Consider the following 111433-nt stretch of genomic DNA (forward strand, 5'->3'; position numbering starts at 1 on the left):
GCCGCGAGGAGTCGTCCCTCCGCGTAGGTGAGGGCGGCGCTCGGGAGCGCGGCCTCGCGGCCGCCGAGGAGCACCGTGAGGGTGCCTTCGGCACGATCGGCGTCGTACGAGGCGTCCGTCGCGCCCTCCGGGTCGGCCGCGTCGCGCTCGCGGATCCGGCGCAGCGCCTGCGCGGCGACGGCTTCGGCCGAGCCGAGCAGGACGAGCGGCCTCGATCCGGGCTGCTGCACGGCGGCGCGGATGCGCTCCGCGACCAGCTCGTAATGGGTGCAGCCCAGGACGACGGTCGTTACATCGGGCGGGGTGAGGGCGGCGGCGGTCGCGATGGCGCGCGTGATGGCTTCCTCGTCGGCCTGCTGCACGGCGTCGGCGAGGCCGGGGCAGGGCACCTCGGTGACGGTGACGCCCGCGGCGAACTCCTCGATCAGGCCGCGCTGGTAGGGGCTGCCGGTGGTGGCGGGCGTGGCCCAGATCGCGACGGGGCCGCCGGTGGCCACCGCGGGCTTGATCGCCGGGACGGTACCGATGACGGGCAGGTCGGGCTCGAGCCGGGCCCGCAGCGCGGGCAGAGCGTGCACGGAGGCGGTGTTGCAGGCCACGATCAGGGCGTCCGGGCGGTGCGCCGCCGCGGCGTCGGCGGTGGCGAGGGCCAGCTCCATGAGCTTCTCGGACGTGCCCCAGGGCATCGTGTCCGGGTCGGAGGAGAGGATGAGGTCGGCGCCGGGGTGCAGCCGCCGTACCGCCGCGGCCGCGGCGAGCAGTCCGATACCGGAGTCCATCAGCGCGATCTTCACCCGGTCACCTTAGACGATGAGCCGGACAAGCCCGGCGGGGTGGGGCAGACTGCGGCGGATGAGCGCCGTTGTGTGGATCGCCGCCGCCTCGCTCGCCGCGTGGCTGTGGCTGCTGGTCGGACAGGGCTTCTTCTGGCGTACAGGACACCGGCTGCCCTCGCGCCGGGACCCCAAGGTCTGGCCGTCGGTGGCGGTGGTCGTGCCCGCGCGGGACGAGGCCGAGGTCCTGCCGACGAGCCTGCCGTCGCTGCTGGGGCAGGACTATCCGGGGCACGCCGAGGTGTTCCTCGTCGACGACGGCAGCAGCGACGGCACGGGCGCCCTCGCCCGGTCCCTCGCGGAGCGGCACGGCGGGCTGGCCCTCACCGTCACCTCGCCCGGTGAGCCGCCCGCGGGCTGGACCGGCAAGCTCTGGGCGGTGCGGCACGGCATGACCCTGGCACGCGCGCGCGAGCCCGAGTTCCTGCTGCTCACCGACGCGGACATCGCGCACAGGCCGGACAGCCTGCGGACATTGGTGGCCGCGGCCACGACGGGCGGCTACGACCTGGTCTCGCTGATGGCGCGGCTGCGGGTGGTGAGCCTGTGGGAACGGCTCGTCGTCCCCGCGTTCGTCTACTTCTTCGCGCAGCTCTATCCCTTCCGCTGGATCGCGCGGAAGGGCGGGCGGACCGCGGCGGCGGCCGGTGGCTGTGTGCTGCTGCGCGCGGACGCGGCCGAGCGGGCCCGGGTCCCCGACGTGATCCGGCACGCCGTCATCGACGACGTGGCGCTCGCCCGGGCGGTCAAGCGGTCGGGCGGACACATCTGGCTGGGGCTCGCCGACCGTGTCGACAGCGTGCGGCCCTATCCGCGGCTCGCGGACCTGTGGCGGATGGTGGCGCGCAGCGCGTACGCCCAGTTGCGGCACAGCCCGGCGCTGCTCGTCGGGACGGTGGCCGGGCTCGCCGTGGTGTATCTGGCGCCGCCGGTGGCGCTGTTCGCGGGCCTCGCGACGGGCTCCGCGGGCGCCGCGCTGTGCGGTGGTCTCGCGTGGCTCGTGATGACCGCGACGTACCTGCCGATGCTGCGCTACTACCGCCAGCCCGCGTGGCTCGCGCTCACGCTGCCCGCGACCGCGTTCCTGTACCTCCTGATGACCGTGGACTCCGCGGTGCAGCACTACCGGGGGCGCGGCGCGGCCTGGAAGGGCCGCACGTACGCGCGCCCCGACACGACCGCGCCGGAGGAGTCCCGGCCCTAGAAGGCCCGGGGCTCCTCCGGCGTGGAGGTCACTTCCGGCCGGGGGTCCAGTTCATGCCCCACCCGTAGGCGTAGTCGATGGTCCGCTGCGGGCTCACGCCGCGCTCGGGCACCAGGTAGCGGGCCTCGCGCTGGACGGTGAGTTCGCCGCCGTTGTTGGTGATGAGCGCGAGGGCGCAGACCGTGGAGGGCACCGTGCACTCGTCGAGGGAGAACTCGATGGGCGCGCCGTGCTGCGGGGTCAGCGTGACCGTGGCGTTCAGGTCGGCGAAGCTGCGCGCGCCCTCGTAGATGGTCACGAAGATGACCAGACGCTTCAGTTCGTTCGAGTGGTCAAGATTGACCGTCAGGTTCTCGCCTGTCGACACGGCGCCGGTGCGGTCGTCACCGTCGAGGAGGATGTACGGCGGCTGGTTCAGCGCGCCGAAGGCGTTGCCGAGCGCCTGGACGACGCCCTTGCGGCCGTCGGTGAGCTCGAAGAGCGCGCACAGGTCGAGGTCGAGGTCCGCGTGCATGGCGACGGCACGGCCGAGCTTGCTGGCCCAGCCCTTGAACTGCTTGCGCACCTCCCAGTTGAGGTTGACGCGCAGCGCGCCCGACGTGCCGCCCTGCTTGGTCAGCGAGACCGACGGCGCCTCCTTGGTCAGCGTGACCTTGGTGAGGCGCACCGGCTGGGCGGGCGCGGCGGGGGGCGGCGGCGGGGAGGCCGGGGCGGGCGCGGGCGCCGCGACGGGGGGCGCGGGGGCGGCGACCGGCGGCGCGGGGGCCGGGGTGGGCGCGGGGGCCGGTGGGGCGGCGGGGGCGGCCTGCTGGGGCTCGTCGACCGAGATGCCGTAGTCCGTCGCCAGGCCTTCGAGGCCGCTGCTGTAGCCCTGGCCGACGGCGCGGAACTTCCACGCGCCCTGACGGCGGTACAGCTCGCCGAGCACGAAGGCCGTCTCGACGCTGGCGTCTGCGCTGTCGTAGCGCGCGATCTCCGCGCCGCTCGCGGCGTCGACGACCCGGACGTGCAGGCCGGGGACCTTGCCGAACGAGCCTCCGTCCGAGGACGCGGCGAGCACCACCGTCTCCACGGCGGGCTCCACGCGCGCGAGGTCGACGACCAGCGTGTCGGTCACGCCGCCGCCCGCGGCCTGCTTGCCCTCGTGGCGCACCGCTCCGGAGGCGTGCGTCGCCTGGTTGTAGAAGACGAAGTCCGCGTCCGAGCGCACCTTCCCGGAGGCGTCGAGCAACAGCGCGGAGGCGTCGGCGTCCGGCACCCCCGGCCCGGATCCCCATCCCAATTCGACCCGCACCGCGGGTGCCGGCACGGGAACATTCGAACCTTTGGCCATTGACATGTCTGCCCCCATCACAAGTTGCCGGGTCGTCCGGGCCGCCGTTGCGTTCCCGCCCAACCTATTACCTGGCATTCGAAGAGGCGTACACGCGGTCCCGGCAACGGCCCTCGACAGCCCCCGGTCGACCGCGAGTAACCCCTGAGGAACGCGCTATTTACACGATCCGTACGTCGTCACGCGACCGATTTTCCCAAGTTCGCTCGCATTGGGGATCCGCAGCCCCTGGCGACACGTAAAACAACCCTCTTATCGGTCTCCCCAACCAGCACATCAAGGGCTTAACTTATGGAGCATGACCTCCCCCCGCTCCACCTATGGCGGCGGTTACTACTCCGCGCCGTCCTTCCCGGACACCCCGATCTACGACTCGCTGGTCGCCGAGCGGGGCACCCCGCAGATCGCCCCGATCCGGGTCCCCTCCGCGTACGACACGGGCAGCCACCTCCCCGCCCTCCCGGCCGCGCTGCCCGCCCTGCCCTCCGGCCCCTCGGGCTATCCCGCGGCCGCCATGGCCCCGGCGCCCATGCCCGCCGCGGCCCACCCGAACCCGGCGTACGGCTACGCGCCCGCCCCGCAGCCCGCACCGCTGCAACAGGCCCCGGCGCCGTACATCCCGCAGCAGGCCGGAGCCCCGCGCGGCTACCCCGGACCCCAGCAGCAGCGCCCCATGGGCGGTACGGGGTACGAGGCGATGCGTCCCGCGGCGCCCCGCCCGGCCCCGGCGCCGCACGAGGACCCGTACAACCGGCAGTACCGGGGCTACTGATCGGCGGCGGCCCTCGCTGTCAGTGCCCGCTGGCAGGATGGCCGTATGTCGATTGCCCTGCTCCACTCGATCCACATCCACCCGCTGAAGGCGGCCGGGGGGCACGCTGCGCGTGAGGCCGTCGTGGAGCCCTGGGGGCTCGCGGGTGACCGCAGATGGGTGTTGATCGACAGCGCGGGCAGGGCCGTGACGCAACGGCCCCATCCGCGCCTCGCGTTGGCCGCCGTCGAGCCGCTGGCCGACGGCGGCATACGTGTGTCCGCGCCCGGCATGGAGCCGCTCGCTGTCGGCGTCCCGGAGCCCGGCGAGACCGTGCCCGTGGAGTTCCTGCGGGACAAGTCCGAGGCCGTTCCCGCCGATCCCGCGGCGGACGCCTGGTTCAGCGCCTTCCTCGACCTGGACGTGCGTCTGGGGCACCTGGACGCACCGGCGACGCGGCGCCCCGTCAACACGGAGTACGGCAGGCCCGGCGAGACCGTCTCGTTCGCCGACGCCTTCCCGCTGCTGCTCACCACGCTGTCCTCGCTGGACGCGCTGAACTCCCTCATCGCACAGGGCGACCACGCGGACGAGGGCCCGCTGCCCATGAACCGCTTCCGGCCGAATGTGGTCGTGGAGGGCGTCGCGCCGTGGGCGGAGGACGACTGGTCGCGCCTCGCCATCGGCGCCGTGGAGTTCCGCGTGGCCAGGAAGTGTGCGCGGTGCGTCGTCACGACCACCGACCAGCGCACCGCCGAGCGCGGCAAGGAGCCGCTGCGCACGCTCGCCCGGCATCGCCGCAGCGGGGACCAGTTGCTCTTCGGTCTGAATCTGATCCCGGAATCGACCGGAACCATTCGAATCGGTGACCCGCTGACGATCCTCGAATGAACACCGCGCGGCCGGGGAACTCGACGTCGGTGGAAGGACGTTGAAGCCGATGGAGGCTCGGTGAGACCCGGCTGCCCCACCCGCGGCACGCGGGCGGGGTCCCGGCGGGGTGAGGGCGCGTGCGGTCGCGCGGAGTGATGTCGCTCTCTCTTCCCGCCTTCGGGGCGTGCGCCGTGCCGTTCGCGGCTATCACGGACGCGGAAGGGGGTGCAGGACTGTGCGAGCGATCGCCGGACTCTGGCGCTGGCGCCACAATCCGCTGCGCCGCGGCACCGACCTCGCCGAGGCCTGGGTGGCGCTCGCCGCCCTTGTGCTGATCGTCGTCGCGGCCCCCGTCGTCGGCGCGGTCGCCGGTGTCCTGACGCACGACGCGCTGCTGCGGTCGGTCCAGGCCCAGCGCGAGGCCCGCCACAGCGTCACCGCCACCGTCCTGCAGAAGCTCGACCAGCCCCCGCTCGACCCCGACCCCGAGACCTCATCCGCGCGCGACGCGCACCGCCGGGTGCTCGCGAGCTGGACCGGCCCTGACGGCTCGGGCCGCGCGGGCACGGTCGCCTCCGACCTCAAGTCCCCGCGCCCGGGCGACCGGTTCCGGGTCTGGACCGACGCCGAGGGCCGCATCGTCGGCCGCCCCCTGGACACCGCCACAGCCACGACCCACGCCGCCCTGGCCGGCCTCGGCGCCACCCTCGCCTGCGCCGGCCTCATCGAGGGCACCCGCCGCCTCGTCGTCTGGCGCGCCGTCCGCCGCCGCTACGCCCGCTGGGACCAGGCCTGGGACAAGGCGGGGCCGGACTGGGGGCGGGCGGGGACCGGTGCGTGAGCCGGCGGGGGCGCCTAGGGGGACGGGCGCGTCGGCCCAGGGCAGGCGGGTGAGGGCAGTTGAGGGCGAGGGCAGTTGAGCGCGTGGGCGTGGAAACTGACCGGGGGGCGCGGAAGCCCTGGGGCGCTGGGCACGCGGGCGCAGGTCCGAAGGCAGGCCCCTGAGCAGGCAAGCGCGGGCTTGGGCTCATCCGGGACGCACTCGTCGGGCAGGCGAGCCCAGGGCGCTTGAGCGGGCGAGCGCGGCGGCACTGGAGCAGGCGGGCGCGGACGCCTGATTGAGGGGGGCGAGAGAGTACGGCCCCTTGGAGATACGGCGCCTTGGGGAGGTGGGCGCAGACGCTTGAGGGGGCGAACACGGGCACTTGACCCGGCGAGCGCGGAAACGCTGGAGCGCGTGAGCGCGGGCGCCCTGGCAGGCGAACACGCAAACCGCCTGAACAGGCGCGCACCAGTGGGCGCCCGAGAAGCGAGCACGGAAGCCCTTGAGCCCACGAGCACGAACCGCCCGCGCATCCGCGTACGGGAGCCCCGACCGACCCACCCCACACGCCCCCGCCCCCGGGTGCCCGTGCTTGCGCAGGTGGGGACGTGGTCGTCGGCGTGGCCATCAGGTCAACTCGCCCTCCCTCCGCGCGCTACGGTGGACCGGGCGAACTCTTCGGTCTCCTTGCGCGCGGGCGCGAGGTCCCGCGAACTTCGAGGTGGGGGCAGAGCAACTCCATGGCACAGGGCACGGTCCAGGTGACGCACACCGGTACGTCGCGGTGGCGGCGCCGCACAGGCGAGTACGCATCGCTGGCGGCCGCCCTGGAGGCCGCGGGCGACGGGGACGTCCTGACGGTGGCCCCGGGGACGTACCGCGAGAACCTCGTCGTGCAGCGTGCGGTCACGCTGCGCGGCCCCGAGGGCTCCCCCGGCTCCGTGCGCATCGCGCCGGTGGACGGGGTGCCGCTGACGGTGCGGGCGTCCGCGCTCGTGCAGGACCTCCATGTGGAGGGCCAGGACTCGGCCGCGCCCGCGCTGCTCATCGAGGACGGTGCCCCGGAGCTGACGGACGTGCGGGTGATGACGCGCTCCGCCGCCGGGATCGAGGTGCGCGGCGGCGCCCGCCCGACCCTGCGCCGCTGCACGGTCGACAACCCGGGCGGCATCGGCATCGGCGTGCTCGACGGCGGCGGCGGGGTGTTCGAGGAGTGCGAGGTCGTCGCCGCGGGCCAGTCCGGCGTCGCGGTGCGCGGCGGCGGGCACCCGCGCCTCGAGCGCTGCCGGGTGCACCACGCCTCGGGCGCCGGTCTGTCCGTCACGGGTGAGGGCAGCGGCCTGGAGGCCGTCGGCTGCGAGGTGTACGAGATCAAGGGCTCGGGCGTGCAGATCACCGCGCGGGCCACGGCGCACCTGACGGACTGCGACGTGCACCGCACGACGTCCGACGGCGTCACCCTCGACACCGACGCCGTCCTCACCCTCGCCGACTGCCGCATCCACGACATCCCGGAGAACGCGGTCGACCTGCGCTCGCGCTCGGTCCTGACGCTGACGCGCACCACCGTCCGCGAGTTCGGCCGCAACGGCCTGTCGGTGTGGGACCCGGGCACGCGCGTCGACGCCAACCAGTGCGAGATCCACGACAGCACGGGCGACTATCCGGCGGTGTGGGTGAGCGACGGCGCGACGGCCGTCCTGGAGTCGTGCCGGGTGCACGACGTGCCGGACGCGCTGTTCGTCCTCGACCGGGGATCGCGTGTCGACGTCATAGACAGTGACCTGACGCAGGTGCGCAACACGGCGGTGTCGGTGAGCGACGGCGCGACCGCCCAGCTGGACGACGTGCGTATCCGCGAGGCCGCGACCGGCGCCTGGTTCCGCGACCACGGCAGCGGCGGCGTCCTCGCGGGCTGCACGGTGGACGGCACCCAGACGGGCGTGATCGTCACCAAGGGCGCCGATCCCACGATCGAGCGGTGCACGGTCACCTCCCCCGCCGAGGCGGGCTTCTACGTCTCCGCGGGCGGCCGCGGCAGCCTGGACCGCTGCAAGGTCACCGGCAGCGGCGGCTACGGCTTCCATGTGATCGACGGCTGTCGTACGACACTGCGCAGGTGCCGTACGGAGCGCTGCGCGCGCGGGGGCTACGAGTTCGCGGAGGACGGGCCGCTCGTCGAGGACTGCACGAGCGACGAGAGCGCGAGCGTCCGCCCGGCCGCGCCGGAGCCGGTCACGCAGACGGCCACGCAGTCCCCGGGGCTGCTCGGTGCGGTGCCCGCCCGGCGCGAGCCGCAGGAGCCCGTCCCCGCGGTGCCCGAGCAGCAGTCCCGCTCGTCGAAGGACGTGCTCGGCGAACTCGACACACTGGTCGGCCTGGAGAGCGTCAAGCGCGAGGTGCGGGCCCTCACCGACATGATCGAGGTGGGGCGGCGCCGTCAGGAGGCGGGCCTGAAGGCGGCCTCCGTCCGCCGCCACCTGGTGTTCACGGGCTCCCCCGGCACCGGCAAGACGACCGTCGCCCGGCTCTACGGCGAGATCCTCGCCTCGCTCGGCGTCCTGGAGCGCGGCCATCTCGTCGAGGTGTCCCGCGTGGACCTGGTCGGCGAGCACATCGGGTCGACGGCGATCCGCACCCAGGAGGCCTTCGAACGGGCCCGTGGCGGCGTGCTGTTCATCGACGAGGCGTACGCGCTGTCGCCGGAGGACTCCGGGCGGGACTTCGGCCGCGAGGCCATCGACACGCTCGTGAAGCTGATGGAGGACCAGCGCGACGCGGTCGTGGTCATCGTCGCGGGCTACACGGCGGAGATGAGCCGCTTCCTGTCCGTCAACCCCGGCGTCGCGTCCCGCTTCTCGCGCACCATCACCTTCGGCGACTACGCGCCGGAGGAGTTGCTGCGCATCGTCGAGCAGCAGGCCGAGGAGCACGAGTACACGCTCGGCCCGGGAGCGGGCGAGGCACTGCTCAAGTACTTCACGGCGATCCCGAAGGGCCCGGCGTTCGGCAACGGCCGCACGGCGCGGCAGACGTTCGAGGCGATGGTGGAGCGCCACGCGGGCCGGGTCGCCCAGCTCGGCGCGCCGAGCACGGACGACCTCACCCTGCTGTACGCGGACGACCTTCCGGACCTTCCGGACCTGCTGTAGCGTCGGGCGCCGCCGTCGCGGCCCCGGGGGCGCCCACCTCCACAGCGGCTTCGGTCGCCCCCTCCCCCTCCGGCCTCGGCCTCGGCACCGCCGGCCGCAGCCGGGCGAGCAGCCGCCCCCGCTCCTCCGCGAACGCCGGGTCCGCCTGGTAGTCGCCGTGCCCGAGGATCGGCGCGGGCAGCGGGTGGGCCTCGGTGCGGCCGTACGCGAGCGGGTCCTTCAGGGGCTCCCTGTCGACCTGCGGGCCACAGTCGCCGTGGAGCCGTACGGGGCCGCCGATGGGGTCGGTGGGGCGGTGCAGGTTGCGCCAGCAGTCGACCTCGCGGTGCAGGGAGCTGAGGGCGGCGGGGCCGAAGTGCGCGGGGAACCAGCGGCCGTAGAGGCGCTCCAGCGGTGAGCCGTACGTGAGCAGCGCGACGCGTTTGCGTACGGAGGGCAGCAGTTGCCAGGCCGCTGCCGCCGCGAGCACGCTGCCCTGCGAGTGGCCGGAGAGGACCAGGCGGCCGCCGGTGGCGCGCGTCCAGGTGTGCATCCGCCAGGTCAGGTCGGGCACCGCGCGCTCCGCGTAACAGGGCGGCGCGAAGGGGTGGGCGGCGCGCGGCCAGAACGTGCCGACGTCCCACAGGATGCCGATGGTGCGGCGGGCCGAGGGGTCGCGGTAGGCGCGGCGGCCCCAGGTGACGAACAGTATGAAGCCGAGGCCGATCAGCCAGGAGCCGAGGGCCTGCGCGGTCTCGGCGGTGCCCTCGACGAAGGCGGGCGCGCTCTTCGCCGCCTCGCCCGGCACCTTGTCGGTGACCCAGGCGCCGACGAGGGCCGCCGCGCCGAGCACCAGCGTCGCGGCCGAGGTCACGCCGACGATCTGCGGCACCCGGTCGGTGAGGGCGGCGCCCGCGCGGGTGCTCGCGATGCGGCGGGTACGGGCGGTGTCGGGACGCTCGTCCGGGTAGTCGCGCGGCACCTGGGCCAGCTCCCGGCGCAGCCGCTGGGCGGTGCGCACCGCGAGCCAGCCGCACAGGGCGGCGACGACCACGAGCAGCGGCGGGATGACGGAGGCCTGCCAGGTGAGGAGTGCGGGCGGGCCGTCGATCGAGCCGCCCGCGCCGGGTGAGCCCGACCCGTCGAGCCAGTCGGCGACGCGCTGCGAGCCACCGCCCGACATCACGCCGCCGAGGGCGCAGGCCAGCATGGCGACGGCGGGCCCGCCGAGGCCGCGGACGGCGGTGCGGGCGTCCGGGGACGTGCGGTGGATGTGCGTGGCGACCACGGCGAGGGCGAGCACCAGGGCGCCCTGGACGAGGGTGATGCCGCCGAACGTCGTGTTGCCGGGCAGCCGTCCGGCCGAGGTCCAGCCGGGGCGTGACCATCCGGCGTACAGGACCGCGAGGACGAGCAGGGCGAGGGCGGCGAGGGGCAGTCGGCGCACCAGGGTGCGGTCCAGGCGCCGGTCGAGGCGGTTCTCGCTGCGGCCGCGGCGGCAGACCACCCACACGACGACGGCTCCCGCGGCGACCAGGGCCGACTCCAGCGCCCAGCCGAGGACGTCGAGGAGGGCGGGCCCGCCGGCCCCGCGGTCGTACCGGGCGGCCGAGGCGCCGACGGCGGCGGCGACCGTGAGGAGGCCCGCGGCCGTGTGGGCGGCGCGCAGCCGGGCGACGAGCCTGCGGCCGTACCAGAAGCCGGGCTTGCCCAGGGCGTTGCGGCTGGTCTCCTCCGGGTCCGGCTGGTGGGAGAGGGGCTGCTGGGACTCGTACGCGCTCCAGGTGCGGTGGGACAGGTACCAGAGCAGGCCGGTGAGCGCGGCGGGAAGGAGCGCGGCGAGCGCGAGGCGGCGGCCGGGCTGCGACCACCAGCCGCCGCCCCCGGCGGACTCGGGCGCGAGGAAGCCGAGCCAGGAGTGGTCGTCGACGCAGGCGCGGGTGCCCGCGCACTGCCAGGCCGTCAGGTCGATGGCGATCTCGCAGGCGGCGGCGACCAGGAGCACGGTGAGGCTGAGGGCTACCAGGCGCACCAGCAGGCCGTACGTCCGCACGGCGCGTTTCGCGCGACGGGCCGTGGGCCGCATCCAGTGGGCGAGGTTGACGACCATGAACGGCAGGAGCAGCAGCCACAGGGCGCGGGAGCCGTTGCCGGAGGTCAGGTTGGACCAGACGTAGGCCTCCGGGACCGGACGGTCGCGGTGGTCGGCCGGGCGGGACTCGGCGTCCACGTCGTCGGCGCGGCGATACACGGCGGCGGTGCCGTCGCCGGACACGCGGACGGTGCGGGGGTCGTCGAGCATCTCCTCGGGCGTGGTGCCGCCGACGCCGTGGACGAGGAGTTCCAGGGCGATCGGCTCGGCCTCGTCGCCGTGTGCCGTGGGGCCTGGGTCCTCCGGATGGTTCGGGTGTGCCGGTCCGTTGTTCCGGGCGGTCCGGGCCGCCGTGGCGCGCTCCACTGTTCCGCTTCCCCCGAGTCGTGCGCTGTCATGAGCCGTGTACCGGCCATGCAAGCCGTGCAGGGACACAAGGATCGCCGTTTCCCGCCCCGCACGCAGCCACCCTCACGTAATCTCCCCCTTCGGCAGGTCCCCCTTCCGGATGGCGGGGCCGCCCGGTCGGTGGCACCCGCAACGACGGCTCGTGCGAGGATGAGGCGACCCGGTGAAGGGCTTGACTAGGCGAAAGGGCCGGACCTGACGTGAGTGAGAATCAGAACCTCCTCGCGGAGCAGCGTCGCGCCCTGATCCTCGACGAGGTCCGCCGCCGCGGCGGCGTCCGGGTCAATGAACTGACCAGGAAACTGGGCGTGTCGGACATGACCGTCCGTCGTGATCTGGACGCGCTCGCCCGTCTCGGCGTCCTGGAGAAGGTGCACGGCGGCGCCGTGCCGGTGGCCGAGGCCAGCACGCACGAGCCGGGCTTCGAGGCCAAGTCGGGACTGGAGCTGAGCGCCAAGGAGGACATCGCGCGGACCGCGGCGACCCTGGTGGCGCCGGGCACGGCCATCGCGCTCTCCGGCGGCACCACGACGTACGCGCTCGCCCATCAGCTGCTCGACGTCCCGGACCTGACGGTCGTCACGAACTCGGTGCGGGTCGCCGACGTCTTCCACTCCGCGCAGCGCAGCTCCGGCCAGCGGCAGGGCGCGGCCACGGTGGTCCTCACGGGCGGGGTGCGCACGCCGTCGGACTCGCTGGTCGGGCCGGTCGCCGACCAGGCGATCGCGGCGCTCCACTTCGACGTGCTGTTCCTCGGTGTGCACGGCATATCGGCGGAGGCCGGTCTGTCCACGCCCAACCTCGCGGAGGCCGAGACGAACCGGCGCCTGGTGCAGTCCGCGCGCCGGGTGGTCGTGGTCGCGGACCACACCAAGTGGGGCACGGTGGGCCTGAGTTCGTTCGCGACGCTCGGCCAGGTGGACACGCTGGTGACGGACGCGGGACTGCCCGCGCGGGCCCGCGCGGAGATCTCCGAGCAGCTGCGGCGGCTCCTGGTCGCGGGCGCGCCCGAGGACGCCGTGGACACCGCCGACGTTCCGGGCACCGCCGGCGAGGAGAACTCCGGGGACTTCTGACGGGCCCCCGGCTATGGTGGTCGGGCCCGGTCCACCGCCTCGTCCCGCCAGGGGGTCGCGTTCATGCCACGCCGACTGCGGCCCGAGGGCCTGGAGTTCCTCGAGACCGCTCCGGTCCGTCTGGTGTTCACGCACGATGTCGCGGCGCCGCCCAAGGCGGTGTACGAGGTCCTCGAGGACGTCCGGCGCCTGCCCGCGTGGCACAGCTCGGTCGTGTACGCGAGGCCCTTCGACGACGGCCTGGGGCGCCTGGTGCGCATCCAGGGCCGCTTCTGGTTCCGCGAGACCTTCCTCGCCACGGACGCGCCCACGCGGTACGCCTACCGCGTCGACCTGACCAACTTCCCCGGCCTGCGCGCCCTGGTGGAGGAGTGGCGGCTCATCCCGCTGGAGCCGACCGACGGCCGGGGCGCGGGTACCCGCGTGCAGTGGACGTACGCCGCGGACGCCGTGGCCCTGACGCGCTTCCTGATGAAGCGCGGCGGCCGCCGGGGCATGGGCACGTCCTTCCACGCGGCGGTGGCGAACCTGGACCGGCACCTCTCCGGCACGAACGGCGACTGACCCGGCCCAGGCTCCGGCTCCGGCTCCGGCTCCGGCTCCGGCTCCGGCTCCGGCTCCGGCTCCGGCGGGCCTAGTCGGCGTGCGCGGGCCACTCCCCCGTGGCGAGCAGCCCCTCGATCGTCCGCTCGTACGGCGCGATGTCGAGCCCCTGCTCGGCGAGCCACGCGTCCGAGTAGTACTTGTCCAGGTAGCGGTCGCCCGGGTCGCAGATGAGGGTGACGACGCTGCCCGTGCGGCCCGCGGCCACCATCTCCGCGGCGATCCTGAGGGCGCTCCACAGCCCCGTGCCGGTCGAGCCGCCCGCCTTGCGGCCGATGGCCCGGTCCAGGGCACGCACCGCGGCGACACTCGCCGCGTCGGGGACCTTCATCATGCGGTCGATGGCGCCGGGCACGAAGCTCGGCTCCATGCGCGGCCTGCCGATGCCCTCGATGCGCGAGCCGCAGTCGCTGGACGCGTCCGGGTCGTTCTTCGTCCAGCCGTCGAAGAAACAGGAGTTCTCCGGGTCGGCGACGCAGATCCGGGTGTCGTGCTGCATGTAGTGGACGTAGCGCGCGATGGTCGCGGAGGTGCCGCCGGTGCCCGCCGTGGCGACGATCCAGGCGGGCTCCGGGTGCCGTTCCAGGCGCAGTTGCTGGAACATCGACTCGGCGATGTTGTTGTTGCCGCGCCAGTCGGTGGCCCGTTCCGCGTAGGTGAACTGGTCCATGTAGTGGCCGCCGGTCTCGACGGCGAGGCGGGCGGACTCCGCGTACATCGTGCGCGAGTCGTCCACGAAGTGGCACCGGCCGCCGTGGAATTCGATGAGACGGCACTTCTCGGCGCTCGTCGTGCGCGGCATCACCGCGATGAAGGGCACGCCGATGAGCTTCGCGAAGTACGCCTCGGAGACGGCCGTCGAGCCGCTGGAGGCCTCGATCACGGGGCGCCCGGGACGGATCCAGCCATTGCACAGGCCGTACAGGAACAGCGAGCGGGCGAGCCGGTGCTTGAGGCTGCCGGTCGGGTGCGTCGACTCGTCCTTGAGGTACAGGTCGATGCCCCACCGCTCGGGCAGCGGGAAGCGCAGGAGGTGGGTGTCGGCGGAGCGGTTGGCGTCGGCCTGGACCTTGCGCACGGCCTCTTTCAGCCAAGTGCGGTACGCGTCGTCGCTTCGGTCCACGTCGAGGGTGGCCATCGGCTCGTCGGCCGGGTCGTGCTGGGTGGTGCTCACCGCGGGCTCCTTAGGCCTCGTGCCGGAACGGGATCGGTCCGGCCGGACACCTCGATGATAAACACCCACAACACGGCCCTCACCTGCATAAACACACCTTTTGAGCACCCAAAGGAGGTCCTTGCCCGCCGGGTGGCCCCGTGCGGGGCGCCGCACCGGTCACACACCGAAGTGGCATGTGCGTCGTCGCCGGGCACACTGGTCCTCGACGCCGTGCGCGTGCACACTGCACCGCACGGAACAGGGGTAGGTTTCCAGCAGGTGCCGTACGACGGGCGTGCGGCGCCCTGCGTCACCACACCGAGGGCGCGTCGACACCAGGCGCACGAGGGGGGCGGAGCCTCATGGCGGAGCCGGAGTTCAGGGCCACGGGCGTACGGATCGGGCGGCGGCTGCGATCGCTGACCCATGCGGGCCAGGTCCGGATCAGCGACGGCAGGCTGGAGTTGCTCACCAGTTACGGCACGGAGATCGACAGCGCGCCACTGCGCGCGGTGCGCACGGCCAAGCCATGGTTCGCCCCACAGGACAAGGCACTCGCCGAGGTGAACGGCACCCGGTATCTGCTGACGCTCGGCGAGCACGATCCGGTGCCCGGGGAGGCGGGGCCGCCCACGGTCCGTACCTTCCTCGAAGCGGTACGTCTCGCGACCGGCGGGCGCCGGGACTGAGGGGCGCGGCCGGGGCGCGAGTTGCACGCCCCCACCCCCTGAGTCACGCTGGTGTCACATCACTCTGGGTTTACCGGTGATAACGCTGCGAACCAGCCCGCCGGTCACCACCGCAGGCGGCGGCGCGAGTGCGGCCCCTGCTGGATCCGAACGCCGTCTTCTTCCGGACCTCAATTCGGGGAGTCGCACCGTGATCAGCCAGCCAAGCAGGCATTGCACGGTAGAGCTCCAAGCCCTGCCGTCGCGGATCGGCCAGGTCCGCAGAATCGTCTCTGCGCAGTTGCGCTACTGGCATCTCGATCCCTTGATAGACCAGGCCGCGCTCGGCGTGACCGAGCTCCTGACCAACGTCCATCGGCATGCCGAGCCGGACAAGACCTGCACCGTGGAGATCGAGCTGCTGCTCGAACGCCTCATGGTCTCCGTCCACGACCACGATCCGAGGCTGCCCGTGGTGCACGACGCCGATCCGTTCGAGACCTGCGGGCGCGGGCTCGCGATGGTCGCGGCGGTCAGCGAGAGCTGGGGCGCGCAGCCGCAGGGCGACACGGGCAAGGTCGTCTGGTTCACGCTCTGCGCGCCGTCGGCCACCGCGCCGCTGCCGGCGTATCCGGTGTACGGCACCGCGTGCGCCGACCCGTTCGCCGAGGCTCCCGCCCCCGTCGGCGCCCATGCTCCCGCCCGGTCCGCCGTTGCCGGCTGACCGGGCGGTGACTTCACCTCCGCGCGTCACTCCGCGGCGATGGCCCGCAGCACGTCGAGGCGGGCGGCGCGCCGGGCCGGACGCAGGCCCGCGAGGGCGCCGGCCGCCAGGCCCACCAGGGCGACCACGGCGAGCTGCACCGGCGGCAGCGCGAACGCGAAGGCGCTGTCGGACGCGCCGTCGGACGCCTTCACCAGGACCCAGCCGAGGAAGCCGCCGAGCGCCAGGCCGCCCGCGGTGCCGAACGCGGCGACCAGGACGGACTCCCAGCGGACCATGGCCCGCAGCTGTCCGCGGGTCTGACCGACGGCCCGCAGCAGGCCCAGCTCGCGGGTGCGTTCGTGCACGGCGAGGGTCAGGGTGTTGGCGATGCCGAGCAGGGCGATGAGGACGGCGAGGGCGAGCAGGGCGTAGACGAGGGTCAGCATCATGTCGATGCCGCCTGCCGCGGCCTTGGCGTACTCGTCGCGGGTCTGGACGTCCGGGTTGCCGTACTCCTTCGCCACGGCCGACACCGCGGCCTCGCCGTCCGCCGCGCTCACCCCGTCCTTGAGGGTCACCGACACCAGCGTGTCGGAGTCCTGGGCGCGGTGCGGGGCCCAGGCGTCGCGGGTGATGACGTAGTCGCCCGCGAGTTCGGACTGGCCGTAGACGGCGCGGACCGTGAAGGTGTCCTTCTTGCCGTCGGTGAAGGCGAGTTCGGCCTTGTCGCCGACTTCCAGGTGCTGCTTGTCGGCTTCCCTGCGGGTGATGGCGATGCCCTTGTCGCCCAGGCCGCTCATCGACCCTTCGACCGTGCCGAGGTCGAAGGACTTGGCGAGCGCGATCGGGTCGGTGACGGTCAACGCCCTTCCCTCGCCGTTGACTTCGGCCACTCCCCTGCCGAGGCCGACGGCCGTGGCGACCTCCGGGCGCTCCGCGACGGCCGGGGCGAGCCGGGGGCTGAGTCCGCTGCCGCCCGCGCCGAAGGACGGCGTGCTGACCGCGAGGTCGCCCGCGAAGGAGCGCGACACGGTCTGGTCCATGGTGGCCTTCAGCGAGGCGCCGAAGACGGTGAACAGACAGACGACGGCGACGCCGATCATCAGGGCGCTCGCGGTGGCGGCGGTCCGCTTGGGGCTGCGCAGGGCGTTGCGCCGGGCCAGCGAGCCGGTGACGCCGCGCAGCCGGTCGAGCGGCCCGCCCAGGACGCGTACCGCGCGCGAGGACGCGACGGGCCCGAGGACCACGAACGCGGCGAGGGCGAGCACGGCGCCGCCGCCCGCGAGCCAGAGGGACGGCGAGGCGAGCACGCCGACCAGGGTGAGGGCGACGGCGGCGAGGGCGATGCCGGTGCCGACGACCGCGCGGGTGCGGGAGGCGCCGGAGTGGTCGACGGCCGTCTCGCGCAGGGCCGCCAGCGGGGCGGTGCGTCCGGCGCGGACGGCGGGCAGCAGCGCGGAGGCCACGCACACGGCGACGCCGACCGCGAGGGGCAGCAGCATCGACGTACCGCTGATCACCAACTCGCCCTCGGGGAAGGGGAATCCGATGGCCGGGAACAGCGCCTGGAGCCCGGCGGCGATGCCGATGCCGCCCGCGAGACCCGCGGCGGACGCCACGACGGCGACGACGGACGCCTCGGTCAGCGTGGACGCGGTGACCTGGCGGCGGGAGGCGCCGAGGGCGCGCAGGAGTGCGTTCTCGCGGGTGCGCTGGGCCACGACGATCGCGAAGGTGTTGTGGATGGAGAAGGTGGCCACAAGCAGTGCGATGCCGGAGAAGACCAGCAGGAACGTGGTGAACAGGGTGAGGAACTGACCGGAGATCATGTCGGAGTTCTCCTCCGCCGCCTCCTGTCCGGTGATGGCCTCGACTCCCTTGGGCAGGACGGGAGTCAGCGCGTCGACGAGTTCCTGCTGACTCGTTCCGGGTCCGGCGCGCACCTGCACGGTCGCGGCCTCGCCGGGCTTCGGCATCAGGTACTTCTCGGCGTCGGCCCGCGTCATGCCCGTGAACGTCGTCTGCGCCATGCCGTCCTCGCCGCCGAACGTGGCGAGGCCGACGATCGTGACCTTGACGGGGTCGGGGGTGCGCAGCGTCGTGGTGTCGCCGATCTTCAGGTCGCCGCTCTCGGCGGCGCCGCGGTTGACGACCACCTCGCCGCTCCTGGCGGGGGCGCGGCCCTCGGCGAGGCGGTAGGCGTTCAGCTCCGGGTCGGTGATCCAGTTCCCGGCGAGGGTGGGCGGGCCCTGGCCGCCGATCGGGTCGCCGTCCTTGCCGATGAGCTGGCCCGCGCCCTGGATGCCGGGCACGGCGGCGGCGACGCCCGGGACCCGCTCGACGCGGTCGACCAGGGCGGTGTCGACGTATCGGCGCACGCCCTGGCTCTCGCCGGGCGTGGTGATGGTGTCGGCGCTGCGGACGACCGCGTCGGTGCCGCGCGTCGCGTTGCCGAACATCGTGTCGAAGCTGGCGCGCAGGGTGTCGCCCATGACGAGGGTGCCCGCCAGGAAGGCGACGCCGAGCAGCACCGCGAAGAACGTACCGGCGAAGCGGCGCTTGTGGCCGCGCAGCGAGGTGAGGCTGATCCGCAGGGCCGCAGCCGTCGAGCCGGTGGGACGGCCGCCCCCCGAGGGGAGCGGCGAACCGGTGGAACTCATGAGCGCGCTCCTTCGGACACGGTCGCCGACCTCGTGTCGAACGCCTTCAGGCGGTCCAGGACCTTGTCGGCCGTGGGTGCCGCCATGCGGTCCACGAGGCGGCCGTCGGCGAGGAAGACGACCTCGTCGGCGTGGGCGGCGGCCACCGGGTCGTGGGTGACCATGACGACGGTGCGGCCCATCTCGCGCACGGCACGGCCGAGCAGGCCGAGGACCTCCTCGCCGGAGCGGGAGTCGAGGTTGCCGGTGGGTTCGTCGGCGAAGACGACGTCGGGGCGGCCCGCGAACGCCCGTGCCACGGCGACGCGTTGCTGCTGGCCGCCGGAGAGTTCGGCGGGCCGGTGGCGCAGCCGGTCGCGCAGGCCGACGACGTCGATGAGGGCGTCCGTCCACTCCAGGCTGTCCTGGTCGAAGCGCCGTCCCGCCAGGTCCATGGGCAGCGTGATGTTCTCGGCGACGGTCAGCGTCGGCACCAGGTTGAAGGCCTGGAAGACGAAGCCGACGCGGTCGCGGCGCAGCAGGGTCAGGCGCCGGTCGTCGAGCGGGCCGAGCTCGGTGTCGCCGATGTACGCGGAGCCGGAGGTCAGGGTGTCCAGACCGGCCGCGCAGTGCATCAGCGTGGACTTGCCCGAGCCCGACGGGCCCATGATCGCGGTGAAGCGTCCGGCGGGGAAGCCGACGCTCACGCCGTCGAGGGCGGTGACGGCGGTGTCGGAGGACGAGCCGTAGACCTTCACGGCCGACTCGACCCGCGCGGCGTCCGGGGCGGTGGGCCGCTGCCGGAGGTCGGCGGTGTTCATGCCCTGCCGCCCTTCGAGGTGCGGCCGAACTCCTCGTTGAGGACGCTCAGTCGGCGCCAGTACTCGTCCTCGTCGATCTCACCGGCGGCGAAGCGGTGGCCGAGCACGGCGATCGGCGACTTGTCGTCGCTCCCGCCGGCGCGCCAGGGTCCGCGCCGGCCGCGCCAGACGGTGCGGCGCAGGAAGGCCACGACGCCGATGACGACGGCCGCCCAGATCAGCGGGAAGAACAGGATCCACGGGCCGGGTCCGCCGTCGAATGCCAGGGTCTGCATGGTGTCCATCTCCTCGGGAAGCGCCGGTACCAGCCGTGTGACCAGGGCTTCCGGCCCTCGGTGTGCACTGGTTCCGTTCGCTTTCGAGGCTCCTCGGCGCGGGGCGCGAAGTCGTCGTACGGCCAGCGGCGGTGCGCGTACCTCCTGGGGAGTACGCGGCCCGGTGCCGCCGGCTTCTCCGGTACGGAACGACGTCACCGGACCGTCCTCGCAGCCCCTCACCTGGACTTCTGTACCTATTAGTATGTACAGTCCTCGCATGAGCACCCCGGAGCGTCTGATCGAGTCCACGCGCGAACTGCTGTGGGAGCGCGGCTACGTCGGCACCAGCCCCAAGGCGATCCAGCAGCACGCGGGCGCCGGACAGGGCAGCATGTACCACCACTTCGCGGGCAAGCCGGATCTTGCCCTCGCGGCGATCCGCCGCACCGCCCAGGAGATGCGCGCCACGGCGGAGGCGTCCCTCGCCGGGGACGGACCGGCGTACGACCGCGTCGCCTCGTACCTCCTGCGCGAGCGGGACGTGCTGCGCGGCTGCCCGGTCGGGCGGCTGACGATGGACCCCGACGTGATCGCGAGCGACGAGCTGCGGGCGCCGGTCACCGAGACCCTGGAGTGGCTGCGCGGGCGGCTCGCGGACATCGTCCAAGAGGGCGTGGACCAGGGCGAGTTCAGCGCCACGCTCGACGCGGGCGAGATCGCTTCGGCGATCGTCGCGACCGTGCAGGGCGGCTATGTGCTGGCCCGCGCGACGGGCTCGCCGGAGGCGTTCGACGCGGGGGTGCGGGGGTTGTTGGCGCTGCTCGCACCGCGCTCCTGAGCGCCGAGCTTCGCACGCCCCCTCTCCCCATCAGCTCACCTTCCGCGCTCACCAACTGAGTTAGGGAACCACCCCGTGCACATCACCCGCACCCGCCCCGCCAGCAAGCAGGGCCCCGCCGAGAACTTCACCGGCACCGTCTGGCTCGACGAGATCGCGCACCCCGAACCGCCGTCCCGGCTGCGCATGTTCAGCGTCCACTTCGCCCCGGGCTCCCACACGGCCTGGCACCGCCACCCGCACGGCCAGGTCCTGCACGTCACCGAGGGCGAGGGGTTCGTGCAGCGCGACGGGGGCCCCGTCGAGCCCATCAGGGCGGGCGACACCGTGTGGATCGAGCCGGGCGAGCGCCACTGGCACGGCGCCGGACCGCGCACGTTCATGACGCATCTCGCCGTCGTCGAGGCGGCGGACGACGGCACGACGGCCACGTGGGAGGAGCTCGTCCCCGACCCGGAGTACCCGACGACCGCCTGAGCCCCGCGCCCCTCACCTTCCCTGGAGCACACATGCACGCCAAGCAGTACGAGATCACCCTGCCCGCCGACTACGACATGGGCGTCATCCGCGAGCGAGTGGCGACCAAGGGCCATCTCCTCGACGCCTTCCCGGGGTTGGGCTTCAAGGCGTACTTGATGCGCGAACGCGGCGTCGACGGCTCACCGGTGAACCAGTACGCGCCGTTCTATCTCTGGAACACCGCCGAAGGCCTCGGATCCTTCCTCTGGGGCCCCGGGTTCCAGGGGCTGTGCGACGACTTCGGGCGTCCGGTGGTGCAGCACTGGATGGCGGTGGGGTACGAGGACGGGGGCGCCGCCGGTGACCGGCCCAGCATCGCCGTGCGGCACCGCAGGCCCGTCCCCGAGGGCACCCGCACCACCGACCTCTCCGAGGAACTCCTCACGGAGGCAGAGGCGTTGGCGGCTCGGGACGGCGCCGTCGGTGTGCTGGTCGCGGTCGACCCACGGCACTGGGAGGCGGTGACGTTCTCCCTGTGGGCCGAGGGCGCGGCGGCGCGGGCGGGCGGTGAGGTGTTCCAGGTGCTGCACTGCTCGACGCCGGAGCTGGAGCGGGTGGGGCGGGGGCGGGCGTGGTGAGGGCTGGGGCGTTGGGTCCGGGCGGGTCGGGGGCCGACCTGTCGGAGGCGGACTCGTCGGGTGTGGGTGCGGTCGCCGTCCGGACCGTTCTCGGCGATGTCGACCCCGGCGATCTGGGGGTCTGTGACGCCCACGACCACCTCTTCCTGCGCAGCCCCCAACTCCCGGGCCAGGAGCTGGAGTCCGTGGCCGCCGCCGCGGCCGAGCTGGCCGCGTTCCGCACCGAGGGCGGGCGGAGTGTCGTGCAGTGGACCCCGCACGGCATGGGGCGGCGCGCCGCCGAGCTGCCCGGCCTCGCCCGCTCGACGGGCGTCCGGATCGTGGCGGCCACCGGGCTGCACCAGGCGGTGCACTACTCCCCGGAGCTGCTCAGCGAGCTGGGTGACGGGGACCCCGATGTCCTCGCGGCGGTGTTCGTGCGCGAACTCACGCGGGGCATCGGCGACACCGGTGTGCGGGCCGGGCTCATCAAGGTCGCGGGCGGCTTCCACGGCCTGGACGCGCACGCCCGCTGGACGATGACCGCGGCGGCCGGGGCGCACCGGGCGACGGGCGCGCCCATCGCCGTACACCTGGAACTCGGCACGGGCGTGCTCGACGTACTCGACCTGCTGTGCGGCGAGTTGGGGGTCCCGCCGGACAAGGTCATCCTGGGGCACCTCAATCGCGCCCCCGACCTGGAAGTGCACCGCGAGGCCGCATCGGCGGGCGTCTGGCTCGCCTTTGACGGGCCGTCACGGGCGAACCACGGCACGGACTGGCGGATGCCCGACGCGGTGCGCGCCCTCGCGGACGCCGGGCACGGGGACCAACTCCTCCTCGGCGGCGACACGACGACCGCCGGAGCGCGTTCCGTGAGCGGCGGCCCGGGGATGCCCCATCTGCTGCGCCGGGTACGGCCACGCCTGGAGCAGGCCGTGGGCAAGGAGCTGGTGGACCGGATCGTCACCGTGAACGCGGGGCGGGCGTTCGGGGTCGTGTGGCCGGGGTGAGACGGGCCTGCGGCTCGGGGGGGGCCGCGGCCCGCCCGGCGCCATGCCCAGCACCGCCCTAGGCCTCCCGCCCCACCCCAGCCCGGCCACCCGCACCCGCACCCGCACCCGCACCCGCACCCGCACCCGCACCCGCCAACTCCTCCCGGTACCGGGCGACCGCCCGCTCCGTGTCCTCGTTGACCAGATCGGCGTTGATCTGCGCCGCAGCGAACGCCCCGGCCGCCGCGGCCCCGCCGACCTGTGCGGACAGATCCGAGGCGTTGCCCGCGATCCACACGCCGGGGGCGTCCGTGCGTCCCGTCGGGTCCGCGGGCACGTACTCGCCCGCGGGGTGCGGCACCGGCTCCACGCCGAGCGACTTCAGGAAGCCGACGCGCGCCACCATTCGCGGCCCGACGACCAGCGCCTCCCGGCGCACCAGGCCGCCGTCGGCCATCCGCACGCCCACGAGCCGGTCGTCCACGACCTCCAGGGCCGCGACCTCCCCCTCCACCACACGGATGCCGCGGGCGGCAAGGCGCTCCGCCTCCTCGTCGGTCAACGGCTCCGCGGTGTGCGCGAAGTACGTGATGTCGGCGCTCCACTGCCGCAGCAGCAGCGTCTGGTGGAGCGACATCGGGCCGCCCGCGAGCACGCCGATGGCCTGGTCCCGCACCTCCCAGCCGTGGCAGTACGGGCAGTGGAGCACGTCCCTGCCCCACCGCTCACGCACCCCCGGCACGTCCGGCAGCTCGTCGACCAGGCCGGTCGCCACCAGCACCCGGCGCGCCCTGACCGTCCGGCCGTCGACCAGGCCGACCACGAAGCCGTCCCCGTCCCGGGTGACCTCGTCGGCCTCGCCGGACACCACCCGACCGCCGTACCCGCGCACCTCGGCCCGACCGCGCTCCAGGAGTTCGGCGGGCGGCATGCCCTCCCGCCCGAACAGCCCGTGCACCGCGTCCGCCGGGGCGTTGCGCGGGGCTCCCGCGTCCAGGACCACCACGGACCTGCGCGCCCGGGCCAGCATCAGCGCGCCGTTCAGACCCGCGGCGCCACCGCCGATCACCACTACGTCATACATGTCGTCCAATTGATCGTTCATGGCTGACACCTCCACCACGACCATGCGCCGCCATCCCCAGGAAGGCAAATGGCATTGCTGTATCGGCAAACTTGGAACTCATATTGCATCACGCGTTCCAAAACCGCTACGGTACCGGCATGGCCCGACCACGGACGTTCGACGAGGACCGGGCCCTGGACGCGGCGATGCGCGCCTTCTGGGCGAACGGCTACGAGGCCACCTCGACCCAGGATCTGTGCGAAGCCACCGGACTGGGCCGCAGCAGCATCTACAACACCTTCACCAGCAAGCACGACCTGTTCCGGCGCGCCCTGGCCCGCTACATCGAGCTGATGAGCGTGCCCCAGGCCGAGATCCTGGAGGACGCCGGACGCTCCGGCATGGAGCGGATCGAGGCCCTGTTCACCCGCATCGTCAACAGCGAGTACGAGTACCGCGAGGACGACGGGACGAGCATCGGCTGTCTCACCGTCAACACGGTCGTGGAACTGGCGCGTCGCGACCCGGAGGCCGCCGCGCTCGTCGAGCGCGACCTCGGCATCCGGCTCGGCCTCCTGCACATCGCACTGGAGGCGGGGCAGCGCGACGGAACAATCACCTCCGGGCGGGACGCCGAGGCGCTGGCCCGGTTCATCAACGCCACCATCGGCGGGATGCGCGTCTCGGCGCAGGCGGGGGCGGGCCGGGCGGTCCTGGAGTCGATCGCCGACACGGCCATGGACGCCCTGCGCCCCTGACCCTCGCGGCTCCCGGCGCGCGGCGACAGCCACACGCGGCGACGGCCGCACGGCCATGAATGCCTCGCACCCCTCGGGGTCGACCATGCCCAAATTTTGTACCGATCCATCCAATACTCTCCACCACGTCCCCACCTCCCCAAGGAGCACCACCATGCCCCGCGCCGTATACGTCCTGGCCCTAGGCATCTTCGCCATGGTGACCAGCGAGTTCGTCGTCGCCGGACTCATGCCGCAGATGGCCGACGGGCTCGACGCCACGATCCCGGAGATCGGCTATCTGATCACCGCCTTCGCCATGGCGATGGCCTTCGGCGGGCCGTTCCTGACGGTCGCCCTGCTGAAACTCCCGCAGAAGCGGGCCCTGATGGTGCTGTTCGGCATCTTCCTCGGCGGCAACGTGCTCGCCGCCCTCGCCCCGGACTACTGGACGATGCTCGTGGCGCGCGTCGTCACGGGTGTCGCCTCGCAGGCCTTCTTCGGCGTGGGCATCTCCATGGCGACCCGGCTCACCCGCCCCGAGATACGCGGCCGCGCCGTCGCCGTGGCCCTCAACGGGCTCATGCTGGGCACGCTCCTCGGCCTTCCGCTGGCCACCGTCGTCGGTGAACACCTGGGCTGGCGGGCGGCGTTCTGGGCCATCACCCTGCTGACGGTGCTCGCCGCCGCGGCCACCTTCGCCGGCGTACCGCGTATCGAGCGCGCCGAGGACGGGGCCGGGTCGCTGCGCGAGGAACTCGGCGCCTTCAAGAGCCCCCGGCTCTGGCTCACCCTCACCACCAGCACCTTTGTGATCGGCGCGACGTTCGCGGCGTTCAGCTACCTCAACCCGATCCTCACCGAGATCACGGGCTTCGCCACCGGCACCGTGCCGCTGCTGCTCGTCGCGTACGGCGCCGCCACCCTCATCGGCAACACCATCGTCGGCCGCCTCGCCGACCGGCACACGCTGCCGGTCCTGGTCACCGGCCTGCTCCTGAACTTGGGCTTCCTGGTCGGCTTCGCACTCCTCGCCGACCTGCCCGTCGGGGCCGTGGTGATGATGCTGGGCATCGGCCTGGTCGGCGTCACCATGAACCCGGCGATGGTGACCCGCGTGCAGCGCGTGGGCAACACCGGAGCGCTGGTCAACAGCGTCCACTCGTCGTTCATCACGGGCGGCATCATCATCGCCACGTCCCTCGGCGGCCCGGCCATCGACGCCTACGGACTGCGGGCGCCGCTGTGGATCGGCGCCGGGCTCGCGGTGCTCGGGCTGCTGTCCCTCGTACCGGACCTGAGGCGGCGCGCTGCGCACACGGCGGCTCCCGCCGATGCCCCCGCGCCCGTGCGGGAACCCGTCGAGGTCGGCTGACCCCGAGCGGCCGACCCGTCGGCTAACCCAGCGCCCCCAGGGGGTCGTCGAGCACCGGCTGCCAGGCCAGCTCGGCGGCCCCCACCAAGCTGTTGTGGTCGAGGGTGCAGGCCAGGATGGGGACGCCGCCGCTGCGGCCCCACAGGCTGCGGTCGGCCACGACGGCGCGCAGCCGCTCCGGGTCGGCCTCAAGGAGGGCGCGGTGCAGCCCGCCGAGGATGATCCGGTCCGGGTTGAGGATGTTCACCAGGCCCGCGAGGCCGAGGCCGAGCCGGTCGACGAGGGCCTCGATCGCCGTGCGCACGGCCGGGTCGGCGCGCTCCTCGGCGACGAGCCTGCGGGCCTGCACGAGCAGACCCTCGGGGCTCGGTTCGACACCGACGGCCGCCAGGAAGGCCAGCGGGTCGGTCTCCACGTCCAGGCAGCCGCGACTGCCGCAGTAGCAGGGGCGGCCCTCCGGGTGCACCGTGAGGTGGCCGACCTCCAGGGCCAGGCCCGAACTGCCCGTGTGCAGCCGTCCGTCGAGGACGAGCGCGCCGCCGACACCGCGGTGGCCGGTCGCGACGCACAGCAGGTCGCGCGCCCCGCGCCCCGCGCCGTGCCGGTGCTCGGCGAGCGCCGCCAGGTTCACGTCGTTGCCGGTGAACGCCGGGCCCTCGATGCCCGCGTCCCGTACGCAGTTCGCGAAGATCTCCCGGACCTGCGCGCCCGCGGGCCAGGCCAGGTGCAGCGGGTTGAGGGCGGTGCCCTCCGGCTCGGCGACGGCGGACGGCACCGCGAGGCCCGCGCCCACGCACCGCCTGCCCGTCTCGCGCAGCAACTGCGCGCCCGCCTCGATGACGGAGCCGAGCACCTGCGCCGGGTCGGCGTCGATGGTCTCGCAGCCGGGCGCGGTGGCGACGATCCGGCCGCCGAGGCCGACGAGGGCGGCCCGGAAACCGTCGGCGTGCACCTGGGCCGCAAGGGCGACGGGCCCGGCCCCGGCGACGGAGAGCCGGTGCGAGGGCCGCCCCTGGGAGCCCGCGGCGGCGCTCGGCTTGGCGTCGACGCTGATCAGGCCGAGCGCCTCCAGCTCCGCGGCGACCGCTCCCGCCGTGGCGCGGGTGACGCCCAGCTCGGCGGTGAGGACGGCTCGGGTGGGGGCGCGCCCGGTGTGGACGAGTTCGAGGGCGGGGCCGAGCGCGGTACGACCGCGCTCCAGACGCGTACGCGTGGACAGATGTGCCTCACCCCGGGTGGCAGCCTTCCCGTTCATGAGGGCGAGTCTCCCATGATCCGTACGCCGTCTCGCCGTTCAGCCGTCATCCCGTCTTCCCCATCCCGTCTCCCGTCACCCTTCCGACCCACGTGCCCCGTGCGCGTCCCGCCGACGGCCCCCGGGGCACTCCCCGTCCGCACACCCGCCGCACCGCACCCCGCGCACACCACGAGACAACCGTCTTGTCCACAGCCGGGTTTCCCCTCTACGCTGACTTTGTGCCGCTACTAAACAAAACCACGTCCGGGGCCTCAGGAGCCACTTCCCCGGGGTTCACCCGGCTCCGTGTCGCCCTCACCGTCTTCTTCGCCCTCGACGGCTTCATCTTCGCCGGATGGGTGGTGCGCATCCCTGCGATCAAGGAGCAGACCGGGGCGTCGGCGAGCGACCTCGGGCTCGCGCTGCTCGGGGTCTCGGCCGGTGCCGTGGTCACGATGACGCTCACCGGGCGCCTCTGCCGACGCTTCGGCAGCCACCCGGTGACCGTGGCCTGCGGCGTCCTGATGCCACTGAGCGTGGCGCTGCCACCGCTCACGCACTCGGCGCCGGCGCTCGGCCTGGTACTGCTGCTCTTCGGGGCCGCGTACGGGGGGATCAATGTGGCGATGAACAGCGCCGCCGTCGACCTGGTGCGCGCGCTCAGGCGCCCGGTGATGCCCAGCTTCCACGCCGCCTTCAGCCTGGGCGGCATGATCGGCGCGGGGCTCGGCGGGCTCGTCGCCGCGCATGTGTCGCCGACGCGGCATCTGCTCGGGCTCACCGTGATCGGCCTGCTCGTCACGGCGGTCACGGCGCCGACCCTGCTGCGGTACGAGGCCCCGGCGGCCCCGGCCCTCGACGACGCGGGGAGCACCGGGTCCCGCCCGGGCGCGGCACGCGGGATCGACCGCCGCACCCGTGGGCTCGTCCTCATTTTCGGGCTCGTCGCGCTGTGCACGGCGTACGGCGAGGGGGCCCTCGCCGACTGGGGCGCGCTGCACCTGGAGCAGGACCTGGACGCCCACCCGGGGATCGCGGCGGCGGGCTACTCCTGCTTCGCGTTCGCCATGACGATCGGGCGCCTCTCCGGTACGGCGCTCCTCGAACGGCTCGGCCGCACGCGCACGGTGGTCGGCGGCGGGCTCCTCGCGACGGCCGGGATGCTCCTGGGCGCCCTCGCCCCTTCGGTCGGCGTCGCGCTCGCCGGTTTCGCCGTCACGGGGCTCGGGCTCGCGAACATCTTCCCCGTGGCGGTCGAGCGCGCCGGTGCCCTCGCCGGGCCCAGCGGGGTGGCCGCCGCCTCCACGCTCGGCTACGGCGGCATGCTGCTCGGGCCGCCCGCGATCGGGTTCATGGCGGACTGGTTCTCGCTGCCGGTGGCGCTGACGAGTGTGGCCGTGCTGGCGGCGGTGGCGTCGGTCATCGGCGCCGCGACGGGACGTACGAAGGTTGCGGAGGAGCAGCCTTCGCAGGAGCGGGCGGCGGTGCCGACGGCGGCTTGCTGATGGCGGCGGATGCTGGACCCCCCGGGGTGCACACCCCGGCGCTGCACCGGGGGGCGCTGGAGTCCGCTCCATCCTGCACAATCCCCGCATGAAGACTGCTGAGTACACCGAAGTCCTGGCCCGCGAGGGCACGTTGCTGGCCGACGCGGCAGCGGACGCGGGCCTCGACGCGCCCGTGCCGACCTGTCCCGACTGGCAGGTGCGCGACCTGCTGCGGCACACCGGCACGGTGCACCGCTGGGCCGGCCGGTTCGTCGCGGAGGAGCTGCCCGCGTTCCGGCCCTGGCAGGAGCGGCACGACCTGGACGGCACCGCCCTGCTCGACTGGTTCCGCGAGGGCCACGCCGAGCTCGTCGCCACGATGCGCGACGCGCCCGCCGACGTACAGTGCTGGACCTTCCTGCCCGCGCCGTCGCCGCTCGCTTTCTGGGCGCGGCGGCAGGCCAACGAGACGGCCGTCCACCGGATCGACGCCGAGTCCGCGCGCGGCGGCACGCCGTCGGCGCTGGACCCGCGGTTCGCGGCGGACGGGATCGACGAGTTGCTGCGCGGGTTCCACGCGCGCGAGAAGAGCCAGATGCGGACGGCCGAGCCGCGGGTGCTCCGGGTGCGGGCCACCGACACGGAGGGGACGTGGACGGTACATCTGTCCGCCGACGTCGCCGTCACCGAGCCCGGTGACGCGGGGCCCGCCGACTGCGAGGTGTCGGGCGGGGCCGCGGACCTCTATCTGGCGCTGTGGAACCGGGGGGCGTTCCCGAAGGTTTCGGGGGACGCCGGGCTCGCGGCGCTGTGGAGCGAGAAGTCGGGCGTCTGAGGCTCCGGCCTGGAACCAGGCGCCCGCGCCAGGAAATCTGACGTCAGGCGTCCGTACCCGGAAGCATCCGCGCGAGGACCGCCCGCTGCACCGGCCGCACCTCGGCGTGCACCTTGCGCCCCTTGTCGGTGAGGCAGACCCGGACGCCGCGGCGGTCCTCGTTGCACATGCCGCGCTCCACCAGGCCGTCCTTCTCCAGGCGGCCGATGAGCCGGGACAGGGCGCTCTGGCTGAGGTGCACGTGGCAGGCGATCTCCTGGACGCGGAAGGCGTCGTCGCCGTCCTCCGCGAGGCCCGTGGCGAGCACGTCGAGGACCTCGAAGTCGCTCGCGCCCAGGCCGTACTGATGCAGCTCCCGGTCCAGCTCGCACTGGGTGCTCGCATGCACCGCGAGGATCTCCCGCCACTGCTTCACGAGCCGCTGCTCGGCGTCAGTCGCCGCGGGCCCGGCCTTGGTCGCCGCCATGTACGCACGGTAGCAGCAAGGTGGCCTTTATTGCACATGAATTAAATGCACTTGCATTGAATGCATGTGCATGCGAGTCTCCTCGGCATGACTTCTCCGCTCTCCTCCGGCTCGGCCGCCCCCGCGGGCCCGGCCGGTCCCGCCTCCCCGTCCCAGGAGCGCTGGACCCCGCGCCTGTGGGGCACGCTGCTCGTGCTGTGCGCAGCGATGTTCCTGGACGCGCTCGACGTGTCGATGGTCGGCGTCGCCCTGCCGTCCATCGGCTCCGAACTCGACCTGTCCACCTCGTCCCTGCAGTGGGTGGTCAGCGGCTACATCCTGGGCTACGGCGGTCTGCTGCTGCTCGGCGGCCGGGCGGCGGACCTGCTCGGGCGCCGCGAGGTGTTCCTGATCGCGCTCGGCGTCTTCGCCCTCACCTCGGTGCTCGGCGGACTCGTCGACTCCGGTCCGCTGCTCATCGCGAGCCGCTTCGTGAAGGGCCTGAGCGCCGCGTTCACCGCGCCCGCCGGTCTGTCGATCATCACCACGACCTTCGCCGAGGGCCCGGTCCGCAACCGCGCCCTGTCCATCTACACCACCTGCGCCGCCACCGGCTTCTCCCTCGGCCTCGTCCTGTCCGGCGTGCTCACGGAGGTCAGCTGGCGGCTCACCATGCTGCTGCCCGCGCCCATCGCCGTGATCGCCCTCGTCGCCGGTCTCAAGCTCATCCCGCGATCGGCGCGCGAGGAGAAGCGCGGCGGCTACGACGTGCCGGGCGCCGTCACCGGCACGGCGTCGATGCTGCTGCTCGTCTTCTCCGTCGTGCAGGCCCCCGAGGTCGGCTGGGCCTCCCCGCGCACGCTCCTGTCGTTCCTGGCCGTGGCGGTGCTGCTGGCCGCGTTCGTCGCCATCGAGCTGCGCACCCCCAACCCGCTCATCCGCCTCGGCGTGCTGCGCTCAGGACCGCAGATCCGGGCCCAGCTCGGCGCGGTGACGTTCTTCGGCGGGTACGTGTCGTTCCAGTTCATCGCCACCCAGTACCTCCAGTCGCTGCTCGGCTGGTCGGCCCTGGAGACGGCGCTCGCGTTCCTGCCCGCGGGCGTGATCGTGGCGCTTTCCGCCACGAAGATCGCCGGTGTCATCGACCGGTTCGGCACGACCCGCGTCATCGTGACGGGCTTCGCGCTGCTCGTGGCGTCGTACGGACTGTTCCTGCGGATCGACCTGACGCCCACGTACGTCGCGGTCATCCTGCCGTCGATGGTGCTGCTCGGCATCGCGTGCGCGCTGGTCTTCCCCTCGCTCAACATCCAGGCCACCAACGGCGTCGACGACCACGAGCAGGGCATGGTCTCCGGCCTCCTGAACACCTCGATCCAGGTCGGCGGCGCGGTGATCCTCGCGATCACCACCGCGGTCATCACGGCCGACGGCGGCTCCGCCGAGGGCACCGCCTCGCCGCAGGCCGTCCTCGACAGCTACCGGCCCGGCCTGGTCCTCGTGACGCTGTTCGCCCTCGCGGGCCTGCTCATCAACCTCACCGGGCTGCGGGCACGACGCAAGCAGCAGCAGACCGTCGTCGTCGCCAAGTCGCCTGCCGCGGCCCCGTCCCGGGAGGACGAGCGGGTGGCCGTGGGCGACTGAGCAGCGCGGACCCCGGTCGGCCGGTGCGGCCCCGGGAGTGAAGCGGCCCGGCGTGGATCCCACGCCGGGCCGTTCCGCGTCTCCCCTGGTCGCCCGGCGAATTCCTTGCCTACCGGGCATTCGGCTGTGAGACTCCCTGTACAGGACGATCTGTGGGGGAACGGCGGAATCATGGACGAGGCAGTGGGTCGCGGGCGGCGGAGCCAGGCCGAGCGGGACGCCATCACGGTCGAGATCGGGTACGCGCTCGCGAGCGCGACGGCCGTGGCGCTCGCCATCATCGGCGTGGTGGTGGCCGGTCCCGCCGTCGCGTTCAGCCTGTCGGAGTCCACCGAGCGCGCGCTGCTCGGCGTGGGCGGCTCGCTGGCCGCGACCGCGTTCGTCGCGCGGCTCATCACGGTGCTGTGGCGCTTCACCAACCGCGAGCGGGAGCGGCGGGCGGCCCTCGACGGCGATGCGGGCTTCACCGACGGCGGGGGCGCCGACGGCGGTATCACCGGTGACAGCCGTGACGGGGGCGGGCGGCCCGGTGCCGGGTCAGCCTAGCCAGCCCGGCCGGACGAGGCCCGACTCGTAGGCGAGCACGACCAGTTGGGCCCGGTCGCGAGCGCCCAGTTTCACCATCGTGCGGCTCACATGCGTCTTCGCGGTGAGCGGGCTGACGACGAGACGGCGGGCGATCTCCTCGTTCGACAGGCCGATGCCGACGAGGGCCATCACCTCCCGTTCCCTCTCGGTGAGTTCGCTCAGGGTCTCGGCGGCTGCGGGCTCCTTGGAGCGCGCGGCGAACTCCCCGATGAGACGGCGCGTCACACCGGGTGAGAGCAGCGCGTCCCCGGCGACCACCGCCCGTACCGCACGCAGCAGTTCATCGGGCTCGGTGTCCTTGACCAGGAAGCCCGACGCACCCGAGCGGATCGCCTCGAAGACGTACTCGTCCAGCTCGAACGTGGTCAGCATGACCACCTTCACGCCGTCCAGATCCGCCTCGCGCGTAACCCGACGCGTCGCTTCGAGACCGTCGAGCACCGGCATGCGGATGTCCATCAGGACGACGTCCGGCCGCAGTTGCCGTACCAGCCGCACCGCCTCCTCGCCGTCCGCCGCCTCACCGGCGACCTCGATGTCCGGCTGCGCGTCCAGCAGGGCCTTGAACCCGGCGCGGACCAACGACTGGTCGTCGGCGAGCAGTACGCGGATCACTGGTTCTCCTCGGGTGCGGTGCGGGTGGGCAGGACCGCCGTGACGCGGAAGCCGCCGTCGGGGCGCGGGCCCGCCTCGATCGTGCCACCGAGGGCGGCGGCGCGCTCCCGCATTCCGGCGAGGCCGTTGCCGCTGCCGCCCGCCTCCGCCCCGGTGGCGGGCCCTTCGTCGTCGACGCGCAGGGTCACGGCGTCGGGCGCGCGGTGCACCAGGACGGTCGCGTTCCGGGAGCCCGAGTGCCGTACGACGTTCGTCAGGGCCTCCTGGACGATGCGGAACGCGGCCAGGTCGGCGCCGGGCGGCAGGGCGGCGCGGCGGCCCTCGGTCGTGACGGTGACGGTGAGTCCGGCGCTCCTGGCCTGTTCGACGAGTTCGCCGAGGCGGTCGAGTCCGGGCGCGGGGGCACGGGGGGCGGCGCCGGGGGCGCGGAGGGTGTCGAGGACCTGGCGGACCTCGCCGAGTGCTTCCTTGCTCGCGGCCTTGATGGTGGTCAGGGCCGTGCGGGCCTGCTCGGGGTCGGAGTCGAGCAGGGCGAGGCCGACGCCCGCCTGGACGTTGATGACGGAGATGCTGTGGGCGAGTACGTCGTGCAGTTCCCGCGCCATGCGCAGCCGCTCCTCGTCGGCGCGCCGCCGAGCCGCCAGCTCCCGCTCGGCGCGCTCCTTGGCCCACTGTTCGCGGCGGGTGCGGGCCAGCTCGGAGACGGCCGCGATCGCCACGACCCAGACGGCGATGACGACTTCCCCGCCCCAGGAGTTGGGGCCGTCGCCGTTCGGCGGGAGCCGGCGGTACAGCCAGTGCGCGATCAGCAGATGCCCGGCCCAGAGCATGCCGACGGCGCCCCACGCCGCGTACCGGTGCCCCGCGACGACCGCCGCGAAGCAGCCGACGGCGACGGTGACGAGGACCGGCCCGTACGGGTATCCGGCGCCGAGGTACACCAGCGCCGTCCCGGCGGTGAGGTACGCCACCACGACCGGGTGGCGGTGCCGGAACAGGAGCGACGCCGTGCCCGCGAACAGCAGCGCCCGCGCGAACCCGTCGGGCGACACCCGGTCCTCGGTCTGACCGTGTGCGGCGAAGGTGGTGCCCACCTGCACGAAGACGGTGAGCAGCGCGGTGGTCAGCCAGGGCAGGCGGCGCGTGGCCGCGTCCCCGATCCGCCACCAGGGCGGGCCCTGGTGCCACCACGGCGGCCCCTGCCGCCAGGCCGCCGGTCCCGGGTGTGACGGCGGCGGGCCGCCGCCGTCGCGCTGATGCTGCTGTTCCATGGCAGTCACGCTAGACCGGGGCGTCGGCGGAGGGCGTCCGCCGGGCGTGGCGATCAGGCGTACTCCCGGTGGAGTACGGGAGGGCGTACGAGGTGGGTCCGGGAGGGGCCGGACGGGGCTCCGCCGCCGGGTCGGGCCGCCGGGCGACCGGGTCCGGTCGGGCTGCCGGTCCGGGCGGCCTGCGTGTCCGGGCGGGCGACCGGGTCCGATCCCGGCTACCGGTCCGGTCGGACGCGGCCGCGTCGGACTGTGGGCCCCGTCGGACTACCGGTCCAGTCGGCTCAGCGCCCGCCCCGCCACCGGATGCGTCCGCACCAGCTCGGCCAGGGTCATCGAGCCGCGGGTGATCTTCGCGAACGCGTTCCACGCCGGGCGGAAGCCCGTGATGGCCGTGTGCAGCAGGCCGGGGCGGCGCTCGAAGACCTTGAGCATGCGACGGCCGACGCTCATCTCGACGCCGAGGCCCGCCTTGATCGCGAACGCGTAGTTCAGGGCCTGGCGGCGGGCGTCCACCGCGTCGCCCGCCTCGGCGATGCGCACGGCCCACTCCCCCGCGAGCCGCCCGGAGCGCAGCGCGAAGGAGATGCCCTCGCGGGTCCACGGCTCCAGCAGGCCCGCCGCGTCGCCGCACACCAGGACGCGCCCGCGCGAGAGCGGCGAGTCGTCGCTGCGGCAGCGCGTGAGATGGCCGGAGGACAGGCTCGGCTCGAAGCCCGCGAGGCCGAGGCGGGCGATGAAGTCCTCCAAGTACCGCTTCGTGGCGGCGCCTTCGCCGCGGGCGGAGATCACGCCGACGGTGAGGGTGTCGCCCTTGGGGAACACCCAGCCGTAGCTCCCGGGCATCGGTCCCCAGTCGATGAGGACGCGGCCCGCCCAGTCCTCCGCGACGGTCTCGGGCACCGGGATCTCCGCCTCCAGGCCGAGGTCCACCTGGTCGAGCTTCACGCCGACGTGTGCCCCTATGCGGCTGGCGCTGCCGTCGGCGCCGACGACGGCGCGGGCCAGGACGGTCTCGCCGCCCTGGAGGACGACGGCGACCGTGCGCCGGTCGGGCACGGCGGGGCCGTGCTGCTCGACGCGGCTCACCGTGGCCCCCGTGCGCAGTTCGGCGCCCGCCTTCTGGGCGTGCTCGACCAGCTGCTGGTCGAACTCCGGGCGGTTGATCAGCCCGAACAGCATGTTCCTCGAGCGGCGGGTGCGGGCGAACTTGCCGTCCAGGGAGAATGTCACCGCGTGCACGCGATCCTTGAAGGGCAGCTCGAACCCCGGCGGCAACGCGTCGCGCGAGGGGCCGATGATGCCGCCGCCGCACGTCTTGTACCGCGGCAGTTCGGCCTTCTCGAGGATCAGTACGCTGCGTCCCGCGACCGCTGCCGCGTACGCCGCCGAGGCGCCCGCGGGTCCGGCGCCGACCACGACGACGTCCCAGACCTGCCGCGCGTCGTCCGCTGAGTTCTCGCTGCTCACGTTGGTCTTCCGCTCCCGATCCCGCTCTTGGCCGCGCTCTCTTGAGGCATCCTACGGCGCACACTTCCACGACCCTCCTGTGGGAGGATCACGTACACCCCTGCACAACGTCGCACCCACGAGGAGCGTGCCCATGTCGCCGCATCCGATCGCCGAGACCATCGCCTCTCTCATGCCGAGGGCGAAGGCGGAACTCACCGAACTGGTGGCGTTCAAGTCGGTGGCGGACTTCGAGCAGTACCCGAGGAGCGAGAGCGAGGCCGCCGCGAACTGGGTCGCCGACGCGCTGCGCACCGAGGGCTTCCAGGACGTCGCGCTGCTCGACACCCCCGACGGCACCCAGTCGGTGTACGGCTTCCTGCCTGGCCCCGAGGGCGCCCCGACGGTCCTGCTGTACGCGCACTACGACGTGCAGCCGCCGCTCGACGAGGCCGGGTGGGCCACGCCCCCGTTCGAGCTGACGGAGCGCGACGGCCGCTGGTTCGGCCGCGGCAGCGCCGACTGCAAGGGCGGCATCATCATGCACCTGCTCGCGCTGCGCGCCCTCAAGGCGAACGGCGGCGTCCCGGTGCACGTCAAGGTCATCGCGGAGGGCTCGGAGGAGCAGGGCACGGGTGGCCTCGAGCGGTACGCGGAGGAGCACCCGGAGCTGCTGCGCGCGGACACGATCGTGGTCGGTGACGCGGGCAACTTCCGCGTCGGCCTGCCGACGGTGACCGCGACCCTGCGCGGCATGACGCTGGTCCGCGTCCAGATCGACACTCTGGAGGGCAATCTGCACTCCGGGCAGTTCGGCGGCGCGGCACCGGACGCCCTGGGCGCGCTGGTGCGCGTCCTCGACTCGCTGCGCGCCGAGGACGGCTCGACGACGGTCGACGGCCTGGACGGCGGCGGCGTCTGGGAGGGCCTGCAGTACAGCGAGGCGGACTTCCGCAGGGACGCCAAGGTCCTCGACGGCGTCGGCCTCATCGGCGACGGTTCGGTCGCCGACCGCATCTGGGCCCGCCCTGCCGTCACGGTCCTCGGCATCGACTGCCCGCCGGTGGTCGGCGCGACGCCGTCCGTGCAGGCGTCCGCGCGTGCCCTGATCAGCCTGCGGGTGCCGCCGGGCGTGGACGCCGCCGAGGCGACGAAGCTGCTCCGCGCCCACCTGGAGTCCCGCACGCCGTGGGGCGCCCGGGTGAGCACCGAGCAGATCGGCCAGGGCCAGGCGTTCCGCGCGGACACCACGAGCCCCGCCTACGAGGCGATGTCCGGGGCGCTGAGCGAGGCCTACGACGGCGAGAAGATGCAGGCCGCCGGCATGGGCGGCTCCATCCCGCTGTGCAACACGCTGGCCGCGCTGTACCCGGAGGCGGAGATCCTGCTGATCGGCCTGAACGAGCCCGAGGCGCAGATCCACGCGGTCAACGAGAGCGTGTCCCCGCAGGAGCTGGAGCGGATGTCGGTCGCGGAGGCGCTGTTCCTCCAGCGGTACGCGACGAGCTGACGCGACGGCAGCGGTACGGGGCCGGGGCGACCCGGCCCCTCCCCCGTACCAGGAATTCCCCGGCGCCCAGCGGGCGTTGGCGCGAACACGGTCTTGATCGTGTTCGCGTTCGCGTCTCTGGAGGGGTTCGATGACGGTACTGGTCACCACGCCGAACGGTGCGGTGGGGCGCCATGTGACACAGGCGCTGCGCGATCGCGGTGACGTCCGGTTCTTCGTACGTTCCGAGGCGAGCGCGCGGGCGCTCGGCACGGTGCGCGGTGAGGTCGTACGCGGTGACGCCACCGTCGCGGCGGACGTCCGGCGCGCGGTCGCGGGCGTGGACCGGCTGTATCTGGCGCACCCCTTCGCGGTGGACCAGGTCGCGGCCGAGACCGGGCTCGCGCTCGCGGCGCTCGACGCGGGGGTGCGCCGCGTCGTCAAGCTCGGCGCCCGGCCGTTCGCGGGCGCGGGGATCGTGCCGGACGCCGTCACCGGCGCCCACGACGTGGTCACCGAGCGGCTGCACGCGGCCGGGGTGCCCGAGCTGACGGTCCTGCGGCCCGACCGCTTCCTGCAGAACTTCCTGCCGTCGGCCGACGCGATCGCCCGCGGCACCTTCGCCGATCCGGCCGGGCCCGCCGGAGCCCGCGGTTATGTCGACGTGCGCGACATCGCGGACGTCGCCGTCGCCGAGCTCCTTGCGGAGCGGCCGGTGGGCGGCGACATCGACCTCAGCGGCCCCGAGTCCCTGACCCTGCCGGACCTGGCCGACCGCTTCGGCACGGCGCTCGGCAGGCCCGTCGCGTACGTCGACGTGCCGCTCGACGACGCCTGGCGCACGGGCCTCACCGACGCCGGGGTGCCGCCCGGGGTCGTGGACGGACTGCACGACCTGTACGCGAACTACCGTGCCGAGGGCGTGGCGGGGCTCGGCCACGGCGTGCGGCAGGTGCTCGGCCGCGCGCCGCGCTCGGCGGCGGACTTCGCGGCGGAGGTGCTGGTGCCCGCGGTGTCCGGGGCCTGACTGGAGGGGGCCTGGCCGGGGGGCCTGGCCGGACGGGGCGGGTCCCCGCTCACAGCAGTCCGCGGTCCCGTGCGTACAGCGCCGCCTGGGCGCGTCCGCGCAGGCCGAGGCGGGTGAGGATGCGCGAGATGTGGTTCTTCACGGTGCCCTCGCTGAGGTAGAGGCGGGAGGCGATCTCGCGGTTGGTCGCTCCGGCCGCCACGAGCCGCAGGATCTCCACTTCCCGGGCGGTCGGTTCGGGCTCGCCCCGCACGGGCGGCGGGGGCGCGGTCGAGGCCGGTGGCGGCGGGGGCGCGGCGGCCAGACGTCGGGTGACCGCCGGGTCGAGCTGGGCCACGCCGCGGTGCGCGAGCCGGACGGCGGCGGCCAGTTCGGCCGCGGGCAGGTTCTTCAGGAGGTAACCGACGGCACCGGCGCGCAGTGCCCGTACGACGTACTCCTCGTCGTCGAACGTCGTCAGCATGACCACCTTGCAACCGGGCGCGCGGCTCCCGATGACCGTCACCGCCTCGACGCCGTCCATGCCCGGCATGCGGACGTCCATGAGGACCACCTCGGGCGCCAGGGCGAGCGCCGCGTCGACGGCCTCGGCTCCGTCGGCCGCCGTACCGACGACGCGGATGCCCGGCTGGATGCCGAGCAGGGAGGCGATGCCTTCGCGGACCAGCTCTTGGTCGTCGACCACGAGGACGTGCACGGGGTCGGGGGTGCTGAGGGCGTCGCGGGTGCCGGGGGTGTTGGGGGCGCCGGGAACATCGGGCGTGCCCATGGCGCCGGTGGCGTCAGGGGTGCCGGTGGCGTCCGGGGCCCCTGCGGTCATGGCCCGCCGCCCGGCGTACGCGGCACCGTCGCCGTGAGCGTCGTCCCCGCCCCGGCCCCGCTCTCGATGTGCAGGGCGCCGCCGAGGAGTTGGAGCCGTTCCCGCAGGCCGCGCAGGCCCACTCCCGGCGCCCCGCCCGCTGCTGCCGGGCCGGGCAGGCCGCGCCCGTCGTCGGACACGGTGAGGCGCGCGACGGACGCGCCGTACTCCAGGGACACCGTGACGTGCCGGGCGTCGGCGTGGCGGCGGGCGTTCGTCAGCGCCTCCTGGGCGGCGCGGTACAGCGCGGTCAGCGGGTCCGCGTCGTACCCGGTCTCCGCCCCGGCGATGGTGAGGGTGACGCGCGGCCGGTCGGTGTCGGTGTGGCGTACGAGGTCGGTGAGCGCGCTCGACAGGGAGATCGGGTCGGCCTCGTCGCGCAGGGCGCGGACCGACCGGCGCACCTCGTGGAGTGCGCGCGCCGCCGACCAGCGGGCGTCGGCGACCGCCCGGTCGGCCGCGGCCGCGTCGAGGGCGCGGAAGGCGTCGGCCTTCTCCAACTGCACGGCGATGGCGGTGAGATGGTGGCCGAGGCTGTCGTGGATGTCGCGGGCGAGCCGGTTGCGCTCCTGGGCCGTGGAGAGTTCGGCGACCCGCGCCGCGTACTCCCGCAACTGGCGGTGGGAGTAACGGAGTTCCCGCACGGTCGACTCCAGGGTCCGCCGGGCCTCCTGCTCGCCCGTCGCGACGGCCGCCATCGACACGGCGAGGACCAGGCCGAGCCCGAACATCAGCAGGTCGGAGATCGCCTCGGCGTCCGCGTACCAGCCGTCGACCGCCAGCGCGTACCAGCCGAGCAGCGCGCCCGCGCAGCCCGCGCCGAGTGCGAGGCTCGCGCGCCGCCCGAACGCGAAGTACGCGGTGAACGGCACCAGGACGAACAGCACCCGGGACAGGCCCGCGCCGTCGCAGGCGGCCACGGCGAAGAAGAGCCCGACGCGCAGGACGAGGGCGGCCGCCGCGACGGCAGGGTGCCGCGCGCCCGCCCGGCACCAGTGCGCCTCGGCCGCGTCCAGGGCGAAGAGGGCGGCCACGGCGGTGACGAAACCCGCGGTGCGCGCCGGGTGTTGGGGGTCGTCCCCGACGAAGTCGTAGTACACGCCGGCGAACAGCACGGCGGCGTAGAGCACGAAGGAGACCCAGGGCACGGGGCGCGGCGGCCGGTCCTCCGCCACGTGCGTGCGGGGCGCGCCCGAGGGGTGCGCTGTGACTGTCATCCGTGCCTCCGCCCCGGCATGGCCGTCCGTACCTACCAACCAGCATGACCGTCCGCGCCTACCAACCGGCCTGGCCGTCACGGTACTTGGGACGGCTCGGCGACAACGAGGCTTCGGGGGCGGACCTGCCGACTGTGGCCGTTCGGCATGTGCCGTACGGCCAACCTCCCCTGGGCGCCCGAACCCACGCGTGGCCGCCGCGCTGGCCGGTCGGCACTTATGGCCGTCCCCGACCGCTCCCTACGGTCGGCCTGACCTAAGGAGCCCCACACATGATGTTCCGTCACCTCTCCGCCGTCGCGGCCGCGTTGCTGCTGGCCACGCTCACCCCGACCACCACACTCACACCGACCGCCGCGGCCACCCCCGACGCCACCCCCTGCCCCGCCGACCGGCTCCGCGTCCCCGGCGCCGAGCGCACCGTCGCCGCCTGCCTCCGCGACCTCACCACGGCGGGCACCGTCGCGTCCGGCCACACCGACCCCGCGGACTGGGCGGGCCTGGAGGCCCCGGGCACCCGCAGCCCGAGCGGGGTGCCCGGCGTCCAGCTCGACGGCTACTTCCCCGACTCCTCGACCACGAACAGCACGCACGGCTGGGACCACGACAGCCAGTTCGTGGTCCGGCTGCCGGAGCGCTGGAACGGCGGCCTGGTCGTGGCGGGGCCGCCCGGCGTCCGCGAGCAGTACGCCAACGACCGCACCATCGCCGACCACGTCCTCGCGCGGGGCTACGCGTTCGCGGCGACCGACAAGGGCAACACGGGCCCCACGCTGTTCCGGGACGGCGAACGCCCCGGTGACGCCATCGCCGAATGGCATCGGCGCCTGACCCAGCTCACCGTCGCCGCCCAGCGCGTCGCGGCCCGGCACTACGGCCGCGCACCCCGGCACACGTACGCGGCGGGCATGTCCATGGGCGGCTACCTGGTCCGCTGGCAGCTGGAGAACGTGCCGTGGCTGTACGACGGCGGCCTCGACTGGGAGGGCGTCCTGCTGACCCGCAGGTCACCGAACCTCCTGGCGACGCTGCCGCCCGCGCTGCGCGCCTACCCGCGGCTCCTCGCGGGCCAGCCCGGCGCACGCGAGGCGCTGCGCGCCGCGGGCTATCCGCCGGAGTCCGAGCCGCTGTGGGAGACGCACTACCGCACCCAGTGGGACACCTTCCAGCGCCTCATCCGCGAGGAGGTCGACCCCGGCTACGACGGCGCCACCGAGGCCGGGACGCCGTTCTGCCGCGAGGGCACGGGCAAGGGCTGCGACACCGACTACGACTACGCGGCGCGCCCGCGCGCGGTGCACGACACGGTGGCCCGCCTGTCCCTGACGGGCCGCGTCCAGCGCCCCCTCATCACCCTGCACGGCACGCTCGACACCCTCGTCCCCATCGGCCCCGGCTCCGACCGGTACGCGCGGCTCGTGCGGAAGGCACACCGCGAGGACCGGCACCGCTATTACCGCATCACCGGCGGCAACCACACCGACGGCCTGTACGGCGCACACCCGCGCCTCGTACGCCCCCTGCTCCCCTGCGTACGCGACGCCTTCGACGCGCTGACGGCCTGGGCCGAGGACGGCACGGCCCCGCCGCAAAGCCGCACGGTGCCCCGCCCGGACGCCGACCCGGTGCACTCATGCACCCTCTGACCAGCCGGTCGCCCTGATGCGGCGCACGGCACGCGGCAGTGCTTTGCCCTGAGCAGAACGCGTACGCCCAGGGCCAAGTGATCTCCCGTCAGCGGCGGCCGTCTCCGTACGGTCGCCGCATGAACGCCATCGAGACCATCGAGCTCCAGCCCCGCCTCCACGTCTTCCGCTTCCCGGTCGGCCAGGCCTACCTGTGGCGGGACGACGAGGAGCTGACCCTCGTCGACGCGGGCCCGCCGGGCGGCGGCGCGGCCCTCGCGGACGCGATCACCGGGCTCGGCCTTCGCCCCGGCGACGTGCGCCGCGTCGTGCTCACGCACTTCCACGGCGACCACGCGGGCGGCGCGGGCGAGTTCGCGGAACTCACCGGGGCGACGGTGTACGCGCACCACCTGGACGCGCCGATGGTGCGCGGCGAGGTGCCGGGTCCCGCGCCCGTCCTCGAGGACTGGGAGGTGCCGATCTTCGAGGAGGCGACGAAGCACGTGCCGGGGGCGACCGAGCAGCACGTGTACGCCCCCGAGCTTCAGGAGGTGTCGGACGACGACGTGCTCGACTTCGGCGGGGGCGCGCGCCTGGTGAGCGCGCGCGGGCACACGGCGGGCAGCATCGGCGTGCATCTGCCGCGGCACGGCGTGCTGTTCACGGGTGACGCCATCGCCGCCGCACCCGAGCACGGCGTGCTGCTCGGCGTCGGCAACCAGGACCGGGCGCAGGCCGTCGCGTCCTTCCACCGGCTCGCCGCGCTGGAGGCGGACGTGGCGTGCTTCGGGCACGGCGATCCGGTGGAGCGGGACGCGTCGGCGGTGCTGCGGGCGGCGGCGGAGCGGTACGCGAACTCCTGAGGCCCCGTCCGACGGTGTTCTAACGGGCCGCCCGCCGGGGCTTGTCGGCGAGGACCGCCTCGGCCCTTTCCAGCGCCGCCGCCTGAATGCGCGCCAGCTCAGTGATAACCGCGCGATCCTTCTCCGGAAGGGAATGCACGAGCTTGCGCCGCGCTTCAATGGCCGACGAAGGGAGCCGTTTTGCCAAGGCGCATTCGCCGTCATCTGCGGCGACATCACGTTCGAGTGCGCGGAATTCCAAATTCTGCGCGGACTTCCTCCGATCACGTTTCTCATATGCGTCGCTCAACTTCTCGCGGGCCGCTTCGGGAGACGGGTACGCGTGCCCGCGCCCGGTCATGCAGGACCGCCAGCGGGACAGCGCGGCGACGTAGGCGGGCTGCCGGGGGACGGCCGCGTCCAGGCGGGCGTTGAGCGCCTGCGGCGTGTAGTACATGCGCGCCCAGGTGACGACGTCTCCGGCGAGCGCGGCGCGCGACTCGGCGTCACAGCCACGCCGTCCCACCTGAATCGTGCCGGTCCCCGTCCCCACGTCGGTGCGCGCGTCCCGAGGACCGGCGAAGGCCAGGTCGAAGCGGCGGCGCCGGTCCGTGTCGAGTTCGGTGTAGTACGGGGCGGGTGGCGCCTCGGACGACGGCGGCCTGGACGCGATGCCGTACCCGTGACGGCGGCGCGTGGGCAGGTCGACCAGCGCCTTCGCGTCGTCGGGCGCCGTCGGCAGGGCCGCCTTCGCCGCCGGGTAGGCGAAGCCCGCGCGCCGCATGCAGGTGTGGGTCAGCTTGTTCAGGGCCGTGTCCAGGGTCTGCTGGACCGCGGGCCAGCCCCCGGACCGGGTGACCATGTCGACGGCGTCCGCGCTCAGCCTGCCCGGGGCCGACGGACCGGCCGCCCCCGACCGGGGGGCGGCCGGCCTGTCGGGCCCGGTGGACGAGCAGCCCGACAGGCCGGCGAGCACGGCCACCGCGAGGCACACGACCCGTGGTGGCCTGCGCGTCATCGCGGCGAACACCAGTGGTTGGAGCTGATGGTGTCGTTGAACGCCGGGTCGCTGTAGCCGGTCGGCGGCGCGGCCGCGAAGTTCGGCACCGCGTCGTTGCGACCCAGGCTGTGCCACCTGCCGGTGTAGTTGGCGCTCGTCCAGAAGTAGACGGTGCACTCCGTTCCGGCGTTGGAGTAGGAGCTGATGCAGTCGTTCCAGGTGCCGCTCGCACACTGGCCCTGCCGGAAGGCCCTGTAGTCCGGGTTGTTCCCGGCGACCTGACCCCGCGCACCGCCGTAGTTGTTGTTCACCCAGAAGCAGGCGTACGTGCTGGGACACGAAGGCAGCACCTGTGCCCCGCTCTCACCCCGCGCGCCGCTCGCACCGCTTCCGCCGCTCTCCCCCGCCGAAGCCGGAGCCGCCGCGATTCCACCGAGCACCAGCGTCGCGGAAGCCGCCGCGACTCCCCAAGTCTTACGCATGTTCTCCCCTTCGACGGACGATGGTTGGAACGCCCTTTCTTCGTGCCGAAAAGAGACTGATGCATTAACCGGGCGGACTGCTACAAGTGTGCGACTGGACGCAATGTCCCTGGTATGCGGGCGCCAACCGCACCGCGACCACAGGGAAGTCGCCTGCGCTACCACAATCGGGGGATACGGAATGCTGAGGATTCATTTCACCTCGGACGATCTCGCGCGCACTCGATTCGCCGACGGACCCGATCCGATGTGGGAGTTGAGCATCAGCCTGCACCGGCTCCGGCGCCGCGACGCCTCCGTGCTCTTCGGCGCCTGGCGACGGCAGGTGGCCCCGGCGCTCCCGGCCGCCGTCCGGCTGCTCACGGCGCTCTCCCCGCTCCGCGGCTACACCTGCGACTTCCTCACCCTGCGCACCGGCGCGGGACTCCGGGCGCAGACGGAGGCCCTGCGCGCCCTGCCCCGGCACACGCTGCGCACCGACCTCCGGACCTTCGACCGCCTCAACCCCGGCCGCAGGCTGCCCTCCTGGACGACCGACCTGGCCGCGGGCTCGGCCCCCGTGCTCGGCCGCATCGCCGACACCGCCCAGGCATGCTTCGACGTCGGGCTCCAGCCGTACTGGCCGGTCATCCACGACCACGTGCGCCACGACATCGCACTGCGCTGCCGGGCCCTCGCACACGGCGGGTGGGGCGAGGTCCTCGGCGCGCTGCACCCGTCCGCCCGCTGGGACTACCCGGTCCTCACCGTGGACTTCCCCCTCGACCTCGACCTCCATCTGGCCGGGCGCGGCCTGCTGCTCCTGCCGTCCTTCTTCGGCCTCCGCCGCCCCACGACCCTCATCGACCCCACCCTGGACCCCGTCCTGGTCTACCCCATCGAACACCGCCCGGGCTGGGAGCGGCCGGGCCACACCCCGGCCGACCACCCGGCCCTCACCGCGCTGCTCGGCCGCGCCCGCGCCCAGCTCCTGGAGGCCGCGGCCGACGGCACGTTCACCACCACGGAGCTGGCCCTGCACACCGGCCTGAGCCCGTCCAACGCCAGCCGCCACCTCGCCGCGCTGCGCCATGCGGCGCTCGTCTCCAGCCGCCGCCACCGGAACACCACGCTGCACGCGGTCACGGCGCTCGGCGCGGCCCTCCTGAACGGCCGACAGCCGCTGCTGCCCGCCTGACCCAAGCGCCCGCCCGGCTCAGCCGCCCACCGGTTCCCCGGCCTCCAGGTACAGCGTCGCGCCCCGCTCGCGCGCCCGCAGCGCCCAGCGCAGTCGGGCGTAGCGGACGGGCGGGAGCATCCGGGCGGCCTCGTCCTCGGTGGCGAAGCGCCAGTCGCGCAGTTCCGGTCCCGGCAGCAGCAGCCGGCGTGCCTCGGCGCTGTCGAGGCGGCCGCCGTCGAAGAGGAAGCGCATGCCGCCGTAGCCGGGCGGCGCGGGCGGCTCCCAGTCGGCGACGAGGAGGCGCGGCGTGCCGGTGAGGCGGATGCCGGTCTCCTCGGCGACCTCGCGCACTCCGGCGTGCGCGGGCGCCTCGCCGGGCTCCACCACACCGCCGGGGAACTCCCAGCCCGCCTTGTACGTCGGATCGACCAGGAGGACCCGGTCCTGTTCGTCGAAGAGCAGCACCCCGGCGGCGAGGGTCTCGGCGGTGGGCTCGGGCGTCTGGACGATGTCGCAGACGGCGGCGGCGCCGGTGCGGACGGCCTCGGCGATGTGCTCGGCCGTCTCGGACGGCGTCAGGGCGCCGTTGTCGACGCGGTGGGCGTCCGCGCCGAGCCATGCGGCGAGCGCGGCGAAGTAGGGCTCGATGTGGTCGAAGGACCACTGGCGGACGCGCAGTTCACCGTCGGGCACGTCCGGGGGGACCTCGCGTCCGGCGATGCGCGCACGCAGGATCGTTTCGTCCGGAGCGAGCAGAACATGGCGCACGGCTATGCGGCGGGCGGCGAGGCCGCCGAATATCTCATCGCGGTACTCCTGGCGCAGCAGTGTCATCGGTACCACCAGTACGCCGCCGACCTCGGCGAGCAGCCCGGCCGCCGTGTCCACCACCAGGCGCCGCCAGATCGGCAGGTCCTGGAAGTCGCTGACCTCGGCGAGGTGCTTGGCCGGCAGCAGCTGCGGCAGCTCGCCGCCGATGACCTCAGGGTCGAAGAGTGTGCTGTTCGGGATCAGCTCGATCAGTTCCCGTGCGGCGCTGGTCTTGCCCGCACCGAACGCGCCGTTGATCCAGACGATCACGGTTCCCCCTCTTCTGTTGGCCCCCAGTGGCTTGCCCGCAACACACTGCCACGGAAACCAGCGCCTGATGAGGGTGACCGTTCTCGTATGAACAGCCAAGGCGCCTTGTCAAGCATCTTGGAGTAACTTCCCCCCATCGAGTGGCAGTGCTCTCCCGCGAATCGTTCCCGCACTCCGCGTCGCAGCCCTGCCCGATACCGTGATCCGCCAGGCACCCTGGCCCCTGGTGACCTCCTCGTTCCGGTTGCTACACGGCAGCCGCCCCCGGCCGCGCGCACTGGCCGGGGCTCGCCCTGGGGGGATTAGTGCATCAGGACAAGCTGAGCGAATTCACGTGCGAGAACCCGGAGTTACCACCCCGGGTGTACGAGGTCGGCAACGCCACCGTCGTGGAGTTGTACGGCGACATGGACCTCGTGGGGTTCCAGCGCACGCTCCCCCACCTCGACCCCGTGACGGCGGGCCCGGCCCGGGTCGTCGTGGTCGACCTGACGCGTGCCACGTTCCTGGACTGCTCCGGCCTCTCCCTGCTCATGCGGGCCCACCGCCGCCTCACCTCCCGGGGCGCCACGCTGCGGGTGGTGTGCACCGACCCCATGACCCTGCGCGTCATGGGCATCACCGGACTGAAGGCGACGCTGTCACCGGTCGCCTCGGTGCGGGAGGCGCTGGCGCAGCCCCGACTCGGCCCTTGACCGGGGCGGCCGTGGGGCTCGGGACCGCGCGCCCCTGAGCCCCGCGGCCGCGTCGCTCCCGCGAAGCGCCGGGCGGAATCGCGAGCCCCGCAGCGGTGTGAAAGGGTGGAAAACGTCGGAAAACGCTGGAAAAGAGCCCAAACGGCGCCACCCCACCCCGAGAGGAGCGCGGTCATGTCCTCGAAGCGACGCCGCAAGAAGAAGGCCCGCCGCAAGCACGCGGCCAACCACGGCAAGCGGCCGCAGTCCTGACGGCAGGCCGCCGACACCTCTGACACCGGCCCGGTGCGGTGGGGAACGCCCCGCCGCACCGGGCTCAGCCCTTGCTCGACCCCAGCGTCAGCCCCGCGATGAAGTGCCGTTGCAGCAGCAGGAAGACGAGGATCGTCGGCAGGGCCACCAGGACCGATCCCGCCGCCAGCAGGTTGTAGTCCGTGAAGAACTGGCCGCGCAGGTTGTTCAGGGACGAGGTGATCGGGAGTTTGTCGGGGTTGGAGATGAAGATCAGGGCCCAGAGGAAGTCGTTGTAGATCCATGTGAACTCGAGCGTGGCGAGGGCCGCGATCGCGGGGCGGCACAGGGGCAGGGTGATGCGCCAGAACTGGGTCCACACCCCGGCGCCGTCGACGATCGCCGCCTCCAGGATCTCCTTGGGCAGCGTGCGCATGAAATTGGACAGGACGAAGACGCAGAAACCCACCTGGAAGCCGATGTTGACAAGGATGACGGCCCAGTACGAGTCGTAGAGGGTCATCGAGTCGGACATCCACCAGGGCAGGTCGATCTTCAGGAACAACACATAGAGCGGCGTGACCAGGACCTGCGGCGGCAGCAGGTTGCCCGCGGTGAAGAACATCAGCAGGGCGAGGCTGCCGCGGACGTTGATGCGGGCGACGGCGAACGCGACGAACGCGGCAAGGAAGAGCGTGACGATCACCGCGGGGACGGCGATGATCAACGTATTCATGAAGTACTTGCCCATACCGGATTCGGTGTAGGCCTCGCGGTAGTAGTCGAAGGACAGCTTCTTCGGGAACGAGAAGTAGCCGTGCTGGGCCGTCTCCTCGTACGGGCGCAGGCTGGCGTAGACGGCAAGCAGCAGCGGCGCGAGGAAGGCGAGCGACACCGCGGACAGGAAGATGTGGGCGCCGTAGCGGCCGCGGCGCGGGCGTCGGGGCGGTCCGGACTCCCGCGCGGGCGGGGCGGATCGGCCGGGGCGGGCGGTGGCACGGATGTCCGCGGTCATTTCTCGCGCGCTCCTCTCAGCTCCTGGACCAGGAACGTCACGATGAATCCCAGCGAGACGCCGAGCAGGACCACGGCGATGGCGGAGCCGAATCCGATGCGGCTCGCCTCGCCGATGATGTTGTCGGTGATGAGCACGGAGAGCAGTTCGAGGCCGTTGCGGCCCTTGTTCACCGCGTACACGATGTCGAAGGCGCGCAGCGCCTCGATGACGGTGATGACGCCGACGATGACATTCACCGGGCGAAGCGTCGGGAGAGTGACGCGGAAGAACGTCTGGCGTTCGTTCGCGCCGTCGATGGCCGCCGCTTCCTTCAGGGCCGGGTCGACGGATTTCAGTCCGGCCAGATAGAGGATCATGACGTAGCCGGTGTGCCGCCAGCTCGCGGCCAGCATCATCATCCACAGGTTGATGTCGGAGTCGCCGAGCCAGTCCACGGGATCGTGGGGGTCGTCGAGGATCGTGTTGACGACGCCCTGGTCGGTGCCGAGCAGGAGCTGCGCCATGAAGCCGACGACGGCGAGGGACAGCACGACCGGCATGTAGAGCACGGACTGGTAGAAGCGGCTGAAGCGGATGCCGCGGTCGATGAGGACGGCGAGGAAGAGCCCGAAGGGCGTCGCGACCAGGCCGAGGAAGGCGATCCACAGCAGGTTGTGGCGGACCGCCGGCCAGAACGCGGGGTAGTCCTGGACCAGGTTCTCGTAGTTGTCGCCGCCCACCCAGTGGATGTCGCCGATGCCGTCCCAGGAGGTGAAGGACAGGCCGACGGAGGCCAGGGCCGGGCCCCAGACGATGACGATGTCCAGCAGAATCGGGATGCCCAGAAGCACGCCGAGCACGGCGATGTCACGGCGTGTGAAGCGCCGCGCCGCCCTTCGTCCGGCGCGCCGCGCGGTTTTCTGCGGCACGGGGTGCGGTCCTCTCGAATCAGCTCACGCATGTGCTCAGGAATCAACGCTCGGTTCGGCTCACCGCTCCGGTTCCGGCCGGGTCAGCTCACGGAGTCGGAGAAGATGTCCTTCTTCTGCCGTTCGATGCTGTTGACGAGCCCGTCGACGTCCTTCGGGTCGTCGATGAAGTCCTGCAACGCCTTGATCATCACGGTCTGCGCGAAATCGGGGCGGGTATCGCGGTCGAGGAACTGCGAGATGTGCTTGGCCTTGGAGACGAGTTCGGCGGACTTCTTCTGCAGCGCACTGTATTTCGCGGTGTCGGCGCCGTCGTTGACCGCCACGTTGTTGGGGTCGCCCTTGAGATAGACGTCCTCGGCCTCGGCGGTGCCGAGCCAGGCGAGCAGATCCTTGGCACCTTCCACGTTTCTGGACTTCTTGGCGATGAGGAATCCGTCGATGGGCGCCTCCACCGCGTCCTGTCCGAACCGCGGGTCGATCTCGGGGAACGCGAAGAAGTCGATGTCGTCGCGCTCGTTCTCCGGGAACTGGGAGCCGGGGTGCGGCATGCCGAAGACGGCCATGCCGGTCTTGCGCTGCTGGAGGCCCTGCCCCGCCTCCTCCCAGGTCCGGCCGAGGGCGCCCTTCTGGTAGTACGGCATGAGCTCGCGCCACAGGTCGAAGACCTTCTTCACCTTCTGGTCGGTCCACGCCTCCTCGCCCGCCATCAGGCTCTGGTGGAAGTCGTATCCGTTCAGGCGCATGTTGATGTAGTCGAAGGTGCCCATGGCGGGCCAGCCGTCCTTGTCGCAGAAGGCGACCGGGGTGCCGTCCTTGTGCATCTTCTTGGCCAGCGCGATGAACTGGTCCCAGTTCTTGGCCTGTTCGTAGCCCTGCTTCTCGAAGAGGCTCTTCCGGTGGAATACGGCCCACGGGTAGTAGTAGTACGGCACGAAGTACTGCTTGCCGTCGTGGGTCGACTGCTCCTTCAGCGCGGGCGAGAAGCCCTTGAAGTCCTTCCAGACATCGCTGATGTCGATGAGCAGGCCCTTTTCGGCGAAGTACTGCATGCGGTAACCGGCGAACCACATGAAGACGTTGTCCGGTGAACCCTGGAGATAGCGCGTGATGTTCTGCTGGAATTCGTTGTGCTCTGCGGTGTTGACCTTGACCTTCTTGTCGCTCTGCTTCTCGTACGCGGCGAAGGCCGCGGCGAACGCCTTCTTCGGCACGGCGTCCGAGGCGTTGGAGCCCACCGTGACTTCGTTCTTGTTGCCGCCGGGCCCGTCACCACAGGCGGTGAGCAGCGCGGGAAGCGTGACCGCCCCGGCGCCGACGGCCGCACCGCGCAGGAGACTCCGCCGGGACATCGGATGTCCGGCCCCACTGCGCGGGGTCGGTGGACCGGTGAACGATGACTGCGTCATGTCCCCTCCTCGGGGTGCAACCGAACACAACCGAACGCGAGGATTGGATCTCACTCCCACCAGTCCCCGCCGTCAAGGGTTTTGACGGGGACGGCCCGAACCGTTACCGCTCCTCTTCCAACAGAGTTCAACACGCCCTACCGTAAGCGCGCACGAGTGACACGTACACGAAGACATCCCATCTTCCGCGAGTACGGAGGAACGTCACGATGCGTCACCTTTCCAGCCGCACCATCCCCCGAAGAGTGGTCGGGTCGCTCGCCGCGGCGCTGCTCTGCGCGGCCGGGCTCGCGGCGCCCGCCGTCGCCCGCGACGCCCCGGGCGCGGGCACCGCTCGGTCTCCCCAAGCGGACGGCGCCCAGGCCCGGGGCAGCGAGGGCCCCCGGCTGCCGGGCGGCCTCGCGCTCACCCCGCCGATGGGCTTCAACAACTGGAACGCCACGCACTGCCGCGCCGACTTCGACGAGTCCATGGTCAAGGGGATCGCCGACATCTTCGTCGAGAAGGGCCTCAAGGCCGCGGGGTACGAGTACGTCAACCTCGACGACTGCTGGGCGCTGCCGCAGCGCGACGCCGCCGGCAAGCTGGTGCCCGACCCCAAGCGGTTCCCCGGCGGCATCAAGGCGGTCGCCGACTACGTCCACTCCAAGGGGCTGAAGCTCGGCATCTACACCAGCGCGGGCACGAAGACCTGCAACTCGGCGGGCTTCCCCGGCGCGCTCGGCCATGAGCGCAGCGACGCCCAGCAGTTCGCCGACTGGGGCGTCGACTACCTCAAGTACGACAACTGCAATAACCAGGGCGTGGACGCCAAGAAGCGCTACATCGCCATGCGGGACGCCCTGAAGGCGGCGTCGGAGACGACGGGCCGCCCGATCGTCTACAGCATCTGCGAATGGGGGGAGAACAAGCCCTGGGAGTGGGCCGCCGACGTCGGTCACCTGTGGCGCACCACGGGCGACATCAGCGACAACTGGGGCTCGATGCTCTCCATCATGAAACAGAACCTGCCGCTCGCGCAGCACGCGGGACCCGGCCGCTGGAACGACCCCGACATGCTGGAGGTCGGCAACGGCGGCATGACGGCCACCGAGTACCGCACCCACTTCTCCATGTGGTCGATCATGGCCGCGCCGCTGCTCATCGGCTCCGACCTGCGCAAGGTCTCCCCCGAGACCTTCGACATCCTCGGCAACAAGGAAGTCATCGCCGTCGACCAGGACCCGCTGGGCAAGCAGGGCCACGTCGTCTCCTCCGACGGCGGGCGCTGGGTCGTCGCCAAGGAGATGAAGGACGGCAGCCGGGCCGTCGCCCTGTTCAACGAGACCGGCAGCCCGAAGACCATCTCCACGACCGCGAAGGCCGTGGGCCTGCCCGCCGCCGACGGCTACTCCCTGCGCGACCTGTGGAAGCACGAGAGCTACAACGTCGCGGGCACCATCTCCGCGACCGTGCCCGCGCACGGCACGGTCCTCGTCCGGGTCTCGGCCGACGACCAGTGGCAGCACAAGCCGCCCGCCGTCGACGTCGGCTCCGCCGCCGACCCGCTGGTGGAGGCGGGCAAGGCCGAGAAACTGCTCACCAAGGTCGCCAACCGGGGCAGCACCGACGCGCGCGACGTCCGCGTCTCCCTCACCGGCCCCTCCGGCTGGCGCCTCAGGGCGACCTCCCCGACCCGCGCGTCCGCCCTCCGCACGGGTGAGACCCTCGGCACGTCATGGCAGGTGACGGCGCCCCGGGACGCCGAGCCCGGCACGTACACCCTTGATCTGAAGGCGAGCCACCGCGCCCCCGGCGGCGGCCGCGTCCAGCTCGAACTGCCGCTGACGGCCAAGGTCGTGGTGGCTCCGCCCGCGGGTGACACCGCGCTCAGCGGCCTGCCGTGGCTGTCCACCACCAACGGCTGGGGCCCCGTCGAGAAGGACACCAGCAACGGCGAGAGCGCGGCGGGCGACGGCAAGCCGCTCACCATCGGCGGCAAGGTGTACGCCAAGGGGCTCGGCGTGCACGCGGAGAGCACCGTCGAGTACTACGCGGGCGGAACCTGCGAGAAGCTGACCGCCCAGGTCGGCGTCGACGACGAGAAGCCCGACAAAGGCACCGTCGCCTTCCAGATCTGGGCCGACGGCGAACTTGCCGCGTCCACCGGCGTCCTCACCACCGCCGACCCCGCCAAGCCGCTCTCGGCCGACGTGCGCGGCGCCGAGGTGATCCGCCTCGTCGTCACGGACGGCGGCGACGGCATCGACTCGGACCACGCGGACTGGGCGGAGCCGGTGCTGGGCTGCTGAGTTCGCGCCCGCCCGGGCCCGAGCACAGCCTGGGCCCGGCCCTGTCTCGACGACTCGGCCGGGCCCGCACCGCAAGTCACGGGGTGCGGAAGCCGCGGAAGGTCACCGACTTGCGGCTCTCGAACCCGAGCCGCTCATAGAGGGCGATGGCGCCGGTGTTCGCCTCGGCCACGTGCAGGAACGGCCGCTCGCCCCGGGCGAGAATGCGCTCGACCAGCGCGAGCACCAGGCGGGCGGCGTGGCCCTGGCCGCGTGCCTCGGGCGTCGTGCACACGGCGCTTATCTCCGTCCAGCCGGGCGGCCGCAGCCGCTCGCCCGCCATCGCCACCAGGCGTCCTTGGGCGCGGATGCCGAGATAGGTGCCGAGTTCACAGGTGCGAGGCCAGAACGGCCCTGGTGCGGCCCGCGCGACGAGGTCGAGCATCTCCGGCACGTCCTGCGCCCCCAGCTCCAGGATCTCGACGTCGGCGGCAGGACGTGGAGCACCGAGCCGACGGCCGGGCCACAGCATCTGCCGCCCCTCCAGCTCGAAGACCGGCTCCCAGTCCGACGGCGGGAGCGCCGGGCTGCTGAACATGTCTGCGAAGCCGCCGCTGCCGAGCAAGCGCGCCAGATCGGCCCAGTCCGTCGAGTCGGGCTCGGCCGGCACCGCGCAGAACGTCGCGACATCCGGCAGGTACGTGGCTGCCTGCCCGCACCGTCGAGCCAACTCTGAGTGCTGCCCGAGCAGCGACTGGGCCACGGGATGATCGAGCACGGCGGCATCATTGGTCACCTGCCTGATCCTCGCATCCCGACCTTCCCCGGCGGCACGGAGGTCGGCCGCACGGCCCGATCCGTGACCGACCAAGGCCCCGGCGGGCCGGAGCGCAGTCGGCGGGGCCTTCGGGCGAGATGCGAAGGTCAGGTCCGGTTGCGCCGACGCACGCGGGGCGCGTCGCGGTACCTCACCCGCCGAGGGGCGTCGCGGGACCCCACCCGCCGTGGCGGAGTCCTCTTCACGGCCTGGGCTTCGGCCCTTCTGCCGGAGCGACGCTGCCAGAACTCGTCGATCGTCACCCAGGCGACGATCAGACCCAACACCGCACCCATGAAGGCAAGCACCGCGACCGCATCGTCTTTGGCGCGCCGAGCGGTGTGCGCCGCCGCCGCGCCGACGCGAACTGTCTGCACGAAAGGCGGTTTCTCGAAGAGCACGTTGTTCGTGTCGCGGTAGTACGCCGTGACCGTCAGAGCGAGCGTCATGGTACCCGTCGCGGACGGCTTCACGATCCACCGCCATTTCGCTTTGTCATCGGGCGTGAGGACGTTCTGCCGCTCGGAGGAGAGCGCCGTGCATGTGACACCCGCACCGCTGCAGTGCAGCTTGACGCCCATGAGCGTGCCGACCTGCAGCTCACCCGTGCGCTGCGACTCCTTGCGCTCACCCCGCGATCCGGCGACGCGGAACCCTTGCACTTCCGCACGGAATTCAAAGGCTCGACCGGTCTTCGCCATACGCACACGCGTGTAGTCGATTCTCCCGTCGAACATCTCCTTGCGGCTCTCGATGATTTCCCGCCCGTAGAGAGCCTGGCTTTCCGGGTCGTCACCCCGGATCGGCCCGCTCGCACACGAAGTGACCAGAAAAGCGACGAGCGCGACACCGACCGCCCAGGCGACCGCCCGAGGCGCTGTTACTCTTTTCCGGCTCGGATTCTTCTGCGCTGCCATCTTGATCGCCTGACGCTCCCCCCGTTGGCAGCATCGTGCCGCAACCGGGCACGAGCCGCTGGCCGTTCACACGGCATCGGCGAGATTTGGCCAGTCTCGGCGCTCCGGCGGTGACCCTCCGGAGCCACTGAGCTCCGCTGCGACCGGGACTCAGCGATTGGCCACGGGGCGCAGCTGTCCGACCGTCGCGTCGGGGAACGCCCGCAGCGCCGCCGCGGCCGCGCCCACCAGGCCCGCGTCGGTGCCCATCAGGGCGGGGGCCACGGTCAGGCCGCCGACGAACGACAGCGTGGCGTAGTCGTGCAGGGCGCGGCGCAGCGGTGCGAACAGGAGGTCGCCCGCCATCGCGACGCCGCCGCCGATCACCGCGATGTCGATCTCGACGAGCGTGGCCGTGGCGGCGATGCCCGCGGCGAGGGCCTTCGCCGCGCGTTCGAAGGAGGCGAGGGCGACCGGGTCGCCCGCGCGGGCCGCACGGGCCACCGCGGCGGCGGAGGTGTCGCCGTCGGGCCCGGGGAGCCAGCCGTTCGCCAGGGCGCGCCGGGCGATGTTCGGGCCGCTGGCGATCCGCTCGACGCAGCCGCGCCCCCCGCAGGGGCAGGGGTCGCCGTCGAGGTCCACGCTGATGTGTCCGATGTGGCCCGCGTTGCCGGTGGGGCCGGGGTGCAGGGAGCCGTCCAGGATCAGGCCGCCGCCGACGCCGGTGGAGACGACCATGCACAGCGCGTTGTCGTGGCCGCGTGCGGCGCCCTGCCAGTGCTCGGCGGCCGTCATCGCGACGCCGTCGCCCACCAGCTCGACGGGCCGGCCGTCGGCGGCGGCGCGCACCCGCTCCACGAGGGGGTAGCCGCGCCAGCCAGGGACGTTGACCGGGCTGACCGTGCCCGCGGTGGCGTCGACCGGACCGGCGCTGCCGATGCCGACCGCGCGGACGAGGCCCCATGGCTCACCGGCCGTCAGCTCGCCGATCACCTCTTCGACCGCGCGCATCACGGTGTCGCCGTCCTCGCGCGCGGGCGTCGGCCGCTGGGCGCGCAGCAGGATCCGGCCCTGGCCGTCCACCAGGGCTCCGGCGATCTTGGTGCCGCCGATGTCGAGTGCGGCGACGAGGTCCGTGGGCATCAGTGTCAGATCTCCTGGTGAAAGGGCAGGCCGGAGAGTGCGGTGCATAGTCTCTCGTGCATCTGACAACGTTGTCCAGGTCCTATGCTCGGCGCCACATGCGGGGCACACGCATGCGACCGCGTGCGCACGGCCCCGGGCGGCGGGGATGCGGACCCCGGTGGGCGGAAGCGTACGACCTTCGATGGATAGTGGACCTCACGTGAGCCCGTACACAGCTCGACGTACCCGAGCCGAAGTACCGAGGGCGCGGTACAGAGGTCCGGGTACGGAGATCGCAGTACCGAGGTGGAAGTACAGAGGTGGAAATCTGAACTTCCGCACGTGAAGCATCAACGTTACGCAGACTGAGATCCGCACCAGTGGACGACAGACAGGACAGCGCACCGTGGCAGAGACCGCCCGCACCCCCGTCTCCCGCCTCCGTACGGACGGGAGCACTTCGGTCGGGACCGCGGACCCCAAGAGCCGTTACGGCAACCGGCCGACCATGAAGGACGTCGCCGCGCGCGCGGGCGTGGGCCTGAAGACGGTGTCGCGCGTCGTGAACGGCGAGCCCGGTGTCACGCCCGACACCGAACGCCGTGTCCAGGAGGCCATCGAGGCGCTGGGTTTCCGGCGCAACGACAGCGCGCGGGTGCTGCGCAAGGGCCGTACGGCGAGCATCGGCCTGGTCCTGGAGGATCTGGCCGACCCGTTCTACGGGCCGCTGAGCCGGGCCGTGGAGGAGGTCGCCCGCGCGCACGGGGCGCTGCTCATCAACGGCTCCAGCGCCGAGGACCCGGACCGCGAGCAGGAGTTGGTGCTGGCGCTGTGCGCGCGCCGGGTGGACGGGCTCGTGGTCATTCCGGCGGGCGACGACCACCGCTATCTGGAGCCGGAGATCGCCGCCGGTGTCGCCACGGTGTTCGTCGACCGGCCGCCGGGGCGGATCGACGCCGACGTGGTGCTCTCCGACAGCTTCGGGGGCGCGCGTGACGGGGTGGCACACCTGGTCGCCCACGGTCATCGCCGGATCGGCTTCATCGGTGACCAGCCGCGGATCCACACCGCGATAGAGCGGCTGCGCGGCTACCGCGCGGCGATGGCGGAGGCGGACATCGACGTCGACGAGTCCTGGGTGTCGCTCGGCCCCACGGACCCCGAGCGGGTCCGGCGCGCGGCCGAGTCGATGCTGTCGGGCCCCTCCCCCGTCACCGCCGTCTTCGCGGGCAACAACCGAGTGACGGTCACGGTCGTACGTGTCCTCGCGGGCCTCCCCCGCCCCGTGGCCCTCGTCGGCTTCGACGACATCGAGCTGGCCGACCTGCTGAGCCCCGGTGTGACCGTGGTCGCCCAGGACGCGGCCCAGCTGGGGCGCACGGCGGCGGAGCGGCTGTTCCGCCAGCTCGACGGCGCCTCGGACGCGCCGGAGCGCATCGAGCTGCCGACGCGGCTGATCACGCGCGGGTCGGGGGAACTGCGGCCCGCCGACTGAGGGCGGGCGCGGCGCGGACGGCCCGCGAAGGTGCGGCGGCCGCAGCCCACGACCTTCGCGGCGTCCGCCACGTCGGGGCCGTCCCATCCCACGAGCAGCAATGTCTCCCGGTCCCGCGCGGAGAGCGTGCCGAGCGCCTGCCGCAGATGCAGTACGCCGACGACGTCCCCCGCGTGGTCGGGCCCGGGGCGGGTCGACGCCGCCGATGCGGGCGGTGAGCCGCTCTCCCCGCCGGTCGCCGCACCGCTGGTTGGCCAGCACGCGGCGGGCCACGGCGTACAGCCACGGAAGTGCCTCGCCCGCGGCCGGCGGCACCTCGGAGAAGCGCCGCCGCGTGACGAGGAAGGTCTTGGCGGCCACGTCGCCCGCCGCCTCGTGCTCGACCCTGCGCGCCACGAACCGCAGCACGTGCTCGTACTGCGCCTCGTACTGCGCCTCGTACTGCGCCTCGTACTGCGCCTCGTACTGCGCCTCGAAGAGTTCCTTGAAGCGTTCCTCGTCGCGGCCACCGACGTCGTCGTCCCGGTCACCCCCGTCGTACCGGCGCTCCCGGTGGGCGTGCTCGTCCTGCTGGTCCTGCTCGTCCCGGTTGTCCCCCCTCCCCGCACGCCGTCCCCTCCTCGCGCGGCCTGCCCTCCTGTCTCTTCATGCCTCTTCATGTCCGGCACGGGCGGCGGGGTTACAGGTCCCGGGCGGGTCTAACGGGGCGTGGGCAGGGTGACTTCCCAGGTGTCCACGGCGTAGTGCAGGGCGAGGCCGTGGGCCGTGTACAGGTTCAGGGCGCCGGTGGCGTTCTCGGTGTCGACGCCGAGGCCTATGGTGTCGCGGCCACGGGCGGCGTACACGGCGAAGGAGTGCCGCAGCAGATGACCGGCGATGCCCCGGCCGCGGGAGGGCTCGCGCACGCCGAGGTAGGGGATCCAGGCCATGGCCGCGCGGTCGTCGCGGGTCACGGCGACGGCGACGTCACCCGCCCCGTCGAGGGAGGCGATCCAGACGAGGGACCAGTCCATGCCCTCGCCCAGGTCGTCCAGCCACTGCTGGTAGGTGCGTGCCTGGTGGTCGTGGTGGCCGACGAAGGTCTCCTGGACCAGGGCGTGGGCGCGTCGCCGGTCGACCTCCGCCTCGCAGGCGCGCAGGGTCAGGCCGGGCGGTGGGGTCGGGGCGGGGTCGGCGGCCCGGGAGAGCGGGCGGGTCAGGACGTGGTAACGCCGGACGGTGTGCCAGCCGCGCCGGGTGAGCGTCGCCCGGTCGAGGCTGGGGCGGGTGTTGAGGCCGAGGTGGACGACCGCGCGGGTCGCGCCGTTCTCGGCGGCACGTTCGACGGCACGGGTCTCGATGGCGGCGAGCAGGCGCTCGCCCGCGTCCTGGTGGTCGGGCAGGACGTAGTGGTCGGCGTCGATGCGGTCGGCGCCGGAGTCGTCCCAGAGGAGTCCGTACGCGACCAGGTGTCCGTGGTGGAAGGCCAGCCAGGAGTTGCGGGCGAGGTCGGCCTCGGGGTGGATCAGGTCGACCTCGACGACGCCCAGGTCGGTCTCCGCGTGCCCGAGCTCCAGGATGTCGATGGCGTTGAGCATGCGGCAGATCTCGGCCGCGTCCTCGGGGGTCGCGGGGCGTACGGTCAGGTCGTCCCCGTCGGCCGAGGCGTCCGGGCGGATCGGGGCTTCCGTGGGCGTCAACTCGTCCATCCGGCAAGGGTCCGCGCCTCCGCGAGGTCCGCGCAAACGGATTATTCACGGCGTGCCCGGCCCTCAGGCCGGGCGGTCCCCCATCAGCAGGTCGGCAGCCCCGGCAGCGGCTTGTCGTTGTCGCCGCCCCGGATGTACACGTCGCTCACGAACACATTCGTGTTGCCGCTGTCGTCGTCCGTCTTCGCCCACCAGACGTTGGTCCACTCGCCGTGCGTCTCGCGACGGCCGAGGTTCTGCTGGCAGTAGAAGTAGTTGGTGCCCGCGTTGAGGACGCCCGCCTCGGCGCCCGACGCCTGGTACGACTTCGCGGTCCGCCACACCGAGCAGTTGTACTTGCCGCCGCCCGCGGGATGGCACGCGGGCTCCTCGTCGCCGCCGGAGGAACCGCCGGACGTACCGCTCTTCGGCGGCTTGGACGACTCCTTGGGGCGGGCGTCGGTCTTGTCGCCGGAGTCGGACCCGGAACCGGAGCCGGAGTCGTCGTCCGACTCCCCGTCGCCCTTCTTGCCGTCGCCGTCCCGGTCGTCCTTGCCCGCCTTGTCGGGGCGTTCGGCGTCCTTGGAGGGCTTCTGCTTCTTGTCCCCCTGCTTCGAGGGCTTCGAGCCGTCCAGGTCCAGCGCGCCCCGGCTCGCGTCCGAGCCCGGCTCGGCCGTGCCCCCGGCCTCCTGCGCGTCCTGTGCGTCCTGTGCGTCCCGCGCCTGGTCCTTCTTGTCGTCCCCGCCGGACAGCACGGCCACGGTCACGCCCGTCACCGCGAGGACCACCGCCACGGCCGCGGCGGCGAGCAGGGCCTTGCCGCGGCGCGGTCGGCCCGCCCGCGCGGCACGCCGACCGGAGGGCTCCGGAGCGGGCGCGGGTATGGATCCCGCGGGCGCCGCACCCGGCACGCCGAACGCCGCGGGCTCCCCGGGCGCCCCCGGCCCCCCGTGCCCCACGGCCCCGCCGACCCCACCAGGAGGCGGGCCGAACCCGGGCGGCGGCGCGGTCGGCACATGGCGCACCGTGGGCTCGCGCTCCCCGCCCCCGACGCCCTGGGACGACGACTCCGCGTACCCGAGAGGCCCGGTCGCACCATGAGGGCCGCCCACTCCAGGAGGGCCACCCGCCCCCACAGGCCCGGCAGCCCCAAGAGGCCCAGTGGCCCCCACATCCCCCGATCCCCCGCCAACAGCCCCCGCAGCACTCCCCGCCCCCGGCGCACCCTCCGAGATCGACTCCCCCGCAGCCACCTGCTCCAGCAACAGCCGCGCGCCCTCCGCGTCCGGCCGTGCCTGCGGGTCCTTGTCCATGAGGAGTCGCAGCACCGGCATGAGCGTGCCCGCGCGCAGCGGCACGGGCAGGGGCTCGACAACGATCGCGGTGAGCGTGGACCACGTGGACGTGCGGCGGAACGGCGAGGCGCCCTCGACGGCCGCGTACAGCGTGGCGCCGAGCGCCCAGACGTCCGAGGCGGGTCCCGGCTCCTGGCCCTGGGCGCGCTCGGGTGCCAAGTAGTCCAGGGAGCCGACGAGTTCGCCGCTGCGGGTGAGGTGGGTGGCCGAGCCGTCGCCGGGGTCCTCCATGGTGGCGATGCCGAAGTCGGTGAGGACGACGCGGCCGCCGGTGCCGAGGAGGATGTTGCCGGGCTTCACGTCGCGGTGCAGGACGCCGACCTGGTGCGCGGCGGCGAGCGCGGCCATGACCTTGGCGCCGATGGCCGCGGCCTCGCGCGGGTCGAGCGTGCCCCGGTCGCGCAGGACGTCGTCCAGGGAGGGGCCGTCGACCAGCTCCATGACGATCAGCGGCCGTCCGTCGACCTCCGTGACGTCGTGCACGGCGACGACTCCGGGGTGGCGCACCCGGGCCGCCGCGCGGGCCTCGCGCTGCATGCGCAGCCGCAGGTCGGCCAGTTCGGGCCCGGCGGTGTCGGTGTAGGTGCGCAGTTCCTTGACCGCGACCTCGCGGTGCAGCACCTCGTCGAGGGCGCGCCACACCACGCCCATGCCGCCGCGCCCGAGCTGCGCGAGAACGCGATACCGCCCGGCGAGGACGCGGCCGATCCCGTCCGTCTGTCCCTGTTCCCCCGAAGACACCGCTGCCCCGTCCCTGTGATCCCTGTGCCGCCGTCGTGCTGATGTGCTGTGTGGCGTACAGAGTACGGGGCAGGAGTGACAGCCGGTGCGGGACGTCTCACGCCGCCCGCAGGACGCCCGCGCGGCCTCACTTCGCCGACGGCGTCAGGTCCCCCCGACGCGGCCCCGCGTACACCTGGAGCCCCGCGAGGGTCAGGCCGGTGAGCCGGGTGACCTCGGCGGTGTCGAGCGCCCCGCAGTCCAGGCCGCGCAGCAGGTACCCGGCGAGGGCCTTGGCGGTGGCGGGCTCGTCGGCGATGTCCCCGCCGGTCCGGTTGGCGTAGGCGGCGAGGCGGGCGGCGGCCTGCTCGAAGCCCTCGCGGTAGAAGGCGAAGACGGCCGCGTACCGCGTGGGGATGTGGCCGGGGTGCATGTCCCAGCCCTGGTAGTAGGCGCGGGCCAGGGCGCGCCGGGTGAGGCCGTAGTGCAGCCGCCACGCGTCGTGGACCTTCGCGGTCGGGCCCACCGGCAGCACGTTGGTGGAGCCGTCGGAGACGCGCACGCCGGTGCCCGCGGCGGCGACCTGCATGACGGCCTTGGCGTGGTCGGCGGCGGGGTGGTCGCTGGCCTGGTAGGCGGCGGAGACGCCGAGGCAGGCGCTGTAGTCGAAGGTGCCGTAGTGCAGGCCGGTGGCGCGGCCCTCGGCGGCGTCGATCATGCGGGCGACGGCGGCGGTGCCGTCGGCGGCGAGGATGGACTGGCTGGTCTCGATCTGGATCTCGAAGCCGATCCGCCCTGCGGCGAGGCCGCGGGCCTTCTCGAACTCCTCCAGGAGCCGCACCATCGCGGTGACCTGCTCGGCGTAGGTCACCTTGGGCAGGGTCAGGACGAGGCCGTCGGGCAGCCCGCCCGCCTCCATGAGGCCGGAGAGGAAGACGTCGAGGGTGCGGATGCCCCGGTCGCGCACCGGCGCCTCCATGCACTTCATGCGGATGCCCATGTACGGAGCGGCCGTGCCGTTCGCGTAGGCCTCGGCGATCAGACGGGCCGCGCGGGCGGCGTGGGTGTCCTCGTCGGCGTCGGTGCGCCCGCCGTAGCCGTCCTCGAAGTCGACGCGCAGGTCCTCGACGGGTTCGCGCTCCAGCTTGGCGCGCACGCGCGCGTAGACGGGCTCGGCGAGTTCGTCGGCGAGGCCGAGGACGGCGGCGAAGGACGCGGCGTCGGGGGCGTGCTCGTCGAGGGCGGCGAGGGCGCGGTCGCCCCAGTCGCGGATGGTGTCGGCGGCGAAGGCCTCACCGGGTACGTACACGGTGTGCACGGGCTGGCGGGTGCCGGGGTCTCCCGGGTACCGGCGTTCGAGCTCCGCGTCGACCGGCGCGAGCGAGGCGCTGATGCCTTCGCTGACCGCACCTGCGAGGCTCGTGGACACCTTCTCCTGCTGACCCATCCGTGCACCCTCCACTGTTCAGTGACCCACACCGGTACTCAGTGACTCACACCCACGGCCCCATCGACCGTGTTTCCGTCTGACGGAATTGAACATCCGCATACTGAAGTTATCCGTGTACCTTCCCGCTGGTCAACACCTTCTCGCGTGCCGGTCCCCGCGTGTTCACGCGTGTCTCAGATGGTGCTTCCACACTCCCGTGGGCGCACTCCACGCTGACCGTGGCCCGACCGCGACCGAACGCACCATCCGCGACCCCACGAAGGAGAACGCGTGCCGACCGACAACCGAGTGACCCGCCGCTCCGGCCTGCGGACGGCGGCCGCGGCCGCCGCCGTCACGGTCCCGCTGCTCGCGACCGCCCTGGCCGCGTCGCCCGCCCGCGCGGTGGAGCGCCCGGGCCGCCGCCTGGAGGTGATGTCGTTCAACCTGCGCTACGCGGGGACGACCCCGCCGAACACCTGGGCCGACCGCCGCCCCGTCACGCGGGAGCTGCTGCGGCGCGCCCGCCCGCACGTCGTGGGCACCCAGGAGGGGCTGTACCAGCAGGTGCAGGACATCGCCGAGGACCTGGGGCAGCACTACGCGTGGATCGGCACGGGCCGCGCGGGCGGCAGCCGCGACGAGTTCATGACGGTCTTCTACGACACGCGCAGGCTGCTGCCCGTCGCCTACGACCACTTCTGGCTCTCCGACACCCCGGACGTGATCGGCTCCAACACCTGGGGTGGCGGCTCGATCCGCATGGTGACCTGGGTCCGCTTCCTGGACCGGCGCACGGACGGCGAGCTGTACGTCCTCAACACCCATCTGGACAACGCGAGTCAGTACGCGCGCACGCGCGCCGCGCACCTGATCACCGACCGGATGGCGACCCTCGACCGGTCGCTGCCGCTGATCGTCACCGGCGACTTCAACGTCGCGGCCCACAAGAACCCGGTGTACGAGACGATGCTGAACGCCGGGCTCGTCGACACCTGGGACGCGGCGGACGAGCGCAGCAAGCAGTACGCGACGTTCCACGGCTACAAGCCGCTCGTGCCGGACGGCGACCGCATCGACTGGATCCTGGCGACGCCGGGCGCCCGGGTGCACACGGCCGCCATCAACACCTTCTCGCTCGGCGGGCAGTTCCCGAGCGACCACCTGCCGGTGCAGGCGAGCCTGACGCTGTGACGCGCGAGGCCCCCGCGTCCGCGCACGGCGGAAGCGGGGGCCTCGTCCGGCCTCGGCCGCGGGCCGCCGGAAGAGCCGGTGACCCGGCGCTCCCCGACCCGACGGGCTCAGCCCTTGCGCGACTTGACCTCGTCGGTCAGCTGCGGGACGACCTCGAAGAGGTCTCCGACCACGCCGTAGTCGACCAGGTCGAAGATCGGGGCCTCGGCGTCCTTGTTGATGGCCACGATGGTCTTCGACGTCTGCATGCCGGCGCGGTGCTGGATGGCGCCGGAGATGCCGGAGGCGATGTACAGCTGCGGCGACACGGACTTGCCGGTCTGGCCGACCTGGTTGGAGTGCGGGTACCAACCGGCGTCGACGGCGGCGCGCGAGGCGCCGACGGCGGCACCGAGCGAGTCGGCGAGCGCCTCGATGATCGCGAAGTTCTCGGCGCCGTTGACACCGCGGCCGCCGGAGACGACGATCGCGGCCTCGGTCAGCTCGGGGCGGCCCGTGGACTCGCGCGGGGTGCGCGCGGTGACCTTGGTGCCGGTGGCCTGGGCCGAGAACGACACGGTCAGGGCCTCGACGGTGCCCGCGGCCGGGGCGGCCTCGACCGGCGCCGAGTTCGGCTTCACGGTGATGACCGGGGTGCCCTTGGAGATGCGGGACTTGGTGGTGAACGCGGCCGCGAACACGGACTGCGTGGCCACCGGACCCTCGTCACCGGCCTCCAGGTCGATGGCGTCGGTGATGATGCCGGACTCGATCCGGACCGCGAGGCGGGCCGCGATCTCCTTGCCCTCGGCGGACGACGGCACCAGCACGGCGGCCGGGGACACGGCGTCGTAGGCGGCCTGGAGCGCGTCCACCTTCGGTACGACCAGGTAGTCGGCGAACTCGGGGGCGTCGGCGGTGAGGACCTTCACCGCGCCGTGCTCGGCGAGCGTGGCGGCGGTGGCCTCGGCGCCGGAGCCGAGCGCGACGGCGACGGGCTCGCCGATGCGGCGTGCCAGCGTGAGCAGCTCGAGGGTGGGCTTGCGGACGGCGCCGTCGACGTGATCGACGTAGACGAGAACTTCAGCCATGGGACTTCAATCTCCTGCGATTACGAAGAAGTTAGGGATGTGAGGGGTGACTGAAGCTCAGCTCAGATGAACTTCTGGCCCGCAAGGAACTCAGCGAGCTGCTTGCCGCCCTCGCCCTCGTCCTTGACGATCGTGCCCGCGGTGCGCGCGGGACGCTCGGCGGCGGAGTCGACCTTCGTCCAGGCGCCCTCGAGGCCGACGGTCTCGGCGTCGATGTCCAGGTCGTCCAGGTCGAGCGACTTCACCGGCTTCTTCTTGGCAGCCATGATGCCCTTGAAGGACGGGTAGCGGGCCTCGCCCGACTGGTCCGTCACGGACACGACGGCGGGCAGGGACGCCTCGAGCTGCTCGGAGGCGGTGTCGCCGTCACGGCGGCCCTTCACGACGCCCCCGTCGACGGAGACCTCGGAGAGCAGCGTCACCTGCGGCACGCCGAGGCGCTCGGCGAGGATCGCGGGCAGCACGCCCATGGTGCCGTCGGTGGAGGCCATACCGGCGATGACGAGGTCGTAGCCCGTCTCCTCGACGGCCTTGGCCAGGACCAGCGAGGTGCCCATGACGTCGGTGCCGTGCAGGTCGTCGTCCTCGACGTGGACGGCCTTGTCGGCGCCCATCGAAAGGGCCTTGCGGAGCGCGTCCTTGGCGTCCTCGGGGCCGACGGTCAGGACCGTGATCTCGGCGTCGTCGTCCGCCGCTTCCTTGATCTGCAGGGCCTGCTCGACGGCGTACTCGTCGAGCTCCGAGAGGAGGCCGTCCACGTCGTCGCGGTCGACGGTCAGGTCCTCGGCGAAGTGCCGGTCGCCGGTGGCGTCGGGCACGTACTTCACACAGACAACGATCCTCAAGCTCACGCCGGCTCTCCTACTGCATCGTCATTACTGGGCTGCTGCCTCGGCATCGGGCCACTGCCTTCTTGCAGGCAGCATAGGCGCCTGAAGCGGCGGGTCCCGGTTGGGGCGGCCCCCGCTCCAACCGGAATATTACTCATGAGTACACCCAGTACTTTCCCCCTGAGCAAGCGCTTTGAACTGTGACCTTCGCAACGCTCCGTAATCACGCGCACCCCGCGTCATCGGGAACTCTCAGTCACGCAGCGCGTTGAAGCGTCCCTGGTGGTACAGCAGCGGACGGCCCGCCCCCGCGGGGTCTCCGGCGACGGCCTCGGCCAGGACCACCCGGTGGTCCCCGGCGGGCACCCGCGCCACGATCCGGCACACCATCCAGGCGAGCACGCCCTCGAGGACCGGCACGCCCTCGGGCCCGTCGAACCAGCGCGTGGGCGCGCCGAAGCGGTCGGCGCCGCTGCGCGCGAAGGTCGCGGCGAGTTCCTGCTGGTGCTCGCCGAGGATGTGGACGCCGACGTGCTCGGCCTGGGATATCGCGGGCCAGCTGGAGGCGCCGGTGCCGATGCCGAACGAGACCATCGGGGGTTCGGCGGAGACCGAGGTGAGCGAGGTGGCGGTGAAGCCGACGGGGTCGGTGCCCCGGGCGGTGATCACGGCGACTCCGGCCGCGTGCCTGCGGAAGGCGGAGCGAAGCAGGTCGGGCGTGGCGAGCTGGGGGGCGGAGAGGGCGGGCGTGGCCGTCATGGAGTTGTGTCCTTCTGCCGAGAGGTACGAACGGGTCCGTGGCTGCTCAGCGGGACCAACAGCGCGCACTGGCATGGCGCGCGAGGTCCACGTGGACACGCTCGTAGAGAAGGAGCTCCTGGGGCATGGCAGCAGGCTGACGATAGGTGGCGGGTGCAGTCAAGCCCGTTCCGGGATGCGAATGCCCGGCGGGGCGCCGCATTTCGCTCATATCGCCTCCCCCAGGGCCGCGATCACATCGGCCTTCCGCGGCTGTCCCGCCGCGCGCCGCACCTCACGCCCCGCGGCATCCAGGACGAGCACCGTCGGGGTTTTGTCGACACCCAGCGCGCGTACGAGATCGAGGGCGCCCTCCGCATCGATCTCCACGTGGGCGACGCCCGGGACCAGGGCGGCGACGTCCGCGAGGACCCTGCGGGTGGCCCGGCAGGGCTGGCAGAACGCGCTGGAGAACTGCACGAGGGTGGCTCTTTCGCCCAGCTCCGCGCCGAGTTCCCGCGCACCGAGCCGAGCCGCACCCGGCCGGGTGGCACCGGCCCTCGCCACGCCCCGCGGCCCGCCGCCGCCGTCTCCGCGCACCCCTGTCACGCGCGCCCCGCCTTTCCCACCCCCACCGGGGGCATCGATCCGCCCCACCGGGGCTCCACATACGTCCATCGCTACAGCGCACACGCGTACCGAAAGATTCCGACGTGACGAGAATCTCGCGCGATACGGGCACCATGGCTGGCCACCCGCTCGTTCTTGGGGCACGATCTGGCGGAGCCGTAGACCCTACGGATCCGTAACTTAGCTTCCTGCCAGAGGCCCTCTCCTCCGGCAGAGACGAAGGGCCCTCCCCAGCCATGGCAGAACTCGTCTACCGACCGGTCATCGGCGCCGCCAAGACCTTCTTCAAGGCTCTCGACCTGAAGATCGACTGCAAGGGGTCCGAGAACATTCCGCGCTCGGGCGGGGCGGTCCTGGTCAGCAACCACATCAGCTACCTGGACTTCATCTTCGACGGCCTCGCTGCCCTGCCCCAGAAGCGCGTGGTGCGCTTCATGGCGAAGGAGTCGGTGTTCCGGCACAAGATCTCGGGTCCGCTGATGCGCGGCATGAAGCACATCCCGGTGGACCGCAAGCAGGGCGAGACGGCCTACGCCCACGCCCTGGACTCGCTGCGCGCCGGCGAGATCATCGGCGTCTTCCCTGAGGCGACGATCTCGCAGTCGTTCACGCTGAAGTCGTTCAAGTCCGGTGCCGCGCGCATGGCCCAGGAGGCCGGGGTTCCGCTGATCCCGATGGCCCTGTGGGGCACGCAGCGGCTGTGGACGAAGGGGCACCCCCGCAACTTCAAGCGCCAGGGCCTGCCGGTCACGATCCGCGTCGGCGAGCGCATGGAAGCCCCCAAGGACCAGTACGCGGGCGCGATCACGCGCCGCCTGCGCGAGCGCTGCCAGGAGCTCCTGGAGGCCGCGCAGCGCGCCTACCCCGTGCGCCCCAAGGGCCCGGAGGACACCTGGTGGATGCCGGCGCACCTCGGCGGCACGGCCCCGACGCCCGCCGAGGTCCGCGCCGCCGAGGCGGGCTGACCCACCACCCGGCCCCCAGGGGCCACCACGAGGGGTGCGCCACCCCGGGCCTGTCCGATCGGCCCTAGCCCACCGGCTCGTGGACGGTGATGCGGGCCCCCGGGCTGACCTTCTCCAGGAGCTCGGCGAGTTCGGCGCCCGCCGCTTCCAGGCCCGCGTCCGGCCCCATGCCCTCCAGCAGGAAGATCGCGTTCACGCTCGCCTCCGTGAGGCGGGTGCGCGGGCCCTGCCGCCAGTTCCAGCGCCGGCAGGTGACGCCCTCGTCGTCCCGCCAGACGACCTCGCCCGGCTCCGGGCGCTCGACGGCTCGCTCGCCCGCCGCCATGGTGACGAAGTCCTCGTCCCCGGTGGCCCGCACCAGCCGCATGCCGCCCTTGATGTGGTCCAGGTCCTCGCCGCCGACGGGGATCAGACGGGCCACGCTGATCGCGTTGTAGACGTCGACGAGCGCGTTGATGCGCGGCAGTCCGCCGTCCGCGAGTGCCCGCTTGGCCAGCGCCTCGGCGGAGTTGCGGGTGCGCGAGGGCTTGGCGCCGAAGGCCGTGTAGGCGGCGCGCCAGGCCACCATGTGCGGGTCCTCGTGCGGGGCGCGGCCGTCGAGGCGCGCGGCGAGGCGGCGGGCGGCGTCGTCGAGCAGGGCGGAGGTGTCGTCGGTGCTGGGGCCGTTGACGAGGTCGTACGCCTCGATGGCGACGTGGGTGAAGCCGGGCGCGAGCGTGCGCACCTCGTCGGACACGGTGAGGGTGAGCGTCATGGTCTGCCTTGGTTCGCGGGAATCGACGGAAGTACAGCATAGAGCACTGCCAAGTGCACCATGATGGACTTCCGTCGATTTCCGCACCCCTACGGCAGCCCCCAGGCGGGCTCCGTCCCGTTCGCGCGCACATCGCGCGGACGCAGCGAGGGCCTGGCCCCCTTGGGTGTGATCACCGCGGTCTGCCCGCGCCGCAGCGGCACGCTGATGACGTCCTGGCCCGTGTACGGCAGCGGCCGCCCGCGCTCGTCGCGTACGTCGACGGCGCCGGTGATGCCGTGCCGCAGCCGCAGCGGCTCCCCGGCCTCGCTCGCCACCCTGATCCACTCGGTGCGGCCGCCGCGCCGCGAGGCGTCGACGAGGAAGGCGCCCTGAGTACGCACCCGTTGCAGGCTGGCGTCCGCCCAGGTGCGGGACACGGTGGGGAAGACCTTCAGCACTCCCCCGTGGCTCTGCGTCAGCATGTCGAGCAGGGACTGCCCGGCGCTGATCGGGCTCTCCAGGGCGAAGTTGGAACCCTCGCGGTACATGGTGTTGGGCGTCATCGCGCACTTGTCGGTGACGTTGCCGTCCAGGAAGAACCGCAGGTGACGCAGGGCCTCCTCGGGCTTGCCGAAGAGCGTCTCCATGGAGGCGGCGGCCGCGTAGCTGTAGCCGTGCCAGCGGTCCTGGCGGCTTGTCCAGTGGTCGAAGGTGCGCCGGTCCAGCTTCTCCTGGAGCGGATAGAGCCACAGGAGATGCGAGTAGTGGCGGTGGGACTCGGCGAGCGGGACGCCGTCGCCGATCATGACGCCGTTCTCGTTCTCGTGGTACGGGACGAGCCGGTCGCGGATGTCGCGCCACCGCTTCTCGTGCGGGTCGCTCACGCGCAGCCGCCGCGCGGTGTCGAGGAGCGTGGTGACGCCCCAGCGCAGCAGCGAGAGGTCGTAGGTGCAGTCGGAGGCGTTGGCGTACTCCGGGGAGCGGGTCTCGGGCAGGTGGAGGCGGCCGTCGGAGCCTTCGGTGAGGTGGCGGGCGTAGTAGTGGACGGCCTTGGCGAGGACGGGGCGGATGACGTGCCGCAGGACGTCGTCGTCCATGTGGTGGCGGTAGGTGACCCAGGCGTTGTGCAGGGCCCAGGTGAGGTTGCCGGTGTGGTCGTTGGGGCTCTCGCCGGGGATGCCGACGTAGCGCGGGCCGGAGCGCAGCTTCCAGTCGCCGGGATGGCACAGGGCGTAGGTGTCGCCGTCGCGCAGCCGCGGCCAGATGTTGGACTCCAGGTTCTCCTGGTACTTGGCGAACGTCGGGGTGACGGCGTCGAGTTCCCGGTGGTTGGAACCGTTGGCGATCGGATACGTCACCTGGACGTTGGTGTTCCACCAGATGCTGGTCCAGTTGTTGCCGGTCTCCGGGAACCACGGTCCGAAGACGGGCGTGACGGGCCCGTGGCTGCGGGTGGCGCACGCCAGCTTGTAGAGCTGGATCCAGTAGAAGCGCTGCACCTTCTTGTCGGGTACGGACACGAAGCTGCGCCGGTGGAAGGCGTGCCACCAGTCGCGGTGGCGGGCGATGGCCCGCGCGGGCGAGCCGTCGAGGGCGCGCGCCACGGTGCGTTCGGCCTCCTCGCGACCGGTCGACCGGGGGTGTCCGTACGCGATCGTGGCCGCGAGGAGCCTTTTCGTGCCGGAGCGCACCTCGCGCCAGGCGGTGGTGTAGCCGCCGCCCGCGTGCAGGGGCTGTTCGACGATGCCGGGGGCGGTCGTCGGGTCGGGGTTCGCGGTGTAGTCGGGCGGGACGCGGGTGGTGCGGGTGGTGTGCGAGGGCAGCGCGGTGAAGCCCCAGGCGGCCGCCTCCTCGCCCGCGCTGGGCTCCGACGACACCAGCAGGACGTCTTCCTGACTGAGGATCAGGGCGGTGAACCGCACGCTGCCGCGTGCCGTGGTGATGGTGCCGGTCAGCTCGGCGTTGTCGAGGTCGAGCCGCCAGTCGACGCCGGTGATGGTGCCCGCGAGGGTCAGCGTGAGGTAGCCCACGCCGAGCCGGGAGTAGCCGATCGCGGCCTCCCACTGGCCGCGCTGGTCCTGCACGTACGAGTGGTTGATCATGATGCGCAGTACGTTGCCCTCGCCGGGCTTGGCGTACAGATGGGCGGCGAGGAACCCGTTGCCGAGGAACGGGCCCTCCTGCCAGCCGCCGGGCAGGCGTCTCCACACCATCGCGGCGTCGCGCAGCAGTGCGGCGTGCACGTCGTCCGGTGCGGCGGCCGGGGGTCTGCCCCAGGCGACAGGTGACCCGGCCGCCACTAACGCTCCGGAGGTGCCTGCGACGAACGCGCGCCGCGAGATGGGGGACATGGCGAAGCCTTCCGACGGAGGACGGCGCGACAGCGCGACAACGCGATGACGCGACAACGCGGACGGCACGCAGCATCGACGTCGGGACGGGTACGCGTCAAGGAATTCGACAGGAATAGGTCGGATGAATCGCCAACCAATGCGCCATGCATGGGGCTTGCGGGTGCATTGGCTTCACGTACTCGACCTGTCCTCCGATGAATGACCGCACCCTCAGCGGGCGGCCGGGAGCTCCGTCGGCAGCGTGTCCCACAAGTGCGGCCGGTCGGCGGCCCCTTGCAGGCTGGCGAGCACCGACGGGTGCGGGGACGCGTGGAGTTCGGGGTGGTCGACCTCGCCCGCCGAGGCGTCCGGGATCCAGGCGAGCCGTTCGCCGTCGAGCGAGAACTGCGCGTCCACGCCCGGCTTGTTGCCGCGCGGGTCCTGCCGGTGCCAGGCGCCGTCGAGGCGCACGGCGACAAGGCCGTGGACGGCGAAGCCGCTGCCGTCGTCGTGCAGGAGGCGTTGATAGCACAGGGCCGTCGGGATGTCCTCGGCGCGCAGCAGCGCCGCCAGGGCGTGGGCCTTGGCGTGGCAGATGCCGGTCGCCTGCTCCAGGACGTCCGAGGCGCGCCAGGTGACGCGCAGGTCGCCGGAGTCCGCGGAGTGCGGGACGGTGTCGCGCACGAACTCGTAGGCGGCGCGGGCGTATGCGTAGGAGTCGGCCACGTCCTTGGCGAGCCGGGCCGCCGTCTCGCGCACGAGGGGATGCGTATGGTCGATGACCTCGTCCGCCGCGAGATAGGCCGAGAGGTCCGGGGTCTGCTGGATCAGTCGCATGGCGAGGGAGCATAAGAAAGCGGCCGATCGACAGTCAATGACTTTTCGATCGGCCACATACTTATGCACTTCGTGCCCGCGGGGCGGTGCTGCTAGCGCGCCATTTCTTCCTTCAGCGCCGCTACGAAAGCGTCCACGTCGTCCTCGGTGGTGTCGAAGGAGCACATCCAGCGGACGTCGCCGGCCGCCTCGTCCCAGAAGTAGAACCGGAAGCGCTTCTGCAGGCGCTCGCTGACGTCGTGCGGCATGCGCGCGAAGACGGCGTTGGCCTGGACGGGATAAAGGATCTCCACGCCGTGCACCGCGCGGACGCCCTCGGCCAGGCGCTGCGCCATCTCGTTGGCGTGCCGGGCGTTGCGCAGCCACAGGTCCTTGGCGAGCAGCGCCTCCAACTGCACGGAGACGAACCGCATCTTCGACGCGAGCTGCATGGACAGCTTGCGCAGGTGCTTCATGTGGCGCACCGCGTCGTGGTTCAGGACGATCACGGCCTCGCCGAACAGCGCGCCGTTCTTGGTGCCGCCGAACGAGAGGATGTCGATGCCGAGCGCGTTCGTGAACGTCCGCATCGGGAAGTTCAGGGCCGCGGCGGCGTTGGCTATCCGCGCGCCGTCGAGGTGCACCCGCATGCCGAGGCCGTGGGCGTGCTCGACGATGGCGCGGATCTCGTCCGGGGTGTAGACGGTGCCCAGTTCGGTGTTCTGGGCGAGCGAGACGACCTGCGGCATCGCGCGGTGCTCGTCCTCCCAGCCGAACGCCTGACGGTCGATCAGCTCAGGGGTGAGCTTACCGTCGGGCGTCGGCACGGTGAGCAGCTTGATGCCCGCGACCTTCTCCGGCGCGCCGCCCTCGTCGACGTTGATGTGCGCGCTCTCGGCGCAGATCACCGCGCCCCAGCGGTCGGTGACCGCCTGGAGCGCGACCACGTTCGCGCCGGTGCCGTTGAAGACCGGGAAGGCCTCCGCGCTCGCCCCGAAGTGGCTGCGGATCACCTGCTGGAGGGCTTCTGTGTACTGGTCCTCGCCGTAGGAGACCTGATGGCCGCCGTTGGCCAGGGCGAGGGCCGCGAGCACCTCCGGGTGCGTACCGGCGTAGTTGTCGCTCGCGAAGCCGCGGACGTCGGGGTCGTGGTGCCGGCGCGCGTCGGTCTTGGGCGGGTTCACGGCTTCTCGGTCAGCCACAGACGGTTTCCGTTCACTTCCTCGGCGGGCCGCTCCCAGACTCCGGCGATGGCCTCGGCCAGCTCCTTGACGTCGGTGAAGCCCGCGAACTTCGCGCTCGGCCGCTCCGCCCGCATCGCGTCGTGCACCAGCGCCTTGACCACCAGGATGGCAGCCGCCGCGCGCGGCCCCTCGTCGCCCCCGGCCTTGCGGAAGGCGTCGCCGAGGGCGAGCGTCCAGGCCTCGGCGGCGGCCTTGGCGGACGCGTACGCCGCGTTGCCCGCCGTCGGCTTCGATGCGCCCGCGGCGCTGATCAGCAGATAGCGGCCGTTGCCGCTGCGCTGCAGGCCGTCCTGGAAGGCGAGCGAGGTGTGCTGGACGGTACGGATCAGGAGGTCCTCGAGGACGTCCCAGTCGCCGAGGTCGGTCTCGGCGAAGGAGGCGCTGCCGCGCCAGCCGCCGACGAGGTGCACCAGGCCGTCGATGCGGCCGAACTCCTTCTCGGTGCGGTCGGCCCAGGCGCGGGCCGCTTCCAGGTCGAGCAGGTCGACGGTGTCGCCCGTGACCGTGGCACCGCCGTGGGCGTACCTCGCCGCGTCCACGGCCTCCGCGAGGCGGGCCGCGTCGGCGTCGGAGGCGACGACCGTGGCCCCTGCCTCAGCGAGCCTGAGCAGCGTGGCCCGGCCCGCGGGACCCGCGGCCCCGGCTACCGCGACTACGGCTCCGTCGAGTGCGGACATGGTCCTCGCCTCCTTGATGTGGTCGCTCACGCGGCGACCTTCCCGGCTCCCGAGCCCGCGGTGATCCCCTGGGTGGAGGCGATCACTGCCTTGAGCTTCTTGGAGAGCGCCTCATAGAACATGCTGAGCGGAAACTCGTCCGGAAGCACCTCGTCGACCAGTTTGCGCGGCGGCAGCGAGGTGTCCAGGGCGTCGGGGCCCTTGGCCCAGCGCGAGCCCGGGTGCGGGGACAGATAGGTCGAGACCAGTGCGTACCCGGCGAGCCAGTGGACGAGCTTGGGGCGGTCGATGCCGTCCCGGTAGAGCTTCTCGATCTCCGCGCAGAGCTGGTTGGTGACCTGGGGTGCGCGGTCCCAGTCGATCTTCAGCTTGTTGTCGGTCCAGCGGACCACGTCGTGCTTGTGCAGGTAGGCGAAGAGCAGCTGGCCGCCGAGGCCGTCGTAGTTGCGGACGCGCTCGCCGGTGACCGGGAAGCGGAACATCCGGTCGAACAGCACCGCGTACTGCACGTCGCGGGCCTGGGACACGCCGTCGGCCTCGAGCTTCACGGCCTCCTTGAAGGCCGTGAGGTCGCAGCGCAGCTCCTCGAGCCCGTACATCCAGAACGGCTGCCGCTGCTTGATCATGAAGGGGTCGAACGGCAGGTCGCCGTGGCTGTGGGTGCGGTCGTGGACCATGTCCCACAGGACGAAGGCCTCCTGGCAGCGGTCCTGGTCGTCGAGCATCGCGCGGACGTCGGCGGGCAGCGAGATGCCGAGGATGTCCACGGCCGACTCGGTGACGCGGCGGAAGCGGGCCGCCTCGCGGTCGCAGAAGATGCCGCCCCAGGTGAAGCGCTCGGGGGCCTCGCGCACGGCGATCGTCTCGGGGAAGAGGACGGCCGAGTTCGTGTCGTACCCGGCGGTGAAGTCCTCGAAGGTGATGCCGCAGAACAGCGGGTTGTCGTAGCGCGTGCGCTCGAGCTCGGCGAGCCACTCGGGCCAGACCATGCGCAGGACGACCGCTTCGAAGTTGCGGTCGGGGTTGCCGTTCTGCGTGTACATGGGGAAGACCACGAGGTGCTGCAGGCCGTCCTCGCGGCGGGCCGCGGGGTGGAAGGCGAGCAGCGAGTCCAGGAAGTCCGGCACCACGAAGCCGCCCTCGACCCAGCCGCGCAGGTCGCTCACCAGTGCCTGGTGGTACGCCTCGTCGTGCGGGAGCAGCGGGGCGAGTGCCTCGACGCCGGATATGACGCGGTCGACCGCCGCCTCCGCGTCGACCCGGGTCGGGGCGCCCTCGCGCTCGAAGTCGATGGACCCGTCCTTGGACTGCCAGGGCCTGATTTCCTCGACGGCACTCTTGAGTTCCGGCCAGGCCGGGTGATCCACCACTCGTCCGTCACGGATGGCGTCGCCACCCTCCACCGCCGTGTGCACAAGAATTTCCGTCATAACCCATCCTCCACGGGAGAACCTCGCGTATGGACACCGTATGTGTGCGAGGTTCTCCGTTTCAAGAGGGGATCCGGGAAATTATCCTGCCCCACCCCCGCTGGTACCGCTGTTTTTCCTGCCTCCAGCCGTCGAGACGATCGCTTCTCCCACGGTTTCCTGTGCGGCGCGGGCGTCCGCGAGGAGATCCGGGAAGCCGAAGAACCCGTGGAACATGGCCGGGAAGTGCCCCTCGACGACGGAGACCCCGGCGTCTCTCAGCCGCGCCGCGTAGGCCCTGCCCTGCGCGCACAGGGGGTCGTGGCCCGCGGTGACGACTACGGCGGGCGGCAGGCCGGAGAGGTCGGCGGCGAGGAGCGGCGAGACGCGCGGGTCCGCCGGGTCGCCGCCCGCTCGCAGGTACGCGCCCAGGTACTGCTCGCGGAACCAGCGGCCGTGGGCGGGGGTGAGGAAGCTGGTGTTGGCGTCGGGGGGCTCTTGGCCGACGGGACTGGAGGGACTGGTGGGGTCGGCGGAGCCTGCGGGCTCCCGCGGGCCGCCGCGGTCGCGGCCGTCCACCGCCGGATAGATGAGCACCTGCAGCGCCAGCGTCGGCCCTTGGTGGTCGCGGGCCGTGAGCGCGGACACGGCCGCGAGGTTGCCGCCGGCGCTGTCGCCCGCGACCACCAACGGGCCGCCCTCGCCGCCGAGTTCGGCGCGGTGTGCGGCCGCCCACAGGACGGCGGCGTACGCGTCATCGACGGCCGCCGGGAACGGGGCCTCCGGGGCGAGGCGGTAGCCCACGGAGACCACGGCGGCGCGCGCCTCCCGGCACAGGCCGCGCGCGGTGGCGTCGTGCGTGTCCACGCTGCACAGGGACCAGCCGCCGCCGTGGAAGAAGACAACGGTGGGGCGGGGCTGGGCTACCGCCGCCCCCTCCGCGGGGGCGGCCTCGGGCAGGTAGCACCGTACGTGCAGGTCCGGCGCGCCGGACGGCCCCGGCACGAACCGGTCGGACACCGACCCGACCCGGGGCGCCGGGAACGGCGACGCGGGCGCGGCGGCCAGAATGCGGCGCGCCTCGGCGGCGTCGGTGACGGCACCACCGATGTCGGGGAAGAACGCGGTGAGGGCGGCCACGAGGGGCCGGGCGTCGGTGGCGAGGGGGACGGGGGTGGTCGGGGGCGGCTCAGTGGACGGGGGCGGCTCAGCGGGTGGTGCGGTCGCCGCGGAGGGCTCGGTGGTCGCGGGCGGCTCGGCGGGCGCAGGCCCCTCAGCAGACGCGCCAGCGCTGTCCGCCGAGCCGGAACGTGCCACGTCGGAAGCCGTCTGAGGCCGCCGTCCCGCGTCTGCCTCAGACCACCTCCCATCGCCCGCCTCAGACCTCCGTCCATCGCCCGCCTCAGACCTCCGTCCATCGCCCGCCTCAGACCTCCGTCCATCGCCCGCCTCAGACCTCCGTCCATCGCCCGCCTCGGACCGCCCTCCAGCCCCCACCTCGGCCCCCCTCCCCGCATCCACCTCAAGCCACCTCCCTGCGCCGGGGGCGAAAGTGCGGGATCACCGTCTCGCCCCACTGCCGGAGCGTCTCCAGGCAGGCCTCCTGCGGCACCGTGCCCATCTGGACCAGGCACATCACCTCGTCCGCCCCGGCCGCCCGCAGCCGCTCGACGTAGGCGATGGCGTCGGCCGCGGTGCCGTAGGCGTGGTCGGCGTGGAACACGGCGGTGACGGACGGGCGTACGGGGATGTCCTGCTCGTCCAGGCGGGCCACGACCTGCTCGCCCGCGGTGCGCAGCGCGGCCGCCTCGTCGGTGCCGTCGACCACCGCCTCGTCGGGCAGCCCCGCGCCGCCGTACCAGTGCGCGATGGACTGCGCGAAGAACCGCTGGCCGCGCAGGCCCACCCGCCGGGCGGCCGCGCCGTCGTCGAGCACGATGGTCGGGCAGAGCACGGCGAAGTGGTCGTTGACGACGCTCGACACGAACTGGTCCGGCGTGCGCGCCGCGATGGCGTCGTCGTACACGCGCCGCATCCCGGCGATCGACTCGGGCCCCGCGAAGCCCATCACCAGTGCGCCGACGCCGAGCCCGGCCGCCCGCTCAAGGGTCTCGGCCCTGCTGCACGCAAGGAACAGCGGCGGGTGCGGGGTCTGCGCGGGGCGCGGCAGGATCGGGTGCGGCGCGATGTCGAGCAGCGGGCCGTGGTGTTCCAGCTCGTCGCGCTCCCATGCCTTGGCGACGACGCGCAGCGCCTCCTCGACCTCCTGTGCCGTGCGGTCCGGGTCGACCCCGCACAGCGAGGTCTCCTGCGCCGTGCCGCCGCGGCCCGCGCCCAGGTCGAGCCGTCCGCCGGAGAGCAGGTCGAGCATGGCGGCCCGCTCGGCCACGCGCGCGGGGTGGTTGAAGCGGAACGGCATGCAGACGACGCCGTGCCCGACGCGGATGGTGCGGGTGCGCGCGGCCACCCAGGTCAGGAAGACCTCCGGCGCGGACATGTGCGCGTACCACTTCAGGGAGTGGTGCTCGACCGCCCAGACGCGGTCGAACCCCATCTCCTCGGCCAGGACAGCCTGTTCGACGCTGTCGTGGATGAGCCGGTGCTCGCGGTCCACGGTCGGATCGGCGAGCTGCGCTTCGAAGATGACGGAGAACTGCACGTTGCCTCCAGGGAGTTGGACCTCCGGGACGCTCACATGTTTCAAACAGTCATATGACTAGTCGTCAGATCTTGAAGAGGCAAGGGGTACGGGGCAGGGGCAAGAGGTATACGGCACGGCAAGGGCGGTGCGGGACGAGGGCGATGGGTCAACTCACGCCAGACATAGCTCACATGAGGCGGCATCTCTGGCTGATTACGCGTTCTCCCTCAAACCCCGTGGGACCACTAGCGTTCCCCGGCGCGGGGGCAGCCGAGGAGGGGACTCACAGGCATGTTCTACCGCTTGTTCAAGTGCGTCGTACTGGTCCCGCTGCTGCGGTGGCTGTTCCGGCCGCGGGTCGAGGGGCTCGGGCACGTACCCCCCGCGGGCGGGGCGATCGTCGCGGGCAACCACCAGTCGTTCTGCGACCAGTTCCTGCTGGGGGTGACGCTGCGGCGGCGCATCGGCTTCCTCGCGAAGATGGAGTACTTCACCGGCAAGGGGCTCAGGGGCCGCCTGGCCGCCGCGTTCTTCCGGGGCATCGGGGCGATCCCGGTGGACCGGTCCGGGAACGGGGCCGGGCGGGCGGGGGTCGAGTCGGGGCTCGCGGTGCTGCGCGGGGGCGGACTGCTCGGGATCTTCCCGGAGGGGACGCGTTCGCACGACGGCCGCCTGTACAAGGGCCGGGTGGGGGTGGCGGCGATGGCGCTCCGCTCGGGCGCGCCCGTGGTCCCGTGCGCGATCATCGGCACGTTCGAGGCGCAGCCCGCGGGGCGCAGGGTGCCGAGCCTGGTCCCCCTCACACTGCGCTTCGGCGAGCCCCTGGACTTCTCCCGCTACGCCGGCATGCAGGACCAGCGCGCCGCGCTGCGGGCCGTCACGGACGAGATCATGTACGCGATCCTGGAGCTGTCCGGCCAGGAGTACGTGGACCAGTACGCCGTGGACGCCAAGGCGGAGGCACGGACGAAGGCACTCGCCGAGCAGACGGCGGCCCCACGGACGGGCTGACCCCCGGCCGCACCGGCCCACGGGCGAACTCTTGCGCGCACACCGGCCCGTTCACTTCAATGCGGCTCATGGCAGCCCCGCTCCCGACCCCGTCGCCCCCGCCCGCCCCGCTGCCGCCGACCGCGTGGGCCGTGCTCGGGCTGCTGTCCTTCCCGGGCGAGCGGACCGGCTACGAGCTGAAGAAGTGGGCCGACTCCTCGCTGCGCTTCTTCTACTGGTCACCGGCCGTCAGCCAGATCTACGCCGAACTGCGCCGCCTGGAGGCGCTGGGGTACGCCTCCTCGCGCCGCTCGGGCCCGGAGGAGCCGCGGACGAGACGGGCGTACGCCATCACGGACGCGGGCCGGGCGGCGCTCGCGGGCTGGGCGGCGGGCGGGCAGGACGCCGGGCCGCCGGTGCTCAAGCATCCACTGCTGCTGCGGGTCTGGCTCGGCCACCTCACCGAACCGGCCCGGCTGCGGGCCATGGTGGGCGAGCACATCGCGCACACCCGGGACGAGCTGGCGCAGGTGCGGGGCGCCCTGGCGCACGCCCGGGGCGTCGAGGGCTGGTCCCATCCGCAGATCGCGCTGCGCTGGAGCGCCCGCCACCTGGAGGGCGAACTGGAGCTGGCCGAGGCGCTGCTCACCGACCTCGAAGGCCTCCCGGAGACGCCCGGCGCGGGCCCTGGTCAACGCCCGGGCGACGCGCCCACCCACGGGTGAGACAGCTCGCGATCAGGGGCTCCGTGGCGATAGGACGGGCCGGTCAGCCGACCCAGCCCGAGAGAGGCCGCGAACCCTTGAGCACCCGCGCCGTACTTGTCGCCGCCCTCCTCACCGGACTCATCCTGGGGATCGTCGGAACCAGACCGGACGACTCCACTCCGTCACGCAGGGACGGTCCCATCGCGGAGGCGGGCCATTAGGCTGCGCCTTGCCGCGTGGTCATGAGCCGCCGAGCCGCGCGGAGCCGAGCCGCCGTCGACGGAAGCGAGTGAACCTTGAACTTCCTCACCATCGGTCATCGCGGTGTCATGGGGGTCGAACCCGAGAACACCCTGCGTTCGTTCGTCGCCGCCCAAGCCGCGGGCCTCGACATCATCGAACTCGACCTGCACCTCAGCAAGGACGGCGCCCTCGTCGTCATGCACGACGCGGACGTGGGCCGCACCACCGACGGCCGGGGCGCCATCGCCGACAAGACCCTGGCCGAGCTGCGCGACCTGGACGCGGGCAAGGGCGAGCGGATCCCCGTCTTCGAAGAGGTCCTGGAGGCCGTGAAGGCGCCGCTGCAGGCCGAGATCAAGGATGTCGCGGCGGCCCGCGCGCTCGCCGACGTGATGCACGCGCGCGACCTGACCGGCCGGGTGGAGGTGCTCTCCTTCCACGACGAGGCCATCGCCGAGATCGCCCGGCTCGTCCCCGGCGTGCGGACCGCGCTCGTGGCGAGCCGCTACGGCACGGACGTCGTGGAGCGGGCCACCGCGGTGGGCGCCACCACTCTCGTACTGAACATCCGGCGTCTGACGCTGGAGATCGTGGAGCACGCGCGCAAGGCCGACCTGCGGATCATCGGCTGGGTCGTGAACACCCAGGACGATCTGCGCCTGGTCCGCGCGCTGCAACTGGACGGCGCGACGACGGACTACCCGGAGATCAAACGCACGGGCCGCTTCACCGCCTGACGGCCCGCACACCGCCCCGCCCCGGGGCACCGCTCAGCCGATCTCCTTCACCAACAGCTCGAACTGCAGGTCGTCGCGCTGCGGGACGCCGAAGCGCTCGTCGCCGTACGGGAAGGGGCTCATCTTTCCCGTACGGCGGTAGCCGCGCCGCTCGTACCAGGCGATGAGTTCGTCGCGTACGGAGATCACGGTCATGTGCATCTCGCGCGCCCCCCACGCCTCGCGCGCGATCCGCTCCGCCTCCGCCATGATCACCTTGCCGAGGCCCGCGCCCTGGAGCGCCGGGCTGACCGCGAACATCCCGAAGTAGGCGTGCTCGCCCCGGTGTTCCAGCTGGCAGCAGGCCACGACACGGCCCTCCATCTCGACCGCGAGCAGCTTGCTCCCGGGCTTCTCGATGACCGCCACGACGCCCTCGGGGTCGGTGCGCTGCCCCTCGAGGATGTCCGCCTCCGTCGTCCAGCCGGCCCGGCTGTCGTCCCCGCGGTACGCCGACTCGATGAGCGCGACCAGCGCGTCGACGTCGTCCGCGGTGGCGTCCCGGAACGTCGGGTCGCCGTGGGTCCTGTGGCGCGGTGCGGTGTGCATGGGCGCGTGTCTCCGATCTCCGGAGCCGCGGCGCGTGCCGGGCCCCGGCTGCGACGGGTTTCCGTACGGCGACGGCGCCACTCCCGCACCACCGCGCGCACCGCCGAGGGTAACCCGGGCCTAGGGTGCGGCAGCATGGTGCACGTACTGAGCAGCAGGGTCCTCCTGACCCCCACCGATCCCGAGCGCTCCCGCGCGTTCTACGGCCGTGACCTGGGTCTGGCGGTGTACCGGGAGTTCGGCACGGGTCCGGAGCGCGGCACGGTCTACTTCCTCGGCGGCGGCTTCCTCGAAGTGTCCGGTCGCTCCGAGGTGCCCGCGTCCCCCGCGGTACGGCTGTGGCTCCAGGTCGCGGACGCGGCGGCCGCCCACGAGGACCTTTCGGCACGCGGCGTCGAGATCCTGCGGCCGCCGGTGCGGGAGCCGTGGGGGCTGATCGAGATGTGGATCGCGGACCCGGACGGCACGCGGATCGCGGTGGTGGAGGTCCCGGAGGACCATCCGCTGCGCCACCGCCCCTGAGGACACCCCGCGAAGCCACCTCCGCCACCTCCACCCCCTCCACCGCCCCCCTTCTACGTGCCGCGCGTTCTCGCGCCCACGAGGGCGCCCGGCGGCGACCCGCGCCCGCGATGTGCTCCTGCCGTACCTCCATGCGCTCCCGTACGCCGCCCCGGAGCCGGGCATCGACCCGACGACGGCGTGACGTCGATCGAGGAGGTGCTCAGGTGCACGGACCGGGGTCGGCGAGCTGGCTGCTCGTGACGCTCTGCGCGGGGAGCGGCGCCTACTGCCTGCTGCGGCTGCGCAGCCGCGTCGAGGAACAGCGGCGCACGGCGGGCGCCGAGGCGCTGATGGGGTTCGGCATGGCGGTGATGGCCCTGCCCGCCACGGTGGTGCAGCCGCCGCGCGGCGTGTGGCTCGGGTACGCGGCGGTGTTCGCCGCCGCCGGGCTGTGGATGGCGTGGCCCGCTCGGCGCGCACCGCGGCATCTGCACCATGTCGTGGGCGCGCTGGCCATGGTGTACATGTCGGCGGCGATGGTGGCGGTGCCCGGCGGCCACGCGGGTCACGGCGGCGCGGGCGTGCCGGTGGTGACGGGCGCCCTGCTCCTGTACTTCGCGGGCCACGTCCTGCTCTCGGGCGCGCGCCTCGCGCCGGTGGGGGCGGTGGTCGCCGGGGGCGAGGGGGTCGGGGGCGGGCCCGGGGGCCGGACGGCGTGCCGCGCCGCCGACCCGTGTCCGGACGGCGCGGTGGGCTGGGCCGACCGGCCGGAGCTGGTGCTGGTGTGCCGCCTCGCGATGAGCATGGGGATGCTGGCGATGCTGGTGCTGATGTCGTGAGGGGGTGCTTGGGGGGCCGGGCGGCCAAGCGGGGCTGGCGAGCGGGGCAGGGCGGGCACGGCCTCACGGCACACGTCCCGGCACTCGTCCCGGGCGATCGCCGCACCGACGGCGCGCCCGCCGGTCCGCGCTTCGCCGCGGGGGCCCGTGCGCCCGGGACGCCTGGTTCCGTCGTGGCGTACGTCACTTGCGGTGGCTGCCCATACCCCCGCGCGGCGCGGCCCTCATAGGGTTGACCCATGATGGTCCCCGTCGCGCTGTTGCTCCTGGGCGCGCTGACCGCCGTCGTCGCCCCCAGACTGCTCGCGAGGGCCGACTGGGTGGAGCGCGAACCGGTGGTCGCGCTGTGGGCTTGGCAGTGCGTGGTGGCGGGTGTCCTGCTGTGCTGTGCGCTGTCGATGACGTTCAGTGCGGCGTCCGCCTGGCAGGCGGTGCGCGGGCAGCTGTTCGCGCCCGCGCCGCGGGACGTCGTGGAGGCGTACGCGCTCGGACCGACCCCGTGGGCGGCCGCGACGGCGGTGGCGCTCGCGTGCGGCGGCGTGTGGACCGCCGCGATGCTCACCCGGGAGATCGCCCGGGCCCGCACCCGGCGCGTCAGGCGACGGGCCGAACTCGTCGTGCGGGCACCGCTGTTGCCCGGCGAGGAGCCCGGCGCCGACCGGCTCGTGGTGCTCGAGGGCGAGCGGCCCGACGCCTGGTGGCTGCCCGGCGCAGCCCCCCAACTGGTCATCACCACCGCCGCGTTGCGCCGCCTGAAGGGCCGTCAGCTCGATGCGGTGCTCGCCCACGAGCAGGGCCACGCGCAGGCCAGGCACGACTGGCTGCTGCACTGCTCGGGCGCGCTCGCCGCGGGGTTCCCGCAGGTCCCGGTGTTCGCCGCGTTCCGCGACGAGATGCACCGGCTCGTGGAACTGGCCGCCGACGACGTGGCCTCGCGCCGCTTCGGACGGCTCACCATCGCCCTCGCCCTGGTCGAACTCAACGAGGAGCGGGGCGTGTTCGGGCCCTGCCCGACCCCGCAGGCGCATGTCCCGCAGCGCGTGCACCGGCTGCTCTCGGCCCGCCCCCGGCTCACGGCGGGACGTCGGCTGCGGCTGACGGCGGCCGCGGCGCTCGTCCCGGTCGTGCCCCTGCTCGTGGCCTTCGTCCCGGCGCTCCGCGCCCTCGGTTAGGTGCCGCCGCCCTCCATCGGCCAGGATCGACGCATGCCTTCCGCACCGCCCGGAGCGACCCGGAGCGCCACCCGCGCCCCGCGCGCCGCCCTGTACCTCGCCGCCCCGTCCCTGCTCCTCCTCGTCCTCGTGGCGGCCGAGTGGCACCCGCTGCTCGGCGTCGACGACGACATCGCGCGGACCACCCATCGCTGGGCGGTCGGGCATTCGGGACTGACGCAGACCGCGCGGGTCCTGACGGACTGGGTGTGGGACCCGTGGACGATGCGCGCGCTGGTCACCGTCGTCGTGCTGTGGCTGGTGGCGCGGCGCGCGTGGTGGCTCGCGGGCTGGCTCGCGGCCACTTCCCTGGTGGGCACGCTGGTGCAGCAGGGGCTGAAGGCGGCGGTGGGGCGGGAGCGGCCCGAGTGGCCGGACCCGGTGGACTCCGCGCGCTACGCGGCGTTCCCCTCGGGGCACGCGATGACCGCGACCGTGGTGTGCCTCCTGATGTTGTGGCTGCTGCGGCTGTACGGCGCCGGGGCCCTGGTGCGGCGCGCGGGGCTCGCCGTCGCCGTGGTGTCCGTGGTGGGCGTGGGGTTCACACGGGTGTGGCTCGGAGTCCACTGGGCGTCGGACGTCGTCGCGGGCACGCTGCTCGGGGCGCTGACGGTGGCGGTGGCCGTGACGGCCTACGAGCGTTTCGTGCCCGAGGATCGGCGCCCGGACCGCGCCGGAAGCCGCTGACGCCCGCGCCGTGAACCGCTGACCGCGCCCCGCCGCGCGGGGCGTCCTTGACCCTCTCTCGCCCGGTCCCGGAGGATCGCTCCTATGGCGATCAAGGGCGTGCTCTTCGACTTCTCCGGGACGCTGTTCCGCATCGAGTCCACGGCTTCCTGGCTGCGCGGCACGCTGGCCGCGAGCAGGCTGGCGCTCCCGGAGGACGAGGTGGCGCGGCTCGCGGCGGCGCTCGACCGCGCGGGCGCGCTGCCGGGCGGCTCGCCGACGGTCGACGTACCGGAGGGCCTCGCGGACCTGTGGTCCCGGCGCGACGAGAGCGCGGAGCTGCACCGGGCGGCGTACACGGGTCTCGCCCGCACGGTGGAGCTGCCCGATCCCGCCCTGTACGACGCGCTGTACGAGCGGCACCGGACGCCGGAGGCGTGGCGTCCCTACGACGACTCGCTGGAGGTCCTGCGCGGGCTCGGGGCGCTGGGCGTGCGCGTGGGCGTCGTCAGCAACATCGGGTGGGACCTGCGGCCCGTCTTCCGGGCGCACGGCCTGGACCCGTACGTCGACGTGTACGTCCTGTCGTACGAGCACGCCGTGCAGAAGCCGGACGCGCGGCTCTTCGCGCAGGCCTGCGCCGGGCTCGGGGTGGCCCCGCAGGACACGCTCATGGTGGGCGACGACCGGCGCGCGGACGGGGGTGCGGCCGCGTTGGGCTGTGGGGTGCACTTCGTGGAGCATCTGCCGGTGGCTCGGCGGCCGGACGGGCTGCGGCCCGTGCTGGGGCTCGTCGAGGGGGCGGGCGCGCGCTGAGGCAGGGCGTCGGCCACCCGGCGTCAGGCGTCCACCGCCCGCGTCAGGCGTCCACCGCCCTGCTCAGGAGCCCGCCGCCCGCGCCCGGGAGTCCGCCGCCCGGCTGAGGCGTGCGCCGCCACGTCCTCAGGACTGATAGCCCTCGACCTGCGCCACCGGCCGTACCCGCACCGAGTCGGGGTCGCCGCCGAACTCTTCCTTGGCCCGCCGCCTGCGCAGCAGGTCCCAGCACTGGTCGAGTTCCCGTTCCAGGACTCCCAGGCGGGCCCGCTCCGTCGTCTCGTCGATCGCTCCGGACGCGAGCGATTCCCGCAGGGTCTTCTCGGCGTCGACCATCTCGGTGATCCGCGCCAGAATCTGCTGTTGGTCCATGTCCAAGCGCCTCCTCGGCCCCCGGCCCACTGTAAGGAGGCGGAGCCGGATCCGCGAGAAGAGCGCGGGCGGGCGCGCGACGGCCCGGGTCCCCGGCTGCCCAAGGGCAGGCAACACTCCCCCGCGGTGTTGCCTGCCCCGGACCGCACCGGCCCATGACGGCCAGGGCCGGGTCGTCCTGAGTATATTGGCTGTGAGCCAGTCAACGCAGGAGTTACAGGATGTCCCCGCGTAGCCCATCGGTCAATGAAGAGTTGCGGCGACGTTCCCGCGAGCGGCTTCTGCAGGCGACGGTGGAGCTGGTCGGCGAGCGCGGGTACGAGGCGACGACCCTGGCCGACATAGCCGACCGGGCCGGTTCGGCACGCGGCCTGGTGTCGTACTACTTCCCGGGGAAGCGGCAGCTCCTGCAGTCGGCCGTGCACCGCCTGATGCATCTGACGCTGCAGGCCGGGCTCGAGCGGGAGCCGCGCACGGAAGACGGGGACGAGCTGCTCGCGCGCGCCATCGACGCGATCCTCGGCCTCGCCCGCGACCAGCCGATGCTGATGCGCACCCACATGGCGGGCATCCTCCAGGCCGAGGGATTCGTGCAGTGCCCCGAGCAGCAACGTCTCGCCTTCCTGCTGCGTGAGGCGGTGTCCCGGCACGGGTCGCCGGAGGCCGAGACGGACTACCGAATGCTGCGCGCGCTGCTGATGGGCGCGGTGTTCGCGCTGCTCATCCCGGGTGCGCCGATGCCGTTCGACGTGCTGCGGGCCGAGCTGTTCCAGCGGTACGACCTGGACTGGGCGTGCGGCGTCCCGCCGGGCGAGGAGCCGCCCGAGGGGTCGTTGAGGACGTGAGTCGCGTACGGGCGATCCGGGCCGGGACGAGGGAGCCGGAGCGGGACGGCGGTGGGCCGGCTAAGGCCGACGGCGGGGAGCGGGCGACGGGCGTGCCGGAGCTGGTCTGGTATGCGGCCTACGGCTCCAACACGCGGCGGGAGCGCCTCATGCACTACATCGAGGGCGGCCGCGCCCCCGGCGCCGCCCTGGCCTCGCCCGGCTGCCGTGACCCGCGGCCGCCGCGGGCGTCGGTGCCCGTGGAGCTGCGGGGCGTCGTGTACTTCGCGACCGAGTCCGCGCTCTGGTCGGGCGGCCGGGCGTTCTACGACCCGGACGCGCCGGGGCGGGTGTACGCGCGCGCCCATCTGGTGACGGCGGAGCAGTTCCGCGACATCGCGGCGCAGGAGATGTACCGCGCGCCGGGAACCGGCCCCGACCTGGCACCGGCGCTGCGGCACGGCCGGGCCCGGCTCGGCGAGGGGCGCTACGAGACGCTGGTGTGCCCGGGGACGCTGGACAGCCTGCCGGTCCTCACGTTCACCGCGCCGTGGGCCCTGGGGGACGTGCCCCTCAACGCCCCCTCCGAGAGCTACCTCCGGCACCTGGCCGCGGGGCTCCTGGAGGCGGACGCGTGGGACGGGGCCGCCGTGGCCGCGTATCTCGCGGCGTGCCCGGGGGCGGCGGGGCGGTGGACGACCGAGGGGGTCGCGGAGCTGCTGCACGACTGACCGCCTGCGCGCCTGGGTACCTGCGCGACCGGCCGACCGGCCGCACCCGCCTGGGCCCGGTGCGCTCAGGTGCCGCAGATCTCCGCGAAGCGCCGGGCGTCGACGTTGCCGCCGGAGAGGATGATGCCGACGCGGGGCGGTACGCGGTCGACGCGGCCGCTGAGGGCGGCGGCGAGGGCCGTGGCGCCGCTCGGCTCGACGACGGTCTTCAGGCGTTCGAAGGCGAACCGCATGGCGTCACGGATGTCGTCGTCGGAGACGAGGGCGATGTCGTCGACGAGCCGCCGGTTGATGGAGAACGTCAACTCGCCCGGGATCTCGGCGGCTTGGCCGTCGGCGATGGTGCGCGGCACGGGGATCGTGACCCGGTGCCCGGCCGCGAGCGAGCGCTTGGTGTCGTCGCCCGCCTCCGGCTCGACGCCGACCACGCGGACGCTGCCGCTCAGACCCTTCACGGCGGTGGCGCTGCCCGCGATCAGCCCCCCGCCGCCGACCGGAACGAGCAGCAGGTCCAACTCGCCGACCTCCTCCATGAGTTCGAGGGCGGCGGTGCCCTGTCCCGCGATGATGTGCTGGTGCTCGTACGGCGGGATCAGGGCGAGGCCCCGCTCGGCGGCCAGGGCCGCGCCGATGGCCTCCCGGTCGCCGGTGTAGCGGTCGTACGTGACGATCTCCGCGCCGTAGCCCTCGGCGGCCGCGCGCTTGGAACCCGGGGTGTCCTCGGGCATGACGATCACGGCGCTGCTGCCCAGTTCGCGGGCGGCGAGGGCGACGGCCTGGGCGTGGTTGCCGGAGGAGAACGACGCGATGCCCTTGGCCAGTTGCTCCGGCGACAGACGGGACACGGCGTTGTAGGCGCCGCGGAACTTGAAGGCGCCGACGCGCTGGTGGTTCTCGCACTTGAGGAACACCTCGGCGCCGACACGGGCGTCGAGGATGCGTGAGCGCAGGACGGGCGTGCGGTGCGCGACGCCCTTGAGCCGGGCTGCCGCGTCGCGGACGTCGTCGAGGGTGACCGGAGGTGTGCTGGTCATGCGGTTGCTCCCTGTCTCGTCATGCGGATGCCCCCTGTGCGGTGCCGGACCCGTCCTCCGGGGGCTCCTGGGCCCGGGCCTTGGCGAGATAGCTGTACGCGGACGCGCGGGAGATGCCGAGGCGCTCCGCCACCTGCGGCACCGCGCGCCGCACGGCGAAGACGCCGCGCTCGTCGAGCCCTCGGAACAGCTCGACGCGTTCGGCGCGGTCGAGCTCGCCCCAGGGGCGGCTTCGCTTGAGCTGGTAGTCGTCGACGACGGACCCCACGACGGCGTCGACGACTTCGGCGGAGTCCCCGAAGGTGGTCGTCGGCACGTCCGACGGGGCCGCCACACCGGCGAGTTCACCGATGAGCGAGCCCACTTGCTGAACGGCCGTGATGTCGAGGTTGACGCACAGCGCCCCGAACACCGCGTCGCCGCTGTCGCGCAGCAGCATCGTGGACGACTTGACCAGCTTGCCGCTCTGAGTGCGGGTCAGATAGTTCAGCTCGTCGCCCGCCTCGTCGCCGCGCGCGAGCATGCCCATCCCGATCTCGCTCATCGCGCCGCCGACGCTGCGCCCGGTCACGGACCCGGCGATCGACACGACGGACTCCTCCGGCCGCCGGTAGTCGTGGACGACCACCTCGCACAGCGAGCCGAAGGTGGCGGCGATCCCGTCGGCGACCGGGACGAGCGCGGCGAGGATCGCGTCCCGCTCGGCGTTCCGGTCGCGGTCGCGGGCGGCATCGGCGGCTGTCGGGCTGTCCGCGGCGCTCATGTCGGTCCTCGTGCTCCCAGTCGTTGCTGCGGTTCCCCTACTGCGGGCCAGTCACCGCGACCCGGCCGCTACGACCCGGCCACGACGACGTCTGGACACAATGTACACGCCTTGGACGAACAATCCAGATGCCGTGACGCCGAGGGCCCCCGGCCCTCCGCACGCGGGAACGATCCGCGCGCGGAGGGCCGGGGGCCCGAATCCGTGGGGGGGGAGGTGACGGCGTCAGCGCACGGTGACCGTGAACACCGGGGACAGCGTGGCGCCGCTCTTCATGCGCAGCTCGTTCTTGCCCTTCAGGCCGAGCTTCACGCGCAGCGTGTACGTGCCGGACTTGTTGACGGTGGTGGACGCGGGCAGCGTCTTCCACGTGCCGCGCTGCTTCTGCTGGAGGCCCACCTTGGTGCCGGCCTTGATGCCGGTCGCCTTGCCGCTGACGCGCAGCTCCTGCCAGGCCTTGACGGAGGTAGCGGACGGCTTCGCGGTCAGCGCGGCCTTCACCTTGGCGGTGGGGCTGTTCTTCTGGGTGCCGAGGCTCTTGCCGGTCTTGACGTCCCAGATCGCGTACGGCGTGCCGCCACCCTGCGTCTTGCTGTACAGCTTCTTGCCGTCGGCGCTGAGGTGCAGGTAGATGCCGTCCTCGACGGTCTGACCGGGCTTCAGGGCCTTGCCGTTGTAGTACGGCTTGCCGCCCTTGACCTGGAGGGTGACACCGGCGCCGATGTCGATCTTGACCGGCTTGGGGGCGGCGGTCGGCGCGGCGGCGTGCTGCGGGGCCGGGGCGCTCGCAAGCGCGGCGGCGGCCGGGGCGAGGAGCGCCGCACCGGCGGCGATGGCGACGGTGGCGGTACGAAGGGTGCTGCGGCGGTGGGTGGTGTGACGCATGGTGGCGATGTTCCCCTCACGGTACGTATATCCCTATATGCCCTCTGCCTTCCGGCGAGTGCTCAATCAACCTATTGGCCCGGCATTACGGATTTCCCGAGATCATCCCGAGATCATGTAACGGACCCCCATAGATCACTTCACAGGGTTCGACGGACCCGGTTGGTTGACACTCTTAAACATGGGATGTTCCCATGTCTGGGAAGTCGGAGGGCGCCGCATGGCCCCCTCCGCGTACCGATCCGCGATCCCGTCCGCGCCACCCGAGAGGGCACCCCACCGATGCCGCTGCGCAGCACCGCACGGACCAACCTCGTCGACCTCGTCATCGCCCAGATGGAGAGCCTGATCTCGGACGGCGAGTGGCCGGTCGGCACGAAGATCCCGGCCGAACCGCTGCTCGTGGAGCAGCTCGCCGTCGGCCGCAACACCGTGCGCGAGGCGGTCCGCGCCCTGGTGCACACCGGCATGCTGGAGCCGCGCCAGGGCGACGGCACGTACGTGCGGGCCAGCAGCGACTTCGGGGCGGCCGTGCAGCGGCGGGTACGCAAGGCGAGCGTCCTGGAGGCGTACGAGGTGCGCGCCTCGCTGGAGCGCGACGCGGCCCGGTACGCGGCCGAGCGCCGCACGCCGGAGGACCTGGCCGCCCTGCGCGCCGCCCTCGACGAGCGCGGCCGGGCCTGGGAGAGCGGCGACACGGACGCCTTCGTCGACGCCGACATGACCTTCCACCGCACCGTCGCCGCCGCGGCCCACAACACCGTCCTCGCCGAGCTGTACGGACACCTCAGCGACGCCATGCGCACCACGGTCAAGGCCGTGATCGGCGCGGCCGTCCCCGACTCCGTACGGCACCAGATCGACGCCCACAGCGCGATCGTCGACGCCATCGAGGCGCGGGACCCGGCGGCCGCCGAGGCCGTGGTGCTCGCCCATCTCGCCGAGGGCATGGCGGCGTTGCGGGAGCAGCCCCCGGCCGACTGAGCCCACCGCGGCGCCCTGCCGATCCTGCCCCCGGCCCCAACGGCCCCGCCCCTCCGGGCTCGACCCGCCCCGCCGGGTCCGGCCCCCACACGTACCACCGCAGCACGACCCCCAGGAGAAACCTCATGTGCAGCCAAGGGCCCGCCACCACGGACACCGTGGCGCGGGCGGACGCCGGTCCCACGGTGGCCGACCCGCCGACGGTCGCCCCGCCCGGCGTCACCGGGCGGGGCGCCCTCTGGCTCGGCCTGGGTGTCGTCCTGCTCGCCCTCAATCTGCGCCCCGCCCTGGTCGCGGTCTCCCCGCTCGCCGACACCATCCGCGACGAGAGCGGCATGTCGGCGGCGGCCACCAGCCTGCTCACGGCGCTGCCGCTGCTGTGCTTCGGGCTGCTCGCACCCGTCGCCCCGCGCCTGGGCCGTCGTTTCGGCACCGAGCGGACGCTGCTCGCCACGATGGTGCTGATCTGCGCGGGCACGGCGTTGCGCATGCTGGACGCGGTGGTCGCGCTGTTCGCGGGCACCGTCGTCATCGGCGCGGGCATCGCCGTCGCCAACGTGCTGCTTCCCGGCCTGATCAAGCGGGACTTCCCCGGGCGGGCCGGGCTGATGACGGGTCTCTACTCGATGTCGCTGTTCGGCGGCGCCGCGCTCGCGGCGGGCGTCACGCTGCCGGTGCAGGAGGCGTCCGGCATGAACTGGCGGACGACGCTTGCCTGTTGGGGCGCGCTCGCGGTGGTGGCACTCGTGGTGTGGCTGCCGCAGTTGCGGGCGCGGGCGCGGGACGGCGCGGCGGCGGCCCGGGAGGCGGCACGTCCGGTCCGCGGCCTGTGGCGCTCGCCGCTGGCCTGGCAGGTCACCGGGTACATGGGTCTGCAGTCCCTCAACTACTACGCCGCGGCGGCCTGGCTGCCGACGCTCCTGAAGGACGCCGGGATGAGCGCGGGCGACGCGGGCTGGATGCTGTCCTTCTCGTCGCTGCTCGGCATCGCGGGCTCGTTCGTGGCTCCCGTGATCGTCGGCAGGCGGGTGCGGTCCGGCACGCTCGCCGTCCTCGGCGCGGTGCTGTGCGCGATCGCGTACGCCGGGCTGCTCACCGCCCCGGTCGGCGCCGCCTATCTCTGGATGAGCCTGCTCGGGCTCGGCCAGGGCGCGGCCATCAGCCTCGCGCTGCTGTTCATCGTGCAGCGCGCGCCGGACGCCCGGCACGTGGCGCCGCTGTCCAGCATGGCCCAGTGCTTCGGCTACATCCTCGCCGCCACCGGACCGGCCGTCCTCGGCGCCGTCCACGACGCGTCCCACGACTGGACGCTGCCGGTCGTCCTCCTGCTGGTCCTGCTCGTGCCGCAGGTCGCGGTCGGCCTGGGGGCCGCCCGCAACCGGCAGGTGACGGGGCGGTAGGGCACGGCCGGGGTCAACGCGTCGCGACCGGGCCGTCGGCGGCCGCTTCCAGGGCCGGATAGTCGGTGTACCCCTTCTCCCCGCCCACGTACATGAGGCCGTGGTCCCGCACCGGATTGACGGGGGCGCCCGTGCGCAGCCGGTCGACGAGGTCGGGGTTGGCCAGGAAGGGGCGGCCGAGGGAGATCAGGTCGGCGCCCGCGGCGAGCAGGCGCTCGGCCTCGTACCGGCCCCCGTCGGTGGGAATCCGATCGCGCGGCAGCATCGGGTTGGCGATGAGCGTTCCGGTCCAGCGCTTGCGGATGTCCTGGAAGACGGGGCTGTCCGGGTCGGCGTACACGACGTGCAGATAGGCGAGCGGGACGTCCGCGAGCGCGTCCAGGAGCGCCGGGTAGAGGTCCTCGGTGTCGCCCTCGTCCATGCCGTTGACCTTGATGCCGGGCGAGACGCGCAGGCCCACGCGCTCCGCGCCGATCTCGGCGACGACGGCGCGGACCACCTCCACGACGAACCTGATGCGCCCCGCCACGGAACCGCCGTACTCATCGGTGCGCCGGTTGGTGCCCTGCCCCAGGAACTGGTGCAGGAGATAGCCGTTGGCGCCGTGCACCTCCACCCCGGCGAAGCCCGCGTCGACGGCACGGCGGGCCGCGGCGGCGAAGTCGGCGACGGTGGCGCGGATCTCGGCCACCGTCATCTCGCGCGGGACGACGGCCTGTTGGTGGCCGTCGGCCGTGAAGATGGTGTCGGGCAGCGGTATCGGCGACGGCGCGAGCGGGGTCAGGCCGCCGCTGTTGTCCGGGTGCCCGACCCGGCCGCCGTGCTGCACCTGGAGGAACATCCGGCCGCCCGCCGCGCGCACCGCGTCGGTGACGCCCCGCCAGCCGGTGACGTGGGAGTCGGTGTGGATCGCGGTGATGTTCGGGTAGGTCCGGCCCACCGCGTTGGGCGTGGCGGCCTCGGCGATGATCAGGCCCGCGGTGGCGCGCTGTGCGTAGTACGTCTCCATGAGCGGGGTCGGTGTGCCGTCGGCCGCGGCGCGGTTGCGGGTCATCGGGGCCATCACGAGGCGGTTGGGGAGGTCGAGGGTGCCGAGGCGGGTGGGGTCGAAGAGGCCGCGCGGGGCGAAGGGGCGGGAGTTCGCTGCTGTGTTCGTCATGCCGGTACCGTAGAACCTGTCATAGATGTCAGATTCAAGCCCGGAAGGCCCGGTGGGACATGCGGATCGGCGAACTGGCCCGGCGCACCGGCGTGAGTGAACGCTCCTTGCGCTACTACGAGAAGCAGGGGCTGCTGACCGCCGAGCGCACCCCGGGCGGCCATCGGGACTACGCCGAGGGCGCGGTCGACCGGGTCATCCGCATCCAGGAGCTGTTCGCGGCGGGCCTGTGCAGCTCGAAGATCGTCCGGCTGCTTCCGTGCATGCGGGACGCGGACGGCGGACCCTCCGCGATCGCGACCCCGCACCTGGTCGCCGAACTGGGCGCCGAGCGGGACCGCATCAACCGCATGATCAGCGACCTGATCCGGTCCCGTGAGGTCCTGGAGGACGTCATCGACGCGGCGTCCGTGGGCAACTCCTAGGGCCTCGCCCACCCGTCGGACAGGCTCCAGGACCTCGCCCACCCATCGGGCACGCTCCAGGGCCTCGCCGACCCGGCCCCGGACAGGCCCTAGAGCACCGCGGCCCGCGGCCCGTCCGGCAGTTCCAGGCGCCCGGCCACCACCGACCGGGCGACCTCCGCGACCTCGTCCTGCGGCAGTTGCCGGTAGCCGTCCTCGGTGACCAGGGCGACGCGCGGGAACAGACGGCGCGTCAGGTCGGGGCCGCCCGTCGCCGAGTCGTCGTCCGCGGCGTCGTACAGCGCCTGGACGGCGGCGAGGACGACGTCCTGCTCGGACATGCCCTCGTGGTAGAGCTTCTTCAACGAGCCGCGGGCGTACACCGATCCCGACCCGGTGGCCGCGACGCCCCGCTCCTCGCTGCGGCCGCCGGTGACGTCGTACGAGAAGATCCGCCCGACGCCCTTGGCCAGGTCGTACCCGGCGAACAGCGGGACCACGGCGAGGCCCTGCATCGCCAGGGCGAGGTTGCCGCGGACCATGGTGGTGAGGCGGGCGGCCTTGCCGAGCAGGGACAGGGCCGTGCCCTCGATCTTCTCGTGGTGTTCCAGCTCCAGTTGGAAGAGCTTGACCAGTTCCACGGCGAGCCCCGCGGTCCCGGCGATCGCTATCGCGGAGTGACCGTCCGCCGGGAAGACCTTGTCGTACTCGCGGTGGGCGATGACGTTGCCCATCGTGACCCGCCGGTCGCCCGCCACCAGCACGCCGTCCGCGTACGTGGCCGCGACGATCGTGGTGCCGTGCGGGGCGTCGAAGCCGTCGTGCGCGGCGGGCAGGGCGCGCCGCGCGGGCAGCAGGTCCGGCGCCTGCTCTGCAAGAAAGTCCAGGAAGGACGAGGTCTCGGTGGCCATGAAGGCGGTCGGGAGGCCTCCCGACCCTCGCGGATCAGTGGTCATGCACGCCCCTCCCGAGCAGCCCGACGCATCCTGAGGCGGACCCTACCCCCGCCCCTCACGTCATGAACCCTCGGCGGCGGTTGCGGGCGGCGGCCCGGTGAACCCGCGGCGACTTCCCGTACAACCCTTCCGTACCGCTCGCGGTCGAACAGGGCGCCGGACGAGGAACGGGCCCTTTCCGGACACCCCCGCGCCGCCCGGCCACCTTCCCGCACAGGAGTCGCTCGTGCGCAAGAACCGTTCGGCCGCCGTCGCCGCGGCCTCATTCCTTCTGCTGTCGGGCGCGGCCGTCGCCGCCGCCCCCGCCGCCGTCGCGGGCACCCCCGGAGGGACGCACGCGAACGACCGCAACAGTGACTTCGACGGCGACGGATACGAGGACGTCCTGGTCGGCGCGCCCGGCGCGACGGTCAGCGGCAAGAAGGGCGCGGGTCTCGTCACCGTGCAGTACGGCTCCTCCAGAGGCATCGGCACCAGTGACGTGGCGCGGTTCAGCCAGTCCACGGCCGGTGTCGCGGGCGCCGCCGAGACGGCCGACGGCTTCGGCACGGCCGTCGCCACCGGCGACCTCGACGCCGACGGCTACGACGACGCGGTCGTCGGCATCCCCGGCGAAGACATCGGCGACCAGGCGGACGCCGGTGGCGTCGCGATCCTCTGGGGTTCCAAGCAGGGCCTGAAGGGGGCGGCGAGCGACTGGCTGCAGACCCAGGAGCCCACCAAGGGCGAGAAGTTCGGGTCCGCGGTGACCGCCGCGCGCCTCACCGGCGACACCCCGGGCGACGTCCTCTCCGTGCTCGACCGCGACGACCTCGAACTCTTCGTGTACGACGCCGTGCCGCAGGCCCGCGACGCGGCGCCGCTGAAGCGCCTCGCGACCGAGCACCTGGCCTCGGGGCGCACGGCCGCGCGCGCCGAGGAGCGCCACATCCTGCCCAAGTCCCTGACCACCGGCGACTACGACGACGACGGCTACGCCGACCTCGTGGTGTCCGGCGTGACCGTCGGCGACGAGGAGCCCGGGCACGGCTGGTCCGCCTACTTCAAGGGCGGCGCCGACGCCCTCACCCACCAGGGCGACCTGCGCGGCGGCCCGGCCGCCGCGTCCGGGGACATCAACGGCGACGGCTTCGACGACCTGGTCACGGGCGAGCCCCACTCCCCCGACGACGGTGGCGACACGATGACCGGCGGCCTGGTCGGCGTGCGCTACGGCTCCGCCGAGGGGATCTCGCAGGACGTGAAGTGGTGGACCCAGGACGCCGCGGGCGTGCCCGGCACCGCCGAGCGCGGGGACGGCTGGGGCGCCGACCTGTCCGTCGCCGACACGAACAAGGACGGCTACGCGGACGTGGCGATCGGCGCACCCGGCGAGGACGTCGGCACGGTCGCGGACGCGGGCGCGGTGTGGGTGCTGCGCGGCACGGCCACCGGGCTGACCGGGACCGGCGCCAAGTCGTGGGACCAGAACTCCGCCGACATCCCCGGCGCCGCCGAGAAGGGCGACAAGTGGGGCGCCCAGGTGCGCCTCACCGACCCCAACCGCGACGGCCGCTTCGGGCTGCTCGCGTCGGCTCCGGGCGAGAACACCGGGGACGGCGTGGTGTGGGTGCTGTCGGCGGGCGCGGGCGGGGTCACGGCCGCCGGGTCGTGGACGTACGGGGCCGGATCGCTCGGCGCGCCCGCGCAGGACGCGGCGTTCGGGGCGGCCGTCGACGAGTGACCGACCGCGGGCCCGGTGCGGGAGCGGGGGCGCGCGGAGGGCATGTCCGGCGCGGGAGCGGGGACATGCGAAGGGCGTGTCCGGCACGGCCGGGGCAGCGGTCGTGACGGACACGACGAAGGGGTCGACAGCGCCGGGCGCCGTCGGCCCCTTCGGCAGTTGGTCCGCACCAACGCCTTGACGGCCCCCGCGCACCTGCCTTAAATCAAGCAGTGAAGAAACCGTCGCGGAGGATCGCGTACCGCGTTCAACTCTCGACGTGATCTTGTCATGCACACGACTGCGATACGCACCACCGCCATGCCCCCCACGGCATGCGTGCCCGCTCCCCCCCACTCGAAGCGATGTGATGACCGTGTCCCTCTCCTGGCGCCGCCGCGCGGCGCTCTGCGCACTCTCCCTGGTCTGCTGCGCCACCGCCGCGACCGCCGCCCCCGGCGCCGCCGCCGCGCCCGAACGCGCCAAGGCCCTCGCCTTCTCCGACGACTTCAACGGCCCCGCCGGGTCCGGCGTGGACGGCGGCAAGTGGCAGGTCGAGACCGGCGACAACGTCAACAACCACGAGCGCCAGTACTACACCTCGGGCAACAAGAACGCGAAGCTCGACGGCCAGGGCAACCTGGTCATCACCGCCCGCAAGGAGAACCCCGAGAACTACCAGTGCTGGTACGGCCGTTGCGAGTACACCTCGTCCCGGCTCAACACCGCCGGCAAGTTCACGTCGACGTACGGCCGGGTCGAATCGCGCCTGAAGGTGCCGCGCGGCCAGGGCATGTGGCCCGCGTTCTGGATGCTGGGCGCCGACATCGGCACCGTGGGCTGGCCGAACTGCGGCGAGATCGACGTGATGGAGAACGTCGGCAAGGAGCCGAACACCGTCCACGGCACGCTGCACGGCCCCGGCTACTCCGGTTCGGGCGGCATCGGCGCCGCGTACTCCCTGCCGAACGGCGAGGCCTTCGCGGACAAGTTCCACACCTTCGCCGTGGACTGGTCGCCGAACAAGGTGACCTGGTCGGTCGACGGGCACGTCTACCAGACCCGCACCCCGGCCGACCTCGGCGGCAGGCAGTGGGCGTTCAACAAGCCCTTCTTCCTGATCCTCAACCTGGCCGTGGGCGGCTACTGGCCCGGCGACCCGGACGGCAGCACGACCTTCCCGCAGACGCTGACCGTCGACTACGTCCGCGTGACGACCGGCTGACCTGGGACGGGCGCCCGCCTCGCACGGGCGCACCGCCCGCAGCGGGCGCCCCGCCTTAAGTCGAAGCGCCCCTGGCCGAAAGTCGCGGCCAGGGGTGCGCGGGCGCGACCCCGGTCCGGTGGACATGCACCCCCGAAGGCTTGGCGGGGCACCCCCGCGCGGGGCACGATGCCCGCATGAAGAGCGACCTTTTCTCCAAGGACCACGTGGCGCAGCCCGCGACGGCGCCCGGCATGAGCCTGCACAACTCGAAGTCCATCCGGTATGCCGTGAGCGGCGAGATGATGGCGCGCCAGGGCGCGATGGTCGCCTACCGCGGCAGCCTGCAGTTCGAGCGCAAGGGCCAGGGCGTCGGCGGGATGCTGAAGCGCGCGGTCACCGGTGAGGGGCTGCCGCTGATGGCCGTGAAGGGGCAGGGCGAGGCGTGGTTCGCGCACGAGGCGCAGAGCTGCTTCGTCGTCGACATCGAGCAGGGCGACTCGCTCACCGTCAACGGCCGCAACATCCTGTGCTTCGACGCGTCCCTGTCGTACGAGATCAAGACCGTGAAGGGCTCGGGGATCTCCGGCGGCGGGCTCTTCAACAGCGTGTTCACGGGGCACGGGCAGTTGGGCCTGATGTGCGAGGGCGAGCCGCTGGTGATCCCCGTGTCGCCGCAGGCGCCGGTGTTCGTGGACACCGACGCCGTCGTCGGCTGGACCACGAGCCTGCACACGTCGCTGCACCGCTCGCAGTCGATCGGCTCGATGATCCGCGGCGGCTCCGGCGAGGCGGTGCAGCTGAAGCTTGAGGGCGAGGGCATGGTGATCGTCCGCCCGAGCGAGGCGACGCCGCACAAGCCGCAGTAGTACGGCGGCCGCCCCGCGCCCGTCGGCCGCTCAGCAGCAGACGGGCGCCGTCGCCTCCGTCGGCGCGGCGGGCGCCGCCTCGACCTGGCCCGCTCGCGACAGCCGCGTACGCAGCATCGGCAGCGCGCACAGCGTCAGCAGGAGCGCGGCCGCGCCCGCGACGAGCGCCACCGAGACCCCGGCGGTGGCGCCGAAGCGGTCGTAGACGACACCGGTGACGGCCGCGCCGATCGCCACGCCGCTCTGCAGGCCCGCGATCATCCAGGTCATCGCCTCGGTGAGCTGGTGCTCCGGCGTCACGCGCTCCACGATGCCCATGACGACCACCATGGTCGGCGCGAAGAACACCCCGGCGAGGAACACCACCAGGCACATCCCCACCACCCCGTCGACGAGCAGGAACGGCAGCGTGGTGAGGGCGGTCCCGGCGACCCCGATGAGCAGCAGCCGCGACAGCGGGACGTTCCACTCGCGGGCCCCGAAGAGCAGTCCCGACAGGCCCGAGCCGATCGCGTAGACGGTGAAGACGAGGCCACCGAGCGACTTGTTGCCCTGCTCCTCGGCGAACGCCAGACCCATGGTGTCGACCATGCCGGGAATCGCCCCGCCGCAGAGCAGCACGAGCGCGAGCAGCAGCACCGGCGCCGAGCGGATCACGGAGGTGTCGCCGCCGCTCGCGACGCGCGCCTTGACGGGCGGTTCGGTGCGCTTCTGCGGTACGAACAGGGCGACGCCCACGACCAGGAGAACGCCCGCGAACAGGGGTGCGGCCTGCGGGAACAGCGCCGTCGACAGGACCACGGCGAGCGCCGGGCTGATGACGTACGTCAGCTCGTCGACCACCGACTCCATGGAGTACGCGGTGGTGAGCTGCGGGGTGCCCCGGTAGATCTCCGTCCAGCGGGCGCGGACCATCGCGCTCATGCTCGGCATCAGCCCGGACAGCAGCGCGAAGAGGAACAGGGTCCAGCGCGGCGCGTCGGCGGTGGCGCAGAGCAGCAGCGCCGCGAGGCCGAGCACGCTGACGCCGGTGGCGAGCGGCAGCACGCGGCTCTGCCCGCGCCGGTCCACGGCCTTGGACACCTGCGGGCCGAGGAAGGCCATGGAGAAGGTGAAGGTGCCCGCGACGAGCCCGGCGAGGGCGTACTCGCCGGTCGTCTCGGACAGCATCGTCAGGATGCCCATGTGGGTCAGGGGCAGCGGCAGCCGGGCTATCAGACCGGCGGAACTGAACGCCTTCGTGCCGGGGGCGGTGAAGATCTCGCGGTACGCGTTTGCCATTGCTCGTCCTGTCGTGGAATCGGCCCTGGACCCGTGCGGGCATGCGCGGTCAACCGGCGCGCGTACTCACACGGACAACTACCGGGACTATCGTTCCATTTTCTATCACGCCCTATGCGCCGAGGGCGCCGCTCGGCTAGGGCTTGAGCCGGCTGAGGGTGTAGCCGTGGGCGGTCGGGTCCAGGGGCTTGGTGGTCTGTTTGAAGAGGTACTCCGCCCGTTCGTACGAGAGTCTGCGGCGGCCGGTCTCCGGGCACAGGTCGGCCGCGGCGGGCATCCGGGCGGGGGCGGGACGGCGGTCGGCGAGGAACAGCGGGCCGCGGGTGCGGCCGGACAGCAGGGCGGGGAGCAGCCGGGCGGTGCCGGAGCGCCAGGAGACCCAGGTGCTGCCGGTGTGGGCGCGGCGGTCGTCCAGGTCCAGGTCTTCGACGTTCAGGGACAGGACCGTGGTCACCCCGGCCGCCGACTCGTGCAGGAGCCACCACAAGGTCCGTTCGCGCAGGGGCAGTTCGGTGCGGTGGAGGAGGGCGTCGAGTTGGGTCCGTGACAGGGGGCGCGTGGCCTGCCCGGGTTCGTGGCGCCGTTCCAGGTCGGCGGTGAGATCGTCCAGACCGGCCCAGGCGCAGAACGAGCGGACGGCCGAGCGGTGGCGGTTCCACGTCGTGGCCGCGGCCTCCGTCCAGGTCGCCGCGAACACGTGCGCCACCTGCTGGGCGGTCAGGGAGTGCAGGGGCTGCCGCTCGCCCAGGCCGCGGCACAGGCGGCGCAGCGTCTGGGCGTACGAGCGGAGGGAGGAGGGCGTGAGGTCGTCGCGGTCGAGGAAGTCCTTGGCGGCTCGCCCGAGCGTGGGGCCGGGAGCGTCGGCGACGGTGATCTCGTCCGCCCTGCGGAGCAGGAAGGCGCGCTCGGCGACGTTCTGGGTCAGCTGGGCGGCCCGTTCGAACTCGCGGCGGGCTTCCGCGGAGCGTCCCAGCCGGAGCAGGAGGTCGCCGCGGACGCCGGGGAGCCGGTGGTAGTCCCGCAGGGCGGGGTCCGACGCCAAGGAGTCGACCAGATCGAGGCCTTGCTGGGGACCGTGCGCGTGCGCGAGGGCCACGGCCCGGTTGAGCTGTACGACCGGTGTCGGCAGCAGGCGCGCGAGGGCCTCGTACAGAGCCGCGATCTGGGCCCAGTCGGTGTCCTCGGCGGATGCCGCCTGCGCGTGGCTCACGGCGATCGCCGCCTGGAGTACGTACGGCCCGGGGACGGCTCCGATCTCCCGGGCGCGCAGCATCGCGGTGAAGCCGCGCCGGATGAGCAGGAGGTCCCAGCGGCCCCGGTGCTGCTCGTGCAGGGGGACGGGCTCCCCCGACGGCCCGGTGCGCGCGGCGGAACGGGACTGCTGGATCTCCATGAGGGCGACCAGGCCGTGCACCTCGGCTTCCTGCGGGGCGAGTTCGGCCAGGAGCCGGCCCAGGCGCAGGGCCTCCAGGGTGAGGCCGGGGCGCATCAGGTCGTCGCCGGATGTCGCCGCGTACCCCTCGTTGAAGATCAGGTAGATGACTTCGAGCACCGATGCCAGGCGCTCCGCCAGTTCGGCGCCCGGGGGCAGCTCGAACGGCACCTGCGCGTCGGCCAGGGTGCGCTTGGCCGCGGCAATGCGCTGGGCGATGGCCTGCTCGCTCGTCAGGAACGCCCGCGCGATCTCCCCGGCGGTCAGGCCGCCGAGCAGGCGCAGGGTGAGGGCCAGGCGCTCCTGGGTGGGCAGGAGCGGGTGGCAGGAGATGAACATCAGCCGCAGGACGTCGTCCTGCTCGGGCTCGGGCTCGGGGCCGGGTCCGGGCTGCTGGTCCAGGTCGCGGCCGAGATCGTGGGCGAGCTGTTCCTGCTTGCGCTCCAGCCGCTGGGAGCGCCGGATGTGGTCGACGGCCCGGCGCTTGGCGATCGCGAGGAGCCAGGCACCGGGGTTGTCGGGGACGCCCGACGCGGGCCACTGTTCGAGCGCGGCGACCACCGCGTCCTGGGCCAGCTCCTCGGCGAGTGCGACGTCCCGCACCATCCGGGTCAGCGTGGCGATGATCTTGGCCGACTCCAGCTTGAAGACCGCGTCGACCGTGCGATGCGTATCGGTCACGGGCATGACGGCGCCGCCTCCGTCGGTCGACGACAGAGGCGGCGCCATCGGCCGGTCACTGGCTGAACACCTGCCGGATCTCGCTCTCGCCGTCACCGACGATCTTGCGGAACCGGCGGGCGAGCTCGACCGCCTCCTCCTGGGAGCGGGCCTCGATCAGCGCGAAGCCCACCACGGCCTCCTTGGCCTCGGCGAACGGCCCGTCCGTCACCGTGATCTCACCGTCGACCGAGGTCAACCGCAGGCCGCCGGGCTCGAGGCCCCCCGTGGCCAGCAGAGCCCCGGAAGCGGTCAACTCCTCGATGAACTGACCCATTTCCGCGAAGAGGCTCTCGTCGGGGGTCCTCGAAGAAGCCTTGGTCGTCATCAGGTAGCGCATGGTCGTTCCCTTCCACTTCGGGCTGCTGTTACGCCTCCACGTCGAGCAAGCCTATGTGACAGGGAATCGTCGCGTTCCCTGTCACATCGCCCGATCGACGTCTGGGCAGAACCAGCCGACGAACCACGAAGGGCCCTCGCCATGACGACCACGCCGCTCACCGCCCGCACCGCCGCCACGAGCACCTCCTCCACCGCCTCCGGCCCCGCCCGTGCGCTGCTCGCCGCCGGAGCCGCCGCCACTCCGCTGTGGACCGTGGCGGCGGTGACCCAGGCCCTCACCCGGGACAGTTTCGACCTGACCCGGCACCCGTTCAGCATGCTCGCCAACGGCTCGCTCGGCTGGATCCAGATCACCAACTTCCTGCTCGTCGGGTCCCTGTTCATCGCCGGGGCGGCCGGACTCCGGCGCGCCCTGCACGGCTCGACCGGCGGCACCTGGGTACCCCGACTGGTGCGGGTCGTCGGCATCGGGATGCTCGCCGCGGGCATCTTCGTCGCCGACCCGGGGGACGGGTTCCCCGCGGGCACCCCGTCCGGCAGGCCGGAGAGCATGAGCTGGCACGGCGCGCTGCACATGGTCGCCGGGTCGGTGACGTTCTTCGCCCTGATCGCGGCCTGCCTCATCCTGGGCCGCCACTTCAGCCGCGCCGCCGACCGCCGCTCGGCCCTCGCCTGCCGCGCCGCCGCGGTGGCGGTCGTCCTCGGCAACGGGTGGGCGATGAGCGGCGGCCCGGCCGGTTCTCTGACCCTGGCGGTCGGTGTCATCGCCGGAATGACCTGCGTCTCCTCGGTCGCCGCCCGCTACCGCAAGGGCCTGTGACCCCGGGCGGAGCCGTCGGGTCGGGAGCCGCGTGCGCCGATCCCCGTCACTCCGGTCGAACTGATCCCCTTCACTCCGGTCGAGTGGAGGGGATCAGCGCTGTTCGCGTCGCCGGGCCGCCGTACGAGCACGGCGGCACCTCGGACTCCTCGGCGCTCAGGGCCCCATGCTTACCCCAGGCCCCCTGCTCCCCCGGGGCCCTCACTCCCCCAGCCGCTTCAACACCCCCATGGCCTCGCGCTCGATGCGCGCGAGACCGCCGAGGACGGTGCCCGCCTGCGCGAGGCACGCCTCATCGCCCGACTCACCGGCCTTCGTGATCAGCGCCGCGACTTCCGTCCAGCGCTCGGCCGCTTCCGTGTACAGCCCGAGGCCGGTGCGCAGGTGAGGGTTGTCGAGCGATTCGGCGCACTCGGCGAGGAAGTCGCGGTAGAGGTTCCGGAACAGGGCGCCGCCCGTTCCGGCCTTCTCCATCAGGAGGGCGGCCTGCGGCAGATCACGTCGCGGGTCGTCGGTGCGCCGGAACCACGTGCGTACCAGCTTGGCCGTCTTCTCGATGCCTCGGTGGCCGAGGTTGGCGATGGGCGGGTTGAGGAAGGCGTCCGCGCAGGCGGTGATCGCCGGGACGATCCGGTCCTGCGGGGCGGGCGGATTCCGCGGAGCGGTCAGGGTGAAGGAGCGGTGCCTGGCGGTCATCGGGCCGCGCGCGGCCCTGGCCTCGGCCAGGCTCGTCAGGCTGGTGGAGACCGCTCCGCCCTGCTGGTCGGTGTCCACCAGGTACGCGACGCGGTCGTCGTAGCCGTACAGGGCGACGACGTGACCGCCGAAGTGCGCCTTCGTCCCGAAGTAGTCCAGGTAGTGGCTGTCGAGCTGCAGTCCGACGGGGCGACCGGCCTTGAGGGGGGCCGTCACGTTCTCCCACGCCTTGCGGGGCGAGGCGGTCTCTTTGACCACCAGGTCGAGGCCGAGGCGGGCGGCCAGGTTCCTCGTGAGGTCGAACGGCTTGACCCGTCCCCCGAGGAAGAGGAAGTCCATGGCCTTGCTGTCCCAGTAGACGAAGGACAGGCCGGAGCCGAGGCCGAAGAGCATGGGCTCGGACAGATCGAGCCCCTGGTGCCGCAGCAGCACCCCCAGGGCCGACGTCTCGCAGTGCCGCGTACCGCGGACATCGATGCCTGCCACCGTGGTCATGCCGTGCTCTCCTCGACGCCGATGATCAGCCGGGTTCTCAGTTCATCCTGCGGGGCCTGAGCCGGTCCGGCGAGATAGGCCTCGCGCACGGGCGCCCGCGGCCGGAGCCCGCGCTCGTGGACGGCCGCGAAGAGGGCGTGGTACGCCAGGGGCAACTGGGCGTAGGGCCCGATGTGCACCGTCTCTGCGACGAGTCCGCCGGGCAGCACCTCGCGCTCCAGGCCGGGCGTCCGCGCGCCCCGCCGCACCTGGGCTCCGACGGCGATCTCCATCCGCGCTTCCAGGTCGAGCGGGTACAGGCCCCACAGCGGCGGCTCCCACGCGGTTCCCGCCCCGCCGAGCACGGGCAGCAGTCGCCCCACGCACTCCCCGACCTTCGCCCCGAGCCGAGCGGGAGCGCAGACCGCACGCACCACGGCGAGGTGCCGCTCCGGCTCCCGGCCCGTCGTCACCTCGTAGCCGGGCAGCCCGCCCTCCGCCAGCCGTTCAAGGATCTTCAGCCGTGCCTGGTCCCTGCTGATCCGCTCGGCCAGCCGGGCGCGCTCGGCGCGCAGGATCCGGGCCCGGGGCTCCGGCTCGGCGGCCAGCGCCCGGGCGATCACGGTCAGGGGGAGGTCCATGTCGCGCAGGAGGGCGATGGTCAGGGCCTCGCGCGCCTGTTCAGGCGCGTAGTAGCGGTAACCGGAACCGGCGTCCACGCGGACCGGGGCCAGGAGACCCGTCTCGTCGTAGTGCCGCAGCTGTTTGACGCTGAGCCGGCACAAGCGGGCGAAGCGCCCGATGGTGAGGAGTTCGTCGCGCACGCCACCATGGTGGACTCTCCCACCGTGGGAGAGTCCACCCCCGCCCGCACCGGCGGGGTCTCACAGCTCCGGGCGGTCCCGGCCCCAGGGCGCGGCCGACTCCAGCTGCGCGGCGAGAGCGAGCAGCATGCCCTCGCCGCCGAGCGGTCCGCCGAACTGCACGCCCAGGGGCAGGCCTTCGGGGGTGCGGTACAGGGGGACCGACATGGCGGGGCGGCCGGTGATGTTGGCGAGCTGCGTGAAGGGGTTCGGGGCGAGGTTCTGGACCACGGCACGCCGCCACAGCTCGGTGCGGCTGAGCCGGCCCGCCACGCCCGCCTTGAGCAGCGCCTTGCCGACCTGCCGCGTCGGCCAGGGCGTGGCGAGCTCGCCGATCTTCACCGGCGGCCGGGCCAGGGTCGGGGTGAGCAGCACGTCGTACGTCTCGTGGAACGCGGCCAGCTGCCGGGCGTAGGTGTTCCAGCGCGCGTGCCGGACGGTGTGCTCGACGGCGCCGAGGGCGCGTCCCGCGGCCGCGAGGAGCCGGGTGTCGAGCTCGAACTGGTCGTCGTCCGCGCCGGTCCTGTGCTTCAGCTCGGCGAGGGTCGCGGCGTTCTCGGCGGCGTACATGGCCATGAAGTCGTCGGCCATGCGCAGCCCGTCGATGACGGGTTCGGCCTCCTCCACGTCGTGGCCGAGGCCGACGAGGAGCTTCACGGCCGTGTCGACGGCCTCGACCGCCTCGCGGGACACCGGGGTGCCGATCGGCGAGCGGGTGCTGACGCCGATGCGCAGCTTGGCCGGGGTGCGCAGGGCGAGTTCGGCGTACGGCGCGTCGGGGCGGGCCGCGAGGAACGGGCCGCCGGGGTCGGGGTGCGCGGTGAGAACGTCGAGCAGGGCGGCGCTGTCGCGCACCGTGCGGGAGAGGACGCCGTCGGTCGCGGCGCCCGAGAGCAGCTCGCCGTACGCGGGGCCCGCGGGCACCAGGCCGCGGCCCGGCTTGAGGCCGAAGAGCCCGCAGCAGGCGGCGGGTATGCGGATCGAGCCGCCGCCGTCGTTGGCGCCCGCGGCCGGGACGATGCCCGCGGCGACGGCGGCCGCGGAGCCGCCCGACGAACCGCCCGGCGTGTGGCCGAGGTTCCAGGGGTTGCGGGTCGCCCCGCCGGCCTCGGGCTCGGTGATGCTCTTGATGCCGAACTCGGGCGTGTTCGTCTGCCCGAAGATGACGAGCCCGGCGTCGAGCCACCGCCGGACGGGCTCGCTGTGACGCGTCGCGACCAGCCCTTGGGCCGCCCGGGAGCCGCGCCCCGTCGGGCGGCCCGCGTAGTCCTGCATCAAGTCCTTGATCAGGAACGGCACTCCGGCGAAGGGCCCGGACAGCGGGCCCGCGGCGCGCTCACGGGCGACGACCGGCATCGGGCGCACGATCGCGTTGATCTTCCCGTTCACCGCTTCGGCGCGCGCGAGGGCCGTCTCGAGGAGTTCGCCCGGTGACACATCACCCCGCGCCACCAACTCGGCGAGCCCCACTGCGTCGTACGTCGCGTAGTCCCGGTAATCCACCGCGCACCCCACTGACTTGGCGTCAAGAACGCACCGGAGCGTAGATCGCCGGGGCGGCGGGCGGCAACGGGGCCGGGCCCGGGCAGGCCGTCTTGCGGAAACCGCAAGATTGCGTGCCGGTTCGCGGGGTGCCTGGCAAGACTGCGTGCAGCGACGTCCCCCGCGAACCGATCGACGGACCCCCGCTTCGCCACCCCCGAGCCGCTCCGCTTCCTCCCCGCATGACAGGTCACCAGCACCCCACCAGGAACGCCACCCGCATCCACGCCCAGGAGCCCTCCACCATGCACACGTACGACGTCACCGTCACCACCGGCGCCTCGCCGGAAACCGTCTGGAAACTGCTGGTCGACGCCACCACCTGGCCGCTGTGGTCCAAGGTGGACAGCCTGGACACGGCGCGGTCGGTGAACCTCGACCCCTTCGGCGACGACGGCGTCGGCGCCGTCCGGGCCTTCCGGACGGGACGCACCGTGACCGGGGAACGGATCACCGAGAAGGTCCAGCAGCGCCTTCTGGCCTACGAGGACGCGTTCAACACACCGATCCACAACCTGTACGCACGCATCGAGCTGGAGCCGACGGCGGCCTCGGGCACCCTCATCCACTGGCACGGCCAGTACGAGACGAACTGGCTGATGGGCTGGATCATGCCCCGCTACCTCCAGAAGTTCATGCAGGGCATGGCGGACGGCCTTGCCCGCTACGCCGAGGAGCACAAGCCGCTCCGGTGACCCGAGCGCGTGTACGTGGGCGGCCCGTCGTCATTTGCCCGGGCGGGCCGTCGACGCCAGTGCGCCAAGGCGGCCGTACCGGCAGGCGTGGACCGATGAGCTACAGGTAACGTCGGCGCGAACGGGTCATGCGCGAGCGACATCTGTGAGCAGTGGAGAGTCACCCTGAACGAGACGGGCACCGACACCAGTACGGGAACGACGGCCGGGCCGGGCGGCGTGGCGGGGGCCGGGCGGAAGGCCGCGCCGGACCTCAAGCGGGCCGAAGGGGCGGCTGTCACGGACGGCCGCCGCGTGAAGGGCGAGCGCCGTCGGCGGGCTCTGATCGAGGCGACCGTACGCGTCATCGCGCGCGACGGTGCCGCCGGAGTCACGCATCGCACGGTGGCCCGTGAGGCGGAGCTGCCGACGACCGCGACGACGTACTACTTCAGCAGCATCGACGCGCTCCTCACCGCGGCGCTGACCCAGTGCATGGAGGAGGACTCCGCGCGCATCGAGGCGCTGGTCGACGCGCCGGACGACGGCGTCGACAAGCGGCGGTCGCTGGCGGTCCTGATGGCGGGGATCCTGACGCCGCCCGGGCATCTGCTCGCCGAGTTCGAGCTGTGCCTGCTCGCGGTGCGCCGCCCGGAGCAGCGCGCGGCCACCCGCCGCTGGCAGGGGGCCCTGGCCGCCTTCGCCCGCGCCTTCACGGACGACCCCCTGCGCGTCAAGCTCTTCACGCATGCCTACGACGGACTGCTCCTCCAGGCGCTGCTCGACGACGAGCCGCCCACGGCGGACGCGTTCGAGGAACTGCTGTGGGAGCTGCTGCCGGATCCGGCGGAGCGCGAGGGCTCCTAGGACCGGTCCGACCGTTCGGCGTGGGCCCCCGCGACGCCATGGGCGGCGAGAGCGGAGCCGCCCACGATGAGGTCAGATCGCGCCCGGCCTTCAGGCGCCGGGCCGCCTCAGGGGCGAAGACCCGCTCCACGCGGGTCCTCGCCGTGATGAGGCCGTGGACCCGCCGTCCGGGACCTCCCAGCCGAAGGAGCCCCCCTCGTCCTCGATGAATCCGTCGAGCGACGTGATCGCCGAATGGACCAGCCTGCCCACGGTGGGACTCCCTTCGCGCGGTGTCGTGTCTCGCACGGTGTCGCGTCGCACCCCGACCGCCGCCACTGACACCCGGGCGGACCCGGCCGCGTGTCTCAACGCGTGGCGCGGGCACCGCCGTTGACGTGCAGCACCTGGCCCGTGATGTGGCGGGCCGCGGGGGACGCGAGGAAGGCGACGGCGCCCGCGATGTCGGCGGGCGCCCCGGCGCGGCCGGTCGCGGTGGCCGCCACCAGTTGCTCGCGCCGCTCGCCCGAGAGCTTGTCGCGGAAGAACTCGGTGTCGGCGATGTAGCCGGGCGCGACGACGTTGGCCGTGACGCCGCGGCGGCCGAGCTGCTGCGCCAGGTCGATGTTCCAGGTGGCGAGGCCCGCCTTGGCCGCGCCGTACGAACCGGCGCCCTGCTCGGCGGCGATCGAGCCGATGTGCACGACGGCGCCGCCGTCCGCGAGCCGGTCCTCCAGGGCCTTCGTGGTGAGCGCGGCGCCGACCAGGTTGGCGTCGAGGTTGGCGCGGAAGTCGCGGGCGTACGAGGCCAGGTCCGTCTTGCCGTCGGCGTCGAAGGCGGTGTTCCCGCCCGCGTTGTTCACCAGGACGTCGATCCGCTCGGGCAGGTCCGCGAGGAGGCGGGTGAGCGCGGCGGGGTCGGTGTGGTCGCAGACCGCCGTGCGGACTCCGGCCGCGGCCGCCAGTTCCGCGAGGGGGCCGGGGCGGCGGCCGGTGACGGTGACGCGGTCGCCCGCCGCCGCGAAGTGCTCCGCGATCGCTCGGCCGATGCCCGTGCCGCCTCCGGTGACCAGGATGGTGCGTGCCATATGCTGAGCTCCGAATCAGTCTCGTGTAGGCCTAAATTTAGGCCTCAACATAACACCGGGGAGCGACATGAAGGCAAGGGAGCAGGAGGAGGGCGGCGCGTCGGCCGACACGGCGCGGGCGCACACCGCTCAGGGCATCGCCGAGGCCTGGGAGCGCGAGCGCCCCGGTACGCCGGTCTCCTCGATCCGGATCCTCACGCCCGTCTGGCAGTTGGCGAAGCTGTTCGGCGACGACCGGCGCCGGGTCCTGGCCCGCGCGGGGGTGGACGCCGCGACCCTGGACCTGCTGAGCGTGCTGCGCCGCAGCGGGTCCCCGTACACCCTCAGCACCCGTGAGCTGGGGCAGCGTTCGCTGGTCACCGCGGGGGCCGTCTCCCAGCGCGTGGCCCGTGCGGAGCAGGAGGGCCTGGTGACCCGGGGGCCCGCCCGCGGCCGGTCCCGCACGGTCCTCGTCACCCTCACCCAGGCCGGGCACGACCTGGTCGAGGCGACCGTCGACCAGGTCCTGCACCGCGACGCCGAGCTGGTCGCGGGGCTCACGCCCGACCAGCAGGCCCAGCTCACGGACCTCCTGGAGAGCCTGCTCACGGATGTGCAGCGGCGGCTCGGCGACGACCGGATCGGCCACGTCGGGCACGAGTGAGCGTGGATATCCATGGGCGGACGCCGACGCAGGTCCGGCGCCGGTGACCGGCGGGCCGGTGGCCGCCCGCCGCCGGTTGCCGTCCGGCGTCAGCGACCGTCGGCCATCAGCGCCTCCCGCACCAACTGCACCGGATGCCAGGCGTTCCGTTCCGTGCCGTGGAAGATCTGCTGGCGGCACGAGGCCCCGGTGGCGACCACGACGGTGTCCTCGGACGCGGCCCGCACCGCGGGGAACAGCCGGTCCTCCCCCACCGTCATCGACACGTCGTAGTGCTCGGACTCGAAGCCGAAGGAACCGGCCATGCCGCAGCAGCCCGCGTCGAGTTCGGTGACCTCGACGCCGGGGATGCGCCGCAGCAGGGCGACGGTCGCCGCGGTGCCGACCTCGGCCTTCTGGTGGCAATGGCCGTGGAAGAGCAGGGTGCGGCCGCTGAGCCAGGAGTCCTCGCGCAGGGTGAGGCCGCCGTCGTCGATGGCTTCGGTGAGCAGTTCCTCCAGTTGGCGGACGCGGCCCGTGACGGCCTCGCGGGCCGAGTCGAGCGGCAGCAGGGCCTTGTGCTCGTCGCGCAGCGTCATCAGGCAGGACGGCTCGCAGCCGGTGATGGGGGCCTCGGGGGGCGTGGTCTCCGTGATCCGGTGGACGAGTTGGAAGGCCTTGTCGCTCGCCTCGTCGAGCAGGCCCTTGGACAGGGCGGCGCGGCCGCAGCAGCCGCCGCTCTCCAACTGCACGGACCAGCCCGCGCGTTCGAGCAGCTCCACGGCGGCCTGGCCGATCTCCGGTTCGGTGTACGTGGTGAAGGAGTCGGCGAGCATCACGACCGGGCCCCGGGGTGCCACGGCGACGGCCGCCGGGCGGCGGGTGAACCAGCGCACCAGGTTGCGGCGGGCGTAGCGGGGCAGCGGCCGGTGCGGGGTGATGCCGACCGTGCGGTGGAGCAGCCGGCGCAGCAGGGGGATGCGGCCGGGCAGGTTGGACACGGGGGCGGTGGCCGAGCCGAGGCGGTTCAGGAGGCGGATGGCGCCGAAGATCCGGGAGCGCAGCGGGGTGCCGTGCTCGTCGTGGTGGTGGGCGAGCGCCTCCGCCTTCAGGGACGCCATGTCGACGCCGAGCGGGCACTCGCTCTTGCAGGCCTTGCACATCAGGCACAGGTCGAGGACCTCGTGCAGGCGTTCGTCGCCGAGGGCCTTGTGCGGGTCGGGTGCGGACAGGGCCTTGACGAGGGCGCCCGCGCGGCCGCGGGTGGAGTCCTCCTCGTTGCGGGTGGCCATGTAGGAGGGGCACATCGTGCCGACGTCGCTCTTGCGGCACAGGCCGATGTTCATGCAGCGGTCGGCCGCGGCCCGCATGCCGCCCGCGACCTCGAAGTCGAGCCGGGTGCGCAGGCCCGGCGCGGGCGGCAGCGCGGCGTCGCGCAGGTGGTCGGTCATCGCGGGCGCGTCGACGATCTTGCCAGGGTTCAGCCGGTTGTCCGGGTCGAAGAGGCCCTTCACGCGCCGCATCGCCTCGTACAGCTCGTCGCCGAACAGCTCCCGGTTGAACTCGCTGCGCGCCAGGCCGTCGCCGTGCTCGCTGGAGTTGACGCCGCCGTACTCGGTGACCAGGTCCTTGATCTCCTCGGCGACCTCGCGCATGGTCTGCCGCTGAGCGGGGTCGGTCACGTCGAGGAACGGGCGGATGTGCAGACAGCCCACCGAGCAGTGGCCGTAGAAGCCCGCGGAGAGGCCGTGGCGGTCGAGGACCTTCTTCAACCGGGCGGTGTACGCGGACAGATGGACCGGGTCGACGGCCGTGTCCTCGATGAACGCCAGCGGCCTGCGCGTGCCCTCGCTCGCCGCCATCAGCAGGCCGAGGCTGGACTTGCGGACCTTCAGCAGGGCGGTCTGGTCGGCGGGGGTGACCGCCGCGAGGGTGTGGCAGCCGTGGCCGTGCCGCTGCCACAGCTTCGTCAACCGCTGGACGCTCGCGATGAGTTCGCGTTCGTCGTCGCCGGTGAACGACACGAACAGGAGGGCGTCCGGGTCGCCTTCGAGGACGGTGGACAGGGAGGCGTACTCGATCTTCTGGCGGGACAGGTCGAGGATGGTGCGGTCCATCAGCTCGACGGCCGCCGGGTCGCAGGCCAGGGCGTCCTGGGTGGCCTCGATGGCTCCGGCCACGGAGGTGAAGTGGCCGACGGCGAACACGGTGTGCTTCGGCTTCGGCACCAGGTCGACCAGGGCGCGGGTGCTGATGGCGAGCGTGCCCTCCGAGCCGACGACGAACTTCGCCAGGTCGAACGGGGCGTCCTCACG

General features: G+C 72.9%; 105 protein-coding genes (2 of these 105 only partly in view). 51 read left to right on the forward strand and 54 right to left on the reverse strand.

The window, feature by feature from the left end; all coding sequences use genetic code 11:
- On the reverse strand, positions 1–794 hold the 5' portion of the coding sequence (locus ACZ6AA_RS10055) for a glutamate racemase (RefSeq protein ID WP_468458313.1). Its footprint begins 25 nt before the window's first position; 794 of the gene's 819 nt are visible here — the first part of the coding sequence; it begins with the start codon at positions 792–794; its stop codon lies beyond the left edge, outside the window.
- 58 nt (positions 795–852) lie between these two features.
- Here ACZ6AA_RS10055 and ACZ6AA_RS10060 point away from each other — a divergent pair, with 58 nt between their 5' ends.
- On the forward strand, positions 853–2037 hold the full coding sequence (locus ACZ6AA_RS10060) for a glycosyltransferase (protein WP_468458315.1): 1185 nt from the start codon (positions 853–855) through the stop codon (positions 2035–2037).
- Positions 2038–2065: 28 nt separating this feature from the next.
- Here ACZ6AA_RS10060 and ACZ6AA_RS10065 read toward each other — a convergent pair whose 3' ends face one another.
- Positions 2066–3388: a TerD family protein gene (locus ACZ6AA_RS10065; protein WP_471457299.1), complete on the reverse strand. Its 1323-nt coding sequence runs from the start codon at positions 3386–3388 to the stop codon at positions 2066–2068.
- A 280-nt stretch (positions 3389–3668) separates the two neighbouring features.
- On the opposite strand from ACZ6AA_RS10065, the gene ACZ6AA_RS10070 reads away from it, so the two are divergent.
- From ACZ6AA_RS10070 to ACZ6AA_RS10085, 4 genes are all read left to right on the forward strand, one after another.
- Entirely contained in the window at positions 3669–4142 is a 474-nt protein-coding gene (locus tag ACZ6AA_RS10070) for a DUF6643 family protein (protein ID WP_030358088.1), read from the forward strand.
- Between the two features lie 45 nt (positions 4143–4187).
- Positions 4188–5012, forward strand: coding sequence for an MOSC domain-containing protein (locus tag ACZ6AA_RS10075; protein ID WP_471457301.1), 825 nt, complete (start codon positions 4188–4190; stop codon positions 5010–5012).
- Between the two features lie 217 nt (positions 5013–5229).
- Positions 5230–5835: an Rv1733c family protein gene (locus ACZ6AA_RS10080; protein ID WP_471457303.1), complete on the forward strand. Its 606-nt coding sequence runs from the start codon at positions 5230–5232 to the stop codon at positions 5833–5835.
- A gap of 722 nt (positions 5836–6557) precedes the next feature.
- A complete protein-coding gene (locus ACZ6AA_RS10085; RefSeq protein ID WP_468458323.1) occupies positions 6558–8969 on the forward strand; it encodes a right-handed parallel beta-helix repeat-containing protein in 2412 nt (803 codons plus the stop codon).
- Here the strand turns inward: ACZ6AA_RS10085 and ACZ6AA_RS10090 are convergent.
- Entirely contained in the window at positions 8920–11301 is a 2382-nt protein-coding gene (locus ACZ6AA_RS10090; RefSeq protein WP_468458538.1) for a hypothetical protein, read from the reverse strand. The two genes, ACZ6AA_RS10085 and ACZ6AA_RS10090, sit on opposite strands and share 50 nt — an antisense overlap.
- A 347-nt stretch (positions 11302–11648) precedes the next feature.
- Here ACZ6AA_RS10090 and ACZ6AA_RS10095 point away from each other — a divergent pair, with 347 nt between their 5' ends.
- On the forward strand, positions 11649–12524 hold the full coding sequence (locus ACZ6AA_RS10095) for a DeoR/GlpR family DNA-binding transcription regulator (protein ID WP_468458325.1): 876 nt from the start codon (positions 11649–11651) through the stop codon (positions 12522–12524).
- A 63-nt stretch (positions 12525–12587) separates the two neighbouring features.
- Complete coding sequence (locus tag ACZ6AA_RS10100) at positions 12588–13088, forward strand: SRPBCC family protein (RefSeq protein ID WP_468483188.1); 501 nt, start codon at positions 12588–12590, stop codon at positions 13086–13088.
- A gap of 70 nt (positions 13089–13158) precedes the next feature.
- Here the strand turns inward: ACZ6AA_RS10100 and cds1 are convergent, their stop codons facing one another.
- The gene (gene cds1 / locus ACZ6AA_RS10105) at positions 13159–14265 is read right to left on the reverse strand and encodes an L-cysteine desulfhydrase Cds1 (RefSeq protein WP_468458540.1); all 1107 of its coding nucleotides are present in this window, start codon (positions 14263–14265) and stop codon (positions 13159–13161) included.
- Positions 14266–14645: 380 nt separating this feature from the next.
- On the opposite strand from cds1, the gene ACZ6AA_RS10110 reads away from it, so the two are divergent.
- Complete coding sequence (locus ACZ6AA_RS10110; RefSeq protein WP_468458329.1) at positions 14646–14972, forward strand: hypothetical protein; 327 nt, start codon at positions 14646–14648, stop codon at positions 14970–14972.
- Positions 14973–15162: 190 nt separating this feature from the next.
- Positions 15163–15675, forward strand: coding sequence for an ATP-binding protein (locus ACZ6AA_RS10115; protein ID WP_468458331.1), 513 nt, complete (start codon positions 15163–15165; stop codon positions 15673–15675).
- A 26-nt stretch (positions 15676–15701) separates the two neighbouring features.
- On the opposite strand, the gene ACZ6AA_RS10120 is transcribed toward ACZ6AA_RS10115, so the two are convergent.
- Genes ACZ6AA_RS10120 through ACZ6AA_RS10130 form a run of 3 tightly spaced genes read right to left on the reverse strand, consistent with a single transcriptional unit; the run spans position 15702 to position 19392 of the window.
- Positions 15702–18317: an ABC transporter permease gene (locus ACZ6AA_RS10120; RefSeq protein ID WP_471457306.1), complete on the reverse strand. Its 2616-nt coding sequence runs from the start codon at positions 18315–18317 to the stop codon at positions 15702–15704.
- The gene (locus tag ACZ6AA_RS10125; protein ID WP_468483190.1) at positions 18314–19117 is read right to left on the reverse strand and encodes an ABC transporter ATP-binding protein; all 804 of its coding nucleotides are present in this window, start codon (positions 19115–19117) and stop codon (positions 18314–18316) included. Before ACZ6AA_RS10125 ends, ACZ6AA_RS10120 begins: the two co-directional genes overlap by 4 nt.
- On the reverse strand, positions 19114–19392 hold the full coding sequence (locus ACZ6AA_RS10130) for an SHOCT domain-containing protein (protein ID WP_468458337.1): 279 nt from the start codon (positions 19390–19392) through the stop codon (positions 19114–19116). Before ACZ6AA_RS10130 ends, ACZ6AA_RS10125 begins: the two co-directional genes overlap by 4 nt.
- 244 nt (positions 19393–19636) lie before the next feature.
- Between ACZ6AA_RS10130 and ACZ6AA_RS10135 the strand changes: the two genes are divergently transcribed.
- From ACZ6AA_RS10135 to ACZ6AA_RS10150, 4 genes are all read left to right on the forward strand, one after another.
- Positions 19637–20212, forward strand: a complete 576-nt coding sequence (locus tag ACZ6AA_RS10135; RefSeq protein WP_471457309.1) for a TetR/AcrR family transcriptional regulator — start codon at positions 19637–19639, stop codon at positions 20210–20212.
- A 75-nt stretch (positions 20213–20287) separates the two neighbouring features.
- Positions 20288–20689 carry a (R)-mandelonitrile lyase gene (locus ACZ6AA_RS10140; protein ID WP_468483193.1) on the forward strand — a complete coding sequence of 134 codons (402 nt, stop codon included), beginning with the start codon at positions 20288–20290 and terminating at the stop codon, positions 20687–20689.
- A gap of 32 nt (positions 20690–20721) precedes the next feature.
- A complete protein-coding gene (locus ACZ6AA_RS10145) occupies positions 20722–21309 on the forward strand; it encodes a DUF4865 family protein (protein WP_468458343.1) in 588 nt (195 codons plus the stop codon).
- A 62-nt stretch (positions 21310–21371) separates the two neighbouring features.
- The gene (locus tag ACZ6AA_RS10150) at positions 21372–22301 is read left to right on the forward strand and encodes a phosphotriesterase family protein (protein WP_471457855.1); all 930 of its coding nucleotides are present in this window, start codon (positions 21372–21374) and stop codon (positions 22299–22301) included.
- 58 nt (positions 22302–22359) lie between these two features.
- Here ACZ6AA_RS10150 and ACZ6AA_RS10155 read toward each other — a convergent pair whose 3' ends face one another.
- Positions 22360–23388: an NAD(P)/FAD-dependent oxidoreductase gene (locus tag ACZ6AA_RS10155; RefSeq protein ID WP_471457311.1), complete on the reverse strand. Its 1029-nt coding sequence runs from the start codon at positions 23386–23388 to the stop codon at positions 22360–22362.
- Between the two features lie 119 nt (positions 23389–23507).
- On the opposite strand from ACZ6AA_RS10155, the gene ACZ6AA_RS10160 reads away from it, so the two are divergent.
- Complete coding sequence (locus ACZ6AA_RS10160; RefSeq protein ID WP_468483196.1) at positions 23508–24107, forward strand: TetR/AcrR family transcriptional regulator; 600 nt, start codon at positions 23508–23510, stop codon at positions 24105–24107.
- 154 nt (positions 24108–24261) lie between these two features.
- Positions 24262–25461: an MFS transporter gene (locus tag ACZ6AA_RS10165; protein ID WP_471457313.1), complete on the forward strand. Its 1200-nt coding sequence runs from the start codon at positions 24262–24264 to the stop codon at positions 25459–25461.
- Positions 25462–25483: 22 nt separating this feature from the next.
- Here ACZ6AA_RS10165 and ACZ6AA_RS10170 read toward each other — a convergent pair whose 3' ends face one another.
- Positions 25484–26716 carry an ROK family protein gene (locus ACZ6AA_RS10170; RefSeq protein WP_468458353.1) on the reverse strand — a complete coding sequence of 411 codons (1233 nt, stop codon included), beginning with the start codon at positions 26714–26716 and terminating at the stop codon, positions 25484–25486.
- Positions 26717–26937: 221 nt separating this feature from the next.
- Here ACZ6AA_RS10170 and ACZ6AA_RS10175 point away from each other — a divergent pair, with 221 nt between their 5' ends.
- Both ACZ6AA_RS10175 and ACZ6AA_RS10180 read left to right on the forward strand, forming a co-directional pair.
- The gene (locus tag ACZ6AA_RS10175; RefSeq protein WP_468458355.1) at positions 26938–28203 is read left to right on the forward strand and encodes an MFS transporter; all 1266 of its coding nucleotides are present in this window, start codon (positions 26938–26940) and stop codon (positions 28201–28203) included.
- A gap of 88 nt (positions 28204–28291) precedes the next feature.
- Entirely contained in the window at positions 28292–29020 is a 729-nt protein-coding gene (locus tag ACZ6AA_RS10180; RefSeq protein ID WP_471457315.1) for a maleylpyruvate isomerase family mycothiol-dependent enzyme, read from the forward strand.
- A gap of 43 nt (positions 29021–29063) precedes the next feature.
- Here ACZ6AA_RS10180 and ACZ6AA_RS10185 read toward each other — a convergent pair whose 3' ends face one another.
- Positions 29064–29486 (reverse strand): MarR family winged helix-turn-helix transcriptional regulator, encoded by a 423-nt coding sequence (locus ACZ6AA_RS10185; RefSeq protein WP_468458359.1) that lies wholly within the window; start codon positions 29484–29486, stop codon positions 29064–29066.
- Positions 29487–29573: 87 nt separating this feature from the next.
- Here ACZ6AA_RS10185 and ACZ6AA_RS10190 point away from each other — a divergent pair, with 87 nt between their 5' ends.
- Both ACZ6AA_RS10190 and ACZ6AA_RS10195 read left to right on the forward strand, forming a co-directional pair.
- Complete coding sequence (locus ACZ6AA_RS10190; RefSeq protein WP_468458361.1) at positions 29574–31109, forward strand: MFS transporter; 1536 nt, start codon at positions 29574–29576, stop codon at positions 31107–31109.
- A 171-nt stretch (positions 31110–31280) separates the two neighbouring features.
- On the forward strand, positions 31281–31655 hold the full coding sequence (locus ACZ6AA_RS10195) for a DUF6332 family protein (RefSeq protein ID WP_471457317.1): 375 nt from the start codon (positions 31281–31283) through the stop codon (positions 31653–31655).
- On the opposite strand, the gene ACZ6AA_RS10200 is transcribed toward ACZ6AA_RS10195, so the two are convergent.
- The 3 genes from ACZ6AA_RS10200 to ACZ6AA_RS10210 all read right to left on the reverse strand — a co-directional run bounded on the left by ACZ6AA_RS10200 (position 31647) and on the right by ACZ6AA_RS10210 (position 35050).
- Positions 31647–32312, reverse strand: coding sequence for a response regulator (locus tag ACZ6AA_RS10200; RefSeq protein ID WP_468458365.1), 666 nt, complete (start codon positions 32310–32312; stop codon positions 31647–31649). The genes ACZ6AA_RS10195 and ACZ6AA_RS10200 overlap by 9 nt on opposite strands.
- On the reverse strand, positions 32309–33592 hold the full coding sequence (locus tag ACZ6AA_RS10205; RefSeq protein WP_471457319.1) for a sensor histidine kinase: 1284 nt from the start codon (positions 33590–33592) through the stop codon (positions 32309–32311). The genes ACZ6AA_RS10200 and ACZ6AA_RS10205 overlap by 4 nt, the downstream gene beginning before the upstream one ends.
- A 255-nt stretch (positions 33593–33847) precedes the next feature.
- A complete protein-coding gene (locus ACZ6AA_RS10210; protein WP_468458369.1) occupies positions 33848–35050 on the reverse strand; it encodes a geranylgeranyl reductase family protein in 1203 nt (400 codons plus the stop codon).
- A gap of 133 nt (positions 35051–35183) precedes the next feature.
- Here ACZ6AA_RS10210 and ACZ6AA_RS10215 point away from each other — a divergent pair, with 133 nt between their 5' ends.
- Both ACZ6AA_RS10215 and ACZ6AA_RS10220 read left to right on the forward strand, forming a co-directional pair.
- Positions 35184–36539 carry a M20/M25/M40 family metallo-hydrolase gene (locus ACZ6AA_RS10215; protein ID WP_468483199.1) on the forward strand — a complete coding sequence of 452 codons (1356 nt, stop codon included), beginning with the start codon at positions 35184–35186 and terminating at the stop codon, positions 36537–36539.
- 130 nt (positions 36540–36669) lie between these two features.
- Positions 36670–37545, forward strand: a complete 876-nt coding sequence (locus ACZ6AA_RS10220; RefSeq protein WP_468458373.1) for an NmrA family NAD(P)-binding protein — start codon at positions 36670–36672, stop codon at positions 37543–37545.
- 49 nt (positions 37546–37594) lie between these two features.
- Here ACZ6AA_RS10220 and ACZ6AA_RS10225 read toward each other — a convergent pair whose 3' ends face one another.
- Complete coding sequence (locus ACZ6AA_RS10225) at positions 37595–38365, reverse strand: response regulator (RefSeq protein ID WP_471457321.1); 771 nt, start codon at positions 38363–38365, stop codon at positions 37595–37597.
- The gene (locus tag ACZ6AA_RS10230) at positions 38362–39621 is read right to left on the reverse strand and encodes a sensor histidine kinase (RefSeq protein WP_471457323.1); all 1260 of its coding nucleotides are present in this window, start codon (positions 39619–39621) and stop codon (positions 38362–38364) included. The genes ACZ6AA_RS10225 and ACZ6AA_RS10230 overlap by 4 nt, the downstream gene beginning before the upstream one ends.
- Positions 39622–39893: 272 nt before the next feature.
- Here ACZ6AA_RS10230 and ACZ6AA_RS10235 point away from each other — a divergent pair, with 272 nt between their 5' ends.
- Together ACZ6AA_RS10235 and ACZ6AA_RS10240 are read left to right on the forward strand one after the other, a co-directional pair.
- Positions 39894–41267, forward strand: a complete 1374-nt coding sequence (locus ACZ6AA_RS10235; RefSeq protein ID WP_471457325.1) for a tannase/feruloyl esterase family alpha/beta hydrolase — start codon at positions 39894–39896, stop codon at positions 41265–41267.
- A gap of 128 nt (positions 41268–41395) precedes the next feature.
- The gene (locus ACZ6AA_RS10240) at positions 41396–42112 is read left to right on the forward strand and encodes an MBL fold metallo-hydrolase (protein WP_471457857.1); all 717 of its coding nucleotides are present in this window, start codon (positions 41396–41398) and stop codon (positions 42110–42112) included.
- Positions 42113–42131: 19 nt separating this feature from the next.
- On the opposite strand, the gene ACZ6AA_RS10245 is transcribed toward ACZ6AA_RS10240, so the two are convergent.
- Positions 42132–43121 (reverse strand): hypothetical protein, encoded by a 990-nt coding sequence (locus ACZ6AA_RS10245; protein WP_471457327.1) that lies wholly within the window; start codon positions 43119–43121, stop codon positions 42132–42134.
- Positions 43106–43573 (reverse strand): peptidase inhibitor family I36 protein, encoded by a 468-nt coding sequence (locus ACZ6AA_RS10250; protein WP_468458382.1) that lies wholly within the window; start codon positions 43571–43573, stop codon positions 43106–43108. Before ACZ6AA_RS10250 ends, ACZ6AA_RS10245 begins: the two co-directional genes overlap by 16 nt.
- Positions 43574–43754: 181 nt before the next feature.
- Between ACZ6AA_RS10250 and ACZ6AA_RS10255 the strand changes: the two genes are divergently transcribed.
- A complete protein-coding gene (locus ACZ6AA_RS10255) occupies positions 43755–44750 on the forward strand; it encodes an ArsR/SmtB family transcription factor (protein WP_471457329.1) in 996 nt (331 codons plus the stop codon).
- 18 nt (positions 44751–44768) lie between these two features.
- On the opposite strand, the gene ACZ6AA_RS10260 is transcribed toward ACZ6AA_RS10255, so the two are convergent.
- A complete protein-coding gene (locus tag ACZ6AA_RS10260; RefSeq protein ID WP_468458386.1) occupies positions 44769–45812 on the reverse strand; it encodes an NUDIX hydrolase in 1044 nt (347 codons plus the stop codon).
- Positions 45813–46117: 305 nt separating this feature from the next.
- Here ACZ6AA_RS10260 and ACZ6AA_RS10265 point away from each other — a divergent pair, with 305 nt between their 5' ends.
- Both ACZ6AA_RS10265 and ACZ6AA_RS10270 read left to right on the forward strand, forming a co-directional pair.
- Positions 46118–46507 carry an STAS domain-containing protein gene (locus tag ACZ6AA_RS10265; protein ID WP_468458388.1) on the forward strand — a complete coding sequence of 130 codons (390 nt, stop codon included), beginning with the start codon at positions 46118–46120 and terminating at the stop codon, positions 46505–46507.
- 174 nt (positions 46508–46681) lie between these two features.
- Positions 46682–46759 (forward strand): 50S ribosomal protein bL37, encoded by a 78-nt coding sequence (locus tag ACZ6AA_RS10270; protein WP_375256634.1) that lies wholly within the window; start codon positions 46682–46684, stop codon positions 46757–46759.
- Positions 46760–46823: 64 nt separating this feature from the next.
- Here the strand turns inward: ACZ6AA_RS10270 and ACZ6AA_RS10275 are convergent, their stop codons facing one another.
- The 3 genes from ACZ6AA_RS10275 to ACZ6AA_RS10285 form a co-directional block, all read right to left on the reverse strand.
- Complete coding sequence (locus ACZ6AA_RS10275) at positions 46824–47753, reverse strand: carbohydrate ABC transporter permease (RefSeq protein WP_468458390.1); 930 nt, start codon at positions 47751–47753, stop codon at positions 46824–46826.
- Entirely contained in the window at positions 47750–48664 is a 915-nt protein-coding gene (locus ACZ6AA_RS10280) for a carbohydrate ABC transporter permease (protein WP_468458392.1), read from the reverse strand. Before ACZ6AA_RS10280 ends, ACZ6AA_RS10275 begins: the two co-directional genes overlap by 4 nt.
- Positions 48665–48747: 83 nt before the next feature.
- Positions 48748–50016 carry an ABC transporter substrate-binding protein gene (locus ACZ6AA_RS10285; protein WP_471457860.1) on the reverse strand — a complete coding sequence of 423 codons (1269 nt, stop codon included), beginning with the start codon at positions 50014–50016 and terminating at the stop codon, positions 48748–48750.
- Between the two features lie 266 nt (positions 50017–50282).
- Between ACZ6AA_RS10285 and ACZ6AA_RS10290 the strand changes: the two genes are divergently transcribed.
- The gene (locus tag ACZ6AA_RS10290; RefSeq protein ID WP_468458394.1) at positions 50283–52364 is read left to right on the forward strand and encodes an NPCBM/NEW2 domain-containing protein; all 2082 of its coding nucleotides are present in this window, start codon (positions 50283–50285) and stop codon (positions 52362–52364) included.
- 76 nt (positions 52365–52440) lie between these two features.
- Here ACZ6AA_RS10290 and ACZ6AA_RS10295 read toward each other — a convergent pair whose 3' ends face one another.
- The 3 genes from ACZ6AA_RS10295 to ACZ6AA_RS10305 all read right to left on the reverse strand — a co-directional run bounded on the left by ACZ6AA_RS10295 (position 52441) and on the right by ACZ6AA_RS10305 (position 55199).
- Positions 52441–53139, reverse strand: a complete 699-nt coding sequence (locus ACZ6AA_RS10295; protein WP_468458396.1) for a GNAT family N-acetyltransferase — start codon at positions 53137–53139, stop codon at positions 52441–52443.
- Between the two features lie 128 nt (positions 53140–53267).
- On the reverse strand, positions 53268–54077 hold the full coding sequence (locus tag ACZ6AA_RS10300; protein ID WP_471457332.1) for a hypothetical protein: 810 nt from the start codon (positions 54075–54077) through the stop codon (positions 53268–53270).
- 150 nt (positions 54078–54227) lie between these two features.
- A complete protein-coding gene (locus ACZ6AA_RS10305; RefSeq protein ID WP_468458400.1) occupies positions 54228–55199 on the reverse strand; it encodes an ROK family protein in 972 nt (323 codons plus the stop codon).
- Between the two features lie 490 nt (positions 55200–55689).
- Between ACZ6AA_RS10305 and ACZ6AA_RS10310 the strand changes: the two genes are divergently transcribed.
- Together ACZ6AA_RS10310 and ACZ6AA_RS10315 are read left to right on the forward strand one after the other, a co-directional pair.
- On the forward strand, positions 55690–56676 hold the full coding sequence (locus ACZ6AA_RS10310; protein ID WP_468458547.1) for a LacI family DNA-binding transcriptional regulator: 987 nt from the start codon (positions 55690–55692) through the stop codon (positions 56674–56676).
- Between the two features lie 126 nt (positions 56677–56802).
- Complete coding sequence (locus tag ACZ6AA_RS10315) at positions 56803–57378, forward strand: hypothetical protein (RefSeq protein WP_471457334.1); 576 nt, start codon at positions 56803–56805, stop codon at positions 57376–57378.
- Here the strand turns inward: ACZ6AA_RS10315 and ACZ6AA_RS10320 are convergent.
- The 3 genes from ACZ6AA_RS10320 to ACZ6AA_RS10330 form a co-directional block, all read right to left on the reverse strand.
- A complete protein-coding gene (locus ACZ6AA_RS10320; RefSeq protein ID WP_471457336.1) occupies positions 57375–58364 on the reverse strand; it encodes a GNAT family N-acetyltransferase in 990 nt (329 codons plus the stop codon). The two genes, ACZ6AA_RS10315 and ACZ6AA_RS10320, sit on opposite strands and share 4 nt — an antisense overlap.
- A gap of 83 nt (positions 58365–58447) precedes the next feature.
- Positions 58448–60439 carry a serine/threonine-protein kinase gene (locus ACZ6AA_RS10325; RefSeq protein ID WP_471457338.1) on the reverse strand — a complete coding sequence of 664 codons (1992 nt, stop codon included), beginning with the start codon at positions 60437–60439 and terminating at the stop codon, positions 58448–58450.
- A 127-nt stretch (positions 60440–60566) separates the two neighbouring features.
- Entirely contained in the window at positions 60567–61865 is a 1299-nt protein-coding gene (locus ACZ6AA_RS10330; protein WP_468458408.1) for a DUF6986 family protein, read from the reverse strand.
- Positions 61866–62138: 273 nt separating this feature from the next.
- Between ACZ6AA_RS10330 and ACZ6AA_RS10335 the strand changes: the two genes are divergently transcribed.
- Entirely contained in the window at positions 62139–63041 is a 903-nt protein-coding gene (locus ACZ6AA_RS10335; RefSeq protein WP_468458410.1) for an endonuclease/exonuclease/phosphatase family protein, read from the forward strand.
- 107 nt (positions 63042–63148) lie between these two features.
- On the opposite strand, the gene ACZ6AA_RS10340 is transcribed toward ACZ6AA_RS10335, so the two are convergent.
- The 4 genes from ACZ6AA_RS10340 to ACZ6AA_RS10355 form a co-directional block, all read right to left on the reverse strand.
- Complete coding sequence (locus ACZ6AA_RS10340) at positions 63149–64111, reverse strand: electron transfer flavoprotein subunit alpha/FixB family protein (RefSeq protein ID WP_468483210.1); 963 nt, start codon at positions 64109–64111, stop codon at positions 63149–63151.
- Between the two features lie 62 nt (positions 64112–64173).
- Positions 64174–64962, reverse strand: a complete 789-nt coding sequence (locus tag ACZ6AA_RS10345) for an electron transfer flavoprotein subunit beta/FixA family protein (RefSeq protein WP_468458414.1) — start codon at positions 64960–64962, stop codon at positions 64174–64176.
- A gap of 231 nt (positions 64963–65193) precedes the next feature.
- Entirely contained in the window at positions 65194–65700 is a 507-nt protein-coding gene (locus ACZ6AA_RS10350) for a flavin reductase family protein (protein WP_471457340.1), read from the reverse strand.
- A gap of 207 nt (positions 65701–65907) precedes the next feature.
- The gene (locus ACZ6AA_RS10355) at positions 65908–66246 is read right to left on the reverse strand and encodes a TlpA family protein disulfide reductase (protein ID WP_468483240.1); all 339 of its coding nucleotides are present in this window, start codon (positions 66244–66246) and stop codon (positions 65908–65910) included.
- 299 nt (positions 66247–66545) lie between these two features.
- On the opposite strand from ACZ6AA_RS10355, the gene ACZ6AA_RS10360 reads away from it, so the two are divergent.
- Positions 66546–67274: a lysophospholipid acyltransferase family protein gene (locus ACZ6AA_RS10360; protein WP_468458417.1), complete on the forward strand. Its 729-nt coding sequence runs from the start codon at positions 66546–66548 to the stop codon at positions 67272–67274.
- Positions 67275–67338: 64 nt separating this feature from the next.
- Here the strand turns inward: ACZ6AA_RS10360 and ACZ6AA_RS10365 are convergent, their stop codons facing one another.
- From ACZ6AA_RS10365 to ACZ6AA_RS10400, 8 genes are all read right to left on the reverse strand, one after another.
- Positions 67339–68028 carry a B3/B4 domain-containing protein gene (locus ACZ6AA_RS10365; RefSeq protein WP_468458419.1) on the reverse strand — a complete coding sequence of 230 codons (690 nt, stop codon included), beginning with the start codon at positions 68026–68028 and terminating at the stop codon, positions 67339–67341.
- A gap of 89 nt (positions 68029–68117) precedes the next feature.
- Complete coding sequence (locus tag ACZ6AA_RS10370) at positions 68118–70361, reverse strand: glycosyl hydrolase family 95 catalytic domain-containing protein (RefSeq protein ID WP_471457342.1); 2244 nt, start codon at positions 70359–70361, stop codon at positions 68118–68120.
- A 213-nt stretch (positions 70362–70574) separates the two neighbouring features.
- On the reverse strand, positions 70575–71180 hold the full coding sequence (locus ACZ6AA_RS10375) for a transglutaminase domain-containing protein (protein ID WP_471457344.1): 606 nt from the start codon (positions 71178–71180) through the stop codon (positions 70575–70577).
- 92 nt (positions 71181–71272) lie between these two features.
- Positions 71273–72343 (reverse strand): threonine aldolase family protein, encoded by a 1071-nt coding sequence (locus ACZ6AA_RS10380; RefSeq protein WP_471457863.1) that lies wholly within the window; start codon positions 72341–72343, stop codon positions 71273–71275.
- Positions 72340–73080: an SDR family NAD(P)-dependent oxidoreductase gene (locus tag ACZ6AA_RS10385; protein WP_380853901.1), complete on the reverse strand. Its 741-nt coding sequence runs from the start codon at positions 73078–73080 to the stop codon at positions 72340–72342. Before ACZ6AA_RS10385 ends, ACZ6AA_RS10380 begins: the two co-directional genes overlap by 4 nt.
- 26 nt (positions 73081–73106) lie before the next feature.
- A complete protein-coding gene (locus ACZ6AA_RS10390; protein ID WP_468458425.1) occupies positions 73107–74510 on the reverse strand; it encodes a DUF6421 family protein in 1404 nt (467 codons plus the stop codon).
- Positions 74511–74591: 81 nt separating this feature from the next.
- A complete protein-coding gene (locus ACZ6AA_RS10395; RefSeq protein ID WP_471457346.1) occupies positions 74592–75806 on the reverse strand; it encodes an alpha/beta hydrolase in 1215 nt (404 codons plus the stop codon).
- 205 nt (positions 75807–76011) lie between these two features.
- Positions 76012–77148, reverse strand: coding sequence for an LLM class flavin-dependent oxidoreductase (locus ACZ6AA_RS10400; RefSeq protein WP_471457348.1), 1137 nt, complete (start codon positions 77146–77148; stop codon positions 76012–76014).
- 273 nt (positions 77149–77421) lie between these two features.
- On the opposite strand from ACZ6AA_RS10400, the gene ACZ6AA_RS10405 reads away from it, so the two are divergent.
- From ACZ6AA_RS10405 to ACZ6AA_RS10415, 3 genes are all read left to right on the forward strand, one after another.
- A complete protein-coding gene (locus ACZ6AA_RS10405) occupies positions 77422–78141 on the forward strand; it encodes a lysophospholipid acyltransferase family protein (RefSeq protein ID WP_471457350.1) in 720 nt (239 codons plus the stop codon).
- 68 nt (positions 78142–78209) lie between these two features.
- Positions 78210–78845 (forward strand): PadR family transcriptional regulator, encoded by a 636-nt coding sequence (locus tag ACZ6AA_RS10410; protein ID WP_468458433.1) that lies wholly within the window; start codon positions 78210–78212, stop codon positions 78843–78845.
- 278 nt (positions 78846–79123) lie between these two features.
- Positions 79124–79807 carry a glycerophosphodiester phosphodiesterase gene (locus tag ACZ6AA_RS10415; RefSeq protein ID WP_468458435.1) on the forward strand — a complete coding sequence of 228 codons (684 nt, stop codon included), beginning with the start codon at positions 79124–79126 and terminating at the stop codon, positions 79805–79807.
- A gap of 33 nt (positions 79808–79840) precedes the next feature.
- On the opposite strand, the gene ACZ6AA_RS10420 is transcribed toward ACZ6AA_RS10415, so the two are convergent.
- A complete protein-coding gene (locus tag ACZ6AA_RS10420) occupies positions 79841–80395 on the reverse strand; it encodes a GNAT family N-acetyltransferase (protein WP_468458437.1) in 555 nt (184 codons plus the stop codon).
- 135 nt (positions 80396–80530) lie between these two features.
- On the opposite strand from ACZ6AA_RS10420, the gene ACZ6AA_RS10425 reads away from it, so the two are divergent.
- From ACZ6AA_RS10425 to ACZ6AA_RS10445, 5 genes are all read left to right on the forward strand, one after another.
- Positions 80531–80917, forward strand: a complete 387-nt coding sequence (locus ACZ6AA_RS10425; RefSeq protein WP_468458439.1) for a VOC family protein — start codon at positions 80531–80533, stop codon at positions 80915–80917.
- A 206-nt stretch (positions 80918–81123) separates the two neighbouring features.
- Entirely contained in the window at positions 81124–81738 is a 615-nt protein-coding gene (locus tag ACZ6AA_RS10430; RefSeq protein ID WP_468483217.1) for a DUF5134 domain-containing protein, read from the forward strand.
- Positions 81739–81977: 239 nt separating this feature from the next.
- Positions 81978–82910, forward strand: coding sequence for a M56 family metallopeptidase (locus tag ACZ6AA_RS10435; protein ID WP_468483218.1), 933 nt, complete (start codon positions 81978–81980; stop codon positions 82908–82910).
- A gap of 33 nt (positions 82911–82943) precedes the next feature.
- Positions 82944–83636, forward strand: a complete 693-nt coding sequence (locus tag ACZ6AA_RS10440; RefSeq protein ID WP_471457353.1) for a phosphatase PAP2 family protein — start codon at positions 82944–82946, stop codon at positions 83634–83636.
- Between the two features lie 84 nt (positions 83637–83720).
- Complete coding sequence (locus ACZ6AA_RS10445; protein WP_468458447.1) at positions 83721–84431, forward strand: HAD family hydrolase; 711 nt, start codon at positions 83721–83723, stop codon at positions 84429–84431.
- Positions 84432–84557: 126 nt separating this feature from the next.
- Here the strand turns inward: ACZ6AA_RS10445 and ACZ6AA_RS10450 are convergent, their stop codons facing one another.
- Positions 84558–84803, reverse strand: a complete 246-nt coding sequence (locus tag ACZ6AA_RS10450; protein ID WP_468458449.1) for a DUF2630 family protein — start codon at positions 84801–84803, stop codon at positions 84558–84560.
- A gap of 221 nt (positions 84804–85024) precedes the next feature.
- Between ACZ6AA_RS10450 and ACZ6AA_RS10455 the strand changes: the two genes are divergently transcribed.
- Positions 85025–85648, forward strand: coding sequence for a TetR/AcrR family transcriptional regulator (locus tag ACZ6AA_RS10455; protein ID WP_468458451.1), 624 nt, complete (start codon positions 85025–85027; stop codon positions 85646–85648).
- A 149-nt stretch (positions 85649–85797) separates the two neighbouring features.
- Positions 85798–86358, forward strand: coding sequence for a histone deacetylase (locus ACZ6AA_RS10460; protein ID WP_471457865.1), 561 nt, complete (start codon positions 85798–85800; stop codon positions 86356–86358).
- 65 nt (positions 86359–86423) lie between these two features.
- Here the strand turns inward: ACZ6AA_RS10460 and ACZ6AA_RS10465 are convergent, their stop codons facing one another.
- The 3 genes from ACZ6AA_RS10465 to ACZ6AA_RS10475 form a co-directional block, all read right to left on the reverse strand.
- The gene (locus ACZ6AA_RS10465; protein WP_471457355.1) at positions 86424–87392 is read right to left on the reverse strand and encodes a threo-3-hydroxy-L-aspartate ammonia-lyase; all 969 of its coding nucleotides are present in this window, start codon (positions 87390–87392) and stop codon (positions 86424–86426) included.
- A 19-nt stretch (positions 87393–87411) separates the two neighbouring features.
- Positions 87412–88155: a helix-turn-helix transcriptional regulator gene (locus ACZ6AA_RS10470; protein ID WP_471457357.1), complete on the reverse strand. Its 744-nt coding sequence runs from the start codon at positions 88153–88155 to the stop codon at positions 87412–87414.
- 225 nt (positions 88156–88380) lie between these two features.
- Positions 88381–89040, reverse strand: coding sequence for a hypothetical protein (locus ACZ6AA_RS10475; protein ID WP_471457359.1), 660 nt, complete (start codon positions 89038–89040; stop codon positions 88381–88383).
- Between the two features lie 282 nt (positions 89041–89322).
- Between ACZ6AA_RS10475 and ACZ6AA_RS10480 the strand changes: the two genes are divergently transcribed.
- A complete protein-coding gene (locus ACZ6AA_RS10480; RefSeq protein WP_468458458.1) occupies positions 89323–90024 on the forward strand; it encodes a FadR/GntR family transcriptional regulator in 702 nt (233 codons plus the stop codon).
- Positions 90025–90149: 125 nt separating this feature from the next.
- The gene (locus ACZ6AA_RS10485) at positions 90150–91424 is read left to right on the forward strand and encodes a CynX/NimT family MFS transporter (protein WP_471457361.1); all 1275 of its coding nucleotides are present in this window, start codon (positions 90150–90152) and stop codon (positions 91422–91424) included.
- A 13-nt stretch (positions 91425–91437) separates the two neighbouring features.
- Here the strand turns inward: ACZ6AA_RS10485 and ACZ6AA_RS10490 are convergent, their stop codons facing one another.
- The gene (locus ACZ6AA_RS10490) at positions 91438–92583 is read right to left on the reverse strand and encodes an alkene reductase (protein WP_471457363.1); all 1146 of its coding nucleotides are present in this window, start codon (positions 92581–92583) and stop codon (positions 91438–91440) included.
- Between the two features lie 59 nt (positions 92584–92642).
- On the opposite strand from ACZ6AA_RS10490, the gene ACZ6AA_RS10495 reads away from it, so the two are divergent.
- Positions 92643–93008, forward strand: a complete 366-nt coding sequence (locus tag ACZ6AA_RS10495; RefSeq protein ID WP_468458464.1) for a MerR family transcriptional regulator — start codon at positions 92643–92645, stop codon at positions 93006–93008.
- 89 nt (positions 93009–93097) lie between these two features.
- Here the strand turns inward: ACZ6AA_RS10495 and prcB are convergent, their stop codons facing one another.
- A complete protein-coding gene (prcB, locus tag ACZ6AA_RS10500) occupies positions 93098–93943 on the reverse strand; it encodes a proteasome subunit beta (protein WP_471457365.1) in 846 nt (281 codons plus the stop codon).
- Between the two features lie 226 nt (positions 93944–94169).
- On the opposite strand from prcB, the gene ACZ6AA_RS10505 reads away from it, so the two are divergent.
- The 3 genes from ACZ6AA_RS10505 (at position 94170) to ACZ6AA_RS10515 (ending at position 97718) form a co-directional block, all read left to right on the forward strand.
- Entirely contained in the window at positions 94170–95666 is a 1497-nt protein-coding gene (locus ACZ6AA_RS10505) for an esterase (protein WP_471457367.1), read from the forward strand.
- Positions 95667–96015: 349 nt separating this feature from the next.
- On the forward strand, positions 96016–96870 hold the full coding sequence (locus ACZ6AA_RS10510; protein WP_468458470.1) for a glycoside hydrolase family 16 protein: 855 nt from the start codon (positions 96016–96018) through the stop codon (positions 96868–96870).
- A gap of 176 nt (positions 96871–97046) precedes the next feature.
- Positions 97047–97718: an AIM24 family protein gene (locus tag ACZ6AA_RS10515; protein ID WP_468458472.1), complete on the forward strand. Its 672-nt coding sequence runs from the start codon at positions 97047–97049 to the stop codon at positions 97716–97718.
- 30 nt (positions 97719–97748) lie between these two features.
- Here the strand turns inward: ACZ6AA_RS10515 and ACZ6AA_RS10520 are convergent, their stop codons facing one another.
- The 3 genes from ACZ6AA_RS10520 to ACZ6AA_RS10530 all read right to left on the reverse strand — a co-directional run bounded on the left by ACZ6AA_RS10520 (position 97749) and on the right by ACZ6AA_RS10530 (position 101491).
- Positions 97749–98999, reverse strand: coding sequence for an MFS transporter (locus ACZ6AA_RS10520; RefSeq protein WP_471457369.1), 1251 nt, complete (start codon positions 98997–98999; stop codon positions 97749–97751).
- Between the two features lie 136 nt (positions 99000–99135).
- Entirely contained in the window at positions 99136–101118 is a 1983-nt protein-coding gene (locus ACZ6AA_RS10525) for a sigma-70 family RNA polymerase sigma factor (RefSeq protein WP_471457371.1), read from the reverse strand.
- A gap of 49 nt (positions 101119–101167) precedes the next feature.
- Positions 101168–101491, reverse strand: coding sequence for a YciI family protein (locus ACZ6AA_RS10530; RefSeq protein WP_468458477.1), 324 nt, complete (start codon positions 101489–101491; stop codon positions 101168–101170).
- 141 nt (positions 101492–101632) lie between these two features.
- Between ACZ6AA_RS10530 and ACZ6AA_RS10535 the strand changes: the two genes are divergently transcribed.
- The gene (locus ACZ6AA_RS10535) at positions 101633–102313 is read left to right on the forward strand and encodes a DUF998 domain-containing protein (RefSeq protein ID WP_468458479.1); all 681 of its coding nucleotides are present in this window, start codon (positions 101633–101635) and stop codon (positions 102311–102313) included.
- 201 nt (positions 102314–102514) lie between these two features.
- On the opposite strand, the gene ACZ6AA_RS10540 is transcribed toward ACZ6AA_RS10535, so the two are convergent.
- From ACZ6AA_RS10540 to ACZ6AA_RS10550, 3 genes are read right to left on the reverse strand one after another with little or no spacing between them, the layout of a single operon-like run.
- Positions 102515–103504, reverse strand: coding sequence for a BtrH N-terminal domain-containing protein (locus tag ACZ6AA_RS10540; protein ID WP_471457373.1), 990 nt, complete (start codon positions 103502–103504; stop codon positions 102515–102517).
- Positions 103501–104307 carry a MerR family transcriptional regulator gene (locus ACZ6AA_RS10545; protein WP_468483224.1) on the reverse strand — a complete coding sequence of 269 codons (807 nt, stop codon included), beginning with the start codon at positions 104305–104307 and terminating at the stop codon, positions 103501–103503. Before ACZ6AA_RS10545 ends, ACZ6AA_RS10540 begins: the two co-directional genes overlap by 4 nt.
- A gap of 60 nt (positions 104308–104367) precedes the next feature.
- A complete protein-coding gene (locus ACZ6AA_RS10550; RefSeq protein WP_471457375.1) occupies positions 104368–105849 on the reverse strand; it encodes an amidase in 1482 nt (493 codons plus the stop codon).
- Positions 105850–106070: 221 nt separating this feature from the next.
- On the opposite strand from ACZ6AA_RS10550, the gene ACZ6AA_RS10555 reads away from it, so the two are divergent.
- Positions 106071–106583: an SRPBCC family protein gene (locus ACZ6AA_RS10555; protein ID WP_471457377.1), complete on the forward strand. Its 513-nt coding sequence runs from the start codon at positions 106071–106073 to the stop codon at positions 106581–106583.
- Between the two features lie 219 nt (positions 106584–106802).
- On the forward strand, positions 106803–107429 hold the full coding sequence (locus tag ACZ6AA_RS10560; RefSeq protein WP_468458489.1) for a TetR/AcrR family transcriptional regulator: 627 nt from the start codon (positions 106803–106805) through the stop codon (positions 107427–107429).
- 347 nt (positions 107430–107776) lie between these two features.
- Here the strand turns inward: ACZ6AA_RS10560 and ACZ6AA_RS10565 are convergent, their stop codons facing one another.
- Entirely contained in the window at positions 107777–108496 is a 720-nt protein-coding gene (locus ACZ6AA_RS10565; protein WP_468483226.1) for an SDR family NAD(P)-dependent oxidoreductase, read from the reverse strand.
- A gap of 67 nt (positions 108497–108563) precedes the next feature.
- Between ACZ6AA_RS10565 and ACZ6AA_RS10570 the strand changes: the two genes are divergently transcribed.
- On the forward strand, positions 108564–109139 hold the full coding sequence (locus tag ACZ6AA_RS10570; protein ID WP_468458493.1) for a MarR family winged helix-turn-helix transcriptional regulator: 576 nt from the start codon (positions 108564–108566) through the stop codon (positions 109137–109139).
- A gap of 89 nt (positions 109140–109228) precedes the next feature.
- On the opposite strand, the gene ACZ6AA_RS10575 is transcribed toward ACZ6AA_RS10570, so the two are convergent.
- A protein-coding gene (locus tag ACZ6AA_RS10575) for an FAD-binding and (Fe-S)-binding domain-containing protein (protein ID WP_471457380.1) crosses the window boundary here: on the reverse strand, positions 109229–111433 show its 3' portion. It continues 735 nt past the right edge of the window; only the last 2205 of its 2940 coding nucleotides appear in the window; the start codon falls outside the window, past its right edge; its stop codon occupies positions 109229–109231.

This window comes from Streptomyces sp. NPDC040610 (assembly GCF_055594065.1).

Excerpts from the sequence above, each read along its gene's own strand:
- ACZ6AA_RS10365 (WP_468458419.1), bottom strand. The coding sequence starts at position 68,028 with ATGACGCTCACCCTCACCGTGTCCGACGAGGTGCGCACGCTCGCGCCC.
- ACZ6AA_RS10350 (WP_471457340.1), bottom strand. The coding sequence starts at position 65,700 with ATGACGGCCACGCCCGCCCTCTCCGCCCCCCAGCTCGCCACGCCCGAC.
- ACZ6AA_RS10425 (WP_468458439.1), top strand. The coding sequence starts at position 80,531 with ATGGTGCACGTACTGAGCAGCAGGGTCCTCCTGACCCCCACCGATCCC.
- ACZ6AA_RS10520 (WP_471457369.1), bottom strand. The coding sequence starts at position 98,999 with ATGGCAAACGCGTACCGCGAGATCTTCACCGCCCCCGGCACGAAGGCG.
- ACZ6AA_RS10555 (WP_471457377.1), top strand. The coding sequence starts at position 106,071 with ATGACAGGTCACCAGCACCCCACCAGGAACGCCACCCGCATCCACGCC.
- ACZ6AA_RS10515 (WP_468458472.1), top strand. The coding sequence starts at position 97,047 with ATGAAGAGCGACCTTTTCTCCAAGGACCACGTGGCGCAGCCCGCGACG.
- ACZ6AA_RS10460 (WP_471457865.1), top strand. The coding sequence starts at position 85,798 with ATGCACTACATCGAGGGCGGCCGCGCCCCCGGCGCCGCCCTGGCCTCG.
- ACZ6AA_RS10165 (WP_471457313.1), top strand. The coding sequence starts at position 24,262 with ATGCCCCGCGCCGTATACGTCCTGGCCCTAGGCATCTTCGCCATGGTG.
- ACZ6AA_RS10065 (WP_471457299.1), bottom strand. The coding sequence starts at position 3,388 with ATGGGGGCAGACATGTCAATGGCCAAAGGTTCGAATGTTCCCGTGCCG.
- ACZ6AA_RS10525 (WP_471457371.1), bottom strand. The coding sequence starts at position 101,118 with ATGCCCGTGACCGATACGCATCGCACGGTCGACGCGGTCTTCAAGCTG.
- ACZ6AA_RS10220 (WP_468458373.1), top strand. The coding sequence starts at position 36,670 with ATGACGGTACTGGTCACCACGCCGAACGGTGCGGTGGGGCGCCATGTG.
- ACZ6AA_RS10135 (WP_471457309.1), top strand. The coding sequence starts at position 19,637 with ATGTACAGTCCTCGCATGAGCACCCCGGAGCGTCTGATCGAGTCCACG.
- ACZ6AA_RS10475 (WP_471457359.1), bottom strand. The coding sequence starts at position 89,040 with ATGCGTCACACCACCCACCGCCGCAGCACCCTTCGTACCGCCACCGTC.
- ACZ6AA_RS10085 (WP_468458323.1), top strand. The coding sequence starts at position 6,558 with ATGGCACAGGGCACGGTCCAGGTGACGCACACCGGTACGTCGCGGTGG.
- ACZ6AA_RS10275 (WP_468458390.1), bottom strand. The coding sequence starts at position 47,753 with ATGACCGCGGACATCCGTGCCACCGCCCGCCCCGGCCGATCCGCCCCG.
- prcB (WP_471457365.1), bottom strand. The coding sequence starts at position 93,943 with ATGACCACTGATCCGCGAGGGTCGGGAGGCCTCCCGACCGCCTTCATG.
- ACZ6AA_RS10145 (WP_468458343.1), top strand. The coding sequence starts at position 20,722 with ATGCACGCCAAGCAGTACGAGATCACCCTGCCCGCCGACTACGACATG.
- ACZ6AA_RS10445 (WP_468458447.1), top strand. The coding sequence starts at position 83,721 with ATGGCGATCAAGGGCGTGCTCTTCGACTTCTCCGGGACGCTGTTCCGC.
- ACZ6AA_RS10490 (WP_471457363.1), bottom strand. The coding sequence starts at position 92,583 with ATGACGAACACAGCAGCGAACTCCCGCCCCTTCGCCCCGCGCGGCCTC.
- ACZ6AA_RS10060 (WP_468458315.1), top strand. The coding sequence starts at position 853 with ATGAGCGCCGTTGTGTGGATCGCCGCCGCCTCGCTCGCCGCGTGGCTG.
- ACZ6AA_RS10540 (WP_471457373.1), bottom strand. The coding sequence starts at position 103,504 with ATGACCACGGTGGCAGGCATCGATGTCCGCGGTACGCGGCACTGCGAG.
- ACZ6AA_RS10215 (WP_468483199.1), top strand. The coding sequence starts at position 35,184 with ATGTCGCCGCATCCGATCGCCGAGACCATCGCCTCTCTCATGCCGAGG.
- ACZ6AA_RS10155 (WP_471457311.1), bottom strand. The coding sequence starts at position 23,388 with ATGAACGATCAATTGGACGACATGTATGACGTAGTGGTGATCGGCGGT.
- ACZ6AA_RS10300 (WP_471457332.1), bottom strand. The coding sequence starts at position 54,077 with ATGGCAGCGCAGAAGAATCCGAGCCGGAAAAGAGTAACAGCGCCTCGG.
- ACZ6AA_RS10230 (WP_471457323.1), bottom strand. The coding sequence starts at position 39,621 with ATGACAGTCACAGCGCACCCCTCGGGCGCGCCCCGCACGCACGTGGCG.
- ACZ6AA_RS10570 (WP_468458493.1), top strand. The coding sequence starts at position 108,564 with ATGAAGGCAAGGGAGCAGGAGGAGGGCGGCGCGTCGGCCGACACGGCG.
- ACZ6AA_RS10130 (WP_468458337.1), bottom strand. The coding sequence starts at position 19,392 with ATGCAGACCCTGGCATTCGACGGCGGACCCGGCCCGTGGATCCTGTTC.
- ACZ6AA_RS10320 (WP_471457336.1), bottom strand. The coding sequence starts at position 58,364 with ATGGACGAGTTGACGCCCACGGAAGCCCCGATCCGCCCGGACGCCTCG.
- ACZ6AA_RS10285 (WP_471457860.1), bottom strand. The coding sequence starts at position 50,016 with ATGTCCCGGCGGAGTCTCCTGCGCGGTGCGGCCGTCGGCGCCGGGGCG.
- ACZ6AA_RS10450 (WP_468458449.1), bottom strand. The coding sequence starts at position 84,803 with ATGGACCAACAGCAGATTCTGGCGCGGATCACCGAGATGGTCGACGCC.
- ACZ6AA_RS10485 (WP_471457361.1), top strand. The coding sequence starts at position 90,150 with ATGTGCAGCCAAGGGCCCGCCACCACGGACACCGTGGCGCGGGCGGAC.
- ACZ6AA_RS10255 (WP_471457329.1), top strand. The coding sequence starts at position 43,755 with ATGCTGAGGATTCATTTCACCTCGGACGATCTCGCGCGCACTCGATTC.
- ACZ6AA_RS10375 (WP_471457344.1), bottom strand. The coding sequence starts at position 71,180 with ATGCGACTGATCCAGCAGACCCCGGACCTCTCGGCCTATCTCGCGGCG.
- ACZ6AA_RS10270 (WP_375256634.1), top strand. The coding sequence starts at position 46,682 with ATGTCCTCGAAGCGACGCCGCAAGAAGAAGGCCCGCCGCAAGCACGCG.
- ACZ6AA_RS10250 (WP_468458382.1), bottom strand. The coding sequence starts at position 43,573 with ATGCGTAAGACTTGGGGAGTCGCGGCGGCTTCCGCGACGCTGGTGCTC.
- ACZ6AA_RS10390 (WP_468458425.1), bottom strand. The coding sequence starts at position 74,510 with ATGACGGAAATTCTTGTGCACACGGCGGTGGAGGGTGGCGACGCCATC.
- ACZ6AA_RS10235 (WP_471457325.1), top strand. The coding sequence starts at position 39,894 with ATGATGTTCCGTCACCTCTCCGCCGTCGCGGCCGCGTTGCTGCTGGCC.
- ACZ6AA_RS10330 (WP_468458408.1), bottom strand. The coding sequence starts at position 61,865 with ATGGGTCAGCAGGAGAAGGTGTCCACGAGCCTCGCAGGTGCGGTCAGC.
- ACZ6AA_RS10370 (WP_471457342.1), bottom strand. The coding sequence starts at position 70,361 with ATGTCCCCCATCTCGCGGCGCGCGTTCGTCGCAGGCACCTCCGGAGCG.
- cds1 (WP_468458540.1), bottom strand. The coding sequence starts at position 14,265 with ATGGCCACCCTCGACGTGGACCGAAGCGACGACGCGTACCGCACTTGG.
- ACZ6AA_RS10075 (WP_471457301.1), top strand. The coding sequence starts at position 4,188 with ATGTCGATTGCCCTGCTCCACTCGATCCACATCCACCCGCTGAAGGCG.
- ACZ6AA_RS10510 (WP_468458470.1), top strand. The coding sequence starts at position 96,016 with ATGACCGTGTCCCTCTCCTGGCGCCGCCGCGCGGCGCTCTGCGCACTC.
- ACZ6AA_RS10100 (WP_468483188.1), top strand. The coding sequence starts at position 12,588 with ATGCCACGCCGACTGCGGCCCGAGGGCCTGGAGTTCCTCGAGACCGCT.
- ACZ6AA_RS10160 (WP_468483196.1), top strand. The coding sequence starts at position 23,508 with ATGGCCCGACCACGGACGTTCGACGAGGACCGGGCCCTGGACGCGGCG.
- ACZ6AA_RS10340 (WP_468483210.1), bottom strand. The coding sequence starts at position 64,111 with ATGGCTGAAGTTCTCGTCTACGTCGATCACGTCGACGGCGCCGTCCGC.
- ACZ6AA_RS10170 (WP_468458353.1), bottom strand. The coding sequence starts at position 26,716 with ATGAACGGGAAGGCTGCCACCCGGGGTGAGGCACATCTGTCCACGCGT.
- ACZ6AA_RS10290 (WP_468458394.1), top strand. The coding sequence starts at position 50,283 with ATGCGTCACCTTTCCAGCCGCACCATCCCCCGAAGAGTGGTCGGGTCG.
- ACZ6AA_RS10110 (WP_468458329.1), top strand. The coding sequence starts at position 14,646 with ATGGCGGAGCCGGAGTTCAGGGCCACGGGCGTACGGATCGGGCGGCGG.
- ACZ6AA_RS10190 (WP_468458361.1), top strand. The coding sequence starts at position 29,574 with ATGACTTCTCCGCTCTCCTCCGGCTCGGCCGCCCCCGCGGGCCCGGCC.
- ACZ6AA_RS10530 (WP_468458477.1), bottom strand. The coding sequence starts at position 101,491 with ATGCGCTACCTGATGACGACCAAGGCTTCTTCGAGGACCCCCGACGAG.
- ACZ6AA_RS10465 (WP_471457355.1), bottom strand. The coding sequence starts at position 87,392 with ATGACCAGCACACCTCCGGTCACCCTCGACGACGTCCGCGACGCGGCA.
- ACZ6AA_RS10360 (WP_468458417.1), top strand. The coding sequence starts at position 66,546 with ATGGCAGAACTCGTCTACCGACCGGTCATCGGCGCCGCCAAGACCTTC.
- ACZ6AA_RS10405 (WP_471457350.1), top strand. The coding sequence starts at position 77,422 with ATGTTCTACCGCTTGTTCAAGTGCGTCGTACTGGTCCCGCTGCTGCGG.
- ACZ6AA_RS10535 (WP_468458479.1), top strand. The coding sequence starts at position 101,633 with ATGACGACCACGCCGCTCACCGCCCGCACCGCCGCCACGAGCACCTCC.
- ACZ6AA_RS10195 (WP_471457317.1), top strand. The coding sequence starts at position 31,281 with ATGGACGAGGCAGTGGGTCGCGGGCGGCGGAGCCAGGCCGAGCGGGAC.
- ACZ6AA_RS10410 (WP_468458433.1), top strand. The coding sequence starts at position 78,210 with ATGGCAGCCCCGCTCCCGACCCCGTCGCCCCCGCCCGCCCCGCTGCCG.
- ACZ6AA_RS10310 (WP_468458547.1), top strand. The coding sequence starts at position 55,690 with ATGAAGGACGTCGCCGCGCGCGCGGGCGTGGGCCTGAAGACGGTGTCG.
- ACZ6AA_RS10185 (WP_468458359.1), bottom strand. The coding sequence starts at position 29,486 with ATGGCGGCGACCAAGGCCGGGCCCGCGGCGACTGACGCCGAGCAGCGG.
- ACZ6AA_RS10225 (WP_471457321.1), bottom strand. The coding sequence starts at position 38,365 with ATGACCGCAGGGGCCCCGGACGCCACCGGCACCCCTGACGCCACCGGC.
- ACZ6AA_RS10125 (WP_468483190.1), bottom strand. The coding sequence starts at position 19,117 with ATGAACACCGCCGACCTCCGGCAGCGGCCCACCGCCCCGGACGCCGCG.
- ACZ6AA_RS10495 (WP_468458464.1), top strand. The coding sequence starts at position 92,643 with ATGCGGATCGGCGAACTGGCCCGGCGCACCGGCGTGAGTGAACGCTCC.
- ACZ6AA_RS10305 (WP_468458400.1), bottom strand. The coding sequence starts at position 55,199 with ATGCCCACGGACCTCGTCGCCGCACTCGACATCGGCGGCACCAAGATC.
- ACZ6AA_RS10420 (WP_468458437.1), bottom strand. The coding sequence starts at position 80,395 with ATGCACACCGCACCGCGCCACAGGACCCACGGCGACCCGACGTTCCGG.
- ACZ6AA_RS10470 (WP_471457357.1), bottom strand. The coding sequence starts at position 88,155 with ATGAGCGCCGCGGACAGCCCGACAGCCGCCGATGCCGCCCGCGACCGC.
- ACZ6AA_RS10385 (WP_380853901.1), bottom strand. The coding sequence starts at position 73,080 with ATGTCCGCACTCGACGGAGCCGTAGTCGCGGTAGCCGGGGCCGCGGGT.
- ACZ6AA_RS10070 (WP_030358088.1), top strand. The coding sequence starts at position 3,669 with ATGACCTCCCCCCGCTCCACCTATGGCGGCGGTTACTACTCCGCGCCG.
- ACZ6AA_RS10480 (WP_468458458.1), top strand. The coding sequence starts at position 89,323 with ATGCCGCTGCGCAGCACCGCACGGACCAACCTCGTCGACCTCGTCATC.
- ACZ6AA_RS10440 (WP_471457353.1), top strand. The coding sequence starts at position 82,944 with ATGCCTTCCGCACCGCCCGGAGCGACCCGGAGCGCCACCCGCGCCCCG.
- ACZ6AA_RS10455 (WP_468458451.1), top strand. The coding sequence starts at position 85,025 with ATGTCCCCGCGTAGCCCATCGGTCAATGAAGAGTTGCGGCGACGTTCC.
- ACZ6AA_RS10180 (WP_471457315.1), top strand. The coding sequence starts at position 28,292 with ATGAAGACTGCTGAGTACACCGAAGTCCTGGCCCGCGAGGGCACGTTG.
- ACZ6AA_RS10120 (WP_471457306.1), bottom strand. The coding sequence starts at position 18,317 with ATGAGTTCCACCGGTTCGCCGCTCCCCTCGGGGGGCGGCCGTCCCACC.
- ACZ6AA_RS10565 (WP_468483226.1), bottom strand. The coding sequence starts at position 108,496 with ATGGCACGCACCATCCTGGTCACCGGAGGCGGCACGGGCATCGGCCGA.
- ACZ6AA_RS10435 (WP_468483218.1), top strand. The coding sequence starts at position 81,978 with ATGATGGTCCCCGTCGCGCTGTTGCTCCTGGGCGCGCTGACCGCCGTC.